The sequence below is a fragment of the Gimesia sp. genome (genome assembly GCF_048262075.1).
In the GTDB taxonomy this organism is placed as follows: Bacteria; Planctomycetota; Planctomycetia; order Planctomycetales; family Planctomycetaceae; genus Gimesia.
This window is the reverse complement of sequence record NZ_JBLXFK010000020.1, coordinates 1-87,118: the sequence shown is the minus strand read 5'-3', so window position 1 is coordinate 87,118 and position 87,118 is coordinate 1. Positions and strand designations below refer to the sequence as shown.

Annotated in this window: 62 protein-coding genes and 1 pseudogene; 29 read left to right on the top strand and 34 right to left on the bottom strand. The window is 50.8% G+C overall.

The window, feature by feature from the left end; all coding sequences use genetic code 11:
* Positions 1-2,520, bottom strand: a 2,520-nt coding sequence (locus ACN0YH_RS25860) for a beta strand repeat-containing protein (RefSeq protein ID WP_417382496.1), incomplete at its 3' end; no start/stop codon positions are given.
* A gap of 1,238 nt (positions 2,521-3,758) precedes the next feature.
* On the opposite strand from ACN0YH_RS25860, the gene ACN0YH_RS25855 reads away from it, so the two are divergent.
* Positions 3,759-4,319, top strand: a complete 561-nt coding sequence (locus ACN0YH_RS25855; RefSeq protein ID WP_417382495.1) for an RNA polymerase sigma factor — start codon at positions 3,759-3,761, stop codon at positions 4,317-4,319.
* Between the two features lie 109 nt (positions 4,320-4,428).
* Entirely contained in the window at positions 4,429-8,568 is a 4,140-nt protein-coding gene (locus ACN0YH_RS25850) for a protein kinase domain-containing protein (protein WP_417382494.1), read from the top strand.
* 151 nt (positions 8,569-8,719) lie between these two features.
* Here the strand turns inward: ACN0YH_RS25850 and ACN0YH_RS25845 are convergent.
* Positions 8,720-9,489 (bottom strand): annotated as a pseudogene (locus ACN0YH_RS25845) (IS110 family transposase); the annotation flags it as partial.
* A gap of 87 nt (positions 9,490-9,576) precedes the next feature.
* On the opposite strand from ACN0YH_RS25845, the gene ACN0YH_RS25840 reads away from it, so the two are divergent.
* From ACN0YH_RS25840 to ACN0YH_RS25825, 4 genes are read left to right on the top strand one after another with little or no spacing between them, the layout of a single operon-like run.
* A complete protein-coding gene (locus ACN0YH_RS25840) occupies positions 9,577-10,095 on the top strand; it encodes a sigma-70 family RNA polymerase sigma factor (RefSeq protein WP_417382493.1) in 519 nt (172 codons plus the stop codon).
* A gap of 4 nt (positions 10,096-10,099) precedes the next feature.
* Positions 10,100-11,761 carry a LamG-like jellyroll fold domain-containing protein gene (locus ACN0YH_RS25835; protein WP_417382492.1) on the top strand — a complete coding sequence of 554 codons (1,662 nt, stop codon included), beginning with the start codon at positions 10,100-10,102 and terminating at the stop codon, positions 11,759-11,761.
* Positions 11,748-14,660 carry a PSD1 and planctomycete cytochrome C domain-containing protein gene (locus ACN0YH_RS25830; protein ID WP_417382491.1) on the top strand — a complete coding sequence of 971 codons (2,913 nt, stop codon included), beginning with the start codon at positions 11,748-11,750 and terminating at the stop codon, positions 14,658-14,660. The genes ACN0YH_RS25835 and ACN0YH_RS25830 overlap by 14 nt, the downstream gene beginning before the upstream one ends.
* Positions 14,661-14,671: 11 nt before the next feature.
* Complete coding sequence (locus ACN0YH_RS25825) at positions 14,672-16,084, top strand: DUF1501 domain-containing protein (protein WP_417382490.1); 1,413 nt, start codon at positions 14,672-14,674, stop codon at positions 16,082-16,084.
* Between the two features lie 126 nt (positions 16,085-16,210).
* Here the strand turns inward: ACN0YH_RS25825 and ACN0YH_RS25820 are convergent, their stop codons facing one another.
* The 7 genes from ACN0YH_RS25820 to ppsA form a co-directional block, all read right to left on the bottom strand.
* Positions 16,211-16,426, bottom strand: coding sequence for a hypothetical protein (locus ACN0YH_RS25820; protein WP_417382489.1), 216 nt, complete (start codon positions 16,424-16,426; stop codon positions 16,211-16,213).
* 45 nt (positions 16,427-16,471) lie between these two features.
* Complete coding sequence (locus ACN0YH_RS25815) at positions 16,472-18,838, bottom strand: PAS domain S-box protein (RefSeq protein WP_417382488.1); 2,367 nt, start codon at positions 18,836-18,838, stop codon at positions 16,472-16,474.
* A gap of 169 nt (positions 18,839-19,007) precedes the next feature.
* On the bottom strand, positions 19,008-19,946 hold the full coding sequence (locus tag ACN0YH_RS25810; RefSeq protein ID WP_417382487.1) for an amidohydrolase family protein: 939 nt from the start codon (positions 19,944-19,946) through the stop codon (positions 19,008-19,010).
* Between the two features lie 251 nt (positions 19,947-20,197).
* Positions 20,198-22,897, bottom strand: coding sequence for an acetate--CoA ligase alpha subunit (acs, locus tag ACN0YH_RS25805; RefSeq protein WP_417382486.1), 2,700 nt, complete (start codon positions 22,895-22,897; stop codon positions 20,198-20,200).
* 53 nt (positions 22,898-22,950) lie between these two features.
* Complete coding sequence (locus ACN0YH_RS25800; protein ID WP_417382485.1) at positions 22,951-23,883, bottom strand: histone deacetylase; 933 nt, start codon at positions 23,881-23,883, stop codon at positions 22,951-22,953.
* Positions 23,884-24,117: 234 nt separating this feature from the next.
* Positions 24,118-24,612: a hemerythrin domain-containing protein gene (locus ACN0YH_RS25795; protein WP_417382484.1), complete on the bottom strand. Its 495-nt coding sequence runs from the start codon at positions 24,610-24,612 to the stop codon at positions 24,118-24,120.
* A gap of 16 nt (positions 24,613-24,628) precedes the next feature.
* Complete coding sequence (gene ppsA / locus ACN0YH_RS25790; RefSeq protein WP_417382483.1) at positions 24,629-27,055, bottom strand: phosphoenolpyruvate synthase; 2,427 nt, start codon at positions 27,053-27,055, stop codon at positions 24,629-24,631.
* A 369-nt stretch (positions 27,056-27,424) separates the two neighbouring features.
* Here ppsA and atpD point away from each other — a divergent pair, with 369 nt between their 5' ends.
* The 10 genes from atpD to ACN0YH_RS25740 are packed head-to-tail and all read left to right on the top strand — an operon-like array spanning position 27,425 to position 34,736.
* Positions 27,425-28,828 carry a F0F1 ATP synthase subunit beta gene (gene atpD, locus ACN0YH_RS25785; RefSeq protein WP_417382482.1) on the top strand — a complete coding sequence of 468 codons (1,404 nt, stop codon included), beginning with the start codon at positions 27,425-27,427 and terminating at the stop codon, positions 28,826-28,828.
* A complete protein-coding gene (locus tag ACN0YH_RS25780) occupies positions 28,825-29,220 on the top strand; it encodes a F0F1 ATP synthase subunit epsilon (protein WP_417382481.1) in 396 nt (131 codons plus the stop codon). Before atpD ends, ACN0YH_RS25780 begins: the two co-directional genes overlap by 4 nt.
* Positions 29,210-29,575, top strand: a complete 366-nt coding sequence (locus ACN0YH_RS25775) for an AtpZ/AtpI family protein (protein ID WP_417382480.1) — start codon at positions 29,210-29,212, stop codon at positions 29,573-29,575. Before ACN0YH_RS25780 ends, ACN0YH_RS25775 begins: the two co-directional genes overlap by 11 nt.
* Positions 29,572-29,889, top strand: coding sequence for an ATP synthase subunit I (locus ACN0YH_RS25770; protein ID WP_417382479.1), 318 nt, complete (start codon positions 29,572-29,574; stop codon positions 29,887-29,889). Before ACN0YH_RS25775 ends, ACN0YH_RS25770 begins: the two co-directional genes overlap by 4 nt.
* Entirely contained in the window at positions 29,890-30,606 is a 717-nt protein-coding gene (locus ACN0YH_RS25765; protein WP_417382478.1) for a F0F1 ATP synthase subunit A, read from the top strand.
* Between the two features lie 11 nt (positions 30,607-30,617).
* Entirely contained in the window at positions 30,618-30,896 is a 279-nt protein-coding gene (locus ACN0YH_RS25760; RefSeq protein ID WP_417382477.1) for a F0F1 ATP synthase subunit C, read from the top strand.
* 30 nt (positions 30,897-30,926) lie between these two features.
* Complete coding sequence (locus ACN0YH_RS25755) at positions 30,927-31,724, top strand: hypothetical protein (RefSeq protein WP_417382476.1); 798 nt, start codon at positions 30,927-30,929, stop codon at positions 31,722-31,724.
* Positions 31,725-31,757: 33 nt separating this feature from the next.
* Positions 31,758-33,302, top strand: a complete 1,545-nt coding sequence (locus ACN0YH_RS25750) for an alternate F1F0 ATPase, F1 subunit alpha (protein ID WP_417382475.1) — start codon at positions 31,758-31,760, stop codon at positions 33,300-33,302.
* A 4-nt stretch (positions 33,303-33,306) separates the two neighbouring features.
* The gene (locus tag ACN0YH_RS25745) at positions 33,307-34,194 is read left to right on the top strand and encodes a F0F1 ATP synthase subunit gamma (protein ID WP_417382474.1); all 888 of its coding nucleotides are present in this window, start codon (positions 33,307-33,309) and stop codon (positions 34,192-34,194) included.
* A 35-nt stretch (positions 34,195-34,229) separates the two neighbouring features.
* Entirely contained in the window at positions 34,230-34,736 is a 507-nt protein-coding gene (locus tag ACN0YH_RS25740) for a CBS domain-containing protein (RefSeq protein ID WP_417382473.1), read from the top strand.
* A 24-nt stretch (positions 34,737-34,760) separates the two neighbouring features.
* On the opposite strand, the gene hypE is transcribed toward ACN0YH_RS25740, so the two are convergent.
* The 12 genes from hypE to ACN0YH_RS25680 are packed head-to-tail and all read right to left on the bottom strand — an operon-like array spanning position 34,761 to position 45,621.
* On the bottom strand, positions 34,761-35,837 hold the full coding sequence (hypE, locus tag ACN0YH_RS25735; protein WP_417382472.1) for a hydrogenase expression/formation protein HypE: 1,077 nt from the start codon (positions 35,835-35,837) through the stop codon (positions 34,761-34,763).
* Between the two features lie 38 nt (positions 35,838-35,875).
* Positions 35,876-36,961: a hydrogenase formation protein HypD gene (hypD, locus tag ACN0YH_RS25730; RefSeq protein WP_417382471.1), complete on the bottom strand. Its 1,086-nt coding sequence runs from the start codon at positions 36,959-36,961 to the stop codon at positions 35,876-35,878.
* Positions 36,958-37,233, bottom strand: a complete 276-nt coding sequence (locus tag ACN0YH_RS25725; protein WP_417382470.1) for a HypC/HybG/HupF family hydrogenase formation chaperone — start codon at positions 37,231-37,233, stop codon at positions 36,958-36,960. Before ACN0YH_RS25725 ends, hypD begins: the two co-directional genes overlap by 4 nt.
* On the bottom strand, positions 37,224-39,521 hold the full coding sequence (gene hypF / locus ACN0YH_RS25720) for a carbamoyltransferase HypF (protein WP_417382469.1): 2,298 nt from the start codon (positions 39,519-39,521) through the stop codon (positions 37,224-37,226). Before hypF ends, ACN0YH_RS25725 begins: the two co-directional genes overlap by 10 nt.
* Positions 39,499-40,188, bottom strand: coding sequence for a hydrogenase nickel incorporation protein HypB (gene hypB, locus ACN0YH_RS25715; RefSeq protein WP_417382468.1), 690 nt, complete (start codon positions 40,186-40,188; stop codon positions 39,499-39,501). The genes hypF and hypB overlap by 23 nt, the downstream gene beginning before the upstream one ends.
* Complete coding sequence (locus tag ACN0YH_RS25710; RefSeq protein WP_417382467.1) at positions 40,185-40,556, bottom strand: hydrogenase maturation nickel metallochaperone HypA; 372 nt, start codon at positions 40,554-40,556, stop codon at positions 40,185-40,187. Before ACN0YH_RS25710 ends, hypB begins: the two co-directional genes overlap by 4 nt.
* On the bottom strand, positions 40,549-41,010 hold the full coding sequence (locus tag ACN0YH_RS25705) for a hydrogenase maturation protease (protein ID WP_417382466.1): 462 nt from the start codon (positions 41,008-41,010) through the stop codon (positions 40,549-40,551). Before ACN0YH_RS25705 ends, ACN0YH_RS25710 begins: the two co-directional genes overlap by 8 nt.
* A 44-nt stretch (positions 41,011-41,054) precedes the next feature.
* Positions 41,055-42,347: a Ni/Fe hydrogenase subunit alpha gene (locus ACN0YH_RS25700; protein WP_417382465.1), complete on the bottom strand. Its 1,293-nt coding sequence runs from the start codon at positions 42,345-42,347 to the stop codon at positions 41,055-41,057.
* On the bottom strand, positions 42,347-43,135 hold the full coding sequence (locus tag ACN0YH_RS25695) for an oxidoreductase (RefSeq protein ID WP_417382464.1): 789 nt from the start codon (positions 43,133-43,135) through the stop codon (positions 42,347-42,349). Before ACN0YH_RS25695 ends, ACN0YH_RS25700 begins: the two co-directional genes overlap by 1 nt.
* A gap of 2 nt (positions 43,136-43,137) precedes the next feature.
* Positions 43,138-44,004: an FAD/NAD(P)-binding protein gene (locus tag ACN0YH_RS25690; RefSeq protein WP_417382463.1), complete on the bottom strand. Its 867-nt coding sequence runs from the start codon at positions 44,002-44,004 to the stop codon at positions 43,138-43,140.
* Positions 44,001-45,125 carry a 4Fe-4S dicluster domain-containing protein gene (locus ACN0YH_RS25685; RefSeq protein ID WP_417382462.1) on the bottom strand — a complete coding sequence of 375 codons (1,125 nt, stop codon included), beginning with the start codon at positions 45,123-45,125 and terminating at the stop codon, positions 44,001-44,003. Before ACN0YH_RS25685 ends, ACN0YH_RS25690 begins: the two co-directional genes overlap by 4 nt.
* Entirely contained in the window at positions 45,118-45,621 is a 504-nt protein-coding gene (locus tag ACN0YH_RS25680; protein ID WP_417382461.1) for a Crp/Fnr family transcriptional regulator, read from the bottom strand. Before ACN0YH_RS25680 ends, ACN0YH_RS25685 begins: the two co-directional genes overlap by 8 nt.
* 349 nt (positions 45,622-45,970) lie before the next feature.
* On the opposite strand from ACN0YH_RS25680, the gene ACN0YH_RS25675 reads away from it, so the two are divergent.
* Positions 45,971-47,131 carry a hypothetical protein gene (locus tag ACN0YH_RS25675; protein ID WP_417382460.1) on the top strand — a complete coding sequence of 387 codons (1,161 nt, stop codon included), beginning with the start codon at positions 45,971-45,973 and terminating at the stop codon, positions 47,129-47,131.
* A 60-nt stretch (positions 47,132-47,191) separates the two neighbouring features.
* On the opposite strand, the gene ACN0YH_RS25670 is transcribed toward ACN0YH_RS25675, so the two are convergent.
* The 5 genes from ACN0YH_RS25670 to ACN0YH_RS25650 all read right to left on the bottom strand — a co-directional run bounded on the left by ACN0YH_RS25670 (position 47,192) and on the right by ACN0YH_RS25650 (position 52,873).
* Positions 47,192-47,890 carry a Sir2 family NAD-dependent protein deacetylase gene (locus ACN0YH_RS25670; protein ID WP_417382459.1) on the bottom strand — a complete coding sequence of 233 codons (699 nt, stop codon included), beginning with the start codon at positions 47,888-47,890 and terminating at the stop codon, positions 47,192-47,194.
* A 99-nt stretch (positions 47,891-47,989) separates the two neighbouring features.
* Positions 47,990-48,403: a hypothetical protein gene (locus tag ACN0YH_RS25665; RefSeq protein ID WP_417382458.1), complete on the bottom strand. Its 414-nt coding sequence runs from the start codon at positions 48,401-48,403 to the stop codon at positions 47,990-47,992.
* Positions 48,404-48,467: 64 nt separating this feature from the next.
* Complete coding sequence (locus ACN0YH_RS25660) at positions 48,468-49,139, bottom strand: hypothetical protein (protein WP_417382457.1); 672 nt, start codon at positions 49,137-49,139, stop codon at positions 48,468-48,470.
* Positions 49,140-49,333: 194 nt separating this feature from the next.
* Positions 49,334-51,955 carry a right-handed parallel beta-helix repeat-containing protein gene (locus tag ACN0YH_RS25655; RefSeq protein ID WP_417382456.1) on the bottom strand — a complete coding sequence of 874 codons (2,622 nt, stop codon included), beginning with the start codon at positions 51,953-51,955 and terminating at the stop codon, positions 49,334-49,336.
* 666 nt (positions 51,956-52,621) lie between these two features.
* Positions 52,622-52,873, bottom strand: a complete 252-nt coding sequence (locus tag ACN0YH_RS25650; RefSeq protein ID WP_417382455.1) for a hypothetical protein — start codon at positions 52,871-52,873, stop codon at positions 52,622-52,624.
* A 673-nt stretch (positions 52,874-53,546) separates the two neighbouring features.
* Here ACN0YH_RS25650 and ACN0YH_RS25645 point away from each other — a divergent pair.
* From ACN0YH_RS25645 to ACN0YH_RS25615, 7 genes are all read left to right on the top strand, one after another.
* Complete coding sequence (locus tag ACN0YH_RS25645; RefSeq protein ID WP_417382454.1) at positions 53,547-54,110, top strand: RNA polymerase sigma factor; 564 nt, start codon at positions 53,547-53,549, stop codon at positions 54,108-54,110.
* Positions 54,111-54,217: 107 nt separating this feature from the next.
* Positions 54,218-58,348, top strand: coding sequence for a protein kinase domain-containing protein (locus ACN0YH_RS25640; protein WP_417382453.1), 4,131 nt, complete (start codon positions 54,218-54,220; stop codon positions 58,346-58,348).
* 200 nt (positions 58,349-58,548) lie between these two features.
* Entirely contained in the window at positions 58,549-58,920 is a 372-nt protein-coding gene (locus ACN0YH_RS25635) for an STAS domain-containing protein (protein ID WP_417382452.1), read from the top strand.
* Positions 58,921-59,181: 261 nt separating this feature from the next.
* Positions 59,182-60,117 carry an SMP-30/gluconolactonase/LRE family protein gene (locus ACN0YH_RS25630; RefSeq protein ID WP_417382451.1) on the top strand — a complete coding sequence of 312 codons (936 nt, stop codon included), beginning with the start codon at positions 59,182-59,184 and terminating at the stop codon, positions 60,115-60,117.
* A 430-nt stretch (positions 60,118-60,547) separates the two neighbouring features.
* Complete coding sequence (locus ACN0YH_RS25625; protein ID WP_417382450.1) at positions 60,548-61,903, top strand: DUF1501 domain-containing protein; 1,356 nt, start codon at positions 60,548-60,550, stop codon at positions 61,901-61,903.
* A gap of 230 nt (positions 61,904-62,133) precedes the next feature.
* Positions 62,134-63,495 (top strand): hypothetical protein, encoded by a 1,362-nt coding sequence (locus ACN0YH_RS25620; protein WP_417382449.1) that lies wholly within the window; start codon positions 62,134-62,136, stop codon positions 63,493-63,495.
* Positions 63,496-64,054: 559 nt separating this feature from the next.
* A complete protein-coding gene (locus ACN0YH_RS25615) occupies positions 64,055-71,416 on the top strand; it encodes a PAS domain S-box protein (RefSeq protein WP_417382448.1) in 7,362 nt (2,453 codons plus the stop codon).
* A gap of 80 nt (positions 71,417-71,496) precedes the next feature.
* Here the strand turns inward: ACN0YH_RS25615 and ACN0YH_RS25610 are convergent, their stop codons facing one another.
* From ACN0YH_RS25610 to ACN0YH_RS25595, 4 genes are all read right to left on the bottom strand, one after another.
* Positions 71,497-72,954, bottom strand: coding sequence for a DUF1501 domain-containing protein (locus tag ACN0YH_RS25610; RefSeq protein WP_417382447.1), 1,458 nt, complete (start codon positions 72,952-72,954; stop codon positions 71,497-71,499).
* Positions 72,955-73,018: 64 nt separating this feature from the next.
* Positions 73,019-75,439 (bottom strand): DUF1549 domain-containing protein, encoded by a 2,421-nt coding sequence (locus ACN0YH_RS25605; RefSeq protein ID WP_417382446.1) that lies wholly within the window; start codon positions 75,437-75,439, stop codon positions 73,019-73,021.
* A gap of 166 nt (positions 75,440-75,605) precedes the next feature.
* A complete protein-coding gene (locus tag ACN0YH_RS25600; RefSeq protein ID WP_417382445.1) occupies positions 75,606-77,903 on the bottom strand; it encodes a serine/threonine protein kinase in 2,298 nt (765 codons plus the stop codon).
* A complete protein-coding gene (locus ACN0YH_RS25595) occupies positions 77,903-78,553 on the bottom strand; it encodes a sigma-70 family RNA polymerase sigma factor (protein ID WP_417382444.1) in 651 nt (216 codons plus the stop codon). The genes ACN0YH_RS25600 and ACN0YH_RS25595 overlap by 1 nt, the downstream gene beginning before the upstream one ends.
* A 236-nt stretch (positions 78,554-78,789) precedes the next feature.
* Here ACN0YH_RS25595 and ACN0YH_RS25590 point away from each other — a divergent pair, with 236 nt between their 5' ends.
* Genes ACN0YH_RS25590 through ACN0YH_RS25580 form a run of 3 tightly spaced genes read left to right on the top strand, consistent with a single transcriptional unit; the run spans position 78,790 to position 82,098 of the window.
* The gene (locus tag ACN0YH_RS25590) at positions 78,790-80,613 is read left to right on the top strand and encodes a CotH kinase family protein (RefSeq protein ID WP_417382443.1); all 1,824 of its coding nucleotides are present in this window, start codon (positions 78,790-78,792) and stop codon (positions 80,611-80,613) included.
* A 35-nt stretch (positions 80,614-80,648) separates the two neighbouring features.
* A complete protein-coding gene (locus ACN0YH_RS25585; RefSeq protein ID WP_417382442.1) occupies positions 80,649-81,401 on the top strand; it encodes a polyphosphate polymerase domain-containing protein in 753 nt (250 codons plus the stop codon).
* 19 nt (positions 81,402-81,420) lie between these two features.
* Positions 81,421-82,098: a DUF4956 domain-containing protein gene (locus ACN0YH_RS25580; protein ID WP_417382441.1), complete on the top strand. Its 678-nt coding sequence runs from the start codon at positions 81,421-81,423 to the stop codon at positions 82,096-82,098.
* A 385-nt stretch (positions 82,099-82,483) separates the two neighbouring features.
* Here ACN0YH_RS25580 and ACN0YH_RS25575 read toward each other — a convergent pair whose 3' ends face one another.
* Positions 82,484-82,909 carry a hypothetical protein gene (locus tag ACN0YH_RS25575; protein WP_417382440.1) on the bottom strand — a complete coding sequence of 142 codons (426 nt, stop codon included), beginning with the start codon at positions 82,907-82,909 and terminating at the stop codon, positions 82,484-82,486.
* Positions 82,910-83,166: 257 nt separating this feature from the next.
* Here ACN0YH_RS25575 and ACN0YH_RS25570 point away from each other — a divergent pair, with 257 nt between their 5' ends.
* A complete protein-coding gene (locus ACN0YH_RS25570) occupies positions 83,167-84,180 on the top strand; it encodes a DUF1559 domain-containing protein (RefSeq protein WP_417382439.1) in 1,014 nt (337 codons plus the stop codon).
* 147 nt (positions 84,181-84,327) lie between these two features.
* Positions 84,328-84,759 carry a hypothetical protein gene (locus ACN0YH_RS25565; protein ID WP_417382438.1) on the top strand — a complete coding sequence of 144 codons (432 nt, stop codon included), beginning with the start codon at positions 84,328-84,330 and terminating at the stop codon, positions 84,757-84,759.
* Between the two features lie 176 nt (positions 84,760-84,935).
* Here ACN0YH_RS25565 and ACN0YH_RS25560 read toward each other — a convergent pair whose 3' ends face one another.
* From ACN0YH_RS25560 to ACN0YH_RS25550, 3 genes are all read right to left on the bottom strand, one after another.
* Complete coding sequence (locus ACN0YH_RS25560; protein WP_417382437.1) at positions 84,936-85,391, bottom strand: hypothetical protein; 456 nt, start codon at positions 85,389-85,391, stop codon at positions 84,936-84,938.
* A gap of 249 nt (positions 85,392-85,640) precedes the next feature.
* Positions 85,641-86,630 (bottom strand): DUF1559 domain-containing protein, encoded by a 990-nt coding sequence (locus ACN0YH_RS25555; RefSeq protein WP_417382436.1) that lies wholly within the window; start codon positions 86,628-86,630, stop codon positions 85,641-85,643.
* A gap of 347 nt (positions 86,631-86,977) precedes the next feature.
* Positions 86,978-87,091 carry a PQQ-binding-like beta-propeller repeat protein gene (locus tag ACN0YH_RS25550; RefSeq protein WP_417382497.1) on the bottom strand — a complete coding sequence of 38 codons (114 nt, stop codon included), beginning with the start codon at positions 87,089-87,091 and terminating at the stop codon, positions 86,978-86,980.
* Between the last annotated feature and the right edge of the window lie 27 nt (positions 87,092-87,118).

Genomic DNA, 87,118 nt, shown 5'->3' with positions numbered 1-87,118 from the left:
GATCCCCCCCCCCACTGACAAGTTGGTTCCCGAAGAAGTAAAGCCGCCACCATCGGTCGTCACATTGCCCGATACATTGACTGAGCTCGCAGAATCGAGCGTTATCGCTGCTGTCCCGCCGTTCTGGGCATCCAGCAGTCCACGCACATCGATCTTGCCAGCGGTAGTACTGATGTTGATATTACCTGCCGTAGTAAAAATATCGTCATACGTCCCTGTGGAAAAAGTATTTCCAGTAGATGTCAAAGACCCCACAACAACATCATGATTGATAGTCACAGTTTCAGCATCAATGATCAAATCAAGTTCCACAGAATAGGCATTTCCCGTCAGGAACTGGTCTGATCCCCCTCCACCATTAATCGTGAGTGAACCGGTGGGGTTAGTGAAGGTGGTATTCTCGAAACTGCTCCCGGTCAAACTGGAAGTGGCTCCATTGTCGGTCAGCGTCGCCACATCTCCCCCTCCGGTGAGATTGAAGACCGCGTTGGTTGTTGTACCGGTATTCGTAATGGGTTCCAGGCCAGCATAAGTAATGAGGGAGCCATCCAGACTGATGTTGCCATCATGAGCGTTGGTGTAGTCATAGATGGTGTCAGTGTGAATGCCGTTGGAAATCAGCAATTCATCAGAACCGCTGCCCCCTAAACCATTGAAAAACACCTCGCGGACGGGGATGGGATCACCGCCACTGAAATCGACCTCGAGCGAGTCACTGGAATTCGTAGCCCCGATCACGCGAACATCACTTGTGTGGTCCATTAATTGACTGGCGACGAGAATTCCATCACGGTAGATTTCGACCTCATCATCAGCCGTCCCCGCTCCAAAATCGTTGCGGACCACTCGGTAATCTCCCGCACCGCTAACCACCAGGGGAACCAGGACCGATTCAAAATTCTGGACGGTGATACCATCCAAAGCTGAACTCGGACCATCGGTACCAAACGTGTAGGGAGTAGTGCTGTTATACACTGCGAAAAAGTCAGCCAGGGCGGCCTGCACGCCGACATCCTGTGCCTCGGCATCGCTCAAGGAGAGAAACAGCGTGTCATATCCGCGGCCCCCATCATAGGTCAGCGTATGACCGCGGTCCAGAGATGCCGTCACCACATCGTTGTTGTTTTGAGAATAGATTAATAACGTCCTGGAAAACTGGACCCCTTCAAAATTAAGCGAATCATTAGCACCAGTTCCATAAATCCTGACACCCGTTTTCCCGCCATCATCAATGATATCGACATCGTTATCAAATCCATCAGCCAGGCCGATAATGGTATTATCGCTCAGTGCCAGAATCGTCGCAGTCTGACTAGCATTATTTCCTGAAAACGAGTCAGAGCTGTTGTTTGTTCCGGAGTAGATGAAGGTCGCATCGGCAGCACCGATGATGAACTGATCATTCCCATGACCGCCAAGATATCGCACGCCAGCTGAAATATCGGAAGTCGTGACCGTATCGTTATTATTGCCGGCGTTGACATAGAACGTGTCATCATAACCTGTAAATGTCACGTGGGAGAAGTTAAGGATATCATTCCCGCCGGTGCCATACACGCGGACGTTACTTTTACCATTCGCATCGATCTCGGTGACGCGTACTGCACCATCATTGAAGCCACTGGCCACTCCGATAATCGTGTTATCGCTGAGCGCCTGGAGCTTTCCGACCCCGGCACCCGTCGTGGTGAAGGAATCCGAACTGTTATTCGTTCCGGAGTAGATGAAGGTCGCATCGACAGCACCGATGATGAACTGATCATTCCCATGACCGCCCAGATATCGTACGCCAGCTGAAATATCGGAGGTCGTGACCGTATCGTTATTATTACCGGCGTTGACATAGAACGTGTCATCATAACCTGTAAATGTCACGTCGGAGAAGTTAAGGATATCATTCCCGCCTGTGCCATACACGCGGACGTTACTCTTGCCATTCGCGTCGATCACGTTCACACTGTTATTAAAGACGCTGGACAGACCAATTACCGTGTTGTCACTGAGTGCCTGAATAGTCGTCAGTCCGGAGCCGCTTGCCGTAAAGGAATCCGAACTGTTATTTGTCCCCGAGTAGAGGAACGTGACATCAGCATCGCCAGTAATAAACTGGTCATTGCCATGCCCGCCTGTCACCTGGGCCGCAATGCTCAAGCCGTCCAGATCAGACAGGTCAACGGTGTCCTGATTATTGCCACCATTGATGGAGAGGCTGGTAATTGCTGATACAGAGACACTCCCTCCCCCCAGATCCGTCGAGAAAGCACTCCCATTCGTGCTGAATTCCAGGAGGCCGGTGCCTGACTGTTCGCGCAGAGTCAGACTGTCATCACCTGAGGACCCCTGAAAGGTCACATCCGTCCCGGAGAAGATTGAAACAAATGTGAGCAGTGTACGGTCTTCTAAAGATTCAACTGCCTGTGCCCTCCTGGGCAAGTAAGTACGAGATTGAAATCGACGACGATGCCCCTGATTTCTGGTGGGGATGCGGAATAAATTTTTCAGCCAGTTCGTCAGTAACATCTTACTTTCCTTTATGTCGGGATGTACAAAACTTGATGCAATTGATTCCTCGTTGACTTGTCATTTTTGACGTAACACTCCCGCCAAAAAATACATAAAGCCATTAATGAATTTTTATTCATTAATATTTTATTGTTCATTATCTAATATATACTATTGTACTTTTCAACGTGACTTATTGTTAATTTACATAATTTCCACAAAGTATTCTGTCAGTGATGATTAAATAACTAGTCCACTTTCCAATAGGTGTCACTAACGATCAGATATGTGACATAAAGATAGTTTCATTAACGAATAATTATTAAATTAGTACCCATACTGTGTTTCTCAATCAGTTCTCTCGCCGTCAGAATTAAAAATTGCCACCGCGAAGGAGTTCCACTTTCAGTAGTCAGATCTGTTGATGATTGTTTGTTATTTCAACAATTAGACCGCCTCCATTTCCCGTAAAAATCCTGAGGAACGACTGCATAGAAATCGAAGATCCTGTACAGTATCAGGTTCTGAGTCGGTTAGCCTTTTGGCCGGGTACCAGCATCGACTGCAAGACTGTTAGGCGCTACCCAGGCTGTCTATTGGAAAGCTGCTGCGTACGCTCTCCCCCCAGATCCCATTCAACAATCCGGCACCGGATTCAGTGCAGATAATCGCAGTCGCCTGCAGAAGCAGTTCGCGCCCAAAATCGCAAGGAGACAAAAAAACGAAGGGCATCAGATATAAACTGAATTGCCTGATAGCGTATCCCCAGCACAGGACGTTGACTCCTGTCGAAACTCTGATCGCCTGAGTTCAGGCGAAAGATACAAAAAGACCCTCCGAGATTCTCAAAATTTTTGAATCTCAGAGGGCAGGCACCCAACGCCTTAGAAATACTTTCAATCTAATTCCAGGGAAGGGGACACATCCACTAGAAAGAGATCTCAAGTTATGGTTCTTTTCTGGTCGAAAGGCGATTTAACTTAATACATTTAGACCCCACTGTTTAAAACACAATCTTTTTAGCTTGCATCAAGCTTTATGCATGGGTACAAAAGTGTATAAGACATAAGATATGAAAGCTCAGTATGTGATTACCCCCTGCCCCTTCAATTAACACGCCGCTGAATCAGCAAAGCTTTTTCACTGTTAGTCCTCACACTGATAGGTGTAACGGCTCAATCAATTTGTGACAAAAAACGGGTTGTTTTATAATTTTTTCAGAAACTGTCTCAACACAGAAGATTTTCACCCGGGCCATGAGTATCCCCACCATCTCGACCACACTCATCAATCACGCTTCTCAGCGGGATCCCGAATCCTGCAACAGATTAATGCAACTCTCTGAATGGATTTTATTCAGGATTGCCAGTCGTGTGCTGGACCACAGGGAGGATGTGGAAGATGTCGTTCAGGAAACGCTGGCTGCAGTGGTCAAAGTCATGTCGACGGAGAACCTGCAGCTGGAATATGGTCGGCATAGCTATATCAGACTGCTGAAAACATGCCTGCGCAATGTTTCTGCCAATCATTTTCGCAAGAAACAGCTCACCCCCACTGGGGGCACCGACAATCTCATCCTCCTGCATAACCTGATCGATGACAACATCGAAACGGTTGAAGAAAAAAAGGATATCGCAGAGGGAATAATTCAACTTGCCGGGTTGACAGAAAGCGAAAAACAAGTCCTGAGACTCTATTTTCTTTGGGGAAAAACAGCTCGGGAGATTGCCGATGAAACAGGCGTGACACCGGCTAATGCTCGGAAGATTCAGTCAAGGGCGCTCCGGAAAATTCGCGATTTTCTGGGCGAAGATTGAAAAGTAACTGTTTTGATAGATTCGTTGTCACATTTCAGCCTGTTATCAACACTGTTACTTGAGGAAGAGACGTTTACTGATGCTGAAACTGTACTAAGGACCTGAACTGGTGGTTGCCTCAAATCCCTCCGACTGCCCGAATATCGCAACGCTATCCGACTATACTCTGGGTAAACTCGATTATAATCAAATCGATACGCTGAGTGACCATTTCAGTACGTGTACTCATTGCAAAGAAAGACTCGAAAGACTGGACGAAGAACCCGACGCGCTGATCAACAGCCTCAAGGTTCCCCCCCTTTCGATTGGCCAGATCTCTCTCGAGTATGAAATCGGCTCTGGAGGTATGGGGCGAGTTTTTAAAGGCTACGATACACGCCTGATTCGTCCTGTCGCCGTCAAACTGATCAACACAGAAAAACAAAAAGACTGGAAAGATCTGGCTGAGCGATTTGAACGTGAAGTGCAGATGCTGGCCCGCGTTGAATCACCTTATGTGGTCAAGGCGCTGTTTGCAGGTGAAGAAAACGGCTTCACCTATTTTGTCCAGGAGTACGTGGACGGACAGAATCTGAACCAGAAAATGGAACAGCTTGGATCTTCCATCCCCCCTCCGGCTTGTGCCAGCATTATCTATCAGATCGCCTCCGGTCTGACTGCAGTTCACCATCTGGGTATCGTACACCGCGATATCCATCCTGGAAATATTCTGATCAACACAAAAGGCTATGTTCAGATTGCTGATTTCGGACTGGCGTTTCAACCGGAAGGCTCCAACGATGGCGAGGAACTGACCGCGCTCAGACAGGGGTTCGGACAAATCAGTTATGTTTCCCCGGAGCAATGGAATGCGGCACACAACGCGACTGCCAAATCAGACATCTACTCCCTGGGATGCGTCTGGTATTTTCTACTCACAGGTCACCCGTTAAACCGCGACCCTAAAACGCTGGAAATCATTAATCCATCCACTCAGTTTCAGAATGTGAACCGGGTAGATCGAAAACTGCTTAAATCCATGCTGCAGCAGGATCCTCAACTCAGACCTGCGCCTGAAGAAGTCACCGTTGCATTGCAGAACCGGCTGGGGACTGCTGATTCGCTGGAATACATTCTTAACAACCAGCCAGCACAGGGGCCCTTAAGCTGGAAACGTTATGGAGTGCTGGCATTCCTCGGTCTGCTGGTCCTGTTTGCACTGCTGCTGGTATTCCCGGCTGCAAAGAGTAACTCTATCCAACAGACCAGCCAGGCTCTGCCAGCGGCCCCTCCGCCAGCGCCTGTAGCCACCCCCGTAAAGCAGGAACAGTATGTCCTGCGTTTTGATGGCGCCGATGATTTTGTAGAGACGCCCTTTGTCTATGACAGTGGAGAACCGGTTACCTTTGAAGCCTGGCTGACACCAGACTGCGAAGAACGTCCCCGGGACATGGAAATCATTTCCAACGCGGAGACCGCTGGGTTCCTCATGCGTCTGAAAAACGGAACAATGCCCGAATTTATGTTTCATGATGGTATCTATTATGCGAACCATACCAATTCACGCCAGATCGGGTGTGGCAAACGAGTACATCTTGCTGCTGTGTTCGATGGGATCAGTATCGGCATGTATGTGAATGGAAAAAAGCAGGGACTCAATTACCCCATACGACGCCGGCATCGCCATTCTCCCATTCCCATCCATCTCTGTGCCAATCCCGATCCTGCTCTGATTGGACGACCCGTCGCCGAGAAAAAAGCCTGCTTCGCGGGACTGCTGCATCAGTGTCGTTTTACCAAAGGAGCAATCTACCTGGAAGATTTCACTCCGGAAAAAAGATTGACTTCCGACGACTCTACCCTGCTGCTGTACCACTTTAACTCCGATACAGGGAATGTGATCCCGGATTTAAGCGGAAACGGTCGTGATGGAAAAATTGTCGGCGCGACCTGGGAAGAATTTGATCCCAGCAAAGTTCCTGGTCAGAATAACGAGTTCAAATGGCCCATTGAGATGCCGGACCCTGTACTGGTCAACGATACACCCGAGCGTATCCAGGAAGTTCAACAGGCCTGGGCTGACTTTCTCAAGCTGCCACCACAGATGGAAGTCTCCCTCGGAGATGGCGTCAAAATTGATCTGGAGCTGATCCCCCCCGGTGAATTTATGATGGGTACACTGGATGAAACGCTGAAAAATACCATAGCGTCGACAAAACAACGGGAAATCAAATACCAGGTACTGACAGCCGACCTGCCACACCATCTGGCACGCATTACCCAACCCTTTTATATGAGCCGTACGGAAATTTCCCGGAAACAGTATCGACAGTTTGTCAAGCAAATCCGTTATCAGACCGATGCGGAACGCGATGGGCGAGGGGGCACTGACTTTAATACAGGGGAGATTAATTCAAAGATTACCTGGGCCAGTGATCTGGGAGGCACACTCAGCGACGATCATCCCGCAGCCAACCTGACCTGGTATGATGCCCGCAACTTCTGCAGCTGGTTAACACGTAAACAGGCCCGGCTTTCGTTTGATCTTCCTGCCGAGTCCCAATGGGAATACGCATGTCGCGCTGGTACTTCCACACAGTGGTATCCCGCCGGAGAACAGCAACTCTCCCGCTTTGGCTGGTTTGGAACGACACACACTCATCCCTGTGGTCAACTCCAGACAAATGCATTTGGTCTGTATGACATGCACGGGAACGCCGCTGAATGGTGCCGCGATTATTTCTCCAATGAAGAGAGTTTCTCCAATCCCGTGAATAATCCCTCCGGTCCGCATACGGGGACTCAAAGAATACTGCGTGGTGGCTCAGCCATCCTGGATCCCCTCTCCTGTCGTTCCGCTTATCGGGAGGGTCGCCTGCCTGTGATGCGGGATGCGACCACAGGCTTCCGGATTTGTGCCACGCCCAATCCCACTACAGAAGACCTGGATAGTCTCGACCGGTTTTCCCTGCATTTCAATGGAGTCGACGATACCGTCGAATCCGTCTATGATTATCGCAGACCGAATGCCCCCCTGTCCATTGAATGCTGGGCCGACATTTCTGCAGAGAGTATGAACGACCCTTTTTCCTCCGCGGTCATCTATGACCTGCATTCGAAACTGCGGGCCACGTACTGTGTTCTGAGAAATCAACGCGTTCACGTCTACTATCACGAAGGAACCTGGACATGGCATGCCTTCTCTGCAGAGATCACTCCCGGAAGACATCATATCGCTGGCGTCTTTGACGGCATGAAGCTGAATGTGTTTGTGGATGGGCAGGGACCGGAAAAAGTGGCAAAGCAAAAGTCTCCGCGTGAAGCACGGTACCTGCGATCGCTCTTTCGAATTGGTACCGGCTCCTTCATCGAAGACAGGCAGCACCGTGGCTTTCAGGGAAATATTTCGCAGCTGCGCATCAGTGAAGAGACCATGTACGATACTGCCTTTCAGCCACCACCTCTACTGACACAACATGAATCAACCGTCGCTCTGTACCGCTTCGAACAAGGAAGTGGCAACCTGTTGCACGATCTCAGTGGTATGCATAATCATGGAAAAATAGTCGGCGCTGCCTGGTCAACCAGAACATTACCGGACAAACAACTCACCAGCCGGGGAATCCACTTTGATGGCGGCGACAGGCTTGAAACTACACTCCCGGACAAGTTTGAGGGAACTTTTACCATTGAAGCCTGGGTCTCACCCGATACCGAGCAGAAACTGACCCATCAGACCATGTTTCAATGGGGTTCCCTCAGCCTGAAATATCACATCAATCAAGGGGAATACTGGACATGGTCTCTGCTCGATCCCCAGTCCCAGGAAATTCCTATCTCATCAGTTTCCAGCCGAGATGTGGCCACCAGTCGCCCCGTGCATCTTGCCTGTCAGTGGAATGGATCCATATGGAAACTGTTCCTGAACGGGCTCCCCTGCGAAACACTCAGAATGAACAGCATGAACTTTGGGCGAGCCAGAAAAATTATTAAAGACTGCCTGCAGAAACCACTATTGATTGGGGGCACCCGCGCAGCAGGCAAGGCCGCTTCCCACGGATTTGAAGGCACCCTGCATGCACTCCGGATTTCAAACAGTGAACGCTATCGCAAACCGTTCACGCCTCCAGTTGATATCAAAGTGGATGACCACACCCTTCTGCTGTATCGCTTTGAGCAAATATCGGGAGACACAATACAAGATTCCTCCACTCACAAAACTAATGGCAAATTCCATAAAGCTACTGACGTTCAGAATGATCAACTTTGACCCATGGTCTGGTGAAGGGAGGTCTGATTTAATATTCTCTCGAGGAACGACACCATTTAGCTCTACCTCCCGGCAGCTTATCCATCAAAGTAGGCTGCCTGTTTTCTTTTCCCGATAAGATCTAAGGGGTCAGCGACTGTCTTGGATTATATCAAGAGGTAAGAATATTTTCGTTCCATGTTTGGTTGTTTTTCATCATCGAATTCAGGATGGTAAGAAATTTTCGCATGCAGGCTGTGATGGCGAGCTTCTTTGGTTTGCCTCTTTCCAATAAAGACAGATAAAATGCTTTGATGCGACTGTTCCAGCGTGTGGCTACTAAGGTCGCCATATAAAGCACGCGCCGTATCTGGCTCCTGCCAGCATAGGTTCTTCTCTGCCCTTTGAACTTGCCGCTGTCCCGAACGAGAGGAGCCAGGCCGACGAGTTTGGCGATCTGCTGCCGATTCAGTTTCCGAGTTCAGGCAGCCCGGCAATCAGATTGGCGGTTGTCGTCGGACCAACGCCTTTGGCTGAGAGCAGGATTTTGGATTTCTCTTTCATGGCCTGGTCGGCTTCGATGACCTTCCGCATTTCGTTGTCCAGCATTTTGAGCTGTTTCTCGTAAAGCTGAATCGCCCGTTGAATCAAGGCCCGTATTTGTCGATCCTCGATTTGTTGCTGGCGATTGGATTCCTGGGTAATCATACTTTGAACCTGTTCTCGGCGGGTTGCCAGTAACTTAAGTTTTTCCCTGTTTTGATCGACTTTTCCCATCGCCCTCGGTTGCATCATCTGTCCAAAAGAGGCGATGATCCTGGCGTCGATGGCATCGTTTTTCTCCAGCTTTCCACAGGCTCTGGCAAAGTCACGAATCTGCTTGGGATTCACCACGGCACACGCAATTTCCTGACTCTGGAGATATTTGACGAGCTTATTTTCGGCGGTTTTTCTGTTCAAATATAAATTTTTTGTCTGATTTCGTGTAACCTAGAGGACTAACGTGGTAACTACCTCTGGGGAGAACTCATGGACCAGTCAGAATCGACCGAACATTTCGTACACCTGCTCACAGAGCATCAGAATCGGCTCTATGGATATATCTATTCATTAATGGGTGATCGCAGTCGGACAGCAGACGTCGTTCAGGAAACGAATCTGGTGTTGTGGCGGAAAATCGGCGAATTCGATCCTGAGAGACCATTCCTGCCCTGGGCATTCACGATTGCCCGCTTTCAGGTGCTGGCGCATTTGCGAGACCACAAACGGGATCGCCTGCTTCTGGATGAAGAACTCGTGCAAACACTCGCTCAAGAAGTGGAGCGGGAAGTAGAACAACTCGGTACTTTTCAAGAAGCACTCCGCAAATGCCTACACAGTCTGCCTGAGTCGAATCGCGATTTGATAGAACAGCGTTACTTCAAGTCTCAACCTGTCGCAACAATAGCGGGAGCCCTGAATCATACCGTGGGGAACGTCAAAGTCATGTTATTACGTATCCGCAGACAGTTAGCAGAGTGTGTTAAGAAACGTCTGGTGGAGGGATAAGAAGGTGAATGTGCACGAGATTGAAACACTGTTGCTGGAGTGGGAATGCGGCTCGCTCGATGATGCAGGAATCGAGCGGTTACGTGAGTTACTCAAAACAGATTCAGCAGCCAGGTCACGTTTTATTCAAATGCAGATGTTGACAGCGGCCCTGCATCATGAGGCTGATGCAGGCACAGGGGCTTCATTAAATGGGGCAGCATCCACATCAGATGGACACAATCCTGTGTCGTCACAGAAAACCTGGACTGCCAACCGCTTGATGGTTTTCTGCTTAACAACACTCTCATTGACAGTCTGTATTCTCACAGGTTGGTTATTATTTCAAAGAACTGAGAACCAGCCTGACAGTACAGTTCCCATCGCTCAATCATCCGCTCCAGGCGAACGCGATCCCTCTAAAGAAGCAACGGCGCAAGGGGTCGCGCTGGTGACGCGGCTGGTTGATGTTCAATGGACGAATTCGCAATCCACATTCTCTATCGGCGATGCCCTGCCTCGGGGCAGATTTCAATTTGAGAAAGGTCATGCGCAACTTGAGTTTCTGTGTGGCGCCACTCTGATTGTGGAAGGTCCCGTAGACATTGAACTGGAGTCGTCCACACAGGCGCGGGTTCGGAACGGACGAATGCGCGCCCACGTTCCCCCTGCTGCACGTGGCTTCACCCTGGAAGTGGATGACCTGAAAGTCGTTGACCTGGGTACCGAGTTTGGGCTTTCTGTTTCGGATGCGGGGACTGATATCCAAGTCTTTGACGGCGAAGTCGAATTGCATTCTCCCTCAAACAACAAAAAACGACTAACCACAGGGCAGGCACTGGTCCTGACTGACAGGGGAGAATATCGAGAGAAAGAACCCGAACCGGATCAATTCCTCGATATTTCTTCTCTGGAAGTACGAGATCAGCAGATGCAATCTGCCCGTTACGATCAATGGAAAACCTGGTCCAACATCTGGCGAAAGGATCCACGCTTGATCGCGTATTACTCATTCGCAGAAAATGGTGACTGGGAACGCCGTCTGGCCTGCAGCAAGCTCCCGCTAAACAGCAACCTCGATGGAGCCATTGTAGGAGCCCGTGAAGTCCCCGGCAGATGGGGCGCGAAACGAGCTCTGGAATTCAAACAGCCTGCAGATCGTGTCCGCGTCCAGATCCCTGGTGAATTTCATTCACTCACGTTTGCAGCCTGGGTCAAGATCGACAGCCTCGATCGCTGGTACAATTCTCTCTTCCTGACTGACAGCTATGATAAGGGAGAGCCTCACTGGCAGATTCTGGATACCGGCCAGCTTTACTTCTCTGTTCGTCCGGTGAATCGAGGCGAATCAGGCCCCCATGATTTCAAAGCATTATCCCCCACGTTCTGGAAACCTGCTTTAAATGGGAAATGGATCCATCTGGCCGTCACCTGTGATCTCTCGAAAAGCACCATCACTCACTACCTGAATGGAACCGTGTTGAGTCGTCACCTGGTGCCAGAGGAACAACTGCCTGAAACAACCCGCTTCGGAGCAGCTTCCATTGGGAACTGGTCATCTCCTACCCTCCCCGGCCAGCGTTTTGCCATCCGCAATCTCAATGGAGCGATTGACGAACTGGCCATCTTCTCTGATGCCTTAACACCTGAAGAGATCAAGGAGCTGTATGAACATGGAAAACCATGAGCGTCCCGTGTCAACAGAGCATGGCTGTTTGAAGGTAACAAGACTGGTAGTGCACTTCGGTTGCTTATTGCTGGTTCTGCTATCCGCGTCCTTCCTGTCTGCCAGCGAGAACGACTCCAAGGCTGAGAAGCACTTCACGATCAAGGTCCTGCCACTGCTGCAGACAAAATGCTTTGGATGCCATGGCAATGATCCCGCAGACATTCGCGGTGAATATAAAATGTTGACCCGCGAAGGATTAATCAAAGGGGGTGAATCAGGTGAACCCTCACTGGTCCCTGGAAATCCGCAGAAAAGCCCCCTGTATCAGGCAGTTCTCTGGAATGGCTACGAGATGCCTCCCAAAGAAAATGACCGTCTCACAAAACAGGAGACCGAACAGATTCGGAAGTGGATTGCAAGGGGAGCCCCCTGGCCGGATGAAGCTACACAATCGCGGATTCGCACAGCAGAGGCAGCCGTGGAAACAACAGCAGACGGACGTATTGTCCAAACCAGCGGCGGAACTTCCGACGAATGGACAAACCGACGTTATCAGACCGAAGATTTGTGGGCATTTGCCAGAGTCAGGTCGCAGTCAGAACTCTTGTCAACAGACGTCAGTTCCCAGGAAGCAATCGACTATTATATCAATCAGAAACTGTCTGAAGCAGATATCAAGCCGGCAGCAGAGGAATCATTGCGCACACTTATCATTCGCGCCACATTTGACCTGACCGGATTACCGCCTGCCCCTGAGGATATGGATGCCTTTCTCGCTGCCAGTTCCATCGATGCCGCCCAGGCCTGGGCAGATCTGATTGACGGACTCCTGGCCAGTCCCCGTTATGGCGAACACTGGGGACGCCACTGGCTGGATATTACCCGCTACGCAGATACGGGAGGAATGTCGAACGACTTTGAACGGTCGAATATGTGGCGTTATCGTGATTACGTGATCCGCGCCTTCAACGACGACAAGCCTTATAATGAATTCATCATGGAACAGTTAGCCGGCGACGAACTGGCAGATCAGTCTGTTTTGAAGAGAACCGGGGGGGACCAGAAGCAGGTTCACAAGACACAGTTGTCAGGAGAGTATACGCCGGAAGAAGCCGAATGGATCATTGCAACCGGTTTTCTCCGCCTGGGCCCCTGGGACAATGCCATGGTGGAACCAGACGAGGCCCGTCAGATCTATCTCGACGATCTTGTGAATATCACCGGTCAGACCTTCCTGGCCCAGACGCTGCGTTGCTGCAAATGCCACGACCACAAATTTGATCCGCTCCCGACGCGCGATTATTACCGGATCTATGCCGCGTTTGCCACCACACATATGGCGGAGCGCCCTGCTCCGCTGCTGCCCCGGGAAAATACAACGGGATTCGAAGCAGGCAAAGCACACGTGCAGCGGATGCTGGACTTCGCTCTCCAGGAAAAGAACCGACTTATCAAAAAACGGGAAGACGCCGCGCGTGCCTGGTTCCAGGAGCATGGACTCCCCTACCAAAACGAACAGGCACGACGCAACCTCTCGGACGAGGACAAACCTCCTCGACATATCGGTCTGGATCATGCCGAACAGGGGCAACTCAAAGTACGCGAACAGGATGAATGGATCTGGACACGTCGACTGGAACGTTATCAGCCTCTGGCTCAGAGCGTCTTTAATGCCAGTCATTATGCCATGCCCTGGAATGGCGCACGCAAGCTGCGTATTAAACGGAATCATAAAGAGCAGCAGGTGGTGAGCCATATTCTGACCGGGGGAGCATTAACTGCTCCGGGAGACGTCGTCCAGCCTGGAGTGCTCAGTGCCGTCTCGCTCAAAGTCAATCCTGCAGCACAAGACCCGTATCTGGTCACTTCTGCGACGGCAGGTCGACGTACAGAATTGGCCAGGTGGATTGCCCATCCGGAAAACAGCCTGACGACGCGTGCCATCGTGAATCGGATCTGGCAGTATCACTTCGGCACAGGTCTGGCTGCCAATGCAAACAACTTCGGAGCCAAAGGAGCGAAGCCAACCCATCCTGAATTATTGGACTGGCTGGCTACCGACTTTGTGAAAAATGGCTGGCGTATTAAACGAATGCACCGACAGATAATGATGTCCGCAGCATACCGTCGCGCATCCGTTCCCGCTGAGCCGGAACAGGTGAGTTTAGTCGACCCAGGTAATCGACTCCTTTCCTGGTTTCCGCGACGGCGTCTGAGCGCAGAGGAATTGCGGGATGGAATATTGAAAATCACGGGAGAACTGGTCCATGCCCAAGGGGGCGTGCCGATCATGCCTGAGATCAATATGGAAGTCGCATTACAACCACGCATGATTCAGTTCTCACTGGCACCGGCCTACCAGCCATCGCCAACTCCGAAAGAAAGAAATCGGAGAACAATTTATGCCTGCCAGATACGTGGTCAAGCCGATCCTTTTACAGAACTGTTCAATCAGCCGAATCCAAATGAGTCTTGTGAACTGCGTGAATCGGCCGCCGTCACACCTCAAGTTTTCACACTGCTCAATAGTGACCAGATGATTGATCGCTCTATCGCATTAGCAATCCGCCTGCAGCAGGAGCAAAGCTCCCTTCCGGAACAGATCGATCGGTTATTTCTCCTCGTTCTGGGACGACCTGCTTCAGAAAAGGAAATCCTTCGGCTCAAAAAGTATGTCACCGACATGCAACACTACCATCGGGAAATCACGCCCGAACCGGTCAGTTATCCCCAGGCGATCACCCGGTCCCTGGTCGAAGAGTTATCGGGGCAGGTTTTTCAATATCAGGAAATCCTGCCGGTCTTTGAACGATATCAGGCTGACAGAAAGCCTGCGGAGGTCTCAGCAGAAACGCGGGCCCTGGCAGATCTGTGCCTGCTGTTATTCAATACCAATGAATTCATGTATGTAGAATAGTGATCGATATTATGCATAACCATCCTCCCTCACAGTCACGTCGTCAGGCCCTGTTCAGCCTGGGCGCTTCCCTGGGCAGTCTGGCCTTCACTTCGCTCCTTAATGCCGATTCGCCCACCGTCAGTGCCGATGCCGGACCATTAACGCCGAAGACTCCGTTGCGCCGCGCCCGAGCCAAAAATGTGATCATGCTATTCATGGAAGGCGGCCCCGGCCAGATGGATACGTTCGATCCCAAGCCTGAGCTGGCACGACTGCACAAGGCCGAATCGAAACTGACAGGTGGACTTGAGAAAGGGTTCAAGTTCTTTGTCGGCAGCCCCTTTCAATTCCATAAGACCGGCGAGACCGGAATCGAGATGTGTGACCAGTGGAAGTATCTCTCCGATCCGTTCGTCGCGAATGAACTCTGCAACTTCCGTGGATGCCAGGCAGAGTCATTGAACCACCCGGAAGCATTATTTCATATGAATACGGGCAGCCGACTCGGCGGAGACCCGGCCCTGGGAGCCTGGGCGACCTATGGGCTGGGAACCGAAAACCAGAATCTGCCCGGGTATGTCGTGATGACCGAACTCGCTTTGCCACAGGGAGGTCCCACCAACTGGAGCAACGGCTTTCTTCCCCCGCATTTTCAAGGGACTCGCCTGCGCCCGGAAGGATCACCGATCCTGGACCTGGCTGCGCCCGGCTTTAAGAACCGAAAGCATCAACTGCGTGCACTTGATGAACTATCACAGTTGAACTCCGAACATTTGAATTCACTCGGAGTCCAGGATCAAAAACTTCAGGCCCGAATGGAAAGTTATGAACTTGCCTTTCGCATGCAGAGCGAAGTACCAGGCGTACTCGACTTTTCGAAAGAGAATGCACGTACACATGAAATGTACGGTCTCAATAAACCGGAAACAGAGGTCTTCGGTCGTCAATGTCTGACCGCACGACGACTCGTGGAAAACGGCGTGCGTTTCGTACAGATCTTTAGCGGCGGCTGGGACAGCCACGACTACCTGGAACGCGGCCACGCATCACGCATCAAAAGTGTCGACAAACCCATGGCAGCCCTGATTCGTGATCTGAAACAGCGAGGGATGCTCGACGATACCCTCGTTATCTGGACGGGGGAATTCGGTCGGACCCCCGACAATAATAAACGCGGAGGCGTTTATTCACTCGGACGCGGGCACAATAACAACGCCATGACCATGCTTCTGGCTGGTGGAGGCGTGAAGCCAGGCGTCGTCGGCGCTACTGATGAACTCGGCGCGAAAGCCGTGGAATGTGTGCACCCGATTCGTGATCTGCACGTCACATTACTGCAACTGCTGGGACTGGATGATAATAAACTGACCTATTTCCATGCAGGCCGCTTCAAACAACTCAGCCAGTTCGGCGGTGAAGTCATCCCCGAAATCATCGCCTAGTAAGATACGCGAAAAGTTGTCGGAAACGGAATGCTTCGGGAGGCTCTTTACGAAGACTAGAGGGGATCCCGTTTTACAGCAGTGTCTCCGGCGGCATAGGGATGGAGTAGAGCAGCTCGAAAGATGCTACAGTAAAACTGGACACAGTCTAGCGTTTGAGTTCTTCTGGAATTTCGTAGCGGCCGAGCTGTGAATCATGTTTCCGTAGGCATCCACAATCGCCTTGTAGATATAGGGATTATTTTCCAATGCCTGCGCGTTCTCTTCAGTCCATTTTTCATCTTTCAAATCGTTAAACGCGACATCGTCTAACTTGCCGAGTTCGACGAGGATGTTGCGCATGAATTCCTCGCATTGGAGAGTACTTGATCTCTCCCAGTTGTCGTCTCAACTGCTCCCTGCTTTAGCCCGGCGTATTGTGCTGGAAATCAATAAGCCTTCTTCCAGTTCAATGGGGCTGAGGCTGATTTCAACCGGGAATTCGGAACCATCTTTGTGTTGACCGAGCAGTTTCAGTCTGGCGTCAAGGGGACGAATACTGGGAGAGTTTGCATAACTCTCATATTTTTCAGGATGCCCTTCCCGAAAACGCGGGGGGATGAGTATTTCAATTTCCTGACCCAGTAATTCCTGGCGCTGGTAACCGAAGAGTCGCTCCGCCTGGGAGTTGACGAATTCGATTTGACGCTGTCGGTTCACAACCACCATCGCATCCGGGGCCGAATCCAGTAGCGCTTGAATTTTGTTCTGCTCTTTCATCCGTAATGTTATATCTCGGACTGCGCACGAGACAAGCATACCCTGTTCTGTCTTGACGGGACTCAGACTGATTTCGACCGGGAAGATTTCCCCATCCCGCCGCTCTGCAAGTAAATTCAAACCAGAAGCCATCGGCCGAGCACTCGGCTGTTTAATAAATCCTGCCACTTTTTGCGGATGTTCCGCACGAAACTGTTCCGGGACTAGGCTCTCAATTTGCTTACCCAGTAATTCCGAACGGTCGTATCCAAACAGTTTCTCCAACTGTGCGTTCACGAGCACGATCGTTCCCGACTCATTCACCACCACCATAGCATCCGGGGCGGATTCCAGCAGATCATGAAAGGTCTGTTCTGTGCGTTTGCGTTCGGTGATGTCTCGCCCGACGAGATAAATCGATGATTCTCCGGGGATCAATTTGGCATTCCACAGAATCCAGATTGAATTGTGGCTGCCATCCTTGTGCCGGCATTTGTACTCGATTGCGGTCAATGATTCCCCTGAGAGAATTCGCTCATGATTTCTCTTGGCTCTCGGATGTTCTGAGGGTTGAATCAACTCCCAAACGGACATGCCTTGAAGTTCTTCAGTAGTCCAGCCCAGAACAGACTCCCACGCAGGATTGGTCAGTGACAACCGCCCGCCAGCATCCAGGATGGCGAGCAGGTCCAGAGACAGGTTGAAGAAACGCTCGCGTTCCTGTTCGGTGCGTTTGCGTTCTGCCCGCTCGGCAATCCAGGCTTGAATTTCATCTCCGATCTCAATGGCGGACTGTTGCCGATCTTCGCGTTTTTTGGACAACCCGCGTAAGCAAATCTGCTCAAGTTCACGCGGCAAGCCATCAACCGACTCAGAAGGAGGCTGCGGCTTATCATGGATGACGCGTTCAAGGACTGCAACGATACTGTTGCCCAGAAACGGGGGTTCACCGACAAGAATTTCATACAGCATCGCAGCGAGCCCGTAGACATCACTACGTTTATCGACCATCCCTATTTCCCCCCGCGCCTGCTCAGGTGACATATAGGCAGGTGTGCCCAGTTTTTCACCCTGCATGGTTTGTGACGATGTGATACTTTCATCAGGATTACTGACAATGGTCGCGGCGTAGTCTGAGGCGATTAGATCGGTGACTGATTCCATTTCTTCAAGATGTTTGGCCAGGCCCCAGTCCAGCACGGCGACTTCTCCAAAATCGCCGACAATCACGTTTTCCGTTTTTAAATCGCGATGGATAATCTGTTTGGAATGGGCATAGGCAATAGTATTACAGATGCTGACAAATTGATTCAGCAAATGCAATAAGCGGCTGGTCACACCGGTCTGATTCTCCTTGATTCTCCATTTATGATAATTTTGAATCTCTTCAGAGAAGGTCCGCCCGCGGACGAACTTCATTGTGTAATAGCTCCGCTTGCCATCGTCGACAAAATCATAGACGGGCACGGTTCCGGGATGAGTCAGTTGTGCCGTAATCCGCGCTTCACGAAAGAATCGCTGACGGTTGATTTCAGAATGAGCCTGATCAGCCTTCAGTTCCTTCAAGGCAATTTCGCGATCCAACACTTTATCGTGCGCGAGCCAGACGTGACCGATCCCACCAGAGGAATGCAAACCACGACGTGTAATCCGATCTTCGGGAATGTCGCTTGGTGAGATCTGAATCGCTGTAGTGATGCGTGGTTCTTGCGATACCCCACTGAGGGTACTCTGAATATCTTCATCTCCCAGGCTTTCCAAAGCCGATCTTAGACTGTCCGGCATACTCGATAACGACTTTCTGACATCACCACCGGATTTTTTCAGGCGGCGTTTGAGCAGATATTCGATGTGATCCCGATCATCCTCGATGAGCCAGCCCTGCTCTATGAGAATGTCAGCCAGAGAGGAATCTTTCCGTGATCCCCAGAGCGTACACACATCCACGAACTGCCGCATGCTGATCAGATCGCTCTGCATGGCAATCAAACCGAAAAGTAAATTGTGATCTGTCATCTTTTCAGCCTATGTTTTTTAAAGGGGGATCAAAGTTGTCAGGGATGTTTTTTAGTACCGTCCTGCCCCTGTAACTTACTTGGTTGAGCATCCATGTTTCATGCCAACCCGACTAAAGAAGATCTGCTACTTTTCGTAAGCTCAATCGAATTTTCAATCTTTGGGAATACTATGCTGTCCCATTCAAGGCGCGTTCGGCATTGTGATAAAAGATGTCATGTAGTGCTGCTTCGTCTTTCACCATTCGCAGCAGAAACTCCTGCAGACGGGTGCTGTAACACACGCCGTTGAAGTTGCCACCCAGACCGTCAGAACAGGGACAGTCGCTGCCAAACAGCAATTGTTTCGGATGCCGTTCCAGAAAGCCTGCCGTAAAATCTTCATCACGGGAGAGCGCAGTGAAACCGCTACCCGCTGACATGTCCGCATACAGATTGGGATAGTTGCCCAGCAGATGGTCCAGCAGTCCACCCGGCTTGACGGGACCGCGGGGATACAGCGTTTTGTCAGGCGGCGGTACATCGGCACTGATGTGAGACCAAAAGGACTGGGCATGTCCAATGATTCGGACCCGCTCATACTTTTTCAGATAGGTTTCCAGATGTTTTTCGATTCCCTGGTTGAATCCTTTTTTGTCGTCCTGGAAGTGAATCGTGATCGGCCAGTTCAACTCGTCACATTCCGCGATCACAGCTTCTACTCGACGATCGTTTAAAGGCAAATGCTCTTTCTGCTCTCCAATCCCCCGACAGCCCAGCAAATGGTATGCGCGAATTCGCTCAATCACGTTCGGCTGTCGGATATCCGTCTGACAAAAGGGAATCAGGCGATCCGGGTATTTATGGAAGGCATGCAGCACAGTTTCCGTACGCAGCAGGACTCCCCCTTCCCCTGTCTCCAGAGGCAGAATGAATGCCTTGGCTGTACCGGTCGCGTCCATGTGCTTAATCGTATCTTCAATCGATCTGCCTTTGTGACTGATATGCAGATGGCAGTCCAACTTTTTATATTGACTGGCGTCACGCACTGCCTCAACCGCTTCACTATTTTCGAATGCGGCACTACAGCAGGCCGCTCCTGTCGCGAGCAGAAACCCACGTCTCGACAATTTCTGGTTCCACATTTCAAGCCCTTTTCATCCTGGTAGTCGCTACGCTGGCACAATATGCTGTAACGTGGTGCTTCACTTGCCCTGACTTCAAAGATCTTTAGTGACAGAACGTTAAAGTCTGATGCTATTGTAATCCCTGCTCCCTACCAGATCCAGAATCTTATTCAGTATCTCATATTCTGAAGTCGGTTGAGGAAGTGAAGATTTTTCACCCTCTCTGTTGAAACCAGGACCGTGCCTGTAACCGCTCAGTGAGAGTCCGTAACCAGATTTTTCATTAGCAGGACGGTGTCTGTGGAGCTCGAATCCTGTTTCGCAAAGCCACGTTTCCGAAACAGATCCAGCATGCGACGGTTATCCGGAGCCGTTTCGGCAACCATCCGTTTCAGCCCCCAGGTGTGACAAACTTCCAGACAGTAATCAGTCAACATCGATCCCAGTCCCTGTCCCTGCCAGTGGTCTCCCACCAGCACCGCATACTCGGCTTCCTGATGATCTGCATCGGCCACCATGCGGCCCACGCCAATCAGTTGTCCTGTTGAATCATCCACCCTCTCTGCGACAATAGCAATTTCGCGGTCATAGTCGATAAAACAGAATCGGGTTGCCATATCATGAGTCGTGCCTTGAAAGGTAAACCGGAACCGGGCACGAATGGATTCAGGAGAACAGCCCCGCAGAAGTTCATGCCATTTATCCTCATCCTCGGGTTGAATCGGACGCAGTCGCACCTGGGTCCCACCCTTGAGTGTGACTGATTTCGTAAACTCTTCCGGATAAGGCCGGATTGCCAGATGCGAATAGGGACGAGTCGATTTAACATTCAATGACCGGTCAACAACAATCCGTGCATCAAGGGCAATCGCATTAACGGGTGTCACCATAAGAGGATTGATATCCAGTTCCACGATTTCTGGCAAGTCGGCAACGAAGTAGGATAATCGAATCAACACTTCGATCAGCTGATCCAGGTTCACAGCAGGATGCCCTCGATAACCGGTTAATAAAGGCCAGGAACGCAGGGACTCCAACGCGTGCCGCGCCAACCGTTCATTCAAGGGAGGCAGTTCCAGTGCACGATCCTGGTACAATTCGGCAGAGGTTCCCCCTGCTCCGACCAGCAGGACCATACCAAATACCGGATCTCGTTTGACTCCTAAAATCAGTTCATGCCCTTCCGGCTCTGAAACCATCCTTTGCACAGTTACTCCCTGCACCTCCGCATCGGGTCGCGCTTGCTTGACGCGCTGCATGATGCGTTCATAGGCTTCACTGATTTCATGTTCCTCGTACAGATCCAGTTCGACTCCCCCCACATCCGTTTTATGTGTAATCTGTTCGGAGAAGACTTTGAGTACGACCGGCAGGCCCATTTGCTGTGACAGCTGCACGGCTTCTTCAGCACTGCGGGCCAGGACCGTTCGATTCACCGGGATACCATAAGCTTCCAGAAGTGATTTTGAAGTGCATTCCGAGAGGATATCGCGTCCTTCCTGCAACGCGGCGTCTGCCAGTTCCCGCAGGAGTGCACGATCCAGCGAGTACCGGACCGGCATCGCCTGCGGAGTTTCATATAGAAACTGATGATTCCGGGCATAGGTCACCAGATGCATAAACGCCCGCACGGCCTGCTCGGGAGTGTTATAGGTGGGAATGCCGGCGTTGTTCAACCGAGTTCTTCCCTCATGGACTTTATTCCCACCCATCCAGGATGTGAGTACTGGTTTTGATGTCATTTTCGCAGCTTTAATCACCGCAGCAGCGGCTTCAGCAGGGTCAGTCATCGCCTGAGGTGATAATACCACCAGCACCCCATCCACCTGGGAATCAGCAAGAACAATTTCCAGCGTATTTCCAAATCGTTCCGGAGGCGCATCCCCCAGCACATCCAGTGGATTCCCATGAGACCAGGCAGGTGGTAAAACACCATTGAGCCGTTCTATGGTTTCTTTAGAAAGCGGCGCCAGGACTCCTGCCCGTTCCAGCAGCGCATCGGTGGCCATGACACCAGGGCCTCCGGCATTGGTGACGATTGCCAGCCGTTCGCCTCGTGGAGGTCGTTGTCGCGCGAGTAATTCAGCACAGTCAAACAGATCATCAAGTTCAAAGACGCGTACGATTCCGGCACGAGCAAAAGCTGCTTCATATACAGCGTCAACACCTGCCATCGCACCAGTATGGGAGGCCGCCGCCTTGGCAGATTCCTGAAAACGACCTGCTTTATATGCAATGATCGGTTTGTGTTTCGTAAATGCCCGCGCCGCCGACATGAACTGACGGGCTTCGGTAATCGACTCGACATATAGAATGATCGATTTTGTTTGCGGATCCAGGGCAAAGTAATCAATCAGGTCAGCAATACCGACATCCAGCATATTTCCCACGGAGACGAAATGCGAAAAACCAATTTTTTCTTCAAGCGCCCAATCCAATACTGCAGTACACAGCGCACCAGACTGTGAGATGAAGGCAATATTCCCGGTCAGAGGCATGTCCGTGGCAAAACTCGCATTCAGATTGACGTACGGCGCCATGATTCCCAGGCAGTTCGGACCAATGATCCGCATCCCTGAGAACTGTCTGGCAATACTCAATACCTGCTGTTCCAGTTGGCTGCCTGCCATTCCCGTTTCACGAAAACCGGCTGACAGAATCACGATTCCCCGGATTCCCGCGGTTCCACACTGCTCGATCACTTCAGGAATCGATTGCGCCGGGGTGCAGATCACGGCCAGATCGACGGGTTCAGGCAATTCCTGCACTGATCGATAACAGGGATGCTCACCTAACTGAGTATGACGAGGGTTGACAGGATAAATCTCTCCGGCAAACCCGCCAGTAATCAGGTTCTGAAATACTGTCTGTCCTACACTCAGTAGACGTTGACTGGCTCCCACCACGGCAATCCGACGGGGACGAAATATCTTATCAAGGTTGCGAATCGGCATGGAATATTATCTCTGCTGTTATGTGATCTGCCTGAACGGCGCTGGTTTTAAACTCAGGCAGATGCCATTTCCAGTAAATGATGATCAATACTTTCTGCGAGTGCGACGGGATTGTATCCCCCTTCCAGTACACTCACAACACGCCCATCGGCGTGCACGTCTGCGACCTCAAGGACGACCCGGGTCAGCCTGGCATAATCTTCACTCTCCAGCCCCAGCGATCCGATCGGGTCGTCTTGATGAGCATCGAAGCCCGCACTGATCAGAACGAGCTGGGGTCTGATGCGCGCGGCCAGTTGTTCAATGGCTGCTGTGAACAGTTCACAATAGTGTTCCCGTGATGTGCCTGATTCAACCGGAACGTTCAAGGTTGTCCCCAGCCCCTTCCCAGCCCCCGTTTCAGCAGCAGTGCCCGTATGTTGATAAAAGGATGAACGATGAATCGACAGAAATCCGACCTGACCATCTTCCCAGAAGATTTCCTGTGTGCCATCACCATGATGCACGTCCCAGTCAACAATCAGAACCCGCTCCAATCCCAGTTCCTCAATCGCCGTACGTGCACCGACGGCCACGTTGTTGAACAGACAAAAGCCCAGCGCCGATTCTGGTGCAGCATGATGTCCTGGAGGCCGCACCAGGCAGAATGCCCGCTCTGCTTTGTCCTGGACGACCTGCTCCACGGCATCACAGACAGCACCGACTGCCATTCGTGCCACTCCAAATGACTCGGGACAGACGATGGTATCTTCCGCGATATGTCCGCCCCCCTGCTCACAGAATTCTTTCACAAACTGAATATACTCCCGCGAATGCACGCGCTCCAGGGTTGTGTCGGAAACTTCAGTCCATGACCGCTGGCGACAATGCGCGTGCATGGCAATCTGGCTGGCACGTCTCATCGCAGGCAAAATACGTGCTGCATTTTCCGGAAGATCCCCCGTATCATGTTTCAGAAATACAGGGTCCGAATAGAGTATGGTCATATACAGATCTCTTCCGTATCAGGTTTCAATCGTCATCAAGTCGCGGCACGATGAAGCAGAATGAGAAATAAACAGCTCAAAGTGGTTTCCCGTGACGGAATGATATGAGCATACAACAATGACCAGCGAGAAGAAATGCCCTGCAGTTCTCAGGAATTTGGAACCTCAATCGCTGTGCCGATGAGTTCCTGAAAAAACACCCTATAAATAGTTCAGCCTGCGTCAGTTTCCTCTCTAAGACTGGTCGCGAGCAGATTTTTCAAACGCCTCGCGAACGCGCTGGATTTCCTCGTTTTCATTTGTGCGCAGTTCCGCCAGCAATTCCTGCAATTCCTGTAAGGCTTCATTCCAGTTCTGAAAGGGAGGTTCAGACTGTTTTAAACGTGTACTGAAATTGTCGATCCGGGTCAGGAATTCTTTGTGCTTTTCTCGAAAATCCGGAACCATAATACAGAAGCCCGGCGATTCATCCATGACCGGTTTAAAATACCCTTCCTGCTCCTCATCTCTGAAATGCTGGGAGAGCAGATCCCGTAAGCCTTCCATGCGGGTTCCCATTTCACCATATTTGGGTAAACCACGTTCATCCAGTTCTCTCCACCAGTCATTCAGTTCCTTAATATGGACGAGAATCGCTTCATGACCATCCAGTAAATACTGCAAATGCTCGTGTGATTTTTTTTTCGTATCCCCCACCCCTTCAGACTTCATATCATCTCGATGTTCCATGGCAGATTGTCACTTTCTATTTCTGAACCAGATTCAAACGAGCCAGGTCTGCTTCTACTTCTGCAATACGCGTTACCGTTTTGATTACGGCATCCGGATTCAGTGAGATACTGTCAATCCCCTGTTTCACCAGAAATTCTGCGATTTCCGGGTAGTCACTGGGAGCCTGGCCACAAATACCGATCTTTTTTCCGGCTGCCTTTACACGTTGAATGGCACTCGCGAGCGACTCCATCACGGCCGGGTCCCGTTCATCAAAGATTGACGCGACGACTTCGGAATCACGATCAACGCCGAGCGTCAACTGAGTCAGATCATTGGAACCGATTGAAAAGCCATCGAAGATTTCTGCGAATGCCTCAGCCTGAATGACGTTACTGGGAATTTCGCACATGATATAAATCTCCAGTCCGTCTTCTCCCCTGTGTAAACCATGACGTGACATTTCCTCCAGTACTTTTTCCCCTTCCGCGACGGTACGACAGAAGGGGATCATCAGTTTCATATTTGTCAGCCCCATCGTCTCACGCACTTTGCGCATCGCCTGACACTCCAGCGCAAATGCGTCTCGATAGCGGGGATGATAATAACGCGATGCCCCCCGAAAACCGATCATCGGATTTTCTTCATCAGGTTCGTACCGCGCTCCCCCGATCAGGTTGGCATATTCATTCGTCTTGAAGTCACTCATTCGTACGATCACTTCACGCGGATAAAACGCGGCAGCGATCATGCCAACTCCCTGTGCCAGTGTATCTACAAAAAAGGTCGGTTTATCTGTATAGCCCGGGGTCAGTCGATCGATTTCCGCCTTTAAAATGGGATCTTTTAACTGATTGAATTCCAGTAATGCCATTGGATGAATTCGAATGAACGAATTGATAATGAATTCCATCCGCGCCAGGCCGACGCCATCGCTGGGAAGCAGGGAAAGCCGAAATGCTTCATTCGGATTGCCGACGATCATTTTCACGCTGGTTTTGGTTTCAGGTAAATGATCCAGGTTAATTTCCTGAATTTCATAATCAAGCTGTCCGTCATACACATAACCTGTATCCCCTTCTGCACAGCAGACGGTCACCAGTTGACCTGAAGCAATCGCAGTGGTTGCTGTTTCTGCGCCTACAATCGCCGGTACACCCAATTCCCGGCTGATAATTGCCGCGTGGCAGGTTCGCCCCCCGCGATTGGTAATGATGGCGGCTGCTTTTTTCATCACCGGTTCCCAATCCGGATCGGTACGATCCGTGATCAGCACATCACCCGGTTGCACTTCATCCAGGTTTTTTGCACTCTCGATGACTCTCGCAATTCCATGGCCGATGCGTTCTCCCACACTATGCCCGGAGATCAGCACTCGGCCTCGTTTCTTCAAATGATACGTCTGTAGAGTCTGCGACTTCGGATTACCATGAATGGTTTCCGGTCGGGCCTGCACGATAAACAGTTCCCCGGTGTTCCCATCCTTGGCCCATTCAATATCCATGGGACAGTACCGCTTCTGCACTGACGAGTAATGTTCTTCAATCCGCGTGGCCCAGCGGCTGAGTGTGAGTATCTCTTCCTCAGTAATCGCAAATCGTTTCCGGTCGACCGGATCAACGGGAACGTTGCGTGTCATCTTGCCGCCCCCCGCATCATAGATCAGTTTGAATTCTTTGGAACCGAGCGTTTTCTTCAAAATCGGCTGAAATCCCTGCTTCAGCGTTGGCTTGAAGACATAAAACTCATCCGGGTTCACACTCCCCTGAACAATATTTTCCCCCAGGCCATAAGCAGCGTTAATCAGCACGGCGTCTTTGAAACCCGTTTCTGTATCGATGGAAAACATGACACCAGAAGCCGCCAGGTCCGAGCGCACCATGCGTTGGATTCCAATCGAAAGGGCGATGTCGAAATGATCGAAGCCCTTTTCTGTTCGATAGGAGATTGCCCGATCTGTAAACAGCGAAGCAAAGCAACGCCGACAGGTTTCCAGTAAGGGAGCTGGCCCACGTACATTCAGGTACGATTCCTGTTGTCCGGCAAAACTGGCATCCGGCAGATCTTCAGCGGTCGCACTGCTGCGGACAGCGACATCGATTCCGCCGGGCAAAGCTTCACTCAGCTTCTCATACGCCTGCAGAATCGCAGTTTGCAGAGAAGTCGGCATCTCGGCAGAGAGAATCGCATGCCTGACCTCCAGACCATGCTGCTGTAGATTGGTAATATCAGTCGTATCCAGATCATGCAGGATCTCCCTGATCTGCTGATCCAGACCGGTTTCTGCCAGAAAATACCGGTAGGCAGCTGCCGTTGTGGCAAAACCGTTGGGGACAGCAATCCCCTCTGAATTTAACTGGCAGTACATTTCTCCCAGTGAAGCGTTCTTACCTCCCACCGAGGGGACGTCTGTAATACCGATTTCATCAAACCACAGAATCAGCGGTTCTTCTAACACCATTCTCCCACTCCCCGTCCTTGTCTTCAGTTTGAAAACAGAATTGATTTTGACTGATATCTGCGTAACACATATCCAGGCGAGAGTCATTCAGGACTCAATTATATGTATTGTGAGAGTACTTTACCAGAAGCCAGCGGAATCCCATACGGGTAGATCCCGGTTCAGGGGTAGGGAAATCCACCAGAATCAACTATACCAGGCGATAATTCGCAAAAAGAGATCTGTTTGATTTTCCAGACTCTTGAGTTCTATCGCAAAATCAATCATTGTCAGGGATAATAACAATGAGACACGACAGTGATCACAGACTCGTCCTCCTGCTGGATTATTTTGAGACACTCCGATATGAGAGTTAGGATGCCTGGTAACATGCAGCAGTTGACCGAAACAGAGGAACGGAATTTCGGAACGGTGCTTTCGGTTCGGGGGAGCGTTGTAGATATCAGTTTCCCACAGAATTTACCCCCCGTACAAACTGAACTGCATACTGGCGATCAACAGGAAATTGTCATTGAGGTCCTGACTCAGCTCAATGATCAGCAGGTCCGTGGAATCGCGTTAAACTCCACGCGAGGCCTCTCGCGCGGCGCCAAAGTCCTCAACACCGGGCATCCGCTGAAAGTCCCTGTCGGACCTCAACTGCTGGGAAGAATGCTGAACGTCTTTGGCCAGACAGTCGATACCGGTGCCCCGGTGGAATGCAGCCTCTGGCGGTCCATCCATCACCAGTCTCCCGCGCTGGTGGAACGGCCTCCGCGTTCAGAAATATTCAGCACCGGCATCAAAGCCATCGACCTGCTTTCACCGCTGGAGCGGGGTGGTAAAGCAGGTCTGTTTGGTGGAGCGGGTGTCGGCAAAACCGTTCTGATTACCGAGCTCATCCATAATGTCGTCGGTGCTCACAAAGGGGTCAGCCTGTTCTGTGGAATTGGAGAACGTTGTCGCGAAGCAGAAGAACTCTACCGTGAAATGCAGGATGCCGGAGTACTCGATAATACCGTCATGGTCTTCGGCCAGATGAATGAACCACCCGGAGCCCGCTACCGTGTCGGGCATGCCGCACTCACGATGGCCGAATATTTCCGGGACGACCAGCGACAGGATGTCCTGCTGCTGATTGACAATATTTTCCGTTTTATTCAGGCGGGAACCGAAGTTTCCGGACTGATGGGCGAACTACCTTCCCGGGTGGGATATCAGCCAACACTCGCTTCCGACCTGGCCGAACTGGAAGAACGCATCTGTACGACCACCAGTGGCTCGATTACTTCGGTGCAAGCCGTTTATGTCCCGGCAGATGACTTTACCGACCCTTCTGCCGTTCACACATTCGCGCACCTTTCCACATCTGTCGTACTCTCCCGCAGGCGTGCTTCTGAAGGCCTTTACCCCGCCATTGACCTGTTAAATTCCAGTTCAAAAATGCTGATGCCTCCGATCGTAGGAGACCATCACTACCAGGTAGCACAATCGGTTCGTGAGACACTGGCCAACTACGAAGATTTAAAAGACATTATCGCCATGCTGGGTCTGGAAGAACTGTCACGTGAAGACCGACGTATTGTCAACCGTGCGCGACGCATAGAACGTTTCCTGACACAACCTTTTTTCAGCACAGAGCAATTCACCGGTTATCAGGGAAAATTTGTCACACTGGAGGAAACTTTAGATGGCTGTGAACGTATTTTGAAGGACGAGTTTTATGATGTGTCGGAGCGGGCCCTGTATATGATCGGCTCCATTGAGGAAGTGAAAAAAGGCAATGCCACATGAATCTGAAAGTGCTGTTACCAACAGAAATCCTGATTGACCAGCCTGTCATGAAGGTGATTGCGGAAGCAGAGAACGGTTCGTTTTGCCTGCTGCCTCGGCACGTTGATTTTGTATCCGCCCTGCTGCCTGGTATCCTGACTTTTGTTGACGAACAGAACTGCGAAACCTATCTGGGCATCGGTGGAGGTATACTCACAAAAACCGGCGCTGAAGTTCGTATTTCCACAATCTATGCCGTCCAGGGGGAGGACCTGGGCACACTCCGCCAGAAAGTCGCTGATCAATTTGAAGCACAGCATGAAAGAGAGCGTCTGGTTCGTTCAGCTATTGCGAAACTGGAAGCGGATATCCTCAGACACTTCGTCAAACAGGGAGTCGGCAGTGATCTCTGATAATCAACCTGAGCGCGAGAATGAAAACGGATTCGATAACCACGGATTCCAGGGAGGTCCCCTGCACTTGCATGAGCAATCGCATATTGAACAGCGGATTGCCTCACAGGAAGCACGAAAATTGAAAGCACAACGTGAAAAACATCATACAATCTGGTTTGGTTTCGGGATGTTTGGACTGATTGGATGGTCTGTCACTATCCCGGCTGTACTGGGGGCGATGCTGGGGATGTGGATCGATTCCCGCTGGCCTGGTCCATATTCCTGGACTTTGATGTTAATGATGGGAGGGATCGCTTTTGGCTGTTTGAACGCCTGGAAATGGATCCATAAAGAAGGAAATATTGAAAAATGAGTCTTGCACTGCTGTTACAACTTTTCGCGAGTCTGGCCTGTGGCTTGATACTGGGTACGCTGTTTTTTGGCGGGCTCTGGCTGACCATTCGCAATTTGCAGAAAGTTTCACATCCCGCTTTATTATTCCTGGCTTCGGCTCTGACCAGAACCCTACTGACCATTTCCGGCTTCTGGTGTATCGGCATCTGGCTTGATGAATCTTCACGCTGGCAACGACTGACGGTCTGCCTGGTCGGCTTCATTCTTGCCCGGATGATCTGCACACGCATGATCAGAACAGATCAACCGACTTTCTCAGGAAAATCCGTGTAAATGAATATGTCACCCGATGAACCTCTCTGGCAGTGGGAATTTCTGATTCTGAACAGAACCATTCTGTTTACATGGCTGGTCATGGGACTGTTGACGTGCGGCTCCTGGTTCATCACGCGCCGACTGAGTACCAGCGCCCGGCTGTCACGAGGTCAGAACCTGCTTGAAGTACTGGTGTCAGGTTTACGAAATCAGATTCAGGAAGTCAGTCAGCAGGATCCCGGCCCCTACCTCCCTTTTGTCGGAACCCTGTTTTTATTTATTGTCGTCTCGAATATTCTCTCAATCGTACCCGGTTATCATGCCCCGACCAGTTCCATCTCTACAACAGCGGCCCTGGCAACCTGTGTGTTTGTTGCCGTTCCACTCTATGGAATTGCAAGCCAGGGACTGGTGGATTACCTGAAGCAGTACATTCGCCCTTCTATTCTGATGTTACCGTTCAATATCATCGGCGAACTGTCGCGGACATTAGCTCTGGCAGTGCGACTTTATGGGAACATCATGAGTGGTAGCGTGATCGGAGCAATTCTACTGGGATTCGTCCCCCTGTTTGTTCCCATTCTGATGCAGGCTTTTGGACTGCTCACCGGCATCATCCAGGCCTATATCTTTTCGGTACTGGCGATGGTCTACATCGCATCAGCCACTCAAGTTTCGCAGGCAATAAACGAACAGCCTCAACTACCCCAAGAACATCCAAAACAAAATACATAAAGGAGCAGTCCATGGACTCAAATACGGTCATTGCAGCAGTTTCGATATTTACAGCGGGGATTACCATCGCCATCGGATCCATTGGCCCGGCGCTCGGGGAAGGCAGAGCCCTCGCCCAGGCGTTAAGTGCAATTGCGCAGCAGCCCGATGAAGCCAGTACCATTACGCGGACCCTGTTCGTGGGGTTGGCAATGGTGGAATCGACGGCGATTTACTGTTTCGTGATTTCCATGATTCTGATCTTTGCCAATCCGTTCTGGAATCACTTTATGCAGGCAACCACCAGGTAATCTTACTGACAGATTCAACAGGAAAACTGAATGTCCATCGACTGGTTTACTTTCACTGCTCAGATTCTTAACTTTCTGGTCCTCGTCTGGCTGTTGTCCCATTTCCTCTACAAGCCGGTGCTGAACGCGATGGCGGAGCGGGAAAAAAAGATCGCTGCAGAACACGAAGCAGCCACCGCTGCGCAACGTGAGGCAGAATCCGAACTGGCCCGCTATCAACAACAGACCGAAGACCTTACGCATGCCCGGGAGGAATTACTGGCTGAAGCGGGGAAAGAAATTCAGATCTGGAAAGAACAGCATCTGCAGCAGGCGCGCACGGAAATCGAACAGGAGAAAACAGAATGGTTTCGTGGCCTGCATCGGGAACGCGAATCCTTTTTAAGGGAAGCCCGCCTGCGGATGGCAGCGCACATGCATCAAATGAGCCATCGGATCCTTAAAGAACTGGCAGACTCAGATCTGCAACAACAGACAATTTCGGTGTTCATGAAGCGAATCAGGCAGATTGATGAGACACATAAACAGGAGTTTCTCGCCAAACTGGAGTCGTCAGACCCGCAAATGCTGGTCGAAAGTGCTTTCGAACTGACTCAATCCGAACGTAAGAACATGACGGACCTGATACACGATTATCTCAGCAGGGAAGTGACGATTCGCTTCCGGGAGAATCAGGAATTAATATGTGGAATTGATCTCCATCTGGCTGGCTACAAAATCTCCTGGAATCTGCAGGAATCACTCGAAGAACTGGAAGAAGAATTTGTTCGTTCACTTAATGATGTCATTTCAACTAACACCGAAGCAGAGAACAATCCAACAGAATAATCGTGTGGATCTAAAATCACTCAGGCAATACCAATGAACCATAGTCCCGACATTAAATCATTAGTCGATACGACTTTTGACCAATTTGGCGATGTATTAAGTCAGCATGATTTTGCACCACGACTGATCGAAATCGGCAAAATCACCTATGTCGGCCGTAGTCATGCCCGCATTAGCGGCTTACCGAATGTCCAATCAGAAGAACTGTTGCAGTTCCCTCATCATATACTGGGACTGGCTTTGAACCTGGATGAACATGAGGTTGGTGTTGTACTGCTCGACCACGGAGAACAGCTTACCGCCGGTGATGAAGTCAGACGAACACACCGCTTACTTGATGTTCCTGTCGGAGAATCGTTAATCGGTCGCGTCATCGACCCGGTGGGGCGTCCCCTGGATGGGCATGGTCCGATCACAGCCGCCGAACGCAGACCCTATGAACGCGATCCGGCCCCCATCATTGACAGGGCTCCTGTCACGGTTCCCCTGCAGACAGGTTTAAAAGTTATTGACGCCCTCATTCCCATCGGCCGCGGTCAGCGCGAACTGATTCTGGGAGATCGCCAGACAGGCAAAACAGCAATCGCCATCGATACGATTCTCAACCAGAAAAATCAAGATGTGATCTGTATCTACTGCGCGATCGGACAGCGAAATACAGCAGTTGCCAAAGTAATAGATGACCTGCGAAATCAAGGCGCAATGGAGTACACGACGGTGGTCGTTGGTGAGAGTGACGCTCCCCCCGGTCTGCAGTTTGTCGCTCCCTATGCAGCGACCACACTGGCTGAATATTTTATGGACCGGGGACAGGATGTTCTCGTGATCTATGATGACCTGACTTCACATGCCCGTTCTTACCGCGAATTATCTCTGCTTCTCAGACGCCCCCCCGGGCGCGAAGCATTCCCCGGCGATATCTTCTACCTGCATTCACGACTGCTGGAACGCTCCACTCATTTAGCAGAGCGGCTCGGTGGTGGTTCATTAACGGCGTTGCCCATCGCCGAAACAGAAGCGCAGAATCTGTCTGCCTATATCCCGACAAATTTAATCTCGATCACTGACGGCCAGGTCTACCTTTCACCACAACTTTTTCAGAAAGGGATTCTACCTGCCGTCGATGTAGGTCGCTCTGTCTCGCGTGTCGGGGGGAAAACTCAACTCCCCGCCTACCGGGCCGTCGCAGGTGATTTAAGGTTGTCTTACAGTCAATTTGAAGAACTCGAAGCCTTTTCCCGTTTCAGCAGCCGTCTGGATTCAGAAACCCTGGCCACACTGGAACGCGGGCGGCGTGTGCGTGAAATCTTTAAACAGCCTCAATACCAGCCGCTTTCCGTCCCTGAGCAACTGTCTGTGTTAATCGGCATGGCAGGAGGAGCGTTTGACAAGACCGGCTTGCCACAGATTCACCATCTGGAAGAACAGGTTCAGCGGATTCTCACCAACAAATTTCCTGATTTGAGCGAACAGATTCTCGCAGGTAAAACCATCACGGCTAACGATCAGAAATCCGTGCTGAGTGCTGTGAGCGAGTTGATTCAGCAATCCCAAAATCCACTTACTGAAACCGACTGAGCAGATGCAGGATTTCGAAACATTAAAACGGAGCATCGAAAGTACCAAAGATCTGGAGTCGGTCGTACGTACGATGAAAACGCTTGCCGCGGTCAGTATCCGACAGTACGAACAGGCAGTCGACTCCCTCGAAGACTATTCTGACACCGTTTACTGTGGATTGGAAATGGTTTTATCAAAGAGTTTGCCCGGATCGAATTTGTCAGATGGTCCTGCCGCTGGCACCATCGGCATGATTCTCTTCGGTTCCGACCAGGGAATGTGCGGTCAATTCAATGAACAGTTGGAAACCTATGCTGCCGAATATTTCGCTGAGACTGAATTAAACAAACGAAAACAGGCCTGGATGATCGTAGGCTCGCGAATGCTGGGCAAAACTCTGGATTCCGGCCATGACGTTGATTTCGATTTCAGCCTGCCCGGTTCAGCTACGGGAATTGCCCCCCTGGTCTCTGAAATGCTCGCGAAGATTGATCAATGGCGGCATCGACAACGACTGAGTGAAATCTATATTTTTTACAATCAGCGTGAATCGGCCTCTACCTATAAACCGCATGTCGTACAGTTGCTGCCTGTCGACCCGACGAAGTTCCATCGAAAACATCAGAGCCCCAGCACATCCCGTTCACTCCCCCTCTATACCATGAGCCGCACGAACTTACTATCCAGGCTGATTCAACAGTACCTGTTCGTGTCTCTGTTTCGTGCCTGCGCGGAATCCCTGGCAGGGGAAAATGCCAGCCGGATCGCTTCCATGCAGGCTGCGGAACGCAATATTAAAGAACGCCTGATGAATTTGCAGGCGGAATTTAATCAACGCAGACAGACTGCCATTACAGAAGAGCTACTGGATGTCGTTACCGGATTTGAAGCCTTAAAAGATGCAGAATGAATTTACTGAAATCAATTATACAGGAGAGAAAAACCATGACTGACCAGCAAAAGACACCATCCGCCGCTGATTTCATGAATCGGCATGTAGAAGTTGTAACCCAGGATATGACGCTGACGGAAGTCATTCGCTTTCTCTTAAAACACAAAATCTCGAATGCCCCCGTTGTCGATCTACAGGATCAGAAGCAGATTCTCATCGGCTTTGTATCCGAACGCGACTGCCTGTCTGCCTTGTCGAATGAAGTGTTCTTCGGAAACCCCAGCCCGGCCCAGACAGTGAGAACCATCATGAGTTCACACCCCATCTGCATTACTCCCGAAACAGAACTGTTCTCAATCGTTTCCATCTTTGTCAGCCATCACCTGCGCCATCTACCTGTTGTCCAAAACGGGGTCCTGAAGGGAATTGTCAGTCGACACGAGATTCTGGAAGCCATGGAAACTTACTACAACCACTCACTCCATACTCAGGAACACGAGCGTCTTCTGCGCGATACATCACAGTCCTTGAACCTCCGGTTTACAATTGACCGAAGCTGACTCGAATCGAATCCTCAAAGCAGATCAACAGATTCGTGGCAGAGGACTGCCCAGTGGGTCGTGTAGAGGCTGTTCAGGTCCCAGTGTCCGTCTTACTGTTACCGGGGCAACTCCCCGCGCCTTGACAGAACCGATCACCCGGGCATCTGCCGTCTCGGAGAGTGTCTCTAAAACAGAGACCGCTTCGGGACCGGCTCCCTGCCTGACCGCGATCAGCATGGTCCCCTCATTGGCAATATGCAATGGATCCAGTCCCAGTAATTCGCTCATTCCCCTCACCTCGGGTGAAACGGGCACACAGCGTTCATTGATACTAAGTGTCAAACCACTGGACTCAGCCCATTCCTGCAGCACCGCTGCCACTCCGCCCCGGGTTGCATCCCGCATACAGCAAATCCGGTCACCGAGAGAGCCCCGCAACTGCTCGACAGCGCCCAACAGGGAACCACAGTCGCTGTGAGGCAAGGGATCAAACTGCAATTGTTCGCGTGCTGCCAGTACCGCAATTCCATGTTGGCCAATGGGCCCGCTGATAACAAGCTCATCCCCTTCTGCCAGGCACGCAGGTCCCGGCGGAACGGGTTCTGTCAGCTCGCCGACTCCTGCCGTATTGATAAACAGACCATCGACGGCGCCCCGGGGAACAACCTTGGTATCACCGGCCACGATCTTTACCGCCGTGTGCCGCGCTGCTTCAGCCAGACTTTGCAGCACGCGATCCAGAATTACCAGCGGAAAGCCCTCTTCAAGGATCAATGACAGTGTAAGCCAGAGCGGATGCGCCCCGCTGACTGCCAGATCGTTGACGGTGCCATAAATCGCGAGGCTGCCAATATTTCCTCCCGGGAAAAACAGGGGTGAAACAACAAAACTGTCCGTCGTCAGCGCCAGCGGACCATCGACGCGAGGCAGTCTGGCTGCATCACTTAAGGTTTCCAGAGCATCATTTTTCAGAACCGAAATAATGCGTTCCTGAATCAGTTTGCGAGAAAGCCTCCCTCCCTCACCATGTGCCAGTGTCACGCAGTCCGTTTCCGCTGGAACCTCGATGGGACAATTCAGCTGCCAGCTGCTGGTCATATTCTGCTGATGGTTTTCCATCGTACTCCACATTCACTTTGAACAATTAACTAATCGCTTCAGACACCCGCATAGCGGTAGTAAGCGGCACAGGCACCTTCTGAAGAGACCATCGGCGCTCCCAGCGGCGTTTCGGGGGTACACTGCTTTCCAAAATGCGGACACTCCGGCGGCTTCAATTGTCCCGTCATCACATCGAAGCTGCGACACTCACTGTTTAGAATGACCGGCAATCCACATTCGGAAAAACGAACACGCGCATCAAACTGCTGCCACTGCTCCTGCAATGCGAGCCCGCCCGCCGGAATGAGACCAAATCCCCTCCAGCGACAATCGGATACCTGATACACATCCTGCACGAGATCCCGCGCTGACTGATTTCCGGCGACCTGGACGGCGCGTGAATAACAATTCTCCAACCGTGCTTCACCTGTTTCCAGCTGCCTGGCACATGCCAGAATTCCCTCCAGTAAATCGAGTGGCTCGAATCCGGTCACGACAACAGGCAATTGATAGCGTTCCACAAACCGCTCGTATGATTCATATCCCATTACCGTGCAGACATGCCCGGCTGCCAGAAAGGCCTGCACCCGGTGATCCGGTGATTCAACCAGGGATTCCATCGCGGGTTGGACTCGGACATGCGAGACAATCAGACTGAAATTATCGAGCTCATATTGCGCGGCCTGCTTCACTGCCAGCGCCGTCGCAGGTGCCGTCGTCTCAAATCCGACTGCGAAAAACACAACCTGTTTCTCAGGTTGCCTGCGCGCCAGTTCCACCGCATCCAGAGGCGAATAAACGATTCTCACTTCCCCCCCTCTGGTCCGGGCATCCAGTAAAGAACCCTGACTGCCGGGCACACGCAGCATGTCACCGAAACTGGTCACAATCACATCAGGCCGCATTGCCAGTTGGCAGGCATAATCAATGTCTGCCTGATCGGTAACACAGACTGGACAACCGGGACCATGAATTAATTCAACGGTCCCCTGTAACTCGGCGGCAATTCCATGACGTAACAGGCCATGCGTCTGCCCGCCACACACTTCCATCAAGGTCCAGCAGCGGGTGGAAACGCGTCGAATTTCATCCACCAGTTGTTGCGCTGCAACCGGATCTCGATATTCATCCAGGAACTTCATGAATCGCTCTCGCCTCCATCAGGCAGAGTTTCATGCCAGCCTTCATCTTCACCCCACTCAGCCAGCGTCTCAAAAATCCGCTGCGCCTCCCGCGCATCAATCCGATTGATCGCTATCCCGGCGTGGACCAGAATGTAATCACCCACTTCTGCCTCAGTCACACAGGCCATATGCACAACGCGGCGAATGCCATCAAACTCAATCTCTGCCTGCGAAAAGATACCTTCCCGTTCTACCCAGCGAACCAGTTGGCCAGGAATTCCTAAACACACGGCGCGGCTCCTTTCTGTTTTGAACGGGCAATCGCGACCGCCAGTTGACCGGCAGCCAGACCGCCATCGTTGGGAGGGATCTTGCCAGGTAACCCCAGTGGCTGGTTCTTCTGACTCAGTTCTTCCGCCAGAAGTTCAACCAGGCAGCGGTTCTGAAATACGCCTCCTCCCAGCACGACCGGCAGGAAAGAAAACTCCTGACACAACCGCGCCGTTCCCCGGGCCAGACCTCGATGAAACCGCATTGCCATCACACCTGGAGAGACTCCCGCTTCCCGATCTCGCAGAATCGCGGTAATACAAGGTCGCCAGTCCAGTTGAAACGGCGTTTCCTGTAACAGAGGTATCTCATAGCTGCCTGCTTCTGAAAGATCGCAACTCGCCTCCAGCAGCATCGCTGCCTGCCCTTCATATTCGGAATGCGTGACGCCCAGTACCAGGGCCGCGACTCCATCAAACAAGCGTCCGACACTGGTTGTGAGAGGAGAAAGATGGTCGGATCTGAAAATCTGCAACACAGGTCTGACCAGTTCTGCCTGTATGCCTGCATTCAATGCAGCCTCCGGTCCCAGCGTCTCTGACAACAGGGAAACGGCAACGCGATACGGTTCACGGACGGCCGCTGCTCCACCCGGCAGGCGGAACGGTTTTAAATGACCAACCCTCGTATATTGAGCCGTCGTTGATAGTAAAAACTCTCCTCCCCAGATGGTCTGATCGTCGCCCCAGCCTGTACCGTCAAAAGCGACTCCTAATACCTGTTGATCCAGCCAACCCTGCTCCAGCATGCCCGCCACAATATGAGCATGATGATGCTGGACTCTCTCAACGTTTGAATCCGGTTGCGATGCCCGATTCGAAGTAAAATAATCGGGATGTTCGTCGCAAATGAAATCAGCCTTGGAAATGGCATAGAGCTGTTTGAGTGATTCCAGCTGCTCCTCATAACGTTCGCAGGCAGCCAGACTCTCCAGATCACCGATATGAGGCGCCAGAACAGATTGAGAACCGTTATGTAATGCAATCGCTGCTTTCTGATGTCCACCCAGCGCAATGGCAGTCAGAGGATGTTCCAGATTCAGAGACAACGGTGCCAGCCCCCGCGCCAGTCGAATCGTCACCAGACGACCTGCCATCCAGCGGACGACACTGTCATCGACAGGGCGTTCAATCGGACGATCATGCTCCAGCCAGCAGTCTGCCAGCTTCGTAATATTCTCTGAAAGACTTCGATCCTGAAAAAACAGCGGTTCGCCTTCCCGGTTCGCACTGCTGACCACCAGGGGAAAATCGCATTGCTGGAGAAGTAACCAGTGCAACGGTGTTGTCGGCAGCATCACTCCCAAAGTGTTTAAGCCAGAATTCACGTTACCGGCAATCGGTGAATCCTGTCGTACCTGTAGCAGCACAATCGGCGCCGCGGGGCTTGTCAGCGCTGCTGCTTCCGCATCATTCAGAACAGCCAGTTTTAATGCCGCAGCGATGTCAGTCACCATCACTGCCAGAGGTTTTCCCTGACGTCGTTTCCTCTCCCTTAGCAATTCAACGGCTGACTTACTCGTGGCATTCACCAGTAGTTGATAGCCGCCCAATCCTTTCAGACCAACAAGCTCCCCCTGCTGCAGAGCGCGGGCCGCACTCTGGATTGCGTCTGTAGATGACGCCGTTGTTTCCCCTGCAGCATTGGTACACCAGATGTGGGGACCACACTTCGGACAAGCGATGGTCTGGGCATGAAAGCGGCGATCAACGGGGGAATCATATTCTCGCTGACAGCGCGAACAGAGTTCAAATTCTGACATGCCTGTCTGAGATCGTTCATAGGGCATGGATTGGATCAGGGAATACCGGGGACCACATTGCGTGCAACTGATAAAAGCATAGCCGCACCGGTGATCTGCAGGATCAGCAAGCTCAGACAGACAATCCGGACAGACGGCGATATCAGGTGGAATACGGGCAGCAAGGGGACCGCCAGTCTGTTTTTCGATGATATTAAACTGCTTTAAACCGCGCAGCATGGTCGCTTCACTGGTTTTTCTGTGAATCACAGTGTCACTTGGCAGGTAAGTTTCCAGATCTCGCTCGAAATCCAGTACGATGTTTTCAGGCCCCTCAATCAGCAGCTCAATCCCTTCTGTTGTATTACAGATAGAACCTGCCAACCGTAATTCACAGGCTCGCCGTGCGACGGCAGGGCGCAATCCGATCCCCTGTACGTGGCCACTCAAAGTGATCTTGCGTGCAATAATTCGTTCCGTACTCTCAATGATTGCCCGCTGGTTCATGGTATGTTGCCAGTTGAAGTTGATGTTGCTCTTCCAGGAAATCACACCATTCCTGAATACCATTTCCAGTCAGGGAACAGCAGGGAAACATCTGCAGCGCAGGTTGAATCCTCTGTGCATCGGCAGTCACTGCTTCTACAGAAAACGGAACGTGCGGTAATAAATCCAGTTTCGTGATCAGCATGGCCTGACTGGTACGGAACATTTTAGGATATTTTCCCGGCTTATCATCGCCTTCTGTCGTGCTGATAAGTACGACGCGCAAGTGTTCTGCCAGATCATGCGAAGCCGGACAGACCAGATTTCCCACATTCTCGATAAACAGAAAATCAACTTCAGGATCACCCAGCGCTGTCAGACCCCGCTGCACCAGCGGCAGTTCCAGATGACAGGCGCCTCCCGTCGTCAGTTGCGCTACCGGAACCAGGGGTGCCAACCGCTGCGCATCGCGGTCAGTTTCCAGATCACCCACGAGAACTGCCATCGACCGACGCCCGGCAAACTGCCTCGCCGTCGCTTCCAGTAAACTCGTTTTTCCCGATCCCGGAGAGGACAGCAAATTCACAACCAGAGTGCCACGCTTCCCAAGACGAACACGTTCCACCTCAGCATCGGCTTTTTGATCTGCTTGCAGATCACGTTTGACAATTATCGTTTGCTGACTCATGCGGAAACTCCTTCATGTGAATCAATGGATTCCATCGTAACACTGATGATTTGCAGCTCATCCCCCTGAATGACGTCCACGGTTCCTGACTGACATTCAGGACAGTAAAACTGAAAATCGAGGACTTCAAATTCATGCTGACAATGCGAACAAACGGCAGTGACAGGGACCAGATCCAGCTTTAACCGACATTCCGCAGAAAAGACCTCCGGAACCATTTCCTCAAAGGCAGCCGCAAATAACAGCGGCTCAACCCCTGACAAATCTCCCGCCTGGACACAGATTTCAGAAACACGACCGCCTCCCTGAGTGGCAACAATTTGTCGAACCTGTTTCAACAGATTCTGTACCAGCGACCGTTCATGCATGTTCCATCTCCCCTTGCCTGATAGATTGAATGAGATCCCTACAGATGGATTCGACCACAGTGGAAACTCCTGCCTGCACCGCTGCTGACAATGTCTCTCCGGAATGATTCGACTGCAGTTCTACGCCCCAGATCCTTACTTGCTTTGGGAGTCTTTCCAACTGCTCTGCCAGCGCAAGTACACCAGTCAAAGACATCTGATGCGTCCCCGACCAGCGAATCTTCTCCAGCTGCCCGCTAGGCCATTCCCATTGATGAACACTACCCGTTTCACCGGCTCCCTGACAGGCATCACAAATCAGCAGATCCATCGCAGGTTCAATCCAGTCCAGCAAATCAGCCGGAGTCCGTGCCAGTTTCACACAAACGTGATTATAATTTCGCTGTTCAATCTGCCTGGCCATCTCCCAACCAGCCTGATCATCACCGTGAGGACTGCCTATTCCAGCGATCATGAGTTGTCTCCCCTTGTTCATTCTCACTTCCTTACTGCTGCCTCTCAATGTCGGTCGATGGTGACTTTCAAAAAGTGAGTTGAACAACTGATACAGGGATCATAGGCTCTTACCAGGTTTTCACATTTGCGCGCGAGTTCTACATCTTCTTGACCAATTGATTCTGCCACGACATGTTTGAGTTCCACTTCAATTTGTGCCTGGTTCTGAGACGTCGGCGGGACAATACAGGCCTCAACAATCTTGCCTTGATCATCAATTTCATAGCGATGATACAACGTCCCCCGTGGTGCTTCGGTCGCTGATTTACCGATTCCTGCTTGCGGGGAATAGGTTTCTCGCGGTTTTCCTGCGGGATGTTGATCACGCAGGATCGACAACGTTTCTTCATATGCGTGGACGATTTCCAGGCCTCGCGCAATAATCGCTTTGTGTGGATTACGACAGACCGGTTCCCATCCGATTTCATCTGCCAGTTTTCGTGCCTGGGGAAACAGTTGCTCCCGATTCAGGTTAAGTCGCGATAACGGACCGAGCAGATAAGGTTGCCCCGTGGATTTACGAAAAGCCTGCAAGGCAGTGGAGTGGGGCACCTGCCGCTCTTCAAATTCCTCTTCATACCGTTCGACATCAATCAGATCACCCAGACTGGATTTCATCACGCCGGCATTCATGGGATATTCGTCAGGATGAGACAGTGAAATAAATTCGCAATCCGATTCCATTTCCGGAAAATCAAAACCAGCCACCCAGCGTGTGGTCTCGATGGCAGCGTTCAGCCCCCATTCAAAATCTGGTATCAGTTTTTGAAATTCATTTCGGCGGGGAATGCGATAGAAGCCCCCCACGCAGACATTCACCGGATGAATGGCCCGCCCTCCCAGCAGGTCAACCAGTTGATTGCCATGTTTTTTGAGTCTCAATCCACGATTGACCTCTTCGGGAAACTGCTTCGCCATTTCCAGACCGCTGTCAAAGCCCAGAAAATCAGGGGCATGCAGTAAATGCATATGCAAGCCATGGCTTTCAATCCATTCACCACAATATAACAGCCGACGCAAACGGCGAATCTCCGGCGAAACGGTCACTTCCAATGCAGCCTCCAGGGCATGCACACTACTCATCTGGTATGCCACCGGACAGATTCCACAGATCCGCGCCGTGATATCCGGCGCATCTTCCAGAGGTCGTCCCCGCAATAACGCTTCAAACAGGCGGGGCGGTTCATAAATTTCCAGGCGGACTTCTTCAATCGTTTCACCACTCATGCGGATAAACAGCCCCCCTTCCCCCTCTACACGGGTTAACGTTTCAACTTTGATCTTGCGGTCATCCATCAGTCTGGCTCCCCGTTCCGATCCAGCAATCGTCGGCTTTCCTCACGAAAGGCGGGCGCGTTGCTATTGAAATTCTGCAGGCTGTTGGAAATTTCCTGTTTCGAGGCCCCGTCCTGCTCCATCTGTGAAGTCAGGCTCACCAGATTAATTTGCGAGGCAGGTCCAAAACAACCATAACAGCCTCGGTTGTAACTCGGGCAGAGTGCATTACAACCCGACTGCGTCACAGGTCCCAGGCAGGCAATTCCCTGTGCCACCGTCACACACACCGTTCCACGACGTTTACAATCCAGGCAGACACTGTGCCCGGGGGTTCGAGGCGTCCGTCCTGCTAACAGAGACTGAATGACTTCAATCAGCTGATATTGATTAATCGGGCAGCCTCGTAATTCGAAATCAACAGTCACATGATCTGCGATAGGCGTAGAGTGTTCTAACACCTCGATGTATCCGGGACTGGCATACACAGTCCGCATGAATTCAGCGGAATCGGCCCCATTTCTCAATGCCTGAATTCCACCAGAGGTAGCACAGGCACCGATGGTCATCAAGAAACGAGAGTCCCTGCGAATCTGCTGGATCCGGGCTGCATCGTGAGGCGTGGTAATAGATCCTTCAATCAGCGAAATATCATACGGGCCTGCTTCCATGCGACTCGTGGCCTCGGGAAAATGCACGATCTCCACGGCATCGGCAACGGACAACAACTGATCCTCTGCGTCCAGCAGGGAGAGCTGACAACCATCACAGGAAGCAAATTTGAAAACTGCCAGTCTGGGTTTTCCCACTTTCAGAGCCCTTCTACTTTTAAATAGGGTGAAATCTGATCGTAACGAAAGACCGGCCCATCCTTACAGATGAATTGAGGTCCCAGCTGACAATGACCACACAAACCGACCGCGCACTGCATATTTCGTTCGGTTGAAACCCAGATCTGTTCGCTGGTCATCCCCCGTTGCAGCGCAGCGCGGGCTGTAAAACGCATCATCAGATCTGGACCACAGATCAACAAAACCGTCTGGGCGGGATCAAATCCGGTGAGCCGTTCCAGTAACTGAGGCACGACCCCCACATTCCCGCGCCAACCGGGGCTCGAGCGATCAACGGTTTCTCTGATCTCCAGCCCCGCTTCTCTCCAACGATCATATTCCCGCGTATAAACGCGCATCTCTGGTGTGCGTGCCCCATACAATAAATGCAGACTCCCATACTCGTGTCGCTGAGCGAGCAGTTGATATATTAAGGGACGCAAGGGTGGCAGGCCGATTCCTCCGGCCACCAGAATGACATTTTTTCCCCGACAGGCCTCACGCGGCCAACTCGTACCAAAAGGCCCGCGCAGCCCCAGGGTATCCCCCACTTTCAACGCAGCGATACCGCGCGTCACATTTCCGGCCAATCTTATGGTATGAGCCAATGTCTCACAGGCATCAGGATCACCGCTCATTGAAATCGCCGATTCTCCTGCACCAGGAAGATACAGCATGTTAAACTGACCTGGTTCAAAACGATAGGACTGCGCAGCCGCAGCATCTGTCAAAGCCAACTGGTAAGTGGCGACCCCACTGACTTCGGCAGTGATCTCACGAATCACGGCAGTTTTCGCAACCCAGAAGCTGCCTGGTTTCTCAGTCTGCTTGCTGACAGTCGAATTCATGACTGCGATTCCCGTATCGCATTCACTTCCTGTGTCAGATCGATTCCGACAGGGCACCAGGTAATACATCTTCCACAACCGACGCACCCTGAAGTGCCAAACTGATCAATCCACGTCGATAGTTTATGCGTCAACCACTGCCGGTACCGATTACGAGTACTGTTGCGGACCAGACCTCCGTTCATGTAACTGAAATCCAGATTAAAACAGGAGTCCCACTGCCGCTGCCGCTCCACATGGTCTCCGGTCAGATCACTGACTTCCTCAACCGAACTGCAGAAACAGGTCGGACAGACCATCGTACAGTTCGTGCAGGACAGACAACGCTCTGCCACATCATCCCACTGGGAATGTTCCAGGTTGGACATGAGCAGGTCTTTAATGTCCGTCGTGTCAAATCGTCGTTCAATCTGGTCGACTGCCTGCTGTCGCGCCGCATGTGCCTGTGAATCCTGTTCAGGCGAAACTTTGACGGTCTCCAGGTCTTCAATGATCTCCGCACCGGCACTAGTTGCTACCTCAACCAGGAAGCCATCCGGCAATTCGGTGAGCGCCAGATCAAATCCTGTTTTGCAGCGAGGCCCCGTCTCCATGGAAGTACAAAAACAGGTCGATGCTGCTTGCGTACAATTCACGGCGATGACCAGCGCCTGGCTGCGACGCTGGTCATAAATCGAATCGACGTAAGGCCCCCCCGTGAAAACCCGATCCTGTATTTTCATCGCAGCCAGTTCACAGGCACGAACACCCAGAAATGCATAGCGGGGTGTTTCTTCCTTCGCCTCCTCGAACTGCCAGCCTTCCTCGGTTCGGTCAGCCCGCGCCAGGGTGGTGACCGGTGGAAACAGCTGTTTCTTCCAGGAACTCGGGCCCACCACATATCCAAAGAGCGCATCATCGTCGCGTGGAACCAGTCGGTATTTGCCTGGTTCCTGCTGATCGGTCCAACCACGGGGTAGATCATCAATCGATGACAGCTCGCCGTAGACGATGGCTTCCTGATCGATCGTAGGACCAATCACTTGGTAACCGCGGGATATCAGCACATCAAAAAGCCTCGCAAATTCCTCCAACGGTAAAAAGCAGCTTTGTGGATTGCCCGATTGCACAGAATCACTCACTTGCGTCTCCCTGCTTAAGAGGATGTGCTTCTTCAACAACAGCATACATATCGAGCACCTGCAGGCGACTGGCAACCAGCCGCTGAGATAACGCCAAAGCTACCCGCCGCATAATCTGGTAACCGATATCATGGTCCTGCTCGCAAACTGCCGCCAGCGCTTCTGCGTCAATAGCAATCATACGGGTATCTTCCACGGCGACGACGGTCGCTGTCATCTCTCCCTGTTTGAGAATAGACGACCAGCCGACCAGGTCTCCCTCTTCGAGGGTCAAAACGGGTAGACAGCCACGGGCGGGAATGGTCATGCAGATCTCAACGCGACCGCTGAGAATAATATAAAGATCCCGATGCTCAGTTCCTTCGGTAAAGATCGTCGTATTACGAGGATAATCCTGAAAACGGGAGATGGCAGCTAACTGCTGTTGTTCTGCTACGGACAACCCCGAGGTAAAGCGGAGTTGTTGCAGAATTTCCTGAAGCTGTTGAATCTCCATCGCAGCCTCTCAGTCAGTTTGTAAAAACAGTGGGACAGGACACTTCGATTCTAACCAGCCTGTTCGGAATCGTCTAGCGACCACAATTTCGGATGAACTCCCTTATTCCAGTTTCATACCGACATGGGGAATTCCCCTACCTGAAAACACGGCATCCGCCCATCTCGGATCACATTACTCCCCTGATTATCTCTAAGCTGTACCGATATAGACTGAAGCTAACAGACATCATTTAAGGTCGTGATTCATTTTTAATATCATCATGGTGCAGTATCAGTCTAAATGAGGTCCCTGCAAATCCGCGTCTACGACTCAGGTTCATTTGAATTTAATCAACAAGGAACGTTCGATGCAGACATTAACACTTGATGTGCTTAAACCCCTGACTGAATGGGAACAAGGGCCGTGCGTTTCCATTTATATTCCCCGACATCAAGCCGTCTCAGAACTGGGACAGGATTCAATTGAGTTGAGGAACCAGCTGGATGAAGCAGAAACAGCACTTCAGGAGCGCGGTCTCGGCACAGCAGAAGCCCGCTCATTTCTGAAACCAGCACGAGAGTTGCAGAATGATCCCGTCTTCTGGAAACAAGGCGCTCCCCAGGGACTATGTCTGCTGATGGCACCGGGACTATTCCATCATTTTGACCTGCCCTATCAATGCCCCAAAACACTTTCCGTTGATGATACTTTATATATCAGTCCTTTATTTTATAAAGCGTATGAAGATGATCGATTTGATCTACTGGCGATCTGCCCAAAATCGATCAGAATGATACGCCATCAAAATGGTGATTTCCAGGAAATTGAACTTCCTGAAAATATCCCTTCAAATCTGGATGAGTTCGCGGGAGGCATCGAGTTCGAAGAATCGTTGCAGTTCCATACGACTTCCTCCGGTACCCCGGGTGGAGAATTCGCCGGGATTCAGCATGGACATGGTCTGACGAAAGAACAGAATGAAAAAGTCTTAACCGACTACTATCAGCTTCTCGCCAGGCAACTGGAGAATTACCTGGAAAACAATACTCCCCCTCTGGTACTTGTCTGTGCGGAAAAACAGCAGAGCCTGTTTCGCAAACACTTCCAAGGGAGTCAACTCTTGCCAGAAGGTGTTGCCACTTCCCCAGATCAGCTCTCTGTACGCGAACTGATAGACCTCGCATTACCGGTCGTTGAGTCAAAATTCCAGACATCCCTGCAGAAAGCGCAAGAGAAATTTCAGAAGCATATGGGAACGTCGCGTATTTCACATCAACTTGAAGAAATCTTACAGGCTGCAGGACAGGGACGCGTCGAGGCGCTGTTTACTCCCATCGGATCAGAGCTTTGGGGGCATCTACCCCAGGATGGTGAATTATTACAAACACATACCCAACAGGAATCTGGCGATATCGCACTCCTCAACTGGGCGATTCGGAACACCTGCAGACACGGGGGAACTCCCTACGTCATTCAACCGGATGACATGCCTGATCAACATCCGGTACTTGCCAGTTTTCGCTGGTAAGCAGGGTCTGGGGAGAATGAAAGGTGTCAACGACGAATGGTACTGCCGCTGATACTTTTTTCATTCTTCCAGCCAGCGATTCACAATTTGAGGCACGTGTTCCACCGCGGTCCCTCTGATCCAGTGGAAGGCGAGAGGCTCCTCTTCCAGGTCCGGGCTGACGATCAGTTTCTCCGCACTCGGATTCGCTTTTGTCAACAGGCCGGCAGCCGGGTAGACCGAGAGCGAGGTCCCCACGACGAGCACTTTCCCTGCATTCATCACATGTCTTGCCGCGATGTCATAGTTGTGAATCGTTTCTCCAAACCAGACGATGTGAGGCCGTAACTGGGCCCCCTGTTCGCAGAGATCGCCCAGTTGAATTTCCTTTCCGCCGATTTCATAGATGAGCGTCGGATCAACAGTACTGCGGGCTTTCACCAATTCTCCATGTACGTGGATTACCTGGGTGGAGCCTCCACGCTCATGCAGGTCATCCACATTCTGCGTGATCACGACCACCTCGTAACGACTCTCCAGTTCCGCCAGCGCCTGATGCGCCGCATTGGGTAAAGCCGCTACCGCTTTTGTTCTGCGTTCATTATAAAAATCCAGTACCAGTTGTGGATTCATCTCCCAGGCCTGGGGTGAAGCCACCTCGGTGATTTCGTACTGCTCCCATAGCCCGCCCATATCACGAAACGTCGGCAATCCGCTCTCGGCACTGATTCCCGCTCCCGTCAGCACGACGACTTTATTGTGATCAAGGGGCTCAGACATCTGTGGTCTCAATTTCACTTTCATGGGAATTTACCTGCAAGAGATTTTCTCTGGTTTCACTCCTGACACAATTAATCCGTTGAAAGTTCAGCTACCAGGTTACGCATCGTGCTCTCCCCCATCGGCATCATATGCTTCTCGTTCGAACGGATTATCGCGATAGAATCGGCGGCCGGAAAGCCACATATAGATTGACGCCAGATAGTAAGCAGGCAACATGAAAGGCCCCCAGCGTTCATACTGCCGGACATGAACCATTTCATGTTCACGGGAAATGTCCAGAGAGGCATCGGTCTGCCCAAGAATGGTGTGCCCCAACGTCAAAGCAAGCGTGAACTGACCATGCGGCAATCGATGAATGAACCACTTCGTACCGCCCTCATAAAACTCAATCGCCCGACCACGAATCCGCGCCCGTCCGCCAAAACACAGTCCCACACCGCCGATCAGCAGCCCCAGCAGCGTATTCGGCGACGCCCAGAACACACGCATCAGAATCGAAATACGATCCATCAATGAAACCTACCTCGTTTGTGGATCATAAATATAGTCCACCGGGCTCCGGTGCAATCATTTATTATTCCGATTTTGTTTTACGCAAGCCGAGCCAGTCTCGCGCCACCAGACCAAACAATACAGTGATGATGACTCCCCCTATCGCCGCTTCAAATTCTCCGTTGACAAGCGACACGAGAATAGTAATGCCGAACAGAACGCAAAGACCAGCAGCAATCCAGCCAAAAATACGATGAAACATGGATGGATATTCCACAATGTTAACATCTGCGGGATCGACAGGCATGTCTGCCGGTTCAATATCGGCGGGTTCCATGATTATTTCGGAAAGCCCGCCGGTCGCTTCCTGAGCGGCAATGGATCGGAGTTGTGCAAAATAGTTCAGAATGGCCAGCGGCAGTATGAAGATTACGCCGGGAGTCACGAGGCCCCATGTGAGGTTGTACCGCAGAAGACGCCCCAGTAAGACGCGGGCCTCGTCAGGTGGGAGTGCAACATGAATTGTCGATTGTGTAAACCAGGCAAGGAATCCATGATAGGTGTGATATTTCAAGATCACAACTCCGGTCTGTGGATCGGGATGATTCGTGAAATCCTCTAATTTCTGTCTCAGCGATCGGTTTGCGAGGTATTCATAGCCCCGAAATAAATAGAGCGCACCGACTGCCAGACCAATCAGGATCGTGACCCCAATGATGGTAACAGATACCGGCTGTTGGTCAGCAATGATCATAGCGTGATGTTAGTGGTTGCACTTTTAATGACCCACACGTCCTGGTTCAGAAATGATATCAGACAGTAGAGACATCCTACCTATCAGCAGCGCCTATACTGCACACATATCGCCCCAACCTCTCAAGAGACGAAAACAATTGACCGAACAATTTGAGCAGACACTCAAGCGAACAAAACATTCGCTGCCCCACTTCACTGCGACAGTTCAAGGTCATCAATCCAGATCTCGGCATCCGTATCCCCCTGGCTGATGAAACCCAGCCAGTCGAGTGTCTTCCACTCGGGATGAACGCAGCGCAGGTTTTTGAAATGCCGTGGCTTCTGTCCCGGTAACGTCACAGTCAGATCCCACTTGCCCGCCTGCTCACCGAGCGGTGCCGTGATTTCCAGATTCACCCATTGATCAGTAGGAAAATCCATCAATTCTTTGCCGTTCGCTGCACGTAGCTTGCCTTTTTCAATCCAGAGTGTGGGACCAATCCGATACGGGTTGGATTGATCGCGCCACTCATGCTGAAAGACAGCGGCAGAACTCAGCTTGATCGTAAACGCACAGCGACTGATGCCTTCACGATGATGCGGCGAGACCACAAACATCGGGTAATAGCGCTGCTTCTGTCCCGGAGTATCAAGCAGCAGTAACGCCTGCGAACCGGAGGGAGCCCCCTTGACTTCCCTGACTTCGACACCGCCCCGCTTCTCATCTTTACTGACCGAACTACTCGGCGGCAGTGCTCCTGCTTCGAAATCTTCAACGAACGATAGCAAAGGTGTTGGCGGCGGGTCTTTCATTTCTGGTAATTTGAGACTACGTGCTTTCGCGATCCATTCCGCGTCTCCATAGAGACCCGCTTTCTCGTAGTCGAATGGTTTAAAGCCGATTTTGAACGCGGGGGAATCTTTCGCCAGTTGAAAATTGTCATTCGCCGGATCGATGAAACGGGGATTGGCGATGATGGAACCCTGGTCTTTTCCGGCAGCCTGCCACTCTGCGAACGTTTTTCCCTGAAAATCGATCGGCTTGTCATCGGTGCGCCAATACAGATTGTGATCCACCTTCACATTTTTGTCTTTCCAGTTCCCGTGAAACAGTTCGCCGGAATTGAAAGCGACAATGTTGCGTTCAAACGTGAAAGACAGATGCTCTTCCACCCGACTGCGTTTCACCTGGTACTCGCGCGAGAAGGCGAAGATATTATTTTGGATCAGGTTATTCCGACCGTAGTGCTGGTGATAGCCGCCCGACCGAGTACGATAGACCAGGTTATTCTCCATCACAATGTCCGTACTCCCTTCGTCATTATACAGTCCCCAGCCGCCGTAGCTCCAGGAGAGGACATCGTGAATCACGTTATTGCTGACGGTTGTGCCCGGTGAAGGTCCCAGGGTATAGACGCCCCCCATGTCACTGAGCCAGCCCCAGCCCAGATGGTGAATGTGGTTAAATTCGATCTTGTTCCGAACAGCGAGACTATCATTGTAACCCCAGCGCCAACCAACCGAGATCCCCGTATAAAAGAAGTCAGCAATCTCGTTGTGTGTCACCGCGTTATCGCCTGACTGACCAATCCAGACACCCACTGCACAGGGAAAAAGACGGCCTCCGTGCCGAATGAGATTGTTATCGACTTTGATCTTTTCAGTCCGTTCTGCTTCTTTGGAAGCAATTCGGGTTTCTCCAATCCGGACGCCGCCTGCACCCAGGTCGAGAAAATCGCAGTGAGTAACGACGCCATCCCGACAGCCCTTGCGAAACCAGAGTCCGTAGGTAGCAACGTGACCAATTTCACAATCCTCAAACCGCAGAGCACGTCCACCGTCAATCATCACCGCAGCTTCGATGGGCGAAGCGGCTTGAGATGGCTCAAACCCTTGCGGCGGCGTGCGCCAGTCCGTGTGCTGAAAACTGAGTCCACGAAAGGTCAGATGTTCCACGAACTTTCCCGAGGCGAAATCTCCCTGGAGAACCAATAATTTCTCAGCAACAGGCGCAAATACATTAGCCTTTTTCGGCGTCTCACCCGGCCGGGGAACATAGTGTAGTTTGCCTTCCGGCGCCAGGTACCATTCCCCCGGTGAATCGAGGGCGGCCCGGTAATTCTCCAGGAAATAAGCCGTATTCCGGGTCAGCGGATTCCATTGCTTCATCTGTCTGCCGGATGTAAAAAGCTTGCCTGTCTCGACGTCGAACCCATCCAGAATTTTCCGGGTATTGTCCCACTTGTGAAAGAAGAGGGCTTGAACTCCAGCACGCTCGGATACCGGGACCTTCCGTAGTGAAGCCAGATCTGCGGGATCAGCATACAACGTCTGTCGGGCAATCGTCCTCGGCTTGGGGCCATCGGTTTTCCCCATGTTCTCCCGGCCGTTTTGTAGGTAGAAGAAAAATTCGTCCGGTTCCCGGGCACGCACCGCTCGTTTCCCGTTGACCCAGAGCTGCTCGAATTTCCACTTCGGATCGACGGTCGCGGTCCACGTGCCATCTGCTTCAATTATGAAATCGGTGATTTGCTGACCCCCAGAGATCACAGGACGACTTCCAGGAGCAGCCTCGTAAATGATCGGCGCTGCTGCGGTACCGGAATCTTCGGGGGTGAAAACGAGAGGCTCTGAGATCGGGTACATTCCCGCTTTGACGACAACGCGCACGGGTTCATTTGGCTGACGTTTACGAATTTCGTCACGGGCAGCGGCAAGCGAGTGAAGCGGCCCTCTGGGTGAGACCTCGAGCACGATTTCCGCATCGACTGTCGAGCTGCCCAAGGCAACAGCCGTGATCAGAACTGTCATCAGGTAAGAGTTAAGCCACTTCATATTTTCTCCAGCTGATGTGCTCTGAGAGCTGCATCACAATTGGTAGTTGCTGCCTCATATCCCCTTCTTAAAGAACGTTTTCTCCAAGACTGTTTTCGCCTTTCAAGGAGCAAACTTTTTAACTTGCCTCCTCAATTCCCGCCATGGGTCATGCTGCAGATGCTGTGTAAGCCACAGCAAATCGAAACGGGGGGCACCAGGTAGATAAAAGCAATCGAAATTCATATCGTAAATCTCGATAAAGATTTTCTATCGTACACTTCGATAGTACACCCACCAAGAATACAAATGAACCTGGCAGAAAGCAATTACACGGAATTGAGACGTTCGGGAAACGAAATGGTATGCATCCATTTGGAAAATACGCGCCAACTCGATTTCCATTCCGTAACGGTGCTTTGCAGAAGTGTGATCAGTGGGAATTCAGAGTTATCTATTTTTATTCCTTATTGATCCAGCCAATCGGTCACAGCTGAACAACCAGAACCCGCCCGTAAACGAAAGTCTGAAAGAGCCTGATTATTCGCAGGCAGAATTTCACCCCAGAATAACTGGAACTAAACACTCCAACTGCATCTCGAGTGCACCGTATTTAAGTATCCGTCTTCGTATTATTTTACTCGATTTCATTATTCCTGGAGACACTACAGTAAAACGGAACACCGTCTATTGCGTGCCATAAGTTTGAACCAGAATATAGTTCTCATCCTCACGCAATTCATACAACAACTTTCCATCGGAGTCACTTCTGGCAACATAAGTACACTCACCATGAGTATATTCTGCTACTTCGAGTAGATTCCCTTCGTCGTCATGTACTGTAGAACGACCATGTAGTCTGCCAGTTTCATCGTAACTGACTGTCGATACATGACCTGAAACCTGATTCACATGTTTTACCACGGGATAAGATTTCATCGAGGGAATGGTCGTGACAGAAATGAGAATAAGTAACAACCAAAACAACACATTCGTTCGCATGTGATTCCCTCATGAACTGAGACCGTCTGCAGCATTTCAACGTAGCGTGACAACATCAAAAATGAACGCCCTGCCCCGTTTGATGGATTGGCTGTTTTCTGTTCGAACATTCTGATTCTCTACCAGACGCTCCCGCCTTAATTTCAAAAAAACCCTCTGAAACCCTGAGAGGAGAACAGCGTTCCAGAGGGCAGGCACAGAATACTTTTCCCCACAGACAACGATCACTGAGACTGTCATCACCAGATCTTCAAATATCAATCACCTTGGTAACACTCGTTTCAACAGCTCCTTAAAGCTTTTCCAGGAACGACTTCGGAGAGAAACAATAGCTGCCCGCCCCCCAGCCTGATTCCATTACCCGCAAAATCTAAAGTCTGTTCTTGCACTCAGACTCACACATGAGTAAAAATGTATATTAAAGAACATTTAAACCGTCCCCCCCTATACACAAAACAGACCACTCCTGAGTAATCACACTGCGATTCGATTTCATTTGACGAACGTCCACATGTAATAGGTGTTGTTCCGTACTACAGTTGTGACAAAAAAATTGTTTCCTCAACCTTTTTTTGAAAATTAACTCCAGTTAGAACGCAGAAAACGGGCCATGAATATTGAGTCAATTTCGACCACACTGATCCATCGTGCCTCCCACGGAGATCCTGCAGCATCGAACAGGTTAATGGAGCTATCAGCCTGGCTTTTACAACGGATGACGAGCCGAATTATTGAGAATAAGGAGGACGCGGAAGACGTTGTTCAGGAAGCATTAGCCGCTGTATTTGAAATCATGTCCAAAGAAGATCTACGCCTGAAACATGGGCGTCATAGCTATACCAGGCTCCTGAAAACATGCTTGCGGAATGTCTCTGCTAATCGTTTTCGCAAAAAACAGGTGAATGCCACCGGGGGCACAGACAACCTGCTCCACATCCAGAACCTGATTGACGAAAACATCGAAACAGTCGAGGAAAAACGAGATATCGCCGAAGGTGTGATTGAATTTGCCGGATTGACAGACAAGGAAAAACAGGTCTTAAGATTATTTTTTCTGTCCGGAACGCCTACCAGAGACATCGCGGATCAAATGGCGTTGACGACTGTCAATATTCGGCAAATACAGTCACGTGCAATCCGAAAAATCCGCGATTTACTGGGAGAAGATCTATAAAGTTTATTGTTCCATACATTTAGCTGTCACATTTCAGCCGGAATCAACACATTAACTATTAGAACGTGTTGGTGACATCAAGCTTATCATGTATTGTGGACACTTTTGTGGTTGACTCAATCTCTTCTACTTGCCCGAATCTCGTGGAGATCTCAGATTACAGTCTGGGTAAACTCGACTTTACTCAAATTGAATCCCTCTCCGAACATTTCGAGATCTGTTCGGCTTGTCGAGATAAACTGGAAAGACTGGACGACGAACCCGATGAACTGATCAACCGGCTCAAAGTACCTCCACTCTCGATTGGCCAGATTTCTCTCGAATACGAAATCGGCTCGGGAGGTATGGGACGTGTTTTTAAAGGTTACGACACTAGGCTGATCCGTCCGGTCGCAGTGAAACTCATTAACACGGAGCGGCAGAAAGAATGGAAAAACCTGGCTGAGCGATTTGAACGGGAAGTGCAAATACTGGCGAGAGTTGAGTCCCCCTATGTCGTGAAAGCACTCTTTGCCGGTGAAGAAAACGGATTCACCTATTTTGTACAAGAGTACGTAGACGGAAAAAACCTGAAAGAGAGAATGAATGAGTCACATTCTCCTCTGTCCTCCCGAGACTCGGCTACAATTATATATCAGGTCGCCTCCGGACTGACTGCAGTACACAAACTGGGTATCGTTCATCGGGATATCCACCCGGGTAATCTCCTGCTTAATACCAGGGGATTCGTTCAGATTGCTGACTTCGGACTGGCATTTGAAGAAGGCCGATCGGACGGTTCCGAATTAACCTCGATGCGACAAGGCTTCGGGCAGGTCAGTTTTGTTGCCCCGGAACAATGGAATTCCGCACGCAACGCCACATCGAGTTCAGACATCTATTCCCTGGGATGCGTCTGGTTCTTTCTGATCACGGGACTCCCCCTCAATCGGGACCCGAAAACACTGCAAATCATCTATCCATCCAACCAGTTCCAAATGGTCAATCGGGCAGATCGAAAACTGTTACAGTCCATGCTGCAGATGAACCCTCAGCAGAGACCAACTGCGGAACAAGTTGTAGCCGCGTTAAAAAACCGGGTGGGGGCTCTTAACTCTGTTGAAGTCATCCTGAAGAAAAAGTCAGATCAGGTTCCCTCAAAATGGAAACGTTCTGTCCTCTTTTTTTGCGCAACCCTGATCGCCTGCTGTTATCTCTTGTTTCTGATGTTGCCACCTCGTGAGAATGACCTCTCGCAGGATGCCAGCCCTACCGTGCCAGCTGTTCCGCCAGCACTTCCAAAATCGATTCCCCTTGAGCAGGATCAGTACGCACTCAGGTTTGATGGTATCGATGATTTTGTGGAAACTCCTTTTGTATACGAGGATGGCGACCCAATTACCTTTGAAGTCTGGCTGACCCCTGATTGTGTAAAAGAGCCACGTTCGATGGAAATCGTCTCGAACGCCGAGACTGCGGGAATCGCGTTAAAACTTTTTGAAGGAACCAGGCCGCAATTCCTGTTTCATGAAGGAACTAATTACGCAGCTCATACCAGATCCAAACCAATCAGCTGTGGCAGCCTGATCCATCTGGCCGGCGTATATGACGGCATCAGCATTGGTGTCTACGTCAACGGAAAAAAACAGGGGCTGAGTTTCCCGGTGAGAAAACGGCACCGACACTCCCCCATTCCCATACATCTCGGTGCTAATCCGGATCCGGCACTGATTGGACGGACGATTGCTGAAAAGAGTCGCTGCTTTGCAGGTTTACTCCACCAGTGTCGCTTCTCGAAAGGGGCCATCTATCAGGATGACTTTGCCCCGGAAAAACTGCTTTCATCCACTGACTCCACCATTCTCCTTTATCATTTCAATACAGATTCCGGCGAGATTGCGAAAGATAAAAGTGGAAATCAATTTGACGGTAAGATTGTCGGAGCGAACTGGGAAAAATATGATCCCCTGAATATTCCCGAGAAAAATGAGCAGTATCAATGGTCTGCCGAACGACCAGCGCCCGTACTGGTAAACGACAGCCCCGCTCGCATCCAGGAGTTGCAACGGGCCTGGGCAGAGCATCTGAAACTTCCTGCAGAAATAGCAGTTCCTGTAGGAGAAAACATCAATATCGATCTGGTTTTGATCCCACCAGGTGAATTTATGCTGGGAACTCTGGAAGAGGCGTTCCAGAAATCAAAATCTCCTTCCAGTCCGGATGATCCCGATCCCCAGTTTGTAACTGCTGATCTCCCTCAGCAACTGGCACGAATTACGAGCCCCTTTTATCTAAGTAAGAATGAAATTTCACGAAAACAGTTTCGGCATTTTATCAATCAGACCAGTTACACGACAGACGCGCAAATTACCAGATCAGATAGTTCTGACTTTGATTTAACCCAAAACAGACCACAAAACACATGGGCCAGTGATCTGGATGGGACACTTAGTGAAAACCACCCCGTCGCCAATCTGAGCTGGTATGACGCCTCTAATTTCTGTGGCTGGTTAACCCGGATCCAGTCTCGATTTGAGTTCAGCTTGCCAGCAGAAGCACAATGGGAATATGCCTGCCGCGCCGGCACGACTTCAAACTGGTACACACCCGATGAATCAGAGCTATCAAAGTATGCCTGGTTTCAATCTACAACGTCTCATCCCTGTGGCCAGCTTCAACCCAATGCCTTTGGTCTGTTCGATATGCATGGAAACGTCTCCGAATGGTGTCAGGACTATTTCTCTGACAAGGACAGTTTCTCCAACTCGGTGAACAACCCCTCCGGGCCCAACACAGGCGTCTATCGCATTATTCGTGGTGGGTCCGCCACTCGGGAAGCAGAAAATTGTCGCTCTGCATCTCGTGAAGGTCTTAAACCGATTTCACGCGATGTTCTGACTGGTTTCCGGGTTTGCGCGATGATCAAATCCCTGTCACCAAACGTCGATAAGCGGGATCAGTTTTCATTACACTTCAATGGCACTGATGATTATGCAGAAGCAGTCTATAATTACCGACGTCCGAATGACCCTCTGACAATAGAGTGCTGGGTTGATATTCCCGAAGCAACCATCAAAGACCAGTTTGCCTCATCGGTTATCTTTGATCTTCATTCCCACATGCGGGCATTTTTCTGTGTACTTCGTAATCACCGGATTCATATGTATTTTCACAAAGGCGAATGGGTCTGGCATTCCTTCTCAGCAGAAATATCACAAGGCAGGCACCACATCGCAGGAGTGTTTGATGGGACAACCCTGAACGCGTTCGTCGATGGTAACATTCCTGAAAAGGTAACAAAGAACCCGGCAGATCGCGTAGCAAGATTTTTAAGGTCGATGTTTCGCATCGGCTCCGGTTCGAGTTATGAGAATTCACAACACCGGGGATTTCAGGGTAATGTTTCCCAGTTTCGGATCAGCGAACAGAGAGTTTATCAACGCGAATTCCAGCCTCCCCCACTGCTCACAAAGCGTTTTTCAACAGTTGCCTTATACCGATTTGAAGAAGGGAAAGGAAAAGTTTTACATGACCTCAGCGGTATGTTTAACCATGCAAGAATCACGGGAGCCGAATGGTCTGTTGCACTTCAACCAGACAAGCAATTGACCAGTCGGGGACTCCAGTTTGACGGAGACGACTGGGTCGAAACTAATTTTCCAGATCAAACCGCAGAACAATTCACCATTGAAGCCTGGGTTTCGCCCGAAACGAATAAGAAACTCGCTCATCAGGTCTTATTTCAGCTCGGCAGTCTCAGTCTGAAATATCATGTAAATAATGGCGAATACTGGACATGGTCTCTTCTGGATCCGCAGTCCCAGGAAATCCCTGTTTCTGCAGTTTCCAGCAAGGATATTGCCCTGAATGATCCCATACATCTCGCTTGTCAGTGGAACGGAAAAACGTGGAAGATGTTTTTAAATGGACTCCCCTGTCGCACTCTTCCCATGCGCGCCGTTCAAAAGGAACGTCTGGCAGAGATCATCAGCACAAGCCTTCATCAAAAGTTACTGATTGGCGGCACCCCCTCCCCAGGGAACGTCCCGTCGCATTGTTTCGAGGGTAAGATTCATGCCTTTAAAATATCCCATGGGGAACGCCATAGAGATTCGTTTACACCACAAAATGATTTTGCTGCGGATGAAGAGACTCTTCTCCTTTACCGCTTTGATCAAAATACAGGTAAAACGGCACAAGACTTATCCAGCAACAAGGCTCATGGAACTTTGCATGGCACAAACTGGCTCACCAATTGATTGTTTACCTGAAAACCAGAGTCGTTTCGTTATTTTCAGGCCATCTTTCCTGAAACGTTTTCTTGAAAACTAAACTTTTTTTAATAGTATGACGATCTGGTAGAATCACATTCAATATTTTGGATGTATACCGTAATATTCAAATCCATGACATTTTATTTTCGATTCTTCTTAAGACGCTTTCCGGTCTGGATACATTAATGATAGATCAACTTGAAATTTTCAAAGTGGAACTGTGTGGGCCCAATTTGATTGTCATTCCCCAGGGGTCCACACTGCATTTTTTATACAGCAACGTTCAGATCGAATCGAACAAGGTATTAAAAATTCTCAATTCGCCGGAATTGAAAAATGTCATTATCGACCTCTTCAAAGTCGAGTATCTGGACTCCATCATAATCAGTTCGATCATTCGTCTGCTGCAACATGCAAAGCAAACCGGCGGACATGCCGTCTTCTGCAATGCCTGCGAAAACATGCAGAACCTGCTCCAATGCATCAAAGTGGGAACTTATTGGCCTCTGTTCGAATCGCGCGAGGCAGCGATTCAGGCCGTCTCCGCTCTCTCATAATTCAACAGACCACAACCGCTAGAGCGCTCACATTTAAGTATAGCGTCTCTCAATCTAATATTCTCAGGCCAAACAGCCCTGGAGACGCTACAGTAAAACGGGACACAATCTAATGGACCGTGAATGCAGCAATACTGCCCACCAGGGACAGCAGAAAGTAAAGTGGCTCAGATCCTTCCCTGTAAAATGGAAATCGGGTACCTTGGGATACCAACTGGATCTTCGTTATTCCCAGGCCATTTACAACAGGAGTGACTACTGATGAAAGCGTTCTTTGTTTTAACCCTCGGCGTGATGTCCTTGATGAGCAACATCGCATTGGCACAGAAATCTTCGACGAAACCGTTTCAGGCGGGCCAGCCACTGGGCGCCGTCAATGAAGCCGGGAAGTTCGTCCCCCTCTCTGACAACGTCAAAGTCTATGGCAGTTTCCGTTTTGCTGAGAGCTGTGTTTATGACGCGACCCGCGATCTGATTGTCGTCATGAACGCCGGCGTGCCTCAAACCCAGGAGGAGAATGATGGCTATGTCTCACTGTTAAACCCGGACGGATCGGTTCACACCACGAAATGGATTGGTGCGACGCGCGACGGGTTAACGCTCAACCATCCGCTCGGCAGCGCGATTCATAACGGGACCCTGTATACCGCTGACATCGACGTGGTCCGCACGTTCGATCTCGCGACAGGCAAACCGGGGAAAGCCTATCCCGTCGAAGGTTCCACATTCCTGAACGGGATCGCCGTCAACAAGGAAGGCACGATCTTTGTTTCCAATTCGCGTCCTGAGTTCCGCGTCTATAAAATCACCGCCGACGGTAAAGTTTCGCTCTTTGTAGATGGTGCTCCCCTCAACATTCCCAATGGCGTAGCAATCGACCAAGACGGAAACGTTGTGGTCGTCAATGTCGGTGACAACGATGTGATGACATTCGATCCTGCCAACGGAAAACTGATCCGCACCGAACATGCCGCCGAAGGGGGCAACGATGGACTGGTGATTCTCCCCGATGGAACCAAGTATGTCAGCAGTGTTCGTTTCGGAAGTGTCTCCAAGATCAGCCCCGGTAAACCCGCCGAGGTCATTGCCTCGGGAATCCCCAGCGCCGCCTCGATGGGATACGATTCGAAACACAAGCAGTTGATCATTCCCATGAATAACAACAATGCCGTGGCTTTTCTCAAACTGAAGGACTAAGCCAGCAACCCGTGATTGAATTCAGGTGTCAGGTTATTCATATGGACCTGACACCTTTTACTTTTCCATTAACTGGCGTGCAGTGAAATCTACCGACGTCGACTGTAACCAGCGGGCATGCATCTGGAAGCGATCAGATGCAGATTAAGAATGAAAGCTATTCTAACAAAGGCACACCGCCGTAAGCCAGCACCATATGAATTTCATTGCAGAGAAGATTAAAGGTGTCGGGTCCATTAAGTATTAGATCTGACATACTCTGTCTCTGTAAAAACGTCGTGTTTGACAACATCATGCTGTGATGAGACTAAACTCTTCTGAACCAACTCATCAAAAAGTGTTGATATTTCTGATCATTCCCCTTATCGTGTATAAACCATGGTTTAAATGATATTTTCTCGGAACGACGTCCCTCCAGGAAACTTGCCTTATGCTGACCATTGAGAGTGGCAAACAACACCGTTTTTGTGATGGCATCTCCCGGCGGAATTTCCTGCAGATCGGTTCTCTGGCCATGGGAGGACTTTCGCTGCCCCAAATTCTGCGGGCGCAGGATCTTTCCGGCAAGCGGGGCTCTCATAAAGCCGTCATCATGATTTTTCTCTCGGGTGGTCCTCCACACCAGGACTGGTTTGATCTCAAACCCGAAGCCCCCGCCGAAATTCGTGGCCCGCGTGTGCCTATCGCCACCAATGTTCCGGGCCTTGATGTTTGTGAATTGATGCCCCAGTTAGCAAAGAGGGCCGACCAGTTTTCCTTTATTCGTTCGATGGTCGGAGCCGAGGGGCGACACGCTTCGTTCCAGTGTATGACAGGCAGAAAAACCAGTCGTCAACCACAGGGAGGCTGGCCGTCGCTGGGGGCAACAGTATCAAAACTACAAGGGGGAACCGATCCAGCTGTGCCTCCCTTTGTCGGATTATCGCCGAAGATGCGCCACTACCCCTGGGCGGATGCAGGGCAACCCGGGTTTCTGGGGGTCGCGCATGCTCCCTTCAAGCCGAGCGCAGAAGGCAAACAAGATATGATCTTGAACACGGTGAATGCAGAGCGGCTGGATGATCGTAAATCACTCCTGGCTTCACTCGATAATATGCGTCGCCAGGCGGAAGTGATCGAAGACATGCAAGGCATCGATGCTTACACAAAACAGGCGTTTGGCATCCTGACATCGAGCAAACTGGCTCAGGCGCTGGATCTTTCAAAAGAGGATCCGAAGTTGCGCGACCGTTATGGTCGTGGCTCAACCAAACCCGCCGGTTACGGCGACGCGGGACCTTTATTGAATGATTATTTTCTGATGGCCCGACGCCTGGTGGAAGCAGGTGTGCGTTGCGTTACATTGGCCTACGGTCGCTGGGACTGGCACGGGAAACCGCACGGTACCATCTTCGAGCATGAAGAAGAGCATTTCCCGATGCTCGACCAGGGACTGACGGCTTTGATGGAGGACCTGCAGAACCGGGGAATGGACAAAGACGTTTCTGTAGTCGTGTGGGGAGAATTCGGCCGTACGCCACGGATCAGTCCCAAGGTGGGACGGGATCATTGGCCGAAAGTTTCCTGTGCCATGCTCGCCGGAGGCGGAATGAAAACGGGGCAGGTGATTGGTTCCACAAACCGTTTCGCCGAACATGTCGAGAGTCGTCCGGTCGGTTTCAATGAGGTCTTTGCCACTCTCTATCATAATCTGGGAATTGACGTGAATTCAGCGACGGTGACTGATCTATCCGGTCGTCCCATGTATCTTGTCGATGGGGGACAACCTATTCGGGAGCTGATCTAAAATATTTCCGTTTTCCGGATAATGGGCCAGTATTGAAAATTCAAACGGGCATTCACCCTGCGAATTGATTTATAATGTCTACAACGAGGACTGGAGTAATCTCTATTTAACCGGACTTCAATCCCGTTTCCCCGACGACAATTTTTTGAGAACAGAAAACGGACACCCTCCCCCTACCCCAGAAGACGGCTGAATCTCCCCTACTTTTATCATGAAATGAAACCTGAACCATGCATCTGATAAACCGAAATATTTGTATCGCCTTGCTGCTGACAACCAGTTTGAACTTTGTCACACCAGCCGCAGAAGGTCAGTCTGCTGCGAAATCAAATCTACGGGCGGGCGTAGCCAAAGTTGACATTACCCCAGCAGAAGTCAAAGAGTTGGAAGTCGTCGGACACCGGCGCAAAGTAACCGGGGTGCGTGACCCCCTGCGGGCGGGAGTACTCGTCCTGGATGACGGCCAGACCAAAGTAGCTATCGTCACCCTCGACCTGATTGGCGCATATACGGAAATCGTGAAACCGGCCCGTCAACAGATCGAAAAAGAAACAGGCATCCCGGCAGCCAATATTATGGTGGCGGCTTCACACAATCACTCTGGTCCCGGCTTCGATGCCAATTCCAACTGGGGAAAAGAACTGATCGCCAAGCTCGGCTCTGCGGCAAAACAGGCGGCGTCGAAAATGACTCCCGTGACGGTCGGCTACGGTGAAGACAAAATCGGATTCAGTATTAATCGCCGCAAGGTCATCAATGGCCGGGCCGTGGTACGACTCAATGAAGAGGGGCCCAATGATCCCCGCGTGAAAGTCCTGCGTTTCGACGACGGAAAATCGCTGACGCCTGTCGCGGTTCTGATGCATGCCGTCTGTCATCCCTGTTTTTTCACCTGGGGCGATAAAGGCTCGCTGCCTTACCCAAACGGTTTTCCGAAAATGAGCGCCGACTTTCCCGGCGAAGCCCAGTCGTTTGTGGAAATGTGCTACGGAGACCAGACCAGTTCGCTGTTCCTGCAGGGCTGCGCGGGCGACATTCGTCCGAATCTGCCCGGCTATCCTTATCGCTGTGCTGATGAAGCCGACATCCAATGGGCCGGCCGAGACCTGGGCAGTGCTGTCGTTCGCACCCTCGCCCGCAGTATGACCCGGGAACAACTCGCCGAGCGTGCCGAATACTATCCGATCCGTGTCGCCAACTCTGTCGTCTCATTACCCGGCAAAGAAGGACGCATTGAAGCAGAACTGCAGGCGATGAAGATTGGCCCCTATCTATTGTTAACCATGCCGGGTGAGCCGATGGTCGAATACGGACTGAAACTGGAAAATGATATCGCCGACCGCGCCACTCCCATCATTGTCGGCTATGCCAATGGACACGTAGGCTACATCGCTACGACTGCTTCCTATAAGGTCGGCGGCTACGAGCCGAATACCTCAAAACTGCTACCGGAAGCAGAACCGATTATTCTCACTGAACTGAGTCTGCTCGCGGACCGTGTGATCGGCGATGTCTTTGAATCGTTCTCCAAACATCCCAAAGACATCAAAAAACGGGAGCAGGCTGAGAAAATACGTGCGGGAAAGAAATAAACCTCCCTCCAGGGATTCGAATTGTCTTTCCCACACTCAGTCCGACAAATTGACCGACCGAGTCCACTTACAGACTGTTTTTCTTGCATAAGAAACAACCCGTTTCTTATTATTCAAAGCCTGATTGACTTTGACGTGGCTTGTTCTCAAGCCCTTCTAGATCCGACTCCCGTTAACGAATCAGGAATTGAGAGCACATTCGATTTAACCATCGTATATCTCACATACTGATTCTCATTAAAATTATACTTGAAGTCCCCAGGTTAATCTGGGACACAGGCTGTTATCTCTGTTTTTGTGAACGTCTTTTGTTATGATTATTTGTCAGAATCAAATTGGCCCCGTCATGCCGGCTTAATTAATCTGACAAGACTCACAGGATTACCAAGGGGCGGACCAGTCGGCGCATCCTCCCGGTTAGAGTTGTAGAAATCACTGAAACAGTCAGTGAAACTCTCCTGCAATATAAAGGACCGCAGGGCAGGTCCAGGATATCCATTCATTCATACTGCTTCCCTGCCGCAGATGTTTACGAAAAGTACTGAACCAAAGGCGTTCGATGAAACAGAATCGTCAACAGAACAAAAATCAACCGATTATTGTTGGCGTCGGCTCCTCAGCGGGAGGACTGGAAGCTTTTGGTATGTTGCTCGAAGCACTCCAGGATGCGACGGGACTGGCATTGGTCTATGTACAGCATCTGGACCCCGGCAGCAAACCTGTTCTGATGGAACTTCTGAAGAAATATACTCCACTCGAGGTGATCGAGCTTAAAGAAAGCATTACACTCGACGCAGGAAAGCTCTATGTCTGCCCGCCTCAAGGATTGCTGGAAATCCGGAATGGCCAGGTAAGCCTGTCCAGAAAAGAAACAGATCACCCCCCCTCCCATAACATCGACCACTTTTTTCATGCACTCGCCGTTGATCAAGGTGAGCGCGCCGTGGGAGTCATTCTCTCAGGGGCAGGCAGCGATGGTACACTCGGTCTCAAAGCGATCAGCGACAGTGGTGGTTTGACGTTTGCACAAGATCCCAAGTCCGCCAGCTACGACAGTATGCCGCGGAGTGCCGCCACGACCGGTGTGGCAGACCATATACTCCCTCCTGACGCGATCGCGTTAGAGTTACTGCAATATGCACACCATCTGCAAAAAATCAGCTCCTCGGAATCCCTGACACACATTCAGGATCAGATTGTTGATGCCATTCCTCAAATCACCGCAATCCTGCTGAAGAAAACGGACCACAATTTCCAGCACTATAAGAGCAGTACTCTTTCCCGGCGAATTCAGCGCCGAATGCAGGTCTTAAAAAAGAGCGAAGTAAAAGAATACCTGGCTTTTCTGCAGGATAATGAAGAGGAGACACAAGCCTTATTTCGGGAACTGTTAATAGGAGTGACCGAGTTTTTTCGCGACCCACAGGCGTTTGAAAATCTGGCCAGTGAGGTACTTCCCCGCTTGTTTGAGAACCGCTCTGCCGACGAATGTGTACGCATCTGGGTAGCGGGTTGTGCTAATGGATCAGAGGCTTACACCATCGCGATTCTCTGTCGCGAAGTGATGGATCAATTAAAATCACATCCTCAATTACAAATCTTTGCAACAGATATCGACGAACGCGCGCTGCAGGTGGGGCGTGCAGGCATCTATCCGGTCGGCATTCAGGATCATGTCTCCCCCGAACGACTGAAGCGATATTTCATCAGACGGGGAAAACGGTATGAGGTGACTCGGGAAATCCGCGAAATGGTTCTGTTTTCGTTACATAATCTGATCAGTGATCCCCCCTTTTCACGTCTGGATCTGATTTCGTGCCGCAATCTCCTGATCTACCTGGGACCTCATCTGCAGAAGAAAATCATTCCCCTGTTTCATTATGCTCTGCGCCCCTCAGGTTATCTGCTGCTGGGGCCCAGTGAGAACATCACTTCTCACGGGGAGTTATTTCGCACCCTTAACAGTAAATTCCGTATTTCACAACGGAAAGGGACAGCGGTGGAATCTGCTGCCGCGTTACCTCTCAATCAAGGCAAATTGCAGTTCAGATCCAGCCAGGAACGAGAGCCCGATGCAAAAGTTGATCTACAGAATCTCAGACAACGCATTCTCCTGGACGAATTTGCTCCCAAATCGTGTGTGATTGATGAATCAGGACAAATCTTGAACGCCGATGCAGACATGGAGAAGTTCCTGACATTAGGAGAGGGAGATTTTCATAACAACATTGTAAAAATGGCGGCAAAAGGGTTACGCGTGGGTCTGCGTTCCGCCCTCAATCAAGCCATCAAAACGCGCCGAAAGGTGCAGCAGGAACACCTGACAATCCGTAAAGAGGATCAGGTTCAGGAAATCATGATCACGGTCCAGCCGATGCCCCGTCTGGGTGAAGACGAGGGTTTGTTTATGGTCGTATTCCATGAAATGGGCTTGCCAGTCAATAAGGATTTCAGTGGGGAGTCCCTTACAGCGTCTGTCCCTCATGCTGATGCCATTATCGCACAGCTGGAATACGAATTGCAGACCACCCGCGATGAGCTTGAAAAGTCACTGCAGGAAATGGATGTCGCGCATGAAGAGTTAAAGTCGTCGAACGAAGAACTGTTGTCGATGAATGAAGAACTGCAGTCAGCCAATGAAGAACTGGAAACCTCGAAAGAAGAAATTACCGCTGTCAGTAATTCCGTGGCGCAGACTAACAGTGACCTGGAAAACCTGTTACGCAGTACGCAGATTGCCACCGTTTTTCTCGATGATGAGTTACTGATTCGAAATTTCACGCCTGCCATCACAGAAATTTATGGGCTTATCAGCACGGATATTGGACGTCCCCTCGAACGCTTTGTTCCTCTGGTCGAAGAGATGCCTCCCCTGCCCGATCCTCGTAAGCTGCAGCAAGGTAACCCGGTAGAGCACACGGTGATTGCTGACTCTGGTAAAGTCTATATCCGCCGGATTCTGCCTTATCAGTCCCATTCAGGGAAGAACGAAGGAATCGTCGTAACATTCATTGATGTATCTGATTTACATAACAGTCAGGAACTGTTTCAGTTACTCATCGACGCCTCATCCCAGATTGTCTGGATAACCGATGAGAAGGGTGTCGTCGTTGAAGACTCACCCAGTTGGCGTGAGTTCACGGGACAGTCATTCGAAGAATGGAAAGGGGCTGGCTGGCTGAACGCCATACACCAGGATGACCAGCAGCCAACCATTCAAGCATGGCAAAATGCAGTCTCAAATGTAGAGACGTTCTCTGTAGAATATCGACTCTGGAATCGACGGGGTGAATGGCGCTGGGTACATGCCCGTGGCGTACCTCAAAGAAACAGTGATGGATCGATTATACGCTGGATCGGTATGAATACCGATATCACCGAACAAAAAGAAGCACAACGGGTGATCCTGGAATCCAGCCGTCAGTTGCAGCTGGGTGTGGAAATCGCGAACCTGGGACTGGCGCGCGTCGATTACTCAGATAACAGTATCACTTTGACTCCGGAAGCAGCTGCCATTTATGGTCTGGGATATCAGGAAATCGTGATTACCCGGGATGAAATGCTCGACTTCTATCATCCTGAAGATCGTCAGGATGCCGCTGACCAGATCCAGGCATGCATTCAGGAATGTGGAGATGGCCGCTGTGATCTCGTACATCGACTGATACTGCCCTCGGGAGAAATTCGCTGGATCAACGCACGCAAGCAAATCTATTTTGACCGCAATGTCGAGCCGGCTGTTCCCGTTTATGCAACCCTGGTCGCCCAGGACATCACCATCAGCAAGCGGGAAGAATTGAACTTAGCCTTCCTGTCTGATCTGCAGACTCAACTGATTCCTCTTTCCAGTGTCGAAGATCTGATGGAGGTTGCCACCAGGGAGACGGCCAAATATCTTGACTTATTCCGCTGCCTGATTGTGGAGTTCGATGAAAATGCAGAGTATGCAGATATTCTGTATGAGTATCATGCCGAGTCGCTCCCATCGATTGTAGGAAGACATCAAGTTCGCGATTTTCATACAGAAAGCGAAAGACAGAAGATACTGGCCGGTCAGCAGTTCTACCTCTCTGATACGCAACACAAGGAGCAGGAAGCTCTGATCGCCGGAAATTTTCAGTCAATTAACGTAGGAGCATATTGTAATTCAGTCTACATCACTCCCCAGGGGATTAAATTCGTTATTTCCGCGTTGAAGCGTGAGGCATATCAATGGCGCCTGGATGAATTAATTCTACTTCAGGAAATCACCAACCGTCTCTGCATCCGAATTGAGCGGGCTCGTGCCGAAGCGGAACTGGCAGACCGGGAAGCTCATCTGCGCCGGGTGATCAATAACCAGTTGGGACTGGTTGGGGTCATTGGCCGTGATGGCAGACTGCTCGAAGTAGACGACGATTCCATGAAAATTGCCGGTTTAACACGCAAGGATGTCATCGGGAAGCATTTCGCAGAGTGCGCCTGGTGGACTTACGATGAAGCCGTCTCTCAGAAGATGCGCGAGTCGATGGAAAAAGGGTTTGCCGGGGAAGTCGTCCGCTACGATATACCACTCTTCGCTGCCGGACTGGGCGGCCCCGAGCGAAGACTGATGATCGATTTCATGATGGCCCCCGTGTTTGACAAAAATGGTGAGGTCGAATATCTGATTCCTTCTGGCGTCGACATCAGTGAACGTGTGGCTGCTGAAAATCTACATAAAGAAACAGCGGCACGTCTGGAGTCGATGTTTAATTCTGCCGTGGATGGCATGATTACAATTGATGCCGCCGGAAACATGCATTCTATTAACCCGGCTGCAATGAAACTTTTTGGATATGATCTGGTAGAACTACAGGGAAAAAATGTCAATCTATTGATGCCGGAGCCCTGGCACAGCCAGCATGATGGCTACCTCAACGCTTATCTGACGACAGGACGAGCAAAGATCATCGGGAGCAAACGGGAAGTTCTCGGACTGCGCAAGAATGGCAGTACCTTTGCCATGGAACTGGCAGTCAGTGAAGCGAGGATGCGCGGAGAAATCATGTTCGTCGGCACCGTGCGCGATGTCTCCGAACGGAAACAGCGCGAACTCAACCTGGCTTTCATTGATGAACTGCAACAACTGCTCGGGACCCCGCTGATCACAGAAGAAATCATGCAACAAACCTGTGCCAGGATCGCAGATTTCCTGGACTTATCACGGTGCCTCTTAATTGAATTAGATGAAGAAGCCGAGATTGCCAGCATCGTCTATGAATATCATGAATCGGGCTTATCAAGCATCTTGGGCAAACATACCATCACCAATTTTCTGGGTGAGCAGGAACGGGAGCCTTTCCTGGCAGGTCAGCCTGTAATGATTGAAGACACCCAGAATCAGCACAGGCAGTCAAAGACAGCCAAAAGCTTTGCTGAACTCCAAATTGGATCACTCCTCACTGCTCCCTTTGTCAGTGACAAGCGTTTGAAATTTGCAATTTCCCTGTGTAAACAACAACCCTATCACTGGCAGGCCGGCGAGATTGACTTGTTACAGGAACTCGCGCCACGCATCTTTGTCCGCCTGGAGCGTGCGCGGGCCGAAGCCGCTTTAAGAGAAAGCGAATCCCGTTTTCGCGACCTGGCCGATAACATGTCGCAATTTGCCTGGATGGCAGACGAGAAAGGTTTTATTTTCTGGTATAATCAACGCTGGTTTGAATATACCGGTACAACACTGGAAGAGATGCAGGGCTGGGGCTGGAAAAAGGTGCATCATCCCAATCATGTTGATCGTGTCGTAAAACGAATACAACATTCCTGGGATACCGGTGAAGTCTGGGAAGATACATTCCCGCTTCGTTCGAAAGAGGGAGAATACCGCTGGTTCCTTTCCCGCGCTGTCCCCATTCGCGATTCCGCAGGAAAGATCCTGAGATGGTTTGGCACCAATACAGACATCACCAGCACGCGAGAGCAGGAACAACGCGTTCGCGCCAGCGAAGCCAGATTGCGTCTGGCAATGCAGGCTGCAAACTTGTCATTGTGGCAATGGGATGTGGTCAAAGATAAAATCTTCTGGTCGCATGACAGTCATGAATACTCGAGCATGGAACCGCGGCAATCGGTAGGTGGTCTGCAAAAGTTTCTGAATCTGGTTCATCGAAACGATCGTGAGAATATTGAAAAGACACTGCGCAGTTGCCTGTCGAACGGAAAACCGTTTCACGCGGAATTCCGGACCCGACAAACAGGGAACAGCTATGCCTGGGTACTTTCCACCGCTTATCTGACAACAGACGCTTCAGATAATTCGACCATCATGGTAGGGGTGAACCTGGATATCACGGAACGTAAGAAATCGGAACTGGCTATTAAACTCAGTGAAGAACGCTTACGGAACGCAGCCGAGTCTGCAGGCTTTGGAATGCTGCACATTGATTTGATGGAAGAAACAACAGCGTTCTCACCTGAAATGAAACGCATGCTGGGACTTCCTGAAGACGCAGATGAAAACCTGAAATTCGGCGAAGTACCTGACTGGATTCATCCTAAAGACCGCAGTGCGTATCGGAGGCATCTGCTGGAATCAGCAGCACTTCCGGAGGGGAGCAATCAAAGTCTGGATCACCGCATCATTCGTCCTGATGGAGAAACCCGCTGGGTTCGTCTGCATGCGAGACCCGTTTTCACGGGTAAGGGTTCACGACGAAAGGCAACTCAACTCATTGGTACCCTGCTCGACATTACCAACCAGCGACAGTTCGAACAGTCCTTGAAAGAAGCCCGTCAGATGGCAGAGGCAGCCAATGAATCCAAAAGTGCATTCCTGGCTAACATGAGTCATGAAATCCGCACTCCGATGACTGCCATCATGGGTTATATCGACCTGATCGACGAGCTGATTGACCACAAAATTGCCACCGGATATCTGAGTACGGTGCGCCGTAATGGGGAATTTCTGCTGGACATCATTAATGATATTCTGGACCTCTCAAAGATTGAAGCGGGTAAACTGGATATCATCCGGGAACGATTTTCGCCGCATCAGTTGCTGGAAGATGTTTGCTCCATCATGGATGTTCGGGCGGCTGAAAACCGCCTCGAACTGGACATTTTCTATCATGGCAAGATCCCCGCTGAGATCGAGTCGGACCCCAAACGGTTGAAACAGATTCTGATTAATCTGGTCGGGAATGCCATCAAGTTCACCATGGAAGGCAGCGTCAAAATATTCGTTTCCTGCAGTAACCAGCAGTTGCATTTTATCATTGTTGATACAGGAATCGGCATTACCAACCGTCAGCAGAAACGATTGTTCCGTCCCTTTTCGCAGGGAGATCACACAGTCAATCGTGAGTTTGGTGGAACAGGTCTTGGCTTGGCCATCAGCCAGCGTCTCGCCAATATGCTCGGCGGAGAAATCTGCGTCGAAAGTGAGAAAGGCAAAGGAAGTCGATTTACGGTGACCATCGCCACAGGTGACATTTCCGGGGTCAAAATGATTCAACCTCAAGCTACCACGGAACCCAAAGAAGCACCGAAAGCAGAAATGGATATCGTGCTTAACTGCCATGTCCTGGTTGTCGACGATCGTCGTGACATTCGGTTTCTCAGCAAACGTTTTCTGACACTCGCAGGTGCGAACGTAACCGAAGCGGTCGACGGAGAACAAGCCATTACCATCGTTATCGATTTCATGCAGAAAGGCCAGCTGTTCGATCTGATTCTGCTGGACATGCAAATGCCCAAACTGGATGGCTATGAGGCAGCCAGACAACTCCGCAAACTGGGTTTTACCGCCCCGATTATTGCCTTGACAGCTGATGCCATGCAGGGAGATATGAATCGCTGCATTGAATGTGGCTGCAACGACTATTTAAGTAAACCAATTGATAAAAACCTCTTACTTCAGACAATCAACCGCTATGTTGGCTCCGATACAAAATCCACATGATTCATTGATCAGCTTTCACTCAGCACGTCACCCTGCTCCACTGATCTCGCATCATTATCACTGGTTGAACAGGAATCTGATCAGGCGAAGAGTTCCTGAACTGCCTCCCCTTTGGCATCCTTCGTGACGTAGAAGGGGCGGCCCTCAATATCGAAGCCGGTTTTCGGACTGATGCCCATCGCGGTCATAATGGTAGCGTGCAGGTTTTCAATAGAGACAGGGTTTTCAATCGCCATCAGCGGTCGTTCATCGGCTGTTTTTCCATAGACGAATCCACGTTTCATTCCCCCGCCGAACATCACCACACTTGTTCCCCCGGTGAAATGACGATGCAACCCATAGTGCTTCATCTCGGAAACCTCATCAACTTTTTCGCGTGCCTGATCGTTGGCATTGGATCCCGGCTGTCCTTCCATTAACGCATCGCGACTGAACTCGGAGGCAATTATTACCAGCGTCCGATCGAGCAATCCGCGTTCTTCAAGGTCGAGTACCAGCTGAGTCACCGGCGCATCGATTTCCTTATGCATCCGGTCCACCGTGGTATGCCCTTCGGCATGGGTATCCCAATGCAGAAAGGGAACGTACTCTGTCGTGACTTCCACAAACCGGGCTCCCGATTCCACCAGTCGCCGTGCCAGCAGACAGCCACGTCCAAATCGACCGGTGTCATATTTTTGCCGTTTCTCTTTCGGTTCCCTGGTGATATCGAACGCTTCCCGTTCTTTGGAACTGAGCAGCCGATAGGCTTTGTCCATCGAACGCAACATCGATTCCTGCTGATAGTCACTCATCAGCGCGCGCTGCGGGCTTTGATCGATCAAACGGCGATACAGTTTGTTCCGGTTGACAAATCGCTCTCCCGTCATACCTTGAGGCGGCCGTACCGAGCGGGCCGCTTCTTCTGGATAGGGAAGATTCAGCGGTCCATATTCGCTGCCGAAAAAACCAGCTGTGGTGAACGCCTTGAGTTCTTCACTTTCTCCGACTCCTTCCAGCCGTTGACCAATATTAATAAAAGCTGGCATCACAGGGTTGCGAGGACCAGCCACCCGCGCCATCCAGGCCCCCAGATGCGGCGTGGCCACGGTTTGAGGTGGCACATAACCGGTATGCCAATGATATTGATGTCGGGAATGCAGTATGCTGCCGAGATCGGGTTGCACTGCAGACCTGATCAGAGTGGCGCGGTCCATCACCGAGGCAATGCCTTCCAGTCCTTCGCAGATCTGCAGACCGTCGACGGCCGTGGGAATTGCCGGGAAGGTACTCAGCATGTCAGCGACTTTGAGTCCCTTCTTGAAAGGCAAATATCGTTTTGGATCGAAGGTATCCGGTGCCGCCATCCCTCCCCCCATCCAGAGCAGAATACAACTGTCAGCCGTCGCCTGCGGATGTTTCACGTGACCAGGTTCACTGGCATTCAGCAGTCGTGGTGTGCCCGCCATCAAAGCGGCTGCGCCAGCGGCACTCAACTGCCTGAGAAAATCACGTCGGACAATCTGTTCGGGAGCAACGGGATCAATTTCAAATGTCATCAGTTGTTCTCACAATCTATGAATTTTGTGCTCTGACTATGTCACTCTTTCATTCTACCACAAATCAGCGTATCAGAAAAAACTCAGGCAACATGCAGACCGACCATAACAGGTCTTCTACTTCCGCAGGCTGTGGTGTCTCTCCCAGCATCTGACCAACAAGATCAGCCTCCTCTGGCGTCGGTGGTCGCGATAAGGCATACAGAAACAGGTACTCGGTCAGCCGTTTCGGATCTCCGTCCGATTGTGCGATCAGTCGTTTCGCTCCCTCGGCAAACGCGTCTGCCAGAGAGGCTTCATTGGAGAGATCAATCGCTTCCAGAGTGGTCAGCTGGCTGGGACGCATTGAGACAATCTGCTCGCGCATCGGTCGCCCCAGCGATTTCATCAAAGCCGTATTTTTCAACAAAGACGCCCGCACCATCGGCTGTTTTCCCTCTGCAGCGACAGCAAGTAGTCCTTTAGCCTGCGCATCAACCGCCTCTGTCCAGCTTTTGATCGGTTTGACGATGGTCACTGGATTCCATTTTCCTTTAATGCCTCCCAGTCGCCCTTCGCGTGTGGCAGGAGCGTTCGGATTCCATTCCCATGATTCATCAGAGGCTAGAGAAATCTGCTCACCGTTCTCCAGTTCCAACCGTGCTTCAAAAAAGAATCCTGCTGGATTCAGACTTTTTCCACCGTTATGCACGATGACAGTAATATCGTTCTTACCCGGTTTTAATAATGTATGCAGCGGCAAGGTTCGTACCTGGGACCAGTTCTCACCCCGATCGACTTCCCGTCGGTTGATAAACAGGATATGAGAATTATCACAGGTCAGGACCGCACCACCCCGCTTGACCGCAGCGGGAAGCGTGATGATTTTTCTAACGACGATCGTCTCGTCGGCAGGAGGTGTTTCTTTCGCGGAATCACCCCAGATCCATTGTGCTCTGAGTTCGAGCTCTGATGCTTCTCCCTGCTCAATTTTTGTTCGGAAGATCGGGGCATCAAACTTGTCTGGGGCGGTGCCAGTCAGCTGCCAGACACCATCCAGAAACTGTTCTGCCGTCAGTCGACGGGAACGCGGGCCGCGGTACAGATAGTCTGAACCTGCTACTCCTTCGACCAGTTCCACTTGAGACTGATACGCTTCTGATGTGGCGATCAGCTCCAGCATCTGCTTCAAATCGTATTTGTGATCACTGAAGGAGACAGCAAGATAGTCCAGAAGGTCTTCATTCCATGGCCTGGTCTGCATCGCATCAAGCGGATGCACGATCCCCCGCCCCAGCATCCGATGCCAGAGCCGATTCACAATCGTTCGTGTAAAACGACCATTTTCAGGATGAGTCATCAACCCTGCCAACTGCTGCAGGCGGGTCTCACGTGACGCGCTGGTGTCGATCTTCCCGATCTCCGGAAATAACCAACTCGCTTGCGCTGTCTTGCCGATCGGTTTATCGCAGCGGTGAATCTCCAACTCGCGTTCCGAGTAGATCGCAGCCAGGCCGTACGACTCATCCAGAGTCCAGCGGTCAATAAAACTGTCGTGGCATGAGGCGCACTTCAGATTGATTCCCAGAAACGCCTGCCCCAGGCTCTGGGCGAATTGAATCTCGACCGTCTGGCCGGCGGAGACATTCCCCCGCCATTTGATCCCGTCAATAAAACCGCGACTGGCTTCTGAAGGGGGCGCAATTAATTCCCGAGTCAGCTGGTCAAAAGGCTTGTTGTTTAACAGCGATTCATACAGCCAGCCGGATACCTGTTTACGCCCACCAGTGATAAAGCCGGTCCCGCTATAATCGTTCCTCAACAGATCGTTAAAAAATGACAGCCAGTGATCAGCATAAGCCGTATCATCTGCGAGTAACTCCCGTATTTTCAGCGTCCGCTTGTCGGGTGATGTATCTGCCAGAAATGACTTCAACTCTTCCGGCTTCGGTAACAGCCCCACCAGGTCGAGATGGATCCTCCGCAGGAAAGTCGCATCATCAATCGGACCGGGTCGCGGCAATCCATGTTTTGAAAGATACTGATCGATCAGCCGGTCCACCGGATGATTGCGGGCTCCCTCTGTCGGCGGAAGATCAGGACGCCGTGGTTTCAAAGGTGGTTCATAAGCGACTTTGCCAAAGGAAAAACCGGCTTCCCAGGGCAGATCTTTGGAGATCCACTGCTTGAGTGTCGCTACTTCTTTCGCTGAAAGTCGTGGTTTACCTTTGGGAGGCATCTGCATTTCAGGGTCGCTGGAGGTGACCAGATCGAGCAGATAAGAACCCTCCACATCCTGCGGATCGACAAAACCGGATTCCAGCCATAATTTTCGGGTGTTCAGAGAAAATGAACCTTTCGCCTCGCGTCCACCGTGACATGCAGCACAGTGTTTCTTCAGAATCGGCACAACTTCATGGGCGAAGTCAAACGGCTTCGCCTGCACGACGGATACGATATTGATCAGTGAAGCGACCAGCAAAGGTAGAACGAATCGTGATATCATGGGGCGAGTCTATTGCAATGCCGAGAATTTGAATTTTGGTGAGACTTTCAATATATCACATCTCAACCGGCAATCGCAAATTGCTTTTCTGGTTTCGCCAACATTTCCCAGACTGGTGAAGTAAAAAGCAACGCCTTGTTCAGCGGAATGGTCTCTGGAACTGTCATCATTTAGGCCGGAACGGATCTGGTGTGTCCTGCAGACTGCCTGCAAAGGGAGCCCCTACCAACCTGTTCCACTGCTCCAGCTGAGCAGCTGTGAGTAGTTTCAGAATTTCCTGAAGTTCTTCCTCGTTGACTTCCTGATCGGGACCATGCGGAGGTCGCCTCGTTCGACGATTCTGAGGAGACGCTCCCCGTGGCCTGGGACGATCGGGATCACGAGAGGGTTCAACATGGGGATCTGCATCAGAATCGTTTTCTCTCTGACTCATACGGCGAGCTCCCGCTTGAAGTCGAAATTCGGACTCAACCGCCCGCATCGCCATGCGCTGCTCGTTTGTCAGATGTAGTGATCGAATCACATCCGTTTCATGCAAGGCACGGGTCCCTTCAAACCGTAGAGTCAACTGCTTTAAACGTTGCAGCTGCTGAGCGGTTAGAAACTGTTCCAGACCACTCCTTGTTGCTTTCGCATCCGCAATAATTCGATGGCGAATCGTAGAGGCTGCCTGACCTTTGTTTGTAGCAGGCTGCTTCTGTATCTGCGCAAGTCCCCCTTGAATCCGGTTCTGTCGCCAGTCAACCAACTCCGTCAGTTTTTGTTTTTGATCCACTGTAAGATTAAGGTCGGTCTGAACGTCAGGTTGCAGCAGAATTTGTGTTTCTCGATCCAGTTGCAATGCGATCAGATCAGACAGGCTCTGCTCAATTCGACGACGGGTTATTTTCAATTTCTCCAGGGCCTCGGGATTCCCCTGTTGTTCTTCAATCACCGCCTCATAGTGCGCCAGAGCCGACTCGAGCAGTTTCTTCCGCAAACTTTCGTCAAAGGGATTGTGAGATAATTCAATTTCCGCCAATGCCAGCATATCATCAGCCGCTCTCTGGGCCAGAGCCAGACGTTCCTCCGCTTCCGCTGCCCGCTGCTGCTCCCTGTCCAGGGCGAGTCGCGTATTTTGTTCCTCATGGGAAATCGCTGCCATGGAAATCGAAAGCCCAACGATACCCAGCAAGAGAATAATAAACGAGGAAACAATCACCGAGGGATGCCGGCGCAACCATTTACGTGCGCGGTCTACCATGGTCGGTCGACGTGCCAGAATCGGTCTTTCATCCAGAAACCGATGCAGATCATCGGCCAACTCAGCGGCTGACTGATAGCGTTCTCCTGGCACTTTTGACAAGGCTTTCATCACAATTGTTTCCAGTTCCACCGGAATCAGGCGATTCATCTCACGCAAGGGGCGCGGTTCATCGTACAGAATATTGTGCAGCAGTCGTTGACGATCACTGGCAGAAAAGATGGGCTGCAGACAGAGCAGTTCGTAGAGTGTCGCGCCCAGCGAATAGATATCGGTACGCTGATCGATCAAAGTCCGTTTGCCGCTCAATTGCTCGGGACTCATATAACGCAGCGTGCCAACCAGATCTCCCGTTCGGGTGACACTGGAACCGGCAGTCACCTGCGCCAGACCAAAATCCGTAATCCAGGCATTCCCTTTCACATCCACCAGTAAATTCGCAGGCTTGATATCCCGGTGGACCACTCCTGATTCATGAGCATAATCCAATGCTTCTGCAACCTGTGCAATAATCCGCGCAATCGTCTGATACCAGACGCGGGCCTGGCGATGATCTGTATGGGTCACCGATTCCGTCACTGAAGAGCGAACCTGGGAACCTGCCCCCGCTGATTGCAATACCTCAGCCTGATCACCAGCGGAACGGGCTCTGAATTGATGCTCACTCAGTTCCGCTCTCTGCCTTAAAATCCATTCCGATAAGGATTCACCGTCAATCAACTGCATGGCGTAATAATGCATGCCCCGCTCACAGCCAACAGCATGCACGGGAACAATATTCGTATGATGCAGATTCGCCGCTGCCTGAGATTCAATCTGAAACCGTTGTCGCTGACATTCATCCAGCGAGGCAGCGAAGGGAAGCACTTTCAAGGCAACTCGTCTCCCCAGTGAGAGTTGAATCGCTTCATAAACAGTTGCCATCCCCCCGTGACCAATTTCGCGAACGATCTTAAAATCTCCCAGTGGCTGAGCGAGCATCTCGGAAATCCGGGGAGACAGATGCTGTGATAACGAATGTGCCAGATCAATACCGTCCAGACACTCTTCAACAACCTCCGATAACTCGGGGTAGCGATCAATGTAGCTGAGTTTTTCAGGCGTTTGTCCCGCTTCCAGCAATGCGAGGTATTCACGCGAAATTTCAATCACACGGGGGTCTTCACTGTCTCCCCTGCGATACACAAAGGTATTGACCAGACTATCTTCGAAATCAGTCACTATTTTCCCTCCGAATTCGCATCAGTTTTGGCAAACTCCTTCTTGAGTCTGCTTAAGCCCCGCAACCACAGCTTTTCTACCGAATTCACTGTTTTCTCCATGCGCTCGGCTATCTTGGGAAAGGTTAATCCTTCCAGGTGACGCAGGATCAATACGGTCTGATAATCTTCAGGCAGACGCGCTAAGGCCTCTGATACCAGCCGGGTCTGCTCAACACGCACCACCTGTTGACTGGGAGACGTCCCCGGATCGACCAGCATGCCTCCCAGTGAAATCGCAGAATGGTCCAGGCCTGCTGCAACCTGCTGTTCCAGCCTCGGGTCTCGTGCCTGTGTTCCAAAATACCGACGCACTGTATTGGCAATCGTATGTGACAGTATCGAACGAATCCACTGAGTGAATTGAGGTTCCACTGTCCCTTTAAAATCGGGAAAGCTTTTATGTGCCTCGAGAAATACTTCCTGAATGATATCAGACACGTCCAGCTTGGCCTGGAGATGTCGCCCCACTTCGACGCGTGCCAGGACTTTCAGATAGGAACGCTGGGTAGAAAGAATTCGCCCTAATGCTTTCTCATCACCAGCACGGGCGCGGGCAAGCAAATCCAGTATGGAATTCTTACCCTGTTCATTATCTGGTTCAGCAAGCATGTGAGATGAAATCATTTTGTGAGAAACTCAATTTACTGGAGATATTGACCAGAGATCAATCGGACTGGACTGTCGCTCTCTCTAATAAGTAACGCAGAAATCACACAAACAGCCGCACTTTTTGATCAATCTGAAATAATTATACAGATAATGCGGCGGTGTTAAGGGAATTTTCGTTACTGAATCTTCAGGCAAACCTGATTTGAACTCTTTCACAGAGAATTGGCGAGGATTCCATGCGTCCGATATTTCAACGACATCTGTTCTATCTTATGACATTCACGCTCCTTACAGCATCTGTATCGGCGCAGCTACCCAATTCGCGATCATCTCGCCCGGATGCGAACCCAGAACGCAACCCAGGCATTCCCCCTTTCGGAGCAGGTCCCGGCGATCACCGCGGGGGGCCGGGAGGTGAAGAACAGAAACTGGTCAAACAGTTTGATCAAGATCAGGACGGTATGCTGAATAACGCCGAACGTCAGACTGCGCGCCAGTATCTCAAAGAGAATCCTCCCCAGCAGCGCGGACCTGGTGGCCCGGGTGGCTTCGGCCCCCCTCACGGAAGAGAAGCCGATCAGCAGACTCCGCGTGATCCAGGTAGAAGATCCAGGCGACGGGGACCTATGCAGCAGGAACGCCCTGCAGCCAGGACAGGAAAGAAAATCAGCCCCGCAGATGTACCTGCCATCAATGCTGACCTCTATGCCCCTTTCGTACTGCGTACCATTTTTGTTGATTTTGAAAACAAAGACTGGGAAACCGAACTCGAAGCCTTTCATGGCAGCGATGTCGAAGTCCCCGCCACATTGACCGTTGACGGACAGAAATACCCCGACTGTGGGATTCACTTCCGAGGCATGTCCAGCTACATGATGGTTCCCCAAGGCTATAAACGCTCCCTGAATATCTCGCTTGATTTCCTGCATGAGGATCAACGACTGCAAGGCTACAAAACGCTCAATCTCCTGAATAACAGCGGTGATGACTCACTCCTCAGTACCGTGCTCTATTCTCACCTCGCCCGCAAATACATGCCGGCTCCCAAAGCAAATCTGGTCCGCGTCGTCATCAACGGAGAGAACTGGGGAATTTACACCAACGCCCAGCAGTTCAACAAAGACTTCCTCCGCGAACATTATCCTTCAGCAAAAGGAACCCGCTGGAAAGTCAGTGGCTCTCCCCGCGGAGGTGGAGGACTCGACTATCGTGGCGAAGATCCGGAACGCTACGGTTACCCCTATGAAATGAAAGACGGCAAACAGAAATCGCTCAAGAAACTGATTGAACTCTGCCGCATCCTGGATCAAACGCCCCCCGATCAGTTGCAAAATGCGCTGGCAGACAAAGTCGACCTTGATGAACTGCTCTGGTTCCTGGCGCTCGATAATGCGTTATGCAACGCAGACGGCTATTGGATCCGGGCTAGTGACTATAGCATTTTTCTGGACAAGCAAGACCGCTTTCACTTCTTCCCCCACGATATGAATGAAGCATTTCGCTTCGCAGGCAGAGGTCCCGGCATGGGTCCCCCCGGTCATCATCCACCTGGATTTCGAAGTCGGGAAGCAGGCGCGGGTCCCCGAGGAGAAAATCCACCTGCAGGCCCCGGCCTCCCGTTTTCAGCAGGTGGACCTCCTCGGGGAGTTTTCCCGCCTGCAAATTTCGATCCCCATCGCGCGAATCAGAACAACAACGCTACGGAACAACTCGATCCGCTCATCGGACTCGACGATCCCCAGAAACCGCTCCGCAGCAAACTACTGGCGGTTCCCGAAATCCGAGCAGAGTACCTCAAGAAAATTCGCATCATTGCCGGCGACCTGGACTGGAAAGAACTGGGACCCGTCGTCAACCAGTTCCGGAAGCTGATCGCCAGGGAAGTCCGTCAGGACACACGTAAACTCGGCTCCTATGAAAACTTTATCAAACTGACCAACAGTCGCATCCCCACTCCGACCTCAGCCGGCCACGGTCCCGGCGGACATGCTGCAATCAACCTGCATCAGTTTGCGAAACAACGCAGCGAATACTTACTCAAAGTCACCTCGGGAAAATAACACGTTCCAGAATAAAATTGCAGGGAGACACCACATTGGATTTGAAACTGTTCTTACCAGACTCTGACTCCGAAAATGTCTATCACGCTCAAGACCAGCGGACCGAGCTCAAATTCATACTGACGCCCGAGCTTCGAGATCAGGTCACCAGTTGGGCAAAAAACTATATGCAGCCCGACCCCCACTGCACCACAGCCAGAGGCGACAGTTACGAAATCAACACCCTGTATCTTGATACAGCAGCGCAAGACATGTTTCACAAAACCTCACCTCTGGGGAACACAAAATTTCGCTTGCGCAGATACGCCGCAGAACAGACCATCTGGCTGGAAAGCAAACATAAACAAAACTCCTTTGTTCAAAAAAACCGGTCCGCGATTCCTCTCGCACAACTGCATTGTGTCAAACATCCTCTCTCAGCGGGAACAAACTGGCCCGGCGAATGGTTTCGAAATCGTGTACTGCAATATGAATTACAACCTTCTGCCCTGGTACATTATCAGCGTTTTGCCCGGGTCTCACGTTATCAGAATCAGACGATTCGACTCACCATCGACAGCCAGATAGCAGGTCAGAAAACCAGTAACTGGGAGATTCCTCCGTTCAGTGATGCGCCACTGCAACTGTTGCCGGATGTGGAAATCCTGGAGCTGAAATTCCATCACAGTCTCCCGCCACTATTTAAACGTCTGCTACTGGAAATCCCACTCATTTCGACAGGCATTTCCAAATACCGTACCACCCTTTCCTCTGAAATCTCACAAACCGGTCTGATGGACCGCATCTGATTCATAATGATCAAGTAACATGACTGACTGGCTCTCGAATATCACAACGTCGGCTGAACCTGCTGCGAACATCATTATTCTGCATCTGCTGCTCTCCTGGGCTACAGGATGTGGCGTCGCATATCTGGCTCGAAAACATCAAAGAGCCGTCGCCGACGAAACGCTTTCCGTAACCCTTGTCTTGATGTGCATTCTGATCGCCATGGCGACGCAGATCATCGGCGAAAACGTGGCCCGCGCGTTCTCCCTGGTCGGAGCTCTCTCCATTGTTCGCTTCCGCACCGCCATGCAGTCCACACAGGATGTCGCGTTCGTCCTGCTTTCCGTTGTCGAAGGTATGGCCATTGGTGCCGGACAATACTCCGTTGCCGCCCTGGGTTTCGTCGTTATCGGAGCCGCCACACACTTTCAGCCCCATTGGGCGAACGTCCGCAGTAACGAAAAAGGCCCCCCGGTCGGCGTCATGCTGCTGCGTATGCAGGTCGCATTGGGAGCCGAAAACATCTGGAACCAAATTCTGACAGAGCTTTGCGAATCCTTCGAAAACACCGGCGCAGAAACGATCCGCAAAGGCTCCGCCTTCGCACTCGAATACCAGGTTACCCTCCGCGAGAACATCACCGCAGACGATGTCGTCCTCCGCCTGGGACGTCTTGAACAGATCGAATCCGTCCAGATCAAACTCAATCGCCGTTGAGTCGTTCCCTTTCTTCACCTGTTGCCCTTTCTTCACCTGTTGCTTTTTTTTACCTGTTGCTTTTTTTTACCTGTTGCTTTTTTTTACCTGTTAATTGTGCATCAGTTTCACCTTTCACCTGTCCATTTTCGACTTGACCCCGCTGCGCCAACGGCGATAAACGCTGAATTGTGTCGCGCGCGTGCCCAGTTTACAGTGCACTGAAACACGCGACACTGATTCCGATTCTTCACTGAAAAACAGCCTGTTTTTTCCAGATAAGCACTGACTGAATCCGCACCAGTTCGCAATGTATGCCTGCGGTTCGCCGCACTTCGTGGCCTTTCAACAAAACACCACCCCAATAACACCATACATCGCGCCCACATCAACAAACATCGCCACATCATTCTGAATCCCCCTTGATCCCCGCACGCCACTCCCTAAGATTACCCTCGAACAGGAAAACAAACCCCATTCTAAAACGACCTTGCCTCACCACTTCTCCTTTCGTGTCATTTCGTATTTTTCGTGGTAGAAAGATAAAACGTCCGTGTGCCGATACAACCAGACTCCCCACACAATAAATAGATAGGCCCGGATGCACATCCGGGCCGAGCGCAGCGAGCAGGTAACTGTCAGATCGACTCACATAAAAGAAGATCCATGGCACACCAAATTCTACCCGAAGTCCCGATTCTTCCCCTAAATGAACACCTCGCACGAAACTGCCAATACGTTCATGTCCTGCCTGATTTTCCGCTTTGAAAAAGTCAGATTTCTCACTGAAAAATGCAAATATCCAGATATTTTGATTTATTTGAATTTCCACCGGTAAATGCCTCCATTCGCATACGTTTACTAGATGGTGGGTTAAACCCATTTACACATGAACATTAGATCTATTCTTTTTTTTGGGCGTTTGAATTGCTCGGGCAATTTTTGCTGAGCAGGCAAGATGCTGCTGCAGATACCAGTTCGAATGGAGCCGTCTCGCGACGCAACGTGTGTGGTCACCCCGTGATCCCTCTCAGTTTTTCCATTCATTTTTAACCTGATTCATTTCATTTATTAGAAAGTGTGAAAATCATGACATCCAGGTCGCGCTCACTTCGTCATCGGGGTTTTACCCTGATTGAACTGCTCGTCGTCATCGCCATCATTGCGATTCTGATTGCCCTGCTCCTCCCGGCTGTGCAGCAGGCGCGTGAAGCAGCCCGCCGCAGCAGTTGTAAAAACAATCTCAAGCAGATCGGCCTGGCCGTTCACAATTATCAATCGACGTTCAGCATGCTGCCCCCCGTCTATGTGCTCGACCCAAATGTCGGCGATGACGAAGGGCACTGGACCTGGTCTGCCTTCATCGCGCCGTACGTAGAACTGAGTACGGTTTACAACAGTTTCGACGTGGGAAATACACCTGCCAGCTATGCCTTCGGACGTAACATTCAGGCCATGCAGCAGACATATGCCGTCTTCCGCTGTCCTTCCGATACCGGACCTGCCAAACACACGGACGCCGGTTACACAATTGACTACTTCGATTCCTCGGGAGGCAGAACTTCCAATGTCGGTGTCGCCCTCACCAACTATGTCGCCTCCAATAACAATGCCTATCATCGCGCCAACAAAGCCAGCAATTATCTGGATGGCACTACCGGAGGCACCGGCGCATTCTGGAGCAACAGTAACTGCCGTATTCGCGATATCACCGACGGCCTGAGCAATACCATCCTCATGGGTGAGCGTGCCTATCAGATCCCCGGCAACAAAATGATCGCCGGCATGCTGTTCGCCGTCAGAGACAACCTGGGACAGGGCCCCACCTGCGCCAACTGCACAGGCAATACCGCAGCAAACCAGGGACTGTTGAGTGTCGCAGGCACTACTCATTTCGGAATTAACCCCACTTCGACTGCAGACCAGGCCAACGGCGGTTACAGCAGCCTGCACACAGGGGGCGCCCATTTTTTAATGGGTGATGGCCGCGTGCAGTTCCTCAGCGAAAACATCGACAACAGCATCGCCGTCGGCGGCATTGTCGACAGTACGTTTGAGCGGTTGGCCTCCATTCAGGACGGCGCCGTGATCGGTGAGTATTAAAAGTACGCTAGCGTCTCCCCGCGATGCTCGTCCTTCCGAATCGCGGCGGAGATGTTTTCACTCTTCCCTGCAGGCAAAGCAGATCCCTGTTCTGTTTTGCCTTTCCCTGTATTGCCCGTTTTAGAATTGATTGAAGAAAGCAGATTGATGAACCCCGTTGCCTTGTTAAATATAACTCTTCTCAGTTTCTCATTAGTACTCCTGTCCGGCTGCGGCGGAGGCAGCGACACGCCTCCCCTGGGCACGGTTTCCGGCGTGGTGACACTCGATGAGAAACCACTGGCAGACGCGGAAGTCACCTTCCAACCCGAAACAGGCCGCCCTTCCCTGGGAAAAACTGACAGCCAGGGAAATTACACGCTGGCCTACACGGTCAATGACAACGGCGCCCTGATCGGCCCGCACAAAGTCATCATCACCACCGCCGTCGAAGCCTTCTCCGACGAAACCGGCGGCGGCCAGGACCGCGAAGCCCGCCCCGAAATCCTCCCCCCCAAATACAACGCCCAGACCAACCTCACCGCAGAAGTCAAATCGGGCTCGAACACAATTGATTTCCCACTGAAGTCGAAAGAGTGAAGCGGGTCACACTTCGTTTCGCCAACGATGGTAAGCTGTAAAAAAACGCCTGAGACCTCAAGTGAGAGGACTCAGGCGTTTTTTGTTTTCTGGTGTAAGCAACTTATCATTCGATGCTTCACTAGGATTAGAAAATAAGGAATCTAGAGATAAATTATTCGACAGGAAAACCCCTATTATTCTTTGAACTTTAAATCGAATGTAAACTCATTGCCGCCTGATTTTACTGTGACAATACTCATAGTCTTGTCCGCGGAACTGTACTTGGGAGGAATTGACTCCTTTGCACCAGCCTCTTCAGGGTTAGTATCTGCAGGTATTGCTGAGCCATCCGGCATCTCATATTTAGAAAAAACGACTTTGTAATTACCTGCTTCAACTCCCGGTTCACCTGTACGATGCATCAATGAAAATTTACCTGAAGAATCCGTGACAGCGTAGGCACCGGTACCGGGGGTATTAGTGCTTTTGTCTGGTAAAAAAGCAATAGACATGCCTTCAGCGGGAGCATCATTGATAGTGACGTTCCCTGTAACAGGAACTAAAGTACCTTCAAATTCTGCAACACTGCCACCGCAGCCGACAAGACAAGAAATGGTAAGGATCGTAAGAATAACACCAGCAATTTTCATTTGACATGACTCCGAGTGAGTTGAGATGCTGTTGAGAACTTTTAGATCGTATCACATTTAACGATAGCGTCTCGCAATCTAATATACTCGGACCAAACAGCCCTGGAGACGCTACAGTAAAACGGGACACAGTCTAATATTGTTACAAAACGTAATCAATGAATAATGTATGAGAGAGAGAAATCCTGTTTTTTAACTTGAATAAAAAACAGGATTTCTTCATGTGAACAGGATAGGAAATTAGTGGAATCAGAATTCAGATAGTACTTCTCCGCCGGAGATAGAACTGAGGCTGGTCCGCAGTGTGTCATCAATATTTTCACTGATAAATCGGACAGCACCATCACCCAGCAGTACATGGCATCCGCCTACATGTAAACTACCCGGGGCTCCGAATTCAGCCACTGCAGTTGGTATAAATGATGCTTGAGGTGGTGTTCTCCAAGGGCAACAGAGACGATTGTTGATTCCCCCTAGAGTGCCCCCCATGTCGAAAACAACACCCATGGAGGTATGGTTGGCATAACCCCATGTCTGGTTTTCTCCGTCCTGGGCATCGCGACAGGTTTCAGCAACCGCAACTGTATTTGACATACCATCTGTCACGTCGGAAATACTGCAGCAGGCATCCCAGCCAAACATGTGCTTACTGGTTAAGCCTTCATCCCTGTAGTTACTGCAATAGCCTGTGGAGTGCACAGCGATATTGAAATCATAATTAGTAAAAGCGCCTCTTAAGGTAGTGGTTCCACCAATACCGTAAGCACTCGATGTGGAACATTTGGTTTTATACGGATCGGAGGGGCACATGAATACGGAGATTTCAGTGCTGACGACTACATCATTACCGGCAACAGCAGGATCTCCTAAAGCTGCAGGTCCAGTTGAAAAAGTACTCATGGCAACATTAAAATCTAGTTGATTATACAGATTTGCCTGATCAATAAATGGCAAGATCATTAGCCAGCCGCGCTGATTCAGTGCAAAGGGATGTGCGGGTGTCAGAGTGTCGCAGGATGAATCACCGTGAAAACCGACGGAATAAGGAAAAACACGGTGGCTGTCATGGTAATTGTGTAGCGCAAGACCAATCTGTTTTAAGTTGTTCTTGCAGGTACTTCTTCTGGCGGCTTCTCGGGCCTGTTGAACGGCAGGGAGTAGTAACGCAATCAGAATTGCAATAATGGCGATCACCACCAGCAATTCAATCAGGGTAAAACCACGTTTTTTAGTTCTCATAGTAGACCTCTTCAAATGAATTAATGATTAGTCGACAGACTAGAAAAAAAGAACGAACATTAATAATTAACATGATGTTTATTTAGAATTAAACGTTAATAAAACATCTTTATATTATCGGTAGTTCTACTAGTTTTGCAACAAGTATCTTTGAATACTGGTATTTTTGGGAAACTGAGGTGAATACTTTATTAAATAGAAGGCTTTGGTATGCTTTCCTTGTAAGTATAAATTAGTGTATCTATTTTTCTGCTGACACCTTTTTATACATGCAACACAATCGCTGACACGAATGGCACCTTTTTCTGCCCAACACTGAATCAGATCACTTCCACCAGTCACCCAATTCACTTCCTCGCATCAATACAATACAGGTTGTCGACGGTGCGGATGAAGATGCTGCCGTCGGCGATGGCGGGGGTGCCCCAGGCTTGCTGGTCGAGTTTGTTGACGGCGACCACTTTCAATTCGTCACCGGCGGCGATGAC

Excerpts from the sequence above, each read along its gene's own strand:
- ACN0YH_RS25855 (WP_417382495.1), top strand. The coding sequence starts at position 3,759 with ATGAGTATCCCCACCATCTCGACCACACTCATCAATCACGCTTCTCAG.
- ACN0YH_RS25840 (WP_417382493.1), top strand. The coding sequence starts at position 9,577 with ATGGACCAGTCAGAATCGACCGAACATTTCGTACACCTGCTCACAGAG.
- ACN0YH_RS25830 (WP_417382491.1), top strand. The coding sequence starts at position 11,748 with ATGGAAAACCATGAGCGTCCCGTGTCAACAGAGCATGGCTGTTTGAAG.
- ACN0YH_RS25825 (WP_417382490.1), top strand. The coding sequence starts at position 14,672 with ATGCATAACCATCCTCCCTCACAGTCACGTCGTCAGGCCCTGTTCAGC.
- ACN0YH_RS25820 (WP_417382489.1), bottom strand. The coding sequence starts at position 16,426 with ATGCGCAACATCCTCGTCGAACTCGGCAAGTTAGACGATGTCGCGTTT.
- ACN0YH_RS25815 (WP_417382488.1), bottom strand. The coding sequence starts at position 18,838 with ATGACAGATCACAATTTACTTTTCGGTTTGATTGCCATGCAGAGCGAT.
- acs (WP_417382486.1), bottom strand. The coding sequence starts at position 22,897 with ATGCCGATTCGCAACCTTGATAAGATATTTCGTCCCCGTCGGATTGCC.
- ACN0YH_RS25800 (WP_417382485.1), bottom strand. The coding sequence starts at position 23,883 with ATGACCATACTCTATTCGGACCCTGTATTTCTGAAACATGATACGGGG.
- ACN0YH_RS25795 (WP_417382484.1), bottom strand. The coding sequence starts at position 24,612 with ATGGAACATCGAGATGATATGAAGTCTGAAGGGGTGGGGGATACGAAA.
- ppsA (WP_417382483.1), bottom strand. The coding sequence starts at position 27,055 with ATGGTGTTAGAAGAACCGCTGATTCTGTGGTTTGATGAAATCGGTATT.
- atpD (WP_417382482.1), top strand. The coding sequence starts at position 27,425 with ATGCAGCAGTTGACCGAAACAGAGGAACGGAATTTCGGAACGGTGCTT.
- ACN0YH_RS25780 (WP_417382481.1), top strand. The coding sequence starts at position 28,825 with ATGAATCTGAAAGTGCTGTTACCAACAGAAATCCTGATTGACCAGCCT.
- ACN0YH_RS25770 (WP_417382479.1), top strand. The coding sequence starts at position 29,572 with ATGAGTCTTGCACTGCTGTTACAACTTTTCGCGAGTCTGGCCTGTGGC.
- ACN0YH_RS25765 (WP_417382478.1), top strand. The coding sequence starts at position 29,890 with ATGAATATGTCACCCGATGAACCTCTCTGGCAGTGGGAATTTCTGATT.
- ACN0YH_RS25760 (WP_417382477.1), top strand. The coding sequence starts at position 30,618 with ATGGACTCAAATACGGTCATTGCAGCAGTTTCGATATTTACAGCGGGG.
- ACN0YH_RS25755 (WP_417382476.1), top strand. The coding sequence starts at position 30,927 with ATGTCCATCGACTGGTTTACTTTCACTGCTCAGATTCTTAACTTTCTG.
- ACN0YH_RS25750 (WP_417382475.1), top strand. The coding sequence starts at position 31,758 with ATGAACCATAGTCCCGACATTAAATCATTAGTCGATACGACTTTTGAC.
- ACN0YH_RS25745 (WP_417382474.1), top strand. The coding sequence starts at position 33,307 with ATGCAGGATTTCGAAACATTAAAACGGAGCATCGAAAGTACCAAAGAT.
- ACN0YH_RS25740 (WP_417382473.1), top strand. The coding sequence starts at position 34,230 with ATGACTGACCAGCAAAAGACACCATCCGCCGCTGATTTCATGAATCGG.
- hypE (WP_417382472.1), bottom strand. The coding sequence starts at position 35,837 with ATGGAAAACCATCAGCAGAATATGACCAGCAGCTGGCAGCTGAATTGT.
- hypD (WP_417382471.1), bottom strand. The coding sequence starts at position 36,961 with ATGAAGTTCCTGGATGAATATCGAGATCCGGTTGCAGCGCAACAACTG.
- hypF (WP_417382469.1), bottom strand. The coding sequence starts at position 39,521 with ATGAACCAGCGGGCAATCATTGAGAGTACGGAACGAATTATTGCACGC.
- hypB (WP_417382468.1), bottom strand. The coding sequence starts at position 40,188 with ATGAGTCAGCAAACGATAATTGTCAAACGTGATCTGCAAGCAGATCAA.
- ACN0YH_RS25710 (WP_417382467.1), bottom strand. The coding sequence starts at position 40,556 with ATGCATGAACGGTCGCTGGTACAGAATCTGTTGAAACAGGTTCGACAA.
- ACN0YH_RS25705 (WP_417382466.1), bottom strand. The coding sequence starts at position 41,010 with ATGATCGCTGGAATAGGCAGTCCTCACGGTGATGATCAGGCTGGTTGG.
- ACN0YH_RS25700 (WP_417382465.1), bottom strand. The coding sequence starts at position 42,347 with ATGGATGACCGCAAGATCAAAGTTGAAACGTTAACCCGTGTAGAGGGG.
- ACN0YH_RS25690 (WP_417382463.1), bottom strand. The coding sequence starts at position 44,004 with ATGAATTCGACTGTCAGCAAGCAGACTGAGAAACCAGGCAGCTTCTGG.
- ACN0YH_RS25680 (WP_417382461.1), bottom strand. The coding sequence starts at position 45,621 with ATGGAGATTCAACAGCTTCAGGAAATTCTGCAACAACTCCGCTTTACC.
- ACN0YH_RS25675 (WP_417382460.1), top strand. The coding sequence starts at position 45,971 with ATGCAGACATTAACACTTGATGTGCTTAAACCCCTGACTGAATGGGAA.
- ACN0YH_RS25670 (WP_417382459.1), bottom strand. The coding sequence starts at position 47,890 with ATGTCTGAGCCCCTTGATCACAATAAAGTCGTCGTGCTGACGGGAGCG.
- ACN0YH_RS25665 (WP_417382458.1), bottom strand. The coding sequence starts at position 48,403 with ATGGATCGTATTTCGATTCTGATGCGTGTGTTCTGGGCGTCGCCGAAT.
- ACN0YH_RS25660 (WP_417382457.1), bottom strand. The coding sequence starts at position 49,139 with ATGATCATTGCTGACCAACAGCCGGTATCTGTTACCATCATTGGGGTC.
- ACN0YH_RS25655 (WP_417382456.1), bottom strand. The coding sequence starts at position 51,955 with ATGAAGTGGCTTAACTCTTACCTGATGACAGTTCTGATCACGGCTGTT.
- ACN0YH_RS25650 (WP_417382455.1), bottom strand. The coding sequence starts at position 52,873 with ATGAAATCTTATCCCGTGGTAAAACATGTGAATCAGGTTTCAGGTCAT.
- ACN0YH_RS25645 (WP_417382454.1), top strand. The coding sequence starts at position 53,547 with ATGAATATTGAGTCAATTTCGACCACACTGATCCATCGTGCCTCCCAC.
- ACN0YH_RS25635 (WP_417382452.1), top strand. The coding sequence starts at position 58,549 with ATGATAGATCAACTTGAAATTTTCAAAGTGGAACTGTGTGGGCCCAAT.
- ACN0YH_RS25630 (WP_417382451.1), top strand. The coding sequence starts at position 59,182 with ATGAAAGCGTTCTTTGTTTTAACCCTCGGCGTGATGTCCTTGATGAGC.
- ACN0YH_RS25625 (WP_417382450.1), top strand. The coding sequence starts at position 60,548 with ATGCTGACCATTGAGAGTGGCAAACAACACCGTTTTTGTGATGGCATC.
- ACN0YH_RS25620 (WP_417382449.1), top strand. The coding sequence starts at position 62,134 with ATGCATCTGATAAACCGAAATATTTGTATCGCCTTGCTGCTGACAACC.
- ACN0YH_RS25615 (WP_417382448.1), top strand. The coding sequence starts at position 64,055 with ATGAAACAGAATCGTCAACAGAACAAAAATCAACCGATTATTGTTGGC.
- ACN0YH_RS25610 (WP_417382447.1), bottom strand. The coding sequence starts at position 72,954 with ATGACATTTGAAATTGATCCCGTTGCTCCCGAACAGATTGTCCGACGT.
- ACN0YH_RS25605 (WP_417382446.1), bottom strand. The coding sequence starts at position 75,439 with ATGATATCACGATTCGTTCTACCTTTGCTGGTCGCTTCACTGATCAAT.
- ACN0YH_RS25595 (WP_417382444.1), bottom strand. The coding sequence starts at position 78,553 with ATGCTTGCTGAACCAGATAATGAACAGGGTAAGAATTCCATACTGGAT.
- ACN0YH_RS25590 (WP_417382443.1), top strand. The coding sequence starts at position 78,790 with ATGCGTCCGATATTTCAACGACATCTGTTCTATCTTATGACATTCACG.
- ACN0YH_RS25580 (WP_417382441.1), top strand. The coding sequence starts at position 81,421 with ATGACTGACTGGCTCTCGAATATCACAACGTCGGCTGAACCTGCTGCG.
- ACN0YH_RS25570 (WP_417382439.1), top strand. The coding sequence starts at position 83,167 with ATGACATCCAGGTCGCGCTCACTTCGTCATCGGGGTTTTACCCTGATT.
- ACN0YH_RS25565 (WP_417382438.1), top strand. The coding sequence starts at position 84,328 with ATGAACCCCGTTGCCTTGTTAAATATAACTCTTCTCAGTTTCTCATTA.
- ACN0YH_RS25560 (WP_417382437.1), bottom strand. The coding sequence starts at position 85,391 with ATGAAAATTGCTGGTGTTATTCTTACGATCCTTACCATTTCTTGTCTT.
- ACN0YH_RS25555 (WP_417382436.1), bottom strand. The coding sequence starts at position 86,630 with ATGAGAACTAAAAAACGTGGTTTTACCCTGATTGAATTGCTGGTGGTG.